Origin of the sequence: Gluconobacter sp. P1C6_b, from assembly GCF_018811945.1 — a bacterium.
Taxonomy (GTDB): domain Bacteria; phylum Pseudomonadota; class Alphaproteobacteria; order Acetobacterales; family Acetobacteraceae; genus Gluconobacter.
The window spans coordinates 56,045-163,863 of sequence record NZ_JACRVU010000006.1 but is presented as its reverse complement, the minus strand read 5'-3'; the positions used below and the strand labels follow the sequence as shown (position 1 = coordinate 163,863).

The following is a 107,819-nucleotide window of genomic DNA, read 5'->3' as shown; positions in this document are numbered from 1 at the left end:
CCGCCGCTCTGCCTGTCCCCGCAACACCTGCTCCCCTGCCGTCCATTCCGGTTCAGCCCCCCACCACAGGAACGGAAGCGGCCCCAACCCTCCCGGCACCGGTCGTTCCGGCACCTGCACCGGTTCCCGCACCGACGGCGCCGTCCATACCTGAAAGCCCTGCCGTCCCGCAGGCCCCCAGTGTCACGGCCCGCACGAAAGCCGCGCAGCCGGAGGATGCACCGGCCGCAACGCCGCCTGCCGCGAACACGCCAGCGGCGGCAACTCCCGCAATGCCTTCGACATCCGCCAGTGCGTCCACACCGGTCACAACACCACAGACGGCACCGCAGACCGCATCGCCGACCACGCCTCAGACGTCGCCTGCCGCCTCTGCACCGCCGGACAGCACGGTGCCCGCAAAGCCGTCGGTCACGCCTGCACCGGAAAGCACACCGGCCCCCACCACCCCGGCGCCGACAAACCCGACACCAGCTGATCCGACGCTGGCAAACCCGACCCCGGTCACTCCAGCACCGGCAAACCCGGCAACGGTCACGCCACCGGCTGCCGGAAACGGCTCACAGGGAGAATAAGACATGCGCCAGCCTCTGCCTGCGCGTCTTGCCCTGATCGCGCTTCTGGGATGCAGCCTCGCGGCCCTTCCGGGTTCAGCCAGCGCAGAGCCGGCGGTCATGCCACCGCCGCCCCCTGCTCCTCCCGCGCCGCCTTCACTGCAAGCTCCGCTGACGGCTTCCGGGACGCTCGTGATCCCCGCAACATGCCTGGACCGCCTGTCCATCGTGGGTGGAGAAAACGCCCATATCGTTTCGGGCAGCGGCAGTCTGGAGAAACACGGGGACCGCCTGACCTTCACGACGTCCCCGCAGGACTGTGCAACGCAGGACAGCGCCGTCGTCATGGTCCCGGCCCTGACCAGCATCGACATCCAGCTCCCCCATAGCCGCCTGACGACGTATCGCATCACCGGCGTCAACGGCGACGTGACGGCCATCAGCGGCCGCGGCAATATCGATATCGATCAGGCAAGCGGTCTGACGCTGACGATGCAGAGCACCGGAAATGTCTCGGTCGGGCACGTCACGGGTCGGCTGAGCGTACAGAACCTGTCCAGCGGCGACCTGCATATTGGTGATCTCGCGGCTTCAAGCGCCAGCATCACGGCGATGTCTTCGGGCGATATCCGCGTTGAGCAGGGCACTGTAGATGTGCTGACGGTCCGGGATTACGGTTCTTCCACCATTACCCTGAACGCAGAGGCGCGGGATGCGGATATCACGCTTCTCGGCAGTGGGGACATCACACTCCGGAAGGTCAGTGAGGCGCTGAAAAAGCGGCCGATCGGATCAGGTACCCTCTCCATCGGCGATGCCACCAGTTCGCGGATCACGAGCGTGAACACGCCTGACGGGGCTGCCATCCTGTCGGATGCGACCCGCAAGATTCTTGACCGTCTCGATATCCAGCTGGACAGTCCTGATCACGTTTCCCGTACGACCGACCATAACCGGCACCATTCCGGCGGCTATGGCGTGATCGGGGTGTTGCTGAAAATTGCCCTGATCGTCTGGGCCGTGCGCCTCTTCCGGCGCTATCGCCGGACAGGCGTCCTGCCATTCAGGAAGACGCTGGACAAAGCTGCCGCCGGATATGCCGAAGGTGTGCAAAGCTGGTCCCGGCACCGTGCCGCCTGGCGGGACACTCCGGGCGCCAGCGCAACAGCCGTGGTCCGGGATACCATGGCGGGCTTCCGGCGCCAGCAGCCGGACCCGGCCGAGGATTTCTCCCGCTCCGTTGCGCCGGGCCACCCACTGGCACGGTTACAGGACCGTCTGGTCCGGATGGAACGCCGGCTCGGCCTGATGGAGCAGTTCGTCACATCGCCCGATTTCAGTCTGGAGCGGCAGTTCCGGGACCTTGAACGGGCGGACGGACGCCGCGCCTGAATCCTCTGGGCAGAAGATGCGGGCGACGGAAACTTTGACGTCCGGATGCTGGCAGGGTAGGGGCTGAAGGGTGAATGCCGTTCTTGACCCCATAGCGGCCCTTGGCCGTGCCGCTCTCGGCCTTATCAAGCAGGCAGGTGCTCTCGCCCTGTTCGCGCTGGAGGCTCTGTCGCATCTGGTGCGACCGCCCTTCTACTGGCGCATCTTCTTTTCCAGCCTGATCGAGACGGGGTTTTTCTCTCTGCCCGTCGTGGCGCTGACTGCCCTGTTCTCCGGTGCCGTCATCGCGCTTCAGTCCTATGTTGGCTTCGGGCAGTATCACGTTCAGAGCGCGATTGCCGGGATCGTCGTCCTCGCCGTCACCCGCGAGCTTGGGCCGGTTCTGGCGGGCCTGATGGTCGCTGGCCGTGTGGGTGCAGCCATGTCGGCACAGATCGGCACCATGCGCGTCACCGACCAGATCGACGCACTCACCACGCTTTCCACCGATCCGATGAAATATCTCGTGACGCCGCGCCTTCTGGCCGGGACGCTCGCGCTGCCCTGCCTCGTGCTGGTGGCGGACATTCTGGGCGTAATGGGCGGTTTCACGGTTTCGGTCGCCAAGCTCGGCTTCTCACCCTCGACCTACATCACGGCCACGCTGGACTCGCTCAAGACGATGGATGTCGTCGTCGGCCTCGTGAAAGCGGCTGTGTTCGGATTTTTGATCGCGCTGCTGGGTTGTTACAACGGCTATAACAGCCGGGGCGGCGCGGAAGGCGTGGGTTCTGCCACGACAGCCGCCGTTGTGGGCGCGTCCATCCTGCTGCTGCTGTTCGATTACCTCCTGACGGACCTGTTCTTCTCACAATGAGTACTCCCCAAAGCACTCCGAAGATCCGCATCCGCGGCCTGCACAAGGCTTTCGGCTCCAAGATCGTGCTCGATGGCGTGGACCTCGATGTCGAGACCGGCACGTCGATGGTCATTATCGGCGGCTCCGGCTCCGGCAAATCCGTCCTGCTGCGCTGCATCCTCGGCCTGATCGAACCCGACGCCGGGACGATCGAAATCGACGGGGAGAATGTGTTGACGGCCTCGCGCTCCCGGCAGGATGCCCTGCGCCGGCAGATCGGCATGCTGTTCCAGAACGCCGCGCTGTTCGACAGCATGAGCGTCGGCGAGAACGTCGCTTTCGGAATCCGCGCCAAACATTCCGACCGTAACGGCGCCACTCCGTCCCGCGCCCAGGCGCTGCAAATGGCCGGAGACCTGCTCAAACAGGTCGGACTGGACCCGTCCGTCGGCGATCTCAGCCCGTCCGAACTCTCGGGTGGCATGCAGAAACGCGTTGGTCTGGCGCGAGCGATTGCGGGCAGTCCCAACATCATGTTCTTCGACGAGCCCACGACCGGGCTGGACCCGATCATGGGTGCCGTTATTGACGGACTGATCGTGGACTGCGTGCAGAAGCTCGGTTCCACCGCCATCGCGATCACCCATGATATGGCCTCGGCCCAGCGGATCGGAAACCGTGCCGCAATGCTCTACCATGGAAAGCTGATCTGGCAGGGCGAGGCGTCCGAACTCATGCATTCCGGCAATGCCATGGTCGATCAGTTCACCCATGGCCGGCGCGAAGGCCCCATCACCATGGAACTGCGCAAATGAGCCTTCTGCCCCGTTTCCCGAAAACCGATCCCATCGTCTGGAAGCGCATCGGGTTGAGCTATCTGATTGCCCTGCCGCTGCTATTCATCATGTTCCGCCATCAGCCCGCCCATCCGAACATGGTGCTTCAACTTCTCGGATTTCTGCTGATCATCGTAGTGTCCCGGCTTCTGGCGCGTCTGATTTTGCGGACGCGGGAATAAGGAATCCGGGCTCTGCCCGGACCCGGCAGGGATCTCGATCCCTGCATCCTGATGTGGTTTCCAAAGGTCGCGACCTTTGGTGGGGTCCAGGGCAAAGCCCCGGCTGGATCAGCAAAAGAACGCTCCCTATATAAACAGGCGCAACGTATCCCCGAACCTGAGAGACTTTGTCTTGGCCAAAAAGCCGACTACCCGTTACGTCTGCCAGAACTGTGGCGCCACCTATCCGAAATGGAACGGCCGATGCGAAGCCTGCGACGAGTGGAACACACTGGCCGAGGAAACGGTTGAGCCCACGGCCCGCAAGACCGGAAAACTGAGCGCGGGGCGTCTCCAGACGGTTCGGCTGGATGGCGAAACCCGCCCACCTCCGCGCATCACGACCAGCATTGCCGAACTGGACCGCGTTCTGGGTGGTGGGCTCGTCCCGGCTTCCGTCGTTCTGGTCGGCGGTGATCCGGGCATCGGCAAGTCCACGCTGATGCTTCAGACCACCTGCGCGCTGGCGCGGTCCGGGCATCGCGTCCTGTATGTGTCGGGCGAAGAATCGGTGGACCAGATCCGCATTCGCGCCCAGAGGCTGGGGCTGGACCGCGACAGCAAGATGCTGGACTCGCTGGACCTCGCATCCTCCATCAATGTCGGCGAGATCGTGGGCTCACTGGAGCAGGACCGGGCGCACACGGTGGTGGTGATCGACTCCATCCAGACGATGTGGCTGGAAAGCGTGGAAAGCTCGCCGGGTTCGGTCTCGCAGGTGCGGGCAAGTGCGTTCGAGCTGATCCGTCTGGCCAAAACGCTCGGCTTCGCGCTGATCCTGATCGGACATGTCACGAAGGAAGGCGCCCTCGCCGGGCCACGCGTGCTGGAACACATGGTCGATGCGGTCATGTATTTCGAAGGCGACCGCGGGCACCAGTTCCGCATCCTGCGGGCGGCCAAGAACCGCTTTGGCGCGACGGACGAGATCGGCGTCTTCGCCATGACCGATATCGGCCTGACCGAAGTCCCCAACCCCTCTGCGCTGTTCCTTGCGGAGCGACGCGGCAATATCGCGGGATCAGCCGTGTTTGCCGGGCTGGAGGGCACACGCCCCGTCCTGCTGGAAATCCAGGCCTTGCTGTCACCCAAGGCAGGCGATGGCGCACCGCGCCGCGCTGTCGTGGGCTGGGACACGTCGCGGCTGAACATGCTTCTAGCCGTTCTGGATTCCCGCTGCGGACTCAAGCTCGCCAATATGGACGTCTATCTGAACATCGCCGGGGGTCTGCGAGTAAACGAGCCCGCGGCTGACATGGCTGTGGCGGCAGCGCTTGTCTCCGCAGCGACGGGCACCCCCACATCTCCCAATGCCGCCTATTTTGGCGAGGTAGGTCTTTCGGGCGAGATCCGGCAGGTCAGTCAGGCTGATCTGCGCCTGAAGGAAGTGGCCAAGCTGGGCTTTGGGGAAGCCATCCTGCCCCGGCGCGTTTCGGCAGCGTCTGCGCGGGTCAAACCGCCCGCCGGACTGAAATTGCGTGAGATCGGACATCTGACGGATCTGGTCGGACTGTTTGCCGACAAGGACACATAACGCACAAATTTTTGCTTTTCCTGTGCTTAAAGGCGAGTTTTTAACGTTTTATTTTCGACACCCACAAAGTCTCGCAGGATATATTTGCCTATATTCTGCGTCTCTTGGGTAAAATCCCGTATCCTCTTTCATGGGAATACTTCCGGAGACCCCCCCTGAAACTCTGGCGGGATCCTCATGATGGCGTCCAATGATTATTCAGCAAGCAGCAGTACCCAGCAGACCATCAGCAGTGGGCAGTCCGCCAGCTTTCCCGCCGACACCCAGATAACATCCATCCTTGTTCAGGAGGGCGGGACAGCGACCATTGAAGGGTCCGTCAGCAGTGTCAGCCTGACAGACGGCCGTGAAGTCACAACGTCCTCCCTCCCCGTCACGGGAGCAGACATTACCAGCGGTGGAACCATCCAGAGCCTGTCGGTTGGCAACAACCGGATTGCCGTTATCGAGAACGGTGCAACCGTGTCTTCCGCGACGGTTGTGGGCGGAACAGAACTCGTCTCCCTCTCCGGTTCCGCCCTGCATACCCTGGTCGAAGGCGCTGCGGACCAGATCTCGCAGATCGCCCATCAGGGCACCCAGATCGTCCAGTCGGGTGGTGTGGCGATCGATACAACGGTTTCGGCAGGCTACGATTACTTCACACAGTATCCGGTCATGTCCGGGCCACGTCAGGCGGAACAGATCGTTGAGGCTGGAGGCTCCGCACAGGGGACGATCCTGACGGGAACTCCTTTCGTCACCGGCGGCGACCCTCTCTTCCCGCTCGATACAGTAAACTCAAGAAGCTATGCGTCAGCCATCCAGACGGTGGAAAGCGGCGGCTCTGTCAGCGGCACGATAGTCAATGGCGGCGGTTTTTCCACCATTCAAAGCGGCGCCACAGCCATCGATACAAACCTGGGGGGAACTTCCATCCAGGTCGTCCAGCAAAACTGGCCTTTTACGACGGCAACCGTTCCCTGCTTCGGCGAACAGATCGTCAATGGTGCAACCTACAACGTTACAGTCGAAAATAACGGCATCCTGATTGTCGGCGGCTCCGCCAGTGCAGTGTCCGTTTCAAGCGGCGGCGAAGTTTCGGCTCTCAGCGGAAGCACCCTTTCCGACATCTCGGTCAACAACGGTGGCACGATTTCCGTTGAGAGCGGAATCATTTTTCAGAACCCGGTACAGGTCGAAACCGGAGCAGCCTTTGTTTTCGCTGGAGTGGACAACTCGCACTCCAACGTCTCCGGCACAGTTGTACCCGAAACCGTGCAGTCGGGGGACACGCCCCGGGCCATGCTGGAAGTATTGTCTGCCGGGACGGTCGTCGAAGAGGTGGAAATCTCAGGGGATTTCACATCCCCGCTCTACTTCACGCGTGCAGCATCCGGAAATTACCTCGAAATGGGGTTCGGCACGCCGTGCTACTGCCCCGGCACCCTGATCGCGACCCCCCAGGGGGAACGACCGGTCGAGGAACTGGAAATCGGCGATCCCGTCCTGACCGCGGGTGGTCAGGTCCGTCCGGTGCACTGGATCGGGCGCCGCGCCTATGATCCCCTCTTCGCCTATGGCAACCGGGACATCCTACCGATCCTGATCCGGGCCGAGGCCCTGGCGGAAGGACGGCCCCGGCGGGACCTGATGATCTCCCCCCTGCATGCCATGTTCATCGACGGGTTCCTGATCCCCGCTCTTCATCTCGTGAACGGCACATCGATTATCCAGATCGAACGGCCGGAGACGATCCGCTACATTCACGTCGAACTTGAAAGCCATGATCTTCTGCTGGCAGAAGGCGCGCCATCCGAAAGTTTTCTCGACGATGGATCGCGTGGCATGTTTCACAATGCCGAAGAGTACAGGACCCTTTACCCTCACGCGTCAGACCGGGCGCCCCGCTACTGTGCCCCCCGCCTCGAAGGAGGCGCTGAACTGGAAGCCATCCACCGTCGTCTCCGTTCTTCTGCACCGGCCCATGACGACAGGGCCCCGACCGGCGCAGCAGCCTGAACTTTAGGAAACCCTGCGTCTTGACCGTCTCCCTTGTCGGCTATGTCGATGTCTGTGACCGCGAGCAGTTTGCCGGATGGGCCCTCGAACCGGCGTGGCCGGACATGCCGGTCCGTATTCAGGTCCATGTTGACGGCGAACTGGTGGACGAAGTCGATGCTGACCGGTTCCGGGCCGATCTGCGCGGCGGGGAATGGCACGGAAGCTACGCCTTTCAGAAAGCCTGGCCCGTTCCGCTGCCGCATGAAGGCGCGCTGGTCGAATTCACCGATGCGCGAGAAGGCCACCCGCTGACCGGTTCGCCGGTCCGCATCCCGCCCCTGCCCTCATCGCTGGTGGGCGCGTTCGACGTGGCTGACCGGTATCACGTTGCAGGATGGGTCCGCGATGAGGCCTGCCCGGACCGCACTGTCTGGCTGACGGTCTGGGTGGACGGGCAACCCGCTGGACGCATCGCCGCCAACCGTTTCCGCGCGGACCTGCGGGATGCGGGTTTCGGGACGGGGCGGCATGGCTTCCATCATGCGTTTTCGTCCCCGATTGATCCGCTGACGGATCACGTGATCGAACTCCGGCATGGCGAGGAGCGTTTCGGCACGCCTTTCACGATCCCGGGCACAGCCAGCCTGTCTGCGGATCTGAAGACTCATTTTTCTGCTATTCTGCGCGGACTGGATGCGGCGTCCGAACGGGCGGAAGCCCTGGCATTCCTGGTAAGCGAAGCCGAGCGCCTCAGGACGCGGGACGCCGCAGAGCTGACGGCAATACGCGAGCAGGAACAGGCCCGGCAGGCACAGCGGCTCCATCCCACGGAACCAGACGGCACCGATCCGGCGCAGACGACGGTCCCACGTCCCGTCGCCCTCTTCATTGACGATCGCGCTCCCGATCCCGAGCGGGATGCCGGTTCGGCCGCGATCCTGTCCCATATCCACACCATCCGGAATCTCGGTTACCGGTGCTGCTTCATGGCGTCCCGTCTCTCTCCGGACGAAGGGGACCGCATGCGGCTGGAGCAGCAGGGCATCGAATGTCTGATGCCGCCCGTCTTCCCGTGTCCGGAAGAAGCGCTCCGGCAACTCGGAAGCGGGCTTGAGGTGGTCTATCTGCACCGCCTCAACAATGCGGAAAGCTATTCCGCCCTGACCCGCGCCTTCGCCCCCACCGCCACGCTGATCTGGAGCGTGGCCGATCTGGCCTCTTTGCGTCTGCACCGTCAGGCCGCTGTCGAATCCCGGCCCGAACTCGAACGGTTCGCCAGCCGTCTGGAAGTCCGGGAGAACATGTGCGCCTGGCTGGCGGATTTTGTTCTGACACATTCTGCCATCGAGGCGCAGCGTCTCTCACGGACCGTTCCCACGGCGAATGTACACGTCGTACCCTGGGCCGTGCCGGTCTCTTCCCGCCGGCGTCGGCCGCCAGAGGCTCCCGTCATCGCCTTCGTGGGGCATTTCGCTCATGATCCCAATCTGGACGCAGCGAAATGGCTCGTCCTGACGATCATGCCGCGTCTGCGTCAGGTCATTCCGGGCCTGCGCTGCCGCCTGATCGGAAGTGCCATGCCCCATGCCGTCCATACCCTGGCATCGGAGGACGTGGAGATCGTGGGCGCCATGCCGGATCTTCAGGACGCTTTGGCCGACGTATCCGTCTGTGTGGCGCCGCTCCGTTTCGGTGCGGGGATCAAGGGCAAGGTGCTTGAATCCTGGTCCGCCGGGCTGCCCGCCGTCATGACCCCGATTGCTGCCGAAGGGCTGGTGGACCCGGCCGACCCGACGTGGCGCACTTCCATCGCAGACACGCCCTCCGACTTCGCGGAACGGATTGCCGCTTTTCTGGACCCCGCGACAGGCCGAAAACAGGTCCGGGCCGGACGGCGGCTTCTGAAAAGCCGTTTTTCGGAACAGGCCGTTATCGCCGCCCTCTCCCCTGTCCTGCCAGAGGTCTTTCCGGCTGCCGAATCCGATCCGCCCATCCTGAACTGAAACGTCTCAGAAGCGAAACACGACATTGGACTGGGCATAGCTTCCGCTTTTGCCGCCCGCCGCGTGCAGCCCGTTTGAAGCCATGAACCGCGCGCCGTAGATCTGCCAGGTCAGGTGCCGGTTCAGCTGGAGCTTGAGCGACGCCTGTGGCACCACGCCGATATAGCCACCGTGATAGGTTTTCGAGAATGTGTACGGCCCGGACGAGTTCCAGATCGCACCATCCGCATTTTCCCGCCACATGAACGGCACCTTGAACTGGATGCTCGCAAAACCTTTCCAGGGCGTGACGCTGAAAACCGGTGAAACACTGACGAGGTTCGACGGCTGGATATAGGTCGTGGTGTCCAGATAGTTCGTCTGCGGATTGAAGGGCGCCATATAGGTCCGGACCGGCCCGTTCGTTCCATTGGCTCCACCGGAATACAGGTCGGCCTGCACGCCAATGAACGGATGGAGCGGCGAGGGCGTATGGCGGTATCCCACGATCGTGTTGATCGAATAGGCCTGCACGCCGCTTTTGTGTTCGCTGCCGGACTTCTGGAACGTCCCGTCCTGATAGAGCCCCCCGAAGGAATATTCGAAGGACGCAGCGGTGCCGTACCAGCGGAAACCCACATTCCCGCGTGAGGACGTGCCTTTCAGGGAGCCGGACGCGAGCGGCACGACCGACAGGCTGCCGCCATAGCGGTAACCGTAATAGAAGATGTCCAGAAACGAGTGGACCGTCTCACCACCGATCGAGAACTGCGGCACGAGAGCAGTAATGTCCCCGCCATACAGGCGCGTGCCGTAATCTTCCGTGTCATGGAACATCAGGGTCGCGTCCGTCTTGGTCTGGACGAAATCGAACGCATCAACCCGGATATTGGGCCAGATCGCATAGATACGGCCACCGTTCCACGACAGCGGCACGTTGGGCGTTTCGCGGTTGTACAGAACGTAGGACGGCGCATCGAGGAACTGCTGACGGCCGAACATGAAGCCGGTCTGCGCGCCCGCCAGCTTGCCCTTGAACTCGATGAAAGCCTGTTGGAGATCCAGCCGCTTGCGATACGTCGTGTTGTAGCCAAAACCCTTCCAGCCTGCCGCATCAGCATTGATGAGCTGCCCGAACAGCCGGACATGCTCGCCTAAATGCAGGTCCGCGCCATACAGGTTCCGTACGCCAAAACGGCCGGAATTGCTGCCGCCCTTCTTCCCCAGAAAAGGCGTCTCCTCGTACCAGTTGCGCAGACGCGTCTCACCGGAAAAGGACAGCCAGATTGTTTTCGCGTCGTTCAGGGCGATGAACTTGAGCGGATCGAACGGATCATCGCGCCGGCTTTTGTCCCGCAGGAAGCTCCAGTCCTCCGCCCAGGGCGCCACACCATAACGACCAACCGGCCCGAAGCCCGCTGATTCGCCGTTGCCGTAACTGAACGCGCCCCATGGTCCCTGACGTCCCTGAGGCGCATGGTTCTGACTCGCCACGACACGCCGCGGCTGTGCCACAACGCCCGCATGGGGATAGTTCTGAATGGGCGGGCGTTCCGTGGAGGGAACATGGATCCATTCCTCCGTCTGTGTGACGGGCGCCTGTGTGACGGGCGCCTGAATGAGTGGCGCCTGCGTCACCGGGGTTGCGGCTGACGCGGGGCTGGCCGCCACAACCATACGCGGTACGCAGATTTCCAGCACCATCAGCGCAAGAAGGGACCGGTTCCGGTATGAATGATGACGTGGCATGCCCTGAAAACTCCTGACGGCGTTCGCAGAACATTAGGCAGAGCCAGGAAAACATCAATCGTCATAGTTTTAAATAATTTATACGATTTGTTTTGGTTTTTAATCAGGCCGCGTGATGTCCATCTGTCCCCGTGTCAGATCCCGCAGCCAGTCCGTGATGGCGTCCGCTTCTTCGACAGGCACGGCCAGCGTCATCCAGGCGCCTTCTCCATCAAAATCACATTCCAGCCGGGTCGCACGCCAGCCATCGATTTTCGATTCCACCATTGCAAAGCTGGAAAACGGACAGTGAAACCGCAGCTTCACCGTCTCGATCCGCTCGATCCGGTCCGCTTCGCGCAGGCAGGCCGACGCCGCGCCGCCATAGGCCCGGACAAGCCCCCCGGCCCCGAGCTGCACCCCGCCATACCAGCGCGTAACAACGATCATGACATTGTCGAAATCCTGCCCTTCGATGGCAGACAGAATCGGCCGCCCCGCCGTGCCCCCAGGCTCTCCGTCATCGCTGCACCGGAAGCGCTGACCCGTTTTGAAAGCCCAGCAGTTATGGGTTGCATCCAGGACCGCCACCTCGCGAAAGAAGGCCATGGCGGCAGCTTCATCTTCCACCGGGGCGGCAGAAGCACGAAAAACACTGTTCCGAATCACACTTTCGTAAGTCGCGGGGCCGGGAAGAGTCCATGTCATGGCTTTCCTTCTGCCTCAGGATCGCTGAAATGTCAGGATGGGGTAGGGAAACGCTGCCCGTTCTGTTAAGGGTAGGCCCCATGTTTTCGGATCTGACCGGTCGGCTGAATGCCGTCTGCGCGCGTCGTGCGCCCCTTGTTCTGGCGCTGTTCGCACTGCTCTGTGCTGGCTGCGTTGCCCTGAGTGTCACACGCATCAGTGTGACGACTGACACGAGCAAGATGTTTGCCAACACTCTGCCGTGGAAAAAGCGGAGCATGGAGCTGACGCGCCTGTTCCCGCAGGACAGCAACCAGCTTGTCGCCATCATCGACAGCCGCATCCCCGAACAGGGACGCATGGCCGCACGACAGCTCGCCGCAACGCTCTCGCAGGATCATACCCACTTCAAGACGGTCAGCCTGCCCGGCGACAACGCCTTCTATAACAGTCACGGCTTCCTGTTCCTCGACACGAAGGACCTGGAGCCCCTGCTGGATTCGATCGTCTCCGCACAGCCCTTCCTCGGCACGCTGGCGGCTGATCCGTCCGCCCGCGGCCTGTTCGGCGCGCTGGGCCTGATCGGCGAGGGCATCAAGGCCGGACAGGGTATTCCGAGCGGCTTCAACGGCGCGCTGGACGGCTTCGCCAACGCCCTGACAGCGGCGGCAAACAGCCATCCGCAGGACATGTCGTGGCAGAACCTGCTGATCGGCAAGCTGGCGGAGCTGGGCTCGCAGTACGAATTCGTCGTCACGCAGCCAAAGCTTGACTACAGCTCCTTCCAGCCGGGCGAAGGCGCCACGACCGCCATGCGTCAGGCGATCAACAATCTCGAATTTGTGAAGACGAAGCAGGCTTCGGGCATCATCACCGGTGAAGTGAAGCTGTCGGACGAAGAATTCTCCACCGTTGCCCACGGCATGGTGCTGGGTCTCGTCATCTCGCTCGTGCTCGTCGCAGTCTGGCTGATCCTTGCGGTCCATTCCCCGCGCGTCATCATTCCCATCCTGCTGACCCTGATCAGCGGTCTGCTGCTGACGACGGGGTTTGCGGCTCTGGCGGTCGGTGAGCTGAACCTGATCTCGGTGGCCTTCGCGATCCTGTTCGTGGGCATCGCCGTCGATTTCGCGATCCAGTACAGTGTGCGCCTGCGCGGACAACGCAACCCGGACGGCTCACACCCGTCCCTGCATGACGCCATCATCCTGACGGGTCAGGAAAGCGGCGCACAGATTCTTGTCGCAGCCCTCGCGACAGCTGCGGGTTTCCTGGCGTTCTATCCCACCAGCTTCATTGGCGTGGCACAGCTCGGCCTGATCGCAGGCTTCGGTATGCTGATCGCCTTCTTCTGCACCATGACGCTGCTGCCGGCCCTGCTGTCCATTTTCCATGCCAAACTGGGCAATGGTACCCCGGGCTTTGCCTTCATGGCCCCCGCCGACGCATTCCTGCGCCACAAGCGGCACAAGGTTGTCGGCGTCTTCGCGCTTCTGGGCATCGTGGGGCTGGCCCTGATGCCGCTCCTGAAATTCGATGCCGATCCGCTTCACACGAAAGACCCGAACACCGAGGGCATGCGCGCCCTGCATCTGCTGGAAGCGAACCCGCTCACCACGCCTTACAGCGCACAGGTCCTGACCCCCAACCTGACTGAAGCCGCCCGGCAGGCCGCAGCGTTCTCGAAGCTGCCGAGCGTGCATGACGTGCTCTGGCTCGGCGCTCTAGTCCCCGATGACCAGAAGACCAAGCTGGCCATGATCGAGGACACGGCGTCCATTCTGCTGCCAACCATCACGATCGCAAATCCAGCGCCGGCACCGGATGCCGCGGCCATCCGCGCCGCCGCCGTTACGGCCGCGCAGAAGCTGGATGCCGTAAAGGATCAGCTTCCCGCACCGTTGGAAAAGATCCGTCAGGCCCTGCACACGCTCTCGACGGCCCAGGACAGCACGCTGCTTCAGGCCAGCACATCCCTGACGCGCTTCCTGCCGGACGAACTGTCGATGCTGCGTACGGCACTCCAGCCCACCCCGGTCACGATGGAGAGCATCCCGCAGGATGTGCGTCAGGACTATGTTCTGCCGGACGGTCGCGCCCGTCTGACCATCCATCCCAAAGGCCAGATGTCCGAAACGCCGGTGCTGCACCGCTTCGTCAGGGAACTGCGCTCGGTCAATCCGGACGTCGCCGGCCCTGCGATGGAAATCACGGAAAGCGCCAACACGATCGTCCATGCCTTCACGGTCGCGGCGATCTGCGCGCTCATCATGATCGCCATCATCCTGCTGGTCGTCCTGCGCCGTCTGCTGGACGCGGCCCTCGTCATGGCGCCGCTGCTGATGTCCGCGCTGCTGACGGTCATTCTGGTCGTCACAGTGCCGGAGACGCTGAACTACGCCAACATCATCGCCCTGCCGCTGCTGCTGGGCGTGGGCGTGTCGTTCAACATCTATTTCGTCATGAACTGGCGCGAGGGCGTGAAGGGTCCGCTGACTTCTCCCACGGCGCGGGCGGTGCTGTTCTCGGCCCTGACGACCGCCACGGCTTTCGGCTCGCTGGCACGCTCCGGCCATCCGGGTACGGCCAGCATGGGGCGGCTGCTGCTGATGTCGCTTGGCTGCACACTGCTGTGCACGATGGTCTTCGTCCCGGCCCTGCTGCCCAAGCGTCCGATCGACGAGGCCTGACGCAGGCCCCCTCTGCCGGCCGATGACATGGTTTGCAGCAATGTGACACACATTCTGGCAACCGTGCGTTTCCTCAGGGGTTGAGATCTTCCAGAACGGAGGATCTCCCCTTGAGCACAGAGCATTCAGGCCTGCCGCGTGGCATCGACCATGTCGGCGTCACCGTCCCGGATATCAACGCCGCCATCCGCTTTCTTGAAGAAGCCTTTGGCGCCGTCGCCCTCTACCGCAATGTCACCCGCACCAAGCCCCAGAAAGGCCCCGAGACGGAAAAAATCCTCGGCCTGCCACAGGGTACCGTCGTCATCGAGATGTGCATGATGGCACTGGGGCATGGGCCGGGAATCGAACTGTTCGAAATGAAAGGCCCAGACCAGCGCGAGGCCGCCCGCCCCTGTGACTGGGGCCTTCAGCATTTCGCAGTCTATGTCGATGACATCCACGCTGCCTGCCACCGTTTCCGGGAAGCGGGCGGCACGCTCCTGACCGAGCCGCAGGGTCAGCCCTCGCTCGAAGCCGCGCCGGGCAACATGTTCTGCTACGGGCGCACGCCCTGGGGCATGATCGTGGAACTGGTCTGTACTCCCCACCAGGAACGCTTCAACGACATCGCCCCCATGGACCGCTACCAGCCACCCCCACGTGCCACCCCGAATAAAGGATCAGACGCATGACCCGTTTTCTTCCTCTGGCCGCGGCCCTGCTGGCCGCTTCCGTTTTCGGGAGCGCCTATGCTGCCGATCCTGCTCCGCCAACAGCCTGGTACTGGCACAACTGGACCGATCATGACGGCGTCAGCCACATGACCCGCTGTCCGTTCCATGATTACGATCTGAAAACCATGTCCAAACCTGCCGGCCCGCAATGGCAGGATCATGTGCATGAAGGCAACGCGCACATCATTTCCACCGTACAACCTGCCCATTGGGATGGAAGCTGGCACCCGGACCCGAAAGTCCAGTGGATCATCCCGCTGCAGGGATCCTGGTACGTTACGGCCATGGACGGAAAAAAAGTCGTCATGGGACCAGGTGACGTCTCTGTTGGGGAGGACCAGATGAGCCGCAAGGATGCGAAGGGACATATCGGTCATTTCGCAGGGAATATCGGGGACGGCCCCGTCACACTGATGGTCATCCAGACCGACGAACAGCCCACCGTGGATAAGCCCTGCCGTTTTCATTAAGGCTTCAGGACAAATCGTCGTTCAGTTCAGGCGCGAAGCGGCTCCCCCCTCGCGCCTGAACTGTTATCGGAACCGCAACATACTGTACATCCACGTAACAACACTCGGTTTTCGTCAATAGTTCGCGAAAAACCTGCCTGAACCGATTTTCTCCCGGTTTTCAGACAATCAGCCCTGAAGCACCCGGCAAAAAGTCACTACGACAAACCGTGACTCAATGACATTTTTTGGATTTATAGATGACAATTCGATAATTTCGCGAAAGATTGAATTAAAATAAAAAGAACGACAAAAAGGCTTAAAATAGATATATAAATAAACAATACGAAACTATCTGAATGCACAAAAATACCCATAACTAACTATAGTTATGCAAATTTTTTTGGATTTATTATTTGCACAATGACAACACAATAAATCTATTCCGTATTTTTTTATTCAGATATTCTTCTGGAATTCTTTTGACACATACACCCCAAAAGCCAGAATGTGACATAAGCGCAACGCCTTTCATGACATGTGACATGCATATTGCATTCTCGTAGCAAAAGGATTGCACACCGTTTCGATTTCCGATGAAAATGCTGCCAGAGATACAAAACTTTCTTGCGACCTTATTCGAGAAGGGACCACGGCCGCGATGACCACCTCTGTGCAACATTCACTGAAAAGACGCACACCTGCGCCCCGGACGGTTATCCGGATGTTCCTGATGGCTGGTATTTCCTACAGCGTGCTGCCAAGTTTTGGTGCCCACGCCCAGACCACTGATGCCACCAAGCACGCAGCCGTCCACAAGACTGCCGCCAAGAAGAAAACAGCCGCCAAGCAGCAGGTTATGCCTGCCGCAAAGAACACACCGGCAACGACTCCGGTTGCTGCAGCGGCTCCAGCAGCCAAACCTGCGACCACAACTTCCGTGCAGACAAGCAATCGCACAACCCTGACCACGGATCCGACTCCCGTAGCCGAAACAGTGACTGTTACGGGAACGCGTCTTTCTCAGACACGTCTGACAAATGTCATGGCAGGGACAACAGTTGACGCCGAGCAGCTACGCGCCCGTGGCTATACGGATCTTGGCCTCGCCCTGCTGCGCGAAAACACCGCATTCACTGTCGGTGACAATTCTCCGATCGGTTCACAAGGCTCCTTTGGTGCCGGTCAGTCCTTCATCGCGCTACTCGGCCTCGGTTCACAGCGGACACTGACCCTTATTGACGGTATGCGCATGGTCGGCGGGTCAACTGCCTCGAATTATGGTGCAGGCTCCGGTTCACAGGTCGATGTCAGTACAATCCCGACCTCGCTCATCAAGAAAATTGATACCAAACTGGGTGGTGCAGGCGCCGCCTACGGCGCAGACGCTGTTGCAGGTGTCGTCAACTATCAGCTTGACGATCATTTCAAAGGTGTCGACTTCAATGCCCAGGGGAACTGGACCCAGAAGCTCGATGCACCGCAGGAAAAGATCACATTCAAGGCTGGCACCAGCTTCGATCATGACAAAGGTGGCGTCGTATTCGACGTTGAATACCGTAATTCCGGCGGAATGGTCGCTAATGATCGCCGGTATTTGACGGGTGATCAGGCTACAACTTATGCTCGTGCGCCTGTGGGCTCCACGTCACCTTATTCTTACGTCCTGACCCCTGCTGTACGCTTCCTGCAGAACTCCGTCACTGGCGTTCCAATGACATCTGCAGCTTACGGATCCCTACCTCTCACTTATGGTCAGGCCTCCCAGTACGGTATCGCGAATGCAAGTGGCGCCGGTCTGATGTTCAGTCAGGATGGCAAGTCTCTTGTTCCCATCACCACCAATGCCGCCCTGAAGGATGGCTTGCGCGGAAGTGGCGGCAACGGTCTGGCCCTTACGGATTACAACCAGCTTTATGCTCCGAGCAGCAAGCTGAACCTGACGACCCTTGGTCACTATGATTTCACCGATCACCTGCATGCAACGTGGCAGGGCTGGTACGCACGTGGAACGGCATCCAGCCTCACGGCGCAGGGAACATGGAACACGCCACAGTTCGATGACCCACTGAGCGCGGAGAGCTATCAGCAGGATACGGTCGTCAACGGCGCTTATACACTGAGCACCAGCAATCCCTACCTGACGTCTGCTGAACGCACTGCAATCAAGAGCGCACTGGCCGCTGCCGGACAGTCCACGGACACGTTTTATCTGTCGCGCCTCAATCAGGATCTGGATGCCGGAAACTACACCACGACCGTTCAGATGTTCCGTTTCCAGGGCGGTCTGAATGGCGATTTTGATGCGGTTGGCCGTCACTTCGACTGGTCCGTCAAAGGTGAATACAGCAAATACATGAGCGATACCTGGGAGCCGATGATCGACACCCAGAATCTCGTCAACGCACTGAATGCCACCACGGACGCCAGCGGCAACATCATCTGCACGCCCGGCTACACGAATTCGACGGCCAAGACCCGCAGTTCCACCTGCTCGCCTCTGGATCCGTTCGGCTATGACCAGATGACGCTGGGTGCCAAGAACTACATCACGGCTGACGCCCACTCCAAGGAGAGCAACGTCCAGCGCGACATCCAGGCGGAAATCCACAGCACCGTGTTTCGTCTGCCCGCAGGCGACATCCGCTGGGATCTTGGATATGAGCATCGTCGTGAAGGATATGATTTCAATCCGGGCTCCTTCATGGAAGGTGAAGAACAGGCTGACGGCACGTACAAGCAGTACGGCAACTTCACCTCGATCCCTTACACCGGTGGTGCTTACCACACTCACGAAGTCTTCGGAGAACTGGACGTTCCTTTCGTCTCCCCGAGCATGCACATTCCGGGTATCTATAACCTGTCCGCTACAGCGAACGGTCGTTACATCAACAACAGCGTAACCGGCAGTTACTGGACTTATATGTTCGGCGGCGCATGGTGGCCGACGCAGGATTTCGGCCTGTCAGGCAACTACGCCCAGTCCGTGCGTAATCCGTCCGTAACCGAGCTGTACTCCCCAACGAGCACATCCTACGAAACAGCAAATGATCCATGCTCGGTGGAATACATTTCTTCGGGTCCCAACCCTGCAACCCGCGCTGCAAACTGCGCCAAGGGCGGCATGGCTGGCGGCTTTGAGTCCAACATCAACTACTACACCCTTCCGGGCACGACGGGTGGCAACAGGAACCTGAAGAACGAAGTCTCCAAGAGCTTCACGGGTAATCTCGAAATCCGCCCACGTTTCATGAAGGGTTTCGACTTCACGGGCTCCTTTGTTGACGTAAAGGTCAATAACGAGATCACGTCCCTTGACGCCAGCGATCTGATGGCCGCCTGCTATGATTCCACGTCGTACCCCAGCAATGCGTACTGCAATGCTTTCACCCGCGACCCGAGCACGCATCAGGTGACATCCTTCACGGACGGGTACTTCAATATCGCCAACCAGCACATGCAGGTCCTGCAGGCAAAGCTGGACTACTACATCCCGCTGCGTCGCTTCGGGCTGCCGTCAAGCGCAGGAAACCTCGAACTGCAGGGCAACTATACCCATTATGTAAAGAACCAGCAGACCTATCTGGGTAGCACCTATCTTCTTACCGGAAGCACAACATCCCCGAACAATCTGTTCACACTCGATCTGAACTACACGCGCGGTCCGCTGTTCGTGCAGTGGCAGACCGTCTACTATGGCAAAAGCAAGTATGCGCTGCAGGTATCCGATTACACCTACCAGCACAACAACCGCCCCGACTTTGCATATTTCAACACAACGATCGGTTATAAGATTACGAAGAATTTCGACGTCAACTTCATGATGAACAACATTACGAACGCTCTGCCGAAATATCCCGGCACGGTCAGCCTGACGCGTTACTATGAAGCCATCATGGGACGTTCGTTCCAGATGAACCTGGGTGCCCATTTCTGATCTCCAAGTCAGAATCCGGTGGCAGAAGAGAGGGGCTTCGGCCCCTCTTTTTTTGTCTGTCGCCCCCCGCACAGACAAAAAAACGGGACGGATTTTCATCCGCCCCGTCTCCGGTTTCAGCTCCCGATAAGGAAAAGGTCAGCCCGTCTCTTTGGGCGTGTGCTTGACCTTGATGTTGTAGCCTTTGAGCATTCCGTACCAGTACAGACGGGGGAAGACTTCCGTCTTGAGGAACCAAGCGAAGCGACTGGGCTTGCGCTGGTCATACGGGAAACTCGGCGCAACCTTGCCGCCATACAGGAACTCGGCCAGCACGACCTTGCCATAGGACACCGTCAGCGGGCAGGCGCCATAGCCGTCATAGCTGCCCATCTGCGGGCGGCCATCAAGCGAGGCCAGCAGGTTTTCCACGACGACCGGGGCCTGTTCGCGGGCTGCAGCGGCGGTCTTGGCGTTGCCAGTGCCCAGAACGTCACCGGCGCCGAAGATGTTGTCATAGGTCTTGTGACGCAGGACGGTCGGATCGACGTCCAGCCAGCCCGCTTCATTGGCGAGCGGGCTTTTCTTGACGAAATCCGGAGCGCTCTGGGGCGGCACGACATGCAGCATGTCGAACTGGCGCACGACGGTCTGATCCGTTCCGACGATCTGGAACGTGGCCTCGCGCTTTTCGCCGTCCACCTTGATCAGGTTTTCCTTCATGTGAAGGTTCACGCCGTAATAGTCGATCTCGCGCTGAAGCGAGGGAACGAAATATGGCACACCAAACAGGGCGTTTCCGGCGAGCGAGAAATCGACTTCCGTGCGGTGCAGTGAGCCTTCACGGCGCCAGTGATCGCACGCCAGATAGACGATCTTCTGCGGCGCGCCAGCGCATTTGATGGGCATGGGCGGCTGAGTGAACAGGGCCTTGCCGCCATCGAGATGCCGGATGCATTCCCACGTATAGGCGGCCGTCTCACGCGAATAGTTGGACGTCACACCATTACGGCCGAGCGTTTCGGGCAGGCCTTCGATCTTGTCCCAGTCCAACTGAAGGCCGGGGCAGACGACCAGTCGACGATACTCGACAACGCGGCCACTTTTCAGGGTCACGGTATTGGCTTCAGGCTGAAAGCTCTCAACGCTGTCGCGCAGCCAGGTGACATTGCGCGGGATCAGTCCGCCTTCCTGTCGCAGCGTTTCGGGCAGTGTCATCACGCCAGCCCCAACGAGGGTCCAGCCGGGCTGGTAAGCGTGCGTCGTAGACGGCTCAATGATGGCAATCGACAGATTGGCACGTTCGCGCCTGAGCTGGGCTGCGATGGTAATGCCGGCGGCACCGCCACCAACGATGACGACTGAGAAGCGATCCTGCTGGGTCGGGTCTGCCATGTTCGGTTACTCCAACGTCATTGTGACGGAAAGAGTCTAGTCCAGAAGGGCAAGTCTTTCCGTCAGAAGCGAATAGAAGGCGTCTGAATCAACGTCATTGACCCATAACGCGTTCGGAACGCGATCGGTTACGTTCCACAGGTCAACAACACTCTGACCCATGCACAGGGGGGCGTCGACCTCAATTTCCACATTGCAGTCGCGCCCCGAAAACAGTTCGGGCCTCAGAAGCCAGCCAATGGTGAGCGGATCGTGCAGCGCACCGCCTTCCCAGCCGTATTTGAGCTTCTCGAAGCGGTCTTCCGCGCCCAGCATCCGCACCACCATGTCCGTCACCGGCGAGCCGACCGCGGCGATCGGCGCCAGACGGGCCGGTGTGGCAATGGCGCGATGCGTCACGTCCAGCGGCAGGAGCGTGATGGGAATGCCGGAATGCATGACGATCCGGGCAGCATGGGGGTCCACGAAAAAATTGAATTCTGCGGTGGGTGTGATGTTGCCACCTTCGCGCTGGGCACCGCCCATGGCCACGACTCCCGCGATCCGGGACGCGATGTCCGGCGCATGCGTCAGCGCCAGAGCCAGATTCGTCATCGGACCGAGGCAGACGAGCGTGATCGCGCCTTCCGGCTCACGGCGCAGCAGGTCCACAAGATGGGTTGCGGCATCGATTGCCTGCGGCCGCAGGGTCGGCTCGGGCAGATTGGCGCCTGCCATGCCCGTTTCGCCGTGGACGTGCTCGGCGCTGATGGGCGCGCGATGCAGGGGACGGGCTGCGCCTGCAAAAACGGGAATATCGGTGCGGCCTGCCAGTTCGAGCAGGGCGCAGGCATTCCGCGTCGTCAGGGCCACAGGCACATTGCCGGCGACGGTCGTGATGGCCTCGACCGTCAGTTCCGGCGAGGCCAGCGCCAGCAGGATGGCAACCGCATCGTCCTGACCCGGATCGGTGTCAATGACGATGCGGCGGGGTGCGATCGGTGCGGAACTGGCCTGCGTCATCATGCTTCTTCTTCGGAGTCCTTGATCCAGACCTCGACCGGTCCCGTAACCTTGATCGTCATCGGACGGCCACGACGATCCAGCGTCTTGCCGACTGCCAGACGGACCCAGCCTTCGCTGATGCAGTATTCCTCGACGGTGGTGCGCTCTTCACCCTTGAAACGGACACCAATGCCGCGCGAAAGCAGCTCTTCGTTGTAATACGGGCTGTCCGGGCTGGCGGAGAGGCGATCGGGAATGGTGTCGGTCATGGCAGGACTATCCTCGTTTGTATCAGATCCGATCATGTCGGACCGGCGCGTCAGAGGTCTTCTCTGTAGCGCCGGATGGACGGCTCTCCAAGTCCACCCGGGTTCCGGAACGGGACATGGCCGCTCCCCTAGGACGCAGAGCACTGCTATGAGAGACGCTCCCCGTCGGAGACAGACCTCTCATGCCGTACTGCTCTTTTCGCCGCAAACCGGAGCGCCGCCTTCCCGGACTGACTGCCCTCGCATCGCTTCTGATGCTTCTGACAGCGGGAACCGTCCTGTCCGGATGCGCCTCGGATGACGATGGCGACAACTGGTCCGTCAGCGCGCCGGTCTCGGCCGGGCAGGCCATCCGGCTGGATTCCGTGCCATCCCACGAACCGGCCTCGGTCTATCGTCTGACCTATCGCAGTACGGATGCGCGCAATCCGCAACAGCTCGTCCGCGTTTCGGCGCAGGTTCTGGTTCCGCGCGGTCGTGCCCCGGCAGGCGGCTGGCCTGTTCTGGCCTGGGCGCATGGAGAAAGCGGCCTGCACCTGACCTGCGCACCGTCCGTCATGGGGATCGGCACCGTACAGGCGCATTTCTATGACGGCTGGCTGCGTCAGGGCTTTGCGATTGTCGCGACCGACTATCCGGGCATGGGCGAGCCCGGCGCCCCGCTCCTGCTGAATGCACGATCGGAAGGCATGAGCGTACTTGATGCCGTCCGTGCGGCCCGCGAGCGCCTGCCGGACCTGTCCGAAAGCGTGGTGCTGAATGGCCATGCACAGGGGGGGCAGGCCGTTCTGGCGGCGGCCGCCATGGCCTCAACCTATGCGCCGCATCTGCGAATTCTGGGCACGATTGCCGCTGCCCCACCTTATCTCGACGAACAGACTGCGCAGGAGCTTCTGCACCCCGCCAACCCGCGCAGCTTCTCACCAGCCGTGCCGGAACTGCTGACACTCGGACAGTCGCTGGCCGAAGCCGATCCCTCCACGGACATCAACGAGGCCTTCACGCCGCGGGGACAGCGCCTTCTGCACGATGCCGGGTCCATGTGCGCCTCGGACTTCTTACCGATCGCCAAACGCTCCGGTCTGACGCCCGCAACATTGCTCGAACCCGAAGCCAGCCGTGTGCTGGCGCCGGTTTTCGACTGGGCGAAATATCCCGGCTTCTCCCTGCCCTCGCCCGTGCTCATCGAGTCCGGCGCGCAGGATCTGCACACCTCCCCCAGCCAGCAGAAACGCCTCGTCACCCGGCTCTGCGCTGCCGGAACCGCTGTGACGCACCGGATTCATGACGCCAGCCATAACGGCACCCTCGCCGCCATGATTACAGAGGCCCACAGCTTTGCCGGGCAGCTTCTGCAAGGCACAAAACCCCGTTCGGATTGCAATTAGCCGGCCTGCGCCCTTCTGGTGCTCAGGAGGCAGAAATGTTTTCCCCCCGGCGGGGGTCGCATCCCGGAAACACTCTGTTAGACTCCGCCGGATGAATATCCTGATTACAGGGGCCGCATCCGGCATCGGACGCAGTCTTGCCCTGAAGCTGGCCCGCCCCGGCGTTTCCCTGCAACTCTGCGATCATGCTGAAGACGGTGTGATGGACACCGCCCGGCAATGCGATCAACAGGGCGCCAGAGCAGTTCCGGTCGTACTGGATACGCGAAACCGTCAGGGCATGGCGGACTGGATCGCTACGGCCTCAGGAGAACATCTGGATATGGCGTTCCTCTGCGCAGGCATCACGGGCGGCCTGCCTCCCGAAGCCGATGACGGTCTGGTGCTGGAGCGCGAAGAGCGCGTGTGGGAGATGCTCGACACCAACCTGACTGGAACGCTCAACACGTTCTTTCCGGTCGTGACGGCCATGCGCAGGCAGCAGCGAAATGGTGAAAATCTTCGGGGGCGGATCTGCGTGATGGCATCCGTCGCGGGATTCGTCTGCTATCCCGGAACACCGTCCTATTCCGCGTCCAAGGCCGCGCTGGACCGTTTCATCGTGGCCAATGCGGCCCATCTGCAGCGTTTGGGCATCAGCCTGACCAGCGTGTGCTGCGGATTTGTCGATACGGCCATGGTGAAGCAGAACCGTTTTCCGATGCCGGGTCTGGTATCCACGGAAGAGGCCGTCCGCCTGATCCTGCGCGGCACACTGCGGCAGACGCGACGGGTGATCTTTCCGTCCTGGCTGGTCATGGGCTCCCGACTGATGGACCTGCTGCCGCCTCGGCTGGCCGAGCGGTATTATATGACCCAGCCCTCCGCCCAGCCGGCGGGAATGCCCGATTTCTGACTCCCTGCACGGCGGATAACTGACATTTTGTGTCCTATCAGTAATGACCCCCGGCGCGGTTTTGTGGATAAACTGGCCGCATGAATTTCTGCCGCCTGTTCATAGACCGTCCGGTCGCGACGACACTGATGTCCATCGCCATCTTCATGGCGGGGTTCATCTGCTACCCCCTCCTGCCCGTCGCCACGATGCCGGACATGACCACAACCTCCATCATGGTCGTGGCCACCCAGCCGGGTGCGGATCCGCAGCAGATGGCGACCTCCGTGACGACGCCTCTGGAACGCAGGCTCGGATCGATTGCGGATCTGGAGAGCATCGAATCCGACACCAATGCCGGACAGGCCCAGATTTTCCTTGAATTCTCGTCGTCACGGAATATCGACGGCGCCCTGCGGGACACACAGGCCGCCCTGCGCGCAGCGAGAGCCGATCTGCCGACCGGCACGATGGACGCCGACCCGCAGGCGTTCAAAATGGATGGCGGTGGCTTTCCGGTCTATCTGATGAGCCTGACCGGCGACCAGAAAACCCAGGCCGAACTCTACGACATCGCCAATATCCGCATCAAACCGCTCCTGGCCGAGGTCAAGGGTGTGGGCCGTGTGGAAGTCGTGGGGTCAACGAATCCTGCCGTGCGCGTCGAGCTTAATCCCGGTCCGCTTTACAAATGGGGCATCGGTTTCGAGGACGTGCGCACCGCCCTCGCCTCGGCCAATGCCTTCACGCCCAAAGGCTTCATCGACAGCAACGGCCAGCGGATGATGCTGTCCACCAATGATCAGGCCATCAACGCAGCCCAGTACCGGGACCTGATCGTCGGATATCGCAACAATTTCTACCCCGTCCGGCTGAGCGACATCTCCACGATCACCGACAGCGTGCAGGACGTCTACCAGACCAGCTATATCAACGGCCATCGCGCCGTCACCCTGGTCGTGACCGCCCAGCCACACGCCAACACCGTGGCCATCGTGGATGGCATCAACGCCAATCTGACGCATCTGCGCGACGCGCTGCCGGCGGACGTCAATCTGGTTGTCGGCCTCGATACGTCCCGATCCATCCGTGCCTCTCTCGCGGATGCGCGGCTGACGCTGATCCTGTCCGTCGTGCTGGTCGTGCTCGTCATCCTGCTGTTCTTCCGGAAGATGATCACGACGCTCATCCCGGCCGTAACGGTCCCCATCGCGCTGTCCGGCACGCTGGCCGCCATGGCCGCGTTCAACTTCACGCTCGACGTCCTGTCGCTCATGTCCCTGACCATCGCGGTGGGTTTCGTGGTCGATGACGCCATCGTCGTGCTGGAAAACATCGCCCGCCACATGGAAGAGGGGAAAGACCGCTACGAGGCCAGCCTGATCGGCGCTTCGGAAATCGGTTTCACGGTCCTGTCCATCAGCGCCTCGCTGGTCGCGGTGTTCATCCCGCTGCTGTTCCTGCCCGGCGGCGCTGGCTCGATCATGTTCGAGTTCTGCATGACAATGATTTCCGCCATCGTGATCTCGATGTGGCTGTCCCTGACGCTGACGCCGATGATGTGCGCGCATCTGCTGGAAATTGACCACGGCGAAGAATCCCGGAAAGGCATCCTCGGCCACATCGCCTTCATCACGGAAACTTCGCTGAACTGGACGCTGAAACAGTATGGCCGCTCCATGCACTGGTGCCTGCGCCATCCGGTTCTGATGGGTCTGACCCTGCCGCTCAGCTTCGTGGTATTGGTGGGCTCGGTCGTGCTGATGCCCAAGGAATTCATTCCCTCGCAGGACATGTCGCTGCTGGCAGGACGCATCAAGGGCGACGCCACCATGTCGTTCCAGGAAATCGACCGGCGCCTGCGGGAAGTCGGGGCCATTGCCCAGACGGATCCGGATGTCACCTCGACAACCATCTTCAGCGACGACAAGAACAGCGGCGAACTCTACCTCCATCTGAAGGAAAAGGAGGAACGCCCCTCCGCCGAGGTCATTCTGGACCGCATCCGCAAGCGCCTGCCCGATGAACCAGGGGCCGATATCTCGTTCTGGAGTGTTGGCGGCAGTAGCCAGGGCGGCAGCAGTTCCAAGAATACCGGCAGCTATCGCTACGTTCTGCGTGGAGACAACGTCGCCGACCTGTTCGGATATCTTCCGACCCTGCTGAGCGCCCTGCGCGCCTCGGGCAAGCTGGTCAATGTGTCTTCCACGACCGAGGGACAGTCGGTTGCGGCCTACATCACCGTCCACCGCGACACCGAAGCACGCTATGGCATCACGCCGCAGCTGATCCAGAACGTGCTGTATGATTCCTACGGTCAGGCCATCGTTTCCACGATCCACCTGCCCACGACCGAACACCGCGTCGTCATGGTGCTAGCGCCGCAATACCGCATGGATCCTGAAATGCTCCGGCAGGTCTGGATTTCAACAGCCGCAGGCACAGCGGCCGGCGGCGTGGCTTCCAACCTGATCCGGGTCCGCAGTGATGCGAGCACGTCCGCGAACAGCTTCACCTCCCTGGCCACGGCCTCCATCCAGAACTCGCTGGCCAACCAGATTTCGGGCAACTCATCCAACGGTTCCGCAGTTTCGTCCTCGACCGAGACCATGATCCCGCTGACCAATGTGGCTTCCGTCCTGTGGAAGCCGCAGCCCCTCGATATCACCCACCGTGGCAGCTATTATTCCGCCAATATCTCCTTCGATCTGGCGACCGGCGTGAGCTACAACGACGCGGTCGACCTGATCAAACAGACCATGCAGACTACCCATGCCCCTGATGGTGTTCTGGGCGACTTCACCGGGACGGCCGGCGATACCCGCAAGCTCATGATCAACGGCGGCCTGGCGTTCCTCGCCGCGATTGCCGTGATGTATATCGTGCTGGGTATTCTCTATGAGAGCCTGATCCATCCCATCACGATCCTCTCCACCCTGCCGTCCGCCGGTATCGGCGCGGTTCTGGGGCTGTGGATCGCGGGAGAGTCCTTCAGCATCATCGCCATGATCGGCATTATCCTGTTGACGGGTATCGTCAAGAAGAACGCCATTCTCGTCATCGATTTTGCAATCCACGCTGAACGGATCGAAAAACTGTCCCCGAAAGAGGCCATCTTCAAGGCATCGATTACGCGCTTCCGCCCTATCCTGATGACGTCCCTCGCCGCTGCTCTGGGCGCGGTTCCGCTCATCATCAGCAACGGATATGGCGCGGAAATGCGCCGACCGCTGGGCGTTTCGATCCTGGGCGGCATGGTCGTCAGCCAGCTTCTCACGCTGTACACCACGCCGATCGTCTATCTGTGGATGGATGCCATCGGCATGAGAGGCAAACGTCTCTGCCACTGGCTGCTCGGCCTTGTGCGTCGGCACAACGGCACCGAGCCCTCCGCCAGACAGATCTGACCCCAGGGACCGGCAATTCACGCGGTGGACAGATTCAGAGGGATGGAAGGGACGTTGTCTGCTGATGCGTCCGGTTGTCGGCGGAAAGCGGCATGATGCCGGGGATGACTTCCACTTCCGTCCGGTCCACGACACGCCCCGTCAGAACCATGCGGCTGCTGGCATTGTAGACATGCACGGTGTCACCTTTGCCGCCTGCTTCGAGAACCGTTCCTGAAACGGTCAGATGCAGGCTCGGGCCGGAAAATGTCGCGACAACCGGCGACCCGCGATGCACGAGTTGCGGATGCGCGAGTTCGGACACGCTAAGGACCTGACCGGCGGCAAGCACACCCCGCGCCTCGAGACCGACAGCATCTTCGGGAGACTGAAGGGCATCGTCTGGAATCAGACCGATGCGAACAAAGGTCATGGTGACATCTTCAGGCAGGATGGGTTGTCCCAAGTGCATGGCGTGACGCAGAGTCACGGCCCGGACTTCCATGGTCGCCGTTCCGCTCACGGTGAAAGCCGTCCCCTGTCCGCCACTTGCAGACGCGACTTCAAGGCGCGCGGTGAAATGCTCGCTACCATGAGGGGGACGATCGATATGCAGGATCGTCGGTGCGGCCTGATCCGCCACGGGAACCGCAACAGGCTTGAACCCGGTCAGCGCCACCTCAACCCGGGCCTCGGACGGAAGTTCCAGACCTTGCCGGATAACGGGAAGCACGTCATCAACCGTGATCATTCGGGCCGCATGCGTCACGGTGGTGGACACCAGCGGAGAAGCATCGGGCCAGTCCACGCCGAACTGCGCGGCGATGGCTGTCAGCTGCGGACCACCGACCACATAGCTTGCTCCCAGAGCCGGGGCATCGCCAATCTCGGTATCCTGTCCTTTGCCCAGATCGGCGAACAGGTCGGACAGGCGCACGCGCGGATGATCGACATTGACGTTTGTCCGCAGGGTTGCGGCAGAAGCGGACGACAGTGCTGTGCATCCTGCCAGCAGCAGGATGCCACCTTTCAGCAGGATACGGCTCATGCTTAGCCACCACCCAGATTGGTCACGGTCTTCATCATGTCGTCAGACGCGGTGATAACCTTGCTGTTCATCTCATAGGCGCGCTGGGCCGTGATGAGATCGGTGATTTCCGTCACGACATTGACGTTCGAGTTTTCAACGTAACCCTGCATGATGCTGCCGTAGCCAACGGCTTCAGGGTTACCCATCATGGCGTCGCCCGACGCCGTCGTCTGGGTAAACAGGTTCTGTCCCATCGCGGCCAGACCGTTCTCATTGGTGAAAATACCAAGCTGAAGCTGCCCGACGAGCGTCGTGTTGTTCTGCCCGGCGATCTGCACGCTGACCTGTCCCGACTGATCGACGGAGATGCTCTGGGCATTGTTGGGGATCGTGATCGTCGGGCTGATGAGATACCCATCCGCCGTCACGAGAGAGCCGTTATTGTCCATCGAGAACGTGCCGTCCCGGGTATAGGCGAGCTGCCCGGACGGAAGCTGGACCTGGAAATAGCCCCGTCCCTGCACGGCCAGATCCAGAGAATTGCTGGTCTGTTCGAGACTGCCCTGATCGTTGATGCGGTAAATGGCGGCCGTTTTCACGCCAAGACCGACCTGTGCACCAGCCGGAATGGTCGTGCCCGTATCAGAAGAGCTTGCGCCTACGCGGCGGATATTCTGGTAAATCAGATCCTGGAACTCGGCACGGGAACGCTTGTAGCCCGTGGTGCTCATGTTCGCGATATTGTTGGAAATGGTTTCGACGTTGGTCTGCTGGGCCTGCATGCCCGTTCCGGCGATGTCGAGTGCGCGCATGGAGAGTTATCCTTGTCCCGTAAGGGTCGGTAAATCAGGCCGAGACCTGAACGATCTTGTCGATGGCGTTTTTCTGGCGCGTTGCTTCGGCGTCCACGAACTGCGCCATGAAATCGAAGTTCCGCTGGATTTCCATCATCTGCGTGACTTCGGTCATCATCTGGACGTTGCTGCCTTCCACCATGCCCTGCACGATGTTGGGCCGCTCGACAGCGGTGGTCGGCTGGTCGGAACGCAGCAGCCTGCTGCCTTCGGCCTGGAGCCGGTTATTATCCTGCGCCGTCACGATCCCGATCTGGCCCTGCTCGCCGGTTTCGGTCGAAATCACGCCATCGGCGGAAATGGTGATGCGATGGTCGGTCTGGGGCAGTTCGATCGGCTGCCCGTCACGGTCCAGCAGTGCATTGCCGTTTTCATCGACAATGGCGCCATCCTGCTGTTCCTCGAAGCGGCCGGCCCGCGTCAGGCGGACACCATTGGCGGTGCGAACCTGAAAATAGCCCTCGCCACCCAGTGCGAGATCAAGGGGATTGCCGGTGGACTGCATGTCGCCCTGCTGGAAGTCCCGATACGTCGCGCGGTCCTGCGTATAGGATTCCGTATCCGCACCTTCAGGCTGCTTTGAGCCGTGCTGGTGGGACAGGAAGTCGCTGAAAAGGACATTTTCGCGTTTGTAGCCCACGGTCGAGGCGTTCGACATGTTGGCCGCGACCACGGACATGGCGCGCTGCTGGGCATCCATGCGCGAAAGCGCAATATAGGTACTGTTCTCCATGGGCTTTACAGGCTCCGGTCAATCCCGATTTCGGAGCACAGCCTAGCCGCAGAAAGCTTTCCCAATCGTTAAACGAACAGGGTTATCCCGACTCGCCGTGACGATATGGTGAAAGAGTTTCCAGTTCCGCCGCCTCTGCCTGCATGGCGGTCCGTTCCTCTTCTACAAAGGCCGCCACGGCTTGTCGCAGCCCGGGATCGAGGATGGCGTGCGCGGAATGGGTGAAGGTCGGGAGGTAGCCGCGCTGGATCTTGTGCTCGCCCTGCGCACCGGCTTCGACACGGGACAGACCGTGCTCAATGGCGAAGTCGATCGCACGGTAATAACACAGCTCGAAATGCAGGAAGGGCCAGTCCCCCTCGCAACCCCAGTTCCGGCCATACAGCGCGTCCGTTCCCATGAGGTTCAGCGCGCCAGCAACCGCTTTTCCGTCATGATGGGCCATCATGAGCACCACACGGTCTCCGAGGCGTTCGGACAGCATGGGAAAGAAGCGCTCCGTCAGATAGGCGCTGCCCCATTTCCGGTCGATCGTGGACTGATAGAACCGGTAGAACGCCTTCCAGTGTTCCGGGGTGATCTGGTCTCCGCGCAACGCGCTGAAGGCCAGGCCGCAGGACTGCGCGGCACTGCGTTCCTTACGGATGGATTTGCGCTTGCGGGAGGCTAAAGCGCCCAGAAAATCATCGAACGTGGCATAACCGTTGTTCTGCCAGTGATACTGGATGCCCGTGCGCGGCAGATAACCCGCCTCGGTAAAGGCTTCCATCGAAGCCGTATCGCAGAAATTGGCGTGCAGGGAGGACAGGCCGAGCTGCGCCGTGGCCTGAATGAGCGCTGAGGCCAGTGCCTGTGCCACACCTTTCGGATCGGGCAGATCGGGACGCAGCAGCAGCCTGGGCCCGGGAACCGGCGAGAACGGGACGGCACAGACGAACTTCGGATAATAGCGACCGCCCGCGGCTTCATACGCGCGGGCCCAGCTCTGGTCGAAGACATACTCACCCCAGGAATGGGATTTTCCATAAAGGGGAGCGAGGGCCGCGATCATCCCGTCAGGCGCGCGCAGCACGGCATGCCGTACGAGCCAGCCGGAGCGGTCCGCGACGGAACCGCTGTCTTCAAGAGCGGACAGGAAACCGAAAGAGACGAACGGATTGTCCGCTCCCGCGCAGATGTCCCATGCCTTGCCCCCGATCTCGTGGATCGAGGCATGGAGGCTCAGGCTCCAGTCAGGCGAAGAGACGTTTTCCGTTTCTCCCATTCGGTCCTCCCATCCGGGGTAATCAGGCGATTTCGAACAGGGCCTCGACCTCGACCGGGGCATTCACGGGCAGACTCGGCACACCGATGGTGGAGCGGGCGTGACGGCCGGCGTCCCCGAAAACCTCAACCGCCAGATCGGACGCGCCGTTCATGACAGTGGCCTGATCGGTGAACTCGGGCGTGCAGGCGATGAACCCGCCCAGACGGACAACGCGCGTGATGCGGGAAAGATCACCGTCCAGTGCCGCCTTGGCCTGGGCCAGAACATTGATAAGGCAGGCGCGGGCACAGGCCACACCGGCATGGACCGAAACCTCGTCGCCGAGCTTGCCGGTGATGAGCAGCTTGCCGTCCACCAGCGGAAGCTGGCCGGAGACGATAAGCTGGTTTCCGGTGCGGACGGTCGTGACGTAATTCGCAACCGGAGCGGCTGCGACCGGCAGCGTGATCTCAAGGTCGGCGAGGCGGGAGTCGGGGGTCGCGGTCATGGCAGGTCTCCGGTTGGGGCGCCCGAGGCGGGCATCTGATGGGGTCGCATGTTGAAACGGGAATGCCGTGATGCCAAGGGGCAAGACCGCATCGGCGGATCAGGTCGGCAGGCTTTCGTCCCCCGCCAGACTCCGGCGGCTGCGTTCGAGTTCCTCGGCATAGCGGCGCAGGGCGTGCTGTTCGGTCAGGGTTCCGATCACCTGCCGGGACTGCCGGTCCTCGACAACTACCAGGGCGTCGGCCTCGGCCTTTTCGAACAGTTCGATCGCCTCGCGGATGTTCATGTGCGGGGTGAGCATGGCGTTGCGGAACAAGGCCAGCGTTCCGATTGGCGTCTGCGACGCCGGGACGGCGTGCAGATCCGCCAGGTGGACGATGCCGTCATAATGTCCGTCCCCATCAAGCAGGACGATCCGCTGGGCCGAGCCGAGCGGGAACAGGGCCTGCGCGCGGTTTACAGGTGTGTCCGCCGGGAGGGTACGGACCTGTCCGCGCATCATCCGGCGGACATTGAGCGAGCGCATCCAGCCGATATCGACGGCGGATCGGATCGACTCACCGCGCAGATGGAAGCGCCAGGTCGCGAAGCTGTAGCCGAACAGCCGCCGCACGGTCAGGAGCGACAGAACCGCGGCCACCAGTGTGGCCCCGCTCATGGAGACGCTGCCGGTCAGTTCCAGCATCAGGCAGATCATGGTCATGGGGCTGCCGATGACGGCCACGGCCATGGCGCTCATGCCAACCAGTGCGCAGGCCGTGACGGAATCCGGGGCAACGCCCAGCGGTTCCAGAAGCGTGCCATAGATCGTGCCCGCCAGAGATCCAAGATAGAGCGATGCGAAAAACAGCCCCCCGCGAAACCCGGACCCGATACACAGGCAGGATGCCAGAGCCTTCAGAAGCAGCAGGACAACAGCCATCTGCGCAGTGACGTTTCCTGCGAAGACAGCGCGCATGGCATCATGCCCGGCGGACAGGACGGACGGATACAGCGTCGCCAGCCCACCCACAATCAGCCCGCCAACCGCAGGCCGTAGCCAGACCGGACCGGGCATCCGGCGGAACAGCGCCTCGGTCTGGGTGACGCAGAACATCAGGCCGATTGCCGTCAGGGCTGTCAGCACGCTGATGATGACCGCCCCGGCCGTTCCTTCCCAGGACAGGGTGCCCGGCGATGGAATAACGATGGCCGGCGGGACACTCCCAAGCGAGCGCGTCACGCCTACGCCAGCCAGTGCGGCGACCGCCACAGGAGACAGGCTCCCCAGAGAATAGGAGCCGATCACCAGTTCGAACGCATAGAAAGCCCCGGCCACCGGCGCATCAAACGCCGCCCCGATCGCAGCCCCGGCACCGGCTCCCACCAGCACGCGCAGATCTTCGCGCCGCACCCGGAAGGAGCGTCCGATCCGGGAACCGAAAGCCGCGGCAATCTGGGTGAAGCCGGCTTCAAGCCCGATGGAACCGCCCACCCCGTTGGACAGGACCGTCTGGCAGACGATAACCAAACTGTCCCGCACGGACATGCGGCCGCCATGCAGCGCGTTGGCCTCGATGGGGTCCACGGGACTGCGGGGCATGATTTTCGCGACCATGACGCCGAACAGCCCGATCGCCAGCCCGCCGCCGGTCAGCACGGTCACTGTTCGAAGCGGTGGCAGGGCGGTCAGGCCGGAGAGATGGCCGCCGGAAACGCCCGAGACCCCGAACAGAAGCCTGTGCATGAAGAAGGTCAGATGGGTGACCACAAAAACGCACAGACCCGAAAGAATCCCGACAAATCCCGCCAGAACGCTCAGCCAGACCTCGTTTCCACGGACCAGGGTTCGCAGATTCAGCGGCGCATGGGGAAACAGACGCGCCTGAAAGCGGTTCATCCGCTGGCGCAGGCCTCGGGACCTGTCCTGAAAACGGCCGGAAGAGCCGTCAGGAGATGCGGGTGAAGGGGCGGGACTGGTGGACAAGCGGGCTCCCGGGCGGCAGGTGTGATCCTGTTTGACGGCAAGCGCGTCGCCGATCAACAGCTGTCATGGAAGGATCATTGATGAAACTGCATGTCATCGAACGCGGCGAAGGCCCGGAAACCGTCGTCTTCCTGCACGGACTTTTCGGGCGGGGCCGGAACCTCGGCTTCCTCCAGCGCGGCGCGGCTGCCGATTTCCGGACCCTTGCGCTGGATCTGCGCAACCATGGCAACAGTCCGCATGGCCCGGTCAGCTATGCGCTCATGGCGCAGGACGTGCTGGAAACGCTGGATGATCTGGGAGTCGAGCATTTTGCCGTCGTCGGCCATTCCATGGGCGGGAAGGTCGGGATGATGCTGGCCCTTGCCGCTCCCGAGCGCGTCACGAAGCTGCTTGTTGCAGATATCGCACCGGCCCAGACGGGGCATGGACATGGCGAGATGATCGCCCGGCTGGCCGCCATCACATTTCCCGCATCGCTCGAACGGCGGGAAGGACTGGATCTTCTGGAGCCGGTAGCAGGCAGCAGGCCCGTGGCCGAACTCCTTCTGCAGAACGTCCGGCTCGGCGATTCGCCGGGGTGGAGCATTGGTTTTGACGATCTCGCCCGTGACATTCACGAAATCGAAAACTGGCCCGATCTGCAGATTGCGCCCTACGAAGGGCCTGTTCTTTTCCTGCGGGGCGGGGCGTCCCCCTATGTCCGCCCCGAGCATCACGATCAGATCCGGACTCTTTTCCCCCACGCGCTGATCCGCTCCCTGCCCGACGCCGGACACTGGCTGCATGCCGAACAGCCGCGCGCGTTCCTCAGCGAAATGATGGAATTCCTGCTCAAACCGACCTGAAACAGAACGTTACGACACCAAACCGGATCAGCGGATGGCGGTTTGGTGCGAATCATTTTATTTCGATAAAGCAACATAAATAAAATCTAATATATTAATTTTTTGCTTTTTTAATAAAACTCAATTATAATTAAAGTAAAAAACTTACTTTTTCGAAAATTTAACGACTACAACATCAATGCCGGAACGGCGCATGCAATAACTTCATCAGGATTACGCGGATGTACGCTCTACTGTTCTCCGAGCCTTTGGTAAATCGTGCCGAAATGCGTGTCTTTACACGAGAGAAAATCTATTCTTCCGCACTGGCCCGGGGCGCAGCCCATGGCGATAAAGACACTATTCGGGCCATGATGATCGGATGGTGGCCTTTTATTCAGGCTTTTGAGCGCGCTATTGACGTGCGCGTCGGTCATCTCCCCATCAAGCCGCTCGTCCAGCGTTTTGGCCAGAGCCGAATCAAGACTTTCTTTTCGGAAGCCCGTGAAGCCGTCCGCGAAATGAAGGAAGAGGAAGGTTCGCACGCCATCCTGTGGGCCGATGGCGCGAAGGAATTCGGCCTCAACCTGTTCGGGACCCACTATGACACGCTGCCGAGCGTCCAGAAGCTGATTGCCAATGCCGACAGCGAAGATCCCGTGATCTTCTTCTCCTGGCTGGCCGCCGTGGAATACATCGCCGAAGAACTGGCCGCCTATCTCTGCCACGCACCGAAGTTCACCAGCCTGTTCGCCAAGAAGCACTGGACCTGGGGTCTGGCCCATGACGAGCATGAGCATGACGGGCCGTCCCATCTGGAAATCGACGAGGATCTGGCCCGCGCCTACTATCCGTCCAACGATCCGGACATCACACGCGCGGCCCTGACCGCCAACATGCGCGAATGCATTGAAATGTTTGAAAAAGCGAGCTTCGAGATTTACGCCACAACGCCTGAAATGGCGCATTAACGAAATCTTAAGCCCTTATCGGCTATCTCCGTGCCCGGTGTGCCATAACCGACGTGCGGAGATGTTGCCATCGACAGATTCGTCCGCCGCAAAGAAAAACTTCATAAATCCCTGTCATCGTGGCACCCTCCTCCTCTATTGGGAAGGTTCATGATGCTTCTGCCTGTCTCATCGGATCTTGCTGTCTCGTCCCAGTCAGGCGCAGCACAATGACCGCCCTGCTGACCCTGATGAAACAGGTGCGGCTTGCCCGGCTTTTCTCTTTCCGGACGGCAATCCCGGATGGAGCGGAAGAAGACATCCGGCTGTCACGCTGCCGGGTCCTGCGAGGGCTGAACTTCTTTCATTTCGTTCCCCAGATCAGCTGCGCCCCGATCACCGGGCTCTGCCTGATGCGGAACTACCCGACCTACGGCATGATCCTCTGCGGGTCCGTCCTGTTCCTGCTGCTGATCTACAATATCTGCTTCTATGCGATCCCGACCGAGAAGCTGGTCGACACCAGACAGTCGTGGATCCTCAAGGGGCTCAATTTCGCATTCGCGCTCTGCTGGATTACGCTTCCGGTCGTGGTGTTTCCCTATGGCGACGCCAATGACAGGGTTCTGGTCGCCGGCATCATGGTGGGCCTGACGGCGACAACCATCACGCTGATGCCCCTGACCGGCATGGGGGAAATAATTGCGCTCATGCTGATCCTGTCGTGCTGCATCGCCCTTTTCCAGTCATGGGAAATCGATCACGGCGCGTTCTATTTCTATATCGCCATCGAACTGGGAATTTACCTGTTCTTTGTCCTGTCCCTGACCATGGCGGTCAGGACCCTGTTCACGGCGTTTCTGGTCAGCCGGTATTCGCTGGAGCAGCGGAACAGCATCGTCCAGCTCCTACTGCGGAATGCGGACGATGATACCGGCGACTGGCTGTGGGAGACCTCCACATCCGGAACGTTGCAGAATGTCTCGGCCAGCCTGGCCTCCGCGTTCGGCAACAGCCGGGAATGGCTGGAAAACCGGAACTTCTTTGACACCCTGTCCGATCTGGCAGGCTCCGCGGCTTTCAACAGAGACGAACGGACAGGCCTTGGCCGCCTGCGACAGTGCCTCGACAACCGGATCTTCTTCCGGGACATCGTGGTGTCGGGAGCCCTCCATGGCCAGCAGCGCTTCTGGTCGCTGAGTGGCCGCCCCATTTTTCAGGACCGGAATTTCATCGGGTATCGCGGCGTCGGAACGGACGTGACCCAGACGCACTGGGCCCAGGAAAGCGCCTCTTTCAGGGCAAGGCATGATCTGCTGACCGGTCTGCCCAACCGCGGCGCCTTCCTTGATGACATGGAAACCTATCTCATCGAGGCCGAGCGCACGGGGGAAGCCTTCGCGCTGCTCAATCTCGATCTGGACGGCTTCAAGCAGATCAACGACCGGTACGGCCACTCCGCCGGCGACGAAATGCTCCGGAAAGTCACGGTCGTGCTGAGCCGGACCCTCAGCGAGCGCCACAGACTCTACCGGTTTGGCGGCGATGAGTTCATGCTGCTGGAACGTCAGACAACACCTGCCCAGGCGGCCAGCACTGCCGCAGGACTGATCAACGCTCTGACGAATGTCCCCATCCGCATCGGGGAAGGCGTGCGCTGTGCGGTCGGCCTCAGCGTGGGAATCGTTCTGTCCATCGGTGGGTCGGAACGGGTGGGAAGCCTGCTGGAGGCCAGCGACCTTGCGCTTTACGAAGCCAAGAGCCTGGGCGGCCACACGCACCGTTTCTACAATCCCGAACTGCGCACCGTGGCCAAGCGCAACCGCGACCTGATCCGTGCGCTTCCCGAGGCACTGGAAGAGGGGACACTGGGCATTGTCTACCAGCCCTTTTTCAACACGCAGAGCCAGAAACTCTGTGGATTCGAGGCGCTGATCCGCTGGTCCCATCCCGAATATGGCCGTGTCCCGCCCGAACGAATCATCCAGCTTGCGGAAGAAGCCGGGCTGATCCATCGCCTCGGCGTCTATGTCATGGAGAAAGCCTGCGTTTTCGCCCGCGAATGGGAGGAAGGACTGGTGTTGTCGATCAATGTTTCGGTCGGCCAGCTCGAGGCCCCCGCTTTTCTGAAGGACACGTTCCGGATCCTCGAAAAGACCGGGTTCCCGGCCCGCTGCCTTCAGATCGAGATGACCGAAAACATCTTCATGGAGCCGGATGCCGCGACCTTCACCCTGCTGAGCCGTCTTCAGAACGCCGGGATTTCCATCGCGCTCGATGATTTCGGCAAGGGGTTCTCATCGCTCGGATATCTGCGGTTCTTCCCGTTCTCGAAAATCAAGCTGGACGGTCTTTTCGTAAGGGACATGCTGCGCGAATCCCGTGCGGCCTCCATCGTGCGCGCCGTGGTCGATCTGTCCATCGATCTGGGCGTGGCGGTCACGGCAGAAGGTGTGGAAAGCCAGGAACAGCTGTCCTATCTCAGGCGTCTCGGCTGCACGGAAGTCCAGGGATATCTGCTGTCACGCCCACTCTCCCCGGAAGATACCAGGCAGTTCATGGCCACGACCCCGGCCATGATGGAAGCCTCGTAACCCCGAAGGCAGGACTCACGAGGTTAGCGGATTAGGCGCCGTTTTCTTCCCTTCCTCGGCCACACGCCAGCAATACCAGGCCAGCGTCGAGCGATGGGGGGCGAAACGTTCCGTCTCCTCTTTCAGCGCTTTCGGTTTGGGAGGCAGGTCCATTTTCCGGATCCGTCTCCATCCCTCCCGCACACCAAAATCATCGACCGGCATCACATCGGGCCGGTTGAGCGTGAACATCAGGAGCATCTCGACCGTCCATCGCCCGATGCCCCGCAGGGTGACGAGACGCGCGATCAGCTCTTCATCCGTCATGTCGGAGGCCTCGGCGCGACTGGGGACGAGACCATCCAGGCGGCCCTGCGCGAGGCCTTTCATGGCCAAAAGCTTGTTTCCGGAAAGACCGCAGGCCCGCAGGCTTTCTTCGGAGAGGGACAGAATCCGTTCTGGCGACGGGGGCGGTCCGTCAACGCTCTCCTGCGCGCCAAGAAGACACAGGCGACCGAATATTTTCCGCGCCGCCGCGCCATGCAGCTGCTGGCCGGCAATGGCCCGCAGAAGGGCATCATAGGGTTCCTGCCCGTTATCACCACGCAGCGTGCATGGCCCGATACGGGCGATAACGGCTGCAAGATCGGGATCCGCACCCAGAAACAGCGTGGTAGAATCAGCCATCAGGAGCATGCCTTTCCGGAAGTTAAGGTTCGCGTGACTCTTTGTGTCTTTCTTGGGTCTCGCATTACTGCCATGATACGCCAATACAGACGCCCACCCCCAGCCCCGGATAACCAGCCTGCCGGATGACAACCCCGACCGCCCTGGTGCAAAAGGTCTGGCGATGATGCGACGCCACCTTCTCTTCGCCGACCGGCTGTTTTCTGCCAGGTCATTTCCAGACGGGCTGTGCCGCGTATGAGCGGAACGGTTACCGTCACGTCTGGAAAGCCGCAGAAGCGCGAACCCCAGCTCTTCGCCCCCTCGGCGCGGACCGCATCCGCACGCCCGCAGCACGCCCCCGCCGGAACCCGGGAGCGACTGAGGGATTACGTTCCGCCATCGGTTCCGGTGCGGCCGGTCCTGACGCCGATGATGCGGCCACAGACCATCGTCGAAAATGGGCCGACGGTTCCGTTCATTTTCTCGGCGGGGCTGCACGCGGCCGTTCTGGCGCTCCTTCTGATGCAGCATCACGGCATGCATGGCTCGCCTGCCGGGCAGGAACAGCCGCAGGTCGAAATGGTCTTCGATACGCCGCCATCGAAAAGCAGCATGCGCGGTCCCCGGGCGCGGGACGAGGGCGGCGCTCCGCCTCCCCCTTCCGCCCAGAGCCCGGAAGAAACACAGGAAAACCAGCAGCAGCCCCAGAAGGAACAGTCCACTCCCACACCGGCCGTCCCGACCCCCGAGACGCCCTCCGCACCTGACGTCCCACAGGAACCCTCGGCCGAACTGCCCAAGACAGCGCCGACCCCGGCCCCCGTCACCCCGGGTACGGCCCCGAGCCAGCGCAGCCAGCAGACATCCCCACATGCCCATCGCTCGCAGCGTTCCGTCCGCTCCGACCGGAACAACCCCTTCGCGCATCCAATGGATCTGTCGTTCGGCGAGCAGCCCTCGCCCTATCGCCGCCGTCGTGGGCGTGCGTCCGGTTCCGGCGGCCCGATCGACATGTCCTTGGGACCGCTCAGCATGAACGGCGCCATCAACGCGCCGTATCAGACCCGCACGAGCGTCAAGGGCGTCAGCGAGGATTACGGCGGGGAAATCGACCGCTGGATCCGGGCTCACATGTACTATCCGGAAGAGGCTGCCCGCGCTGGCGAGGATGGTCCGTCCTCGGTGCATGTGGTTCTGGACCGTTCGGGCCATGTGAAGTCCGTCCGGCTGATGAGCCAGTCCGGCTCGTACTCGCTGGATGCCGCGACGACCGGCATGTTCCAGGGCGCGCATCTGCCGCCAGTGCCGCCGGACATGAAGGGCGACCATTTCGACATCGACGTGACGATCAACTACATCCTGATCCGCCGGTAAGGAGGGCGCACGGCTTCGACAACGGAGCCGCAATCCCATACAGTCCACCGGGTCACTGTCCTGTTACCGGAGCCCCGATGCGTCGCCTCTGTCCTGTCCTGCTCCCTCTCTGCTTTCCCCTTGTTCTGGGGGGATGCTTCAGCCTTTCGCGGCCGTTCGCCGATCCGGGGCAGCAGGCCAGATATCTGACGGCGGCCAATCTGCCTCCGGCCCGGCTGGCCGTTCCAACGCCCACGGATTCCCTGCTGTCTGACGATGCCGCCGCCCTCTGGGCCCATGACATGGCGCAGGCGATGGTCGGCCAGTCCGTCCCGGCCATCGCCCAGCCTCGCAAGAAGGGGGACTGGTGGCTGAAAATGAGCGCGGCCACACGGAGCGGCGCCGTCGTGCCCCATTACGTCATCATGACACCGGAAGGAAAAATCCGGGCGGAAACGGATGGTCCTGCCGTGGATATGGCGGGATGGAGCGCTGGCGACAGGCTGGCACTTCAGGGCGCCGCCGTTCAGGAGGCCCCCCAGCTGGCGAACCTGCTGACGGGCATTCAGGCCAACATGATGCAGCAGGACCCGCACAGTCTCATGAACCGGCCGGCAAAGATCTGCTTCAAAGGTGTCACCGGCGCCCCCGGAGACGGAAACATCGCCCTGGCCCGCGCCTTCTATGCGGCGCTGCCGGACAAGACCAACACGGTGACAACGGCCGAAAAGGGCGCGGATTTCATCGTCCGCGGCACGGTCGATCTCAAAACGGGCGCGCCAGGCAGTACCGGACATGCCGTCGATCATATCGAGATCGTCTGGCATGTCCTGACACCGGATGGAAAGGAAGCCGGCGCCGCGACCCAGCTTCACGACATCGCACCCCATTCGCTGGACGGAGCCTGGGGCGATACCGCCGACATGGCCGCCGACGAAGCCGCACAGGGCGTACGCACCATCGTCACCAACTATTCAGGCCGTAACCACGCCCCCCTCCCGGAGACAAAGCCCGCACCGAAAAAAGCGGCCTGAGACTGGCAGAAACAGATTTCTGTCCGCAAAATGTAACTCTTGGTATCGTTAAGTAATATTTCTTGTTATGGGACTCCGACCTTTTACCGGAGTTCCTGATGCGTCCCTCATGCCATCTACTGCTGTCCAGTCTAGCCCTTTGCGCCGCCTGTGTACCTGTCATGTCCGCCTTTGCGGACCCGGCACCGGTCATCGCCGTAAACCGTGAGATCGGCCTTTCGATGACAGGCACGTTCCGTAACAGCGTCAGCGGTTACAATACCCGCATGACGGAGCAGGGCACATCCGGCCGTTCCGGCTTCACCGAGGAATCCGCAAGCTCTTCGCGGTACCGCACCATTGGCTGGACCCCAGGATTTCAGGTTGATGCATCGGTCATGTTCAATGCTTTCGGAATGGAGAACCTTTACGGTGCCCTGCATTTCTCACTTGAAGATGGCCAGAGAAACTACAAGTCACGCTATCGCGCTTATTCCAACCTTTCTGCTCCGTATGGATTCTCGGCCGGTGGAAACGACAGCTCCAACGGCACCGACAATCGTGGAGAAATCGGCAAAGGTTTCCTTCTGCTCTCCAACAGTTTTCTCCTGACGCCCTTCATCCAGGGCGGGTATACCACCAGTGGCAGTGACGGCGATTTCGGATATGGATACGGACTTTATTTTGCCGGCGCAGGGTTGAAGGCCGATTATGCTCTCACATCCCGCCTCGTCCTTCGTGGACGCTTCGGATGGGCTGAGGTCCTAAATTCCGGCATCTCGTATAACAAACAGCCCCGCCCCCTTTGGGAAGGTGGTCTTGGCGTGGATTACCGCATGACCCGACGGCTTCATCTGACGGCAGGTGGCGACTATTCGTATATTTCCTATGGCCGCAACCGGAATGCCGAAACCAGCATGGGATTAGAGCATTCCTATTCCTATTCAGACGTTTCCAGCGGCCTGACAAACGGTCTGAAGCTGCATGCCGGACTGGCTTGGCAGTTCTGAGACCATCAGAGGAAGTGTACCCGGTCGGCACGTCATGCAGACGCCGACCGACAGGTACGCATAAAGAATAAATCTGGATGGATGACAGGGCGGCCCTGCACTGTTAGAAGGCCAGCAACTTCCCTGTCGGACACCGGACGAGGCCGTTTTTTATGAAGATCGTAGCCTGCAACAGTAACCTGCCGCTGGCCCGTGCGGTCGCCCATGAACTGCGGATGCCGCTGTGCAAGACCGTGGTGAAACGCTTCGCCGATGGCGAGGTGTTCGTCGAGATTCAGGAAAACGTCCGCGGGGAGGATGTCTTCGTCGTGCAGAGCACCTGCATGCCGACGAACGACCATCTCATGGAACTGCTGGTCATGCTGGACGCGCTGCGCCGCGGGTCAGCCAGGCGTGTCACGGCTGTCATGCCATATTTCGGCTATGCCCGGCAGGATCGCAAATCCGGCCCCCGCACTCCGATCAGCGCCAAGCTGGTGGCGAACCTGCTGACCGAAGCTGGCGCAAACCGCATCCTGACGATGGATCTGCACGCCATGCAGATTCAGGGCTTTTTCGACATCCCGACCGACAATCTCTATGCCGCGCCGCTCTTCGTGCGTGACCTGAAGACCCGCCTTCCGGACCGCGAACTCATCATCGTTTCGCCAGACGTCGGCGGTGTGGTCCGTGCCCGTCAGCTCGCGCAGCGTCTGAACGTGGATCTCGCGATCATCGACAAACGTCGCGAACGCGCTGGTGTCTCGGAAGTCATGAACGTCATCGGTGATGTCGCCGGCCGCTACTGCGTGCTGGTGGACGACATCATCGACAGTGGCGGATCGCTGTGCAACGCCGCCAACGCCCTCATGAGCCGTGGCGCGGAAGGCGTTGAGGCCTATGTTACTCACGGCGTTCTGACTGGCAATGCTTGCCAGCGCGTGAAAGACAGTCCGCTGAACATGCTGACGCTGACTGACAGTATTCCGGCAACCGAGGCTCTTCTTGAAACCCCGAACATCCGTCAGATCACCACAGCCAACCTGCTGGCCCGGGCGATGAGCGCCGTTGCCGATGAAAGCTCGGTCTCTTCTCTCTTTGACTGATTTTTCATCGGCCCGCTTCACGGTCCAGCCTTCGTGAACGGACTTTCCCATGTCGCAGATTGCCCCCAAGCCCTACTGGTATCTTCGTCACGGTGAGACAGACTGGAACCGTCAGGGACTGGCACAGGGGCGGACCGATATTCCGCTCAATGAAACCGGCCGACAACAGGCCCTGCAGGCTGGGAGGGTTCTCGCCAGCCTTTTCGACAACGGGCAAAGACCTTTCGCCCGTATCGTGTCCTCTCCTCTGACACGCGCTTTCGTCACGGCAGAAACTGTTCAGAAAACAATTCAGGACTACACAGGTCTCACCCTCCCTCTGCATGTGGATGATAATTTACAGGAAGTCTGCTTCGGAATTCAGGAAGGCACCCCCATGGGGGACTGGTACAGACCATGGATTGAAGACGGGCTTACCCCCGAAGATGCCGAAAGCTTTGGAGCCTTGACGGACAGAGCCCGCCTGGCCGTGAATGCTGCACTGGCAAACTCCGATATTCCCCTGATTGTTGCGCATGGTGCCCTGTTCAGGGGGCTGCGACATGCGATGAACCTTCCGGTCGACATACGCCTTCCCAATGCCGTTCCAGTCGCGTTGAAATTCACGCAAACAGGTTGGCAGACCGAGATGCTGGATCCATCAGTCTCCGTGGCAAACTGCATGCCCTCACATTCCAAAGACCCTCTTGAATATAAAAGTAAACAATGATCTTATGTAGTCTATTCTAGAGGAGAATAATGGAATGGAATTCTTCCATTTAAAAACCTTTCATGGAACCACTCTATTTTTCTGCTCCGAAGAGCGTACCTTAAAACATTCAACCGAAAAGCAGGCGTCCTATATTGACGTCGTTATTGCCCAATCCGCCGAAAATCCAGCTTTCTTCATTATTGCACCCATCAATATCGGGGAGGACGTGGAAAGAATTCGTCCTGAAGAAAACGTCCTCTTCAAGGACAGGTTTTTCGTCTTTGAAACCGGATTCCAGAACAATAACCAGTTATCCCTTCTTTCTCTTGAAGAAAAAAAGTTTTTTTCAGCAGATCCTTTTGGAAATCTTGCCTTCAATCGAGACGAAAGCCGGGAGTGGGAAGTTTTTTCTCTATTCCCGTATCAGACTGCGTTAGAAGAAAAATCCGCAAAAATATTTGGCGATATAAATAATTTTATCTTAAATAAAAATAATATTGAAAAAACAATTCACGAAATAAGCCTATCGAATAAAAATATCCGGGTCGAACTTTTTAACCTGTTTGCCCGATCCCTGAACACAACACGCCGCAGAATTTTTTCCAAAATCCTCACAACTGCCTTCCTGAACCTCCCCGACGAGAATTATTTCAATATCCTTGAAATAATCAACCATATCCCTCACGCAGAATGGGTCCACAGGGCACTCCTGGAACTGGCACAATGGAATGTGCGTAGAAACAGTCGTTCCATCAGAAAAGCCGCAGGCGAATATGATTTCCTGGGATATGGACATATCAGGGATCGCGGAAACGGAATTTACTGGGGATCTGTAATCCTTGGCATCGCCCGGGAAGCCATTGAAAGCCGAAAGGACATTGCTCTACTGGCAACAGCCCGGGATGAAGGGATTTACTTTCTGGAATGGATAGCACACCACCGCGTCATCGGAATAAAAGATTTCTTTATTTATACCAATGACAATACGGATGGTTCTGATGCCCTCCTGAAAGTTCTTGCGGAAAATGGGGAAATTACCTGGATCAACAATACCGGGAATCATATTCCTGGCATCAATATGCAGTACAAAGCCTATAATCATGCTTTGACAACGCTTCCTGAAATTCTTGATTTCCGCTGGTGCGCGGTTGTCGATATCGACGAAGCCATTCTTCCATCACAAGGAAGTAAAAATAGCATAATTCCTATTATTTCTGCCCGAGACGAGCAGGGCGTAGACTGCTTTTCTCTGAACTGGAGAGTGTATTATCCCAACAACCATTTGACATGGTCAAACGGGTTGTCTGCAGAACGCTTCATAGAAGGCGACAAACATCCTCTTGTTAAGTCCATTTTTAAAACGAATCTGTTCAACTATTCCTACGCACACCACCCGGAATGCTCATACACTGGAAGAATATATGCGACCGTAGATGGAAATATTTATTCCCAGAATCAGACGACAAATGAAGATTTGAATTTTACGCAAACCCCGACGGAATGGGCTCATGTCTGTCACTACCACCTGCGCTCCTTCGAAGAATATATCTGGAAATTTTCTCGTGGAGAGAATGACGGCAAAGGGGTCATTAAAAATAAACATTTCAGATACAATAACCCTGCCATTTTCGATCTATTCGCGCAGACTTTTAAAGTGGAAGGAAAATCCACTGTTTCCCGACTATCTGAAGACATACATACCGAAATGCGTCGTCTTATAGAAATTCCTGGCGTCTCAGAAGCGATGCAGGACATTATTTCAAAATATCACACAGCATCTGCAGTTTTTGTTGAAGAAAGTCTTCAGAGCATGTCGGTTGATGACCGAATTGACTCGAACACCAAGCAGACATGGGAAAATTTATGTTCGTCATGGAGACAGGAAAGACTGCAAAAGGGAACTACTACTTAAAAACATTACACCCTACGTCTTATTCGAAACCGTGCTGCACTGATATTGACTCCATACTCCCTCATCCTTCCCGTAGATTTTCAGATGGGGGTTATACGGTCGAACCTTAGAAATTTGGACCATTAAGAACATCCAGTTTTCCTGGTTTCGATCAGCCCCAGTTCTTTGGAGAAAAGCCTCCATAGGGAACCAGGGATCCGGCCCTGCAAATAAGAGCAGTCTTTCAGGCTTCCCTCTTGTGAAGGTTTGCATGGCCGGTTAGGGCTTGAAGTAATTTGATTTACAAGCGGAATATCCTCATGTCCTCTCTGCGTCTTCTGGCCGCCCTGACGGCTTTCAGCGGTCTGGTCTCTCCCGCGCTTGCCCAGACCCAGCCTATGCCGCTGCCCATGCCGGCCCCCGTTCCCGAACCGCAGGACCGTCCCTTCCCGGGCAGCCTGACGGTTTCGGTCGATGCGACGGATACGGTCCATCATGTCATGTCCATCCATGAGACGGTTCCGGTGCCAAAAGAGGCGCAGCAGAAGGGTGAGATGGTCCTTCTGTATCCGATGTGGATCCCCGGAGACCATTCCCCGACGGGCGTCATCGAACAGTTCGCCAGCCTCCGTGTGCAGAGCGGTGGCCGCACACTGAACTGGAAGCGCGATACAGTTAACGTCGCCGCCTTCCACATCCCGGTCTCCAGCAGCACGCCGAGCCTGGATCTGCATTTCCAGCTTATGACGCCAATCGCACCGGGTATGGGCCGGATCGTCATGACCCCGTCCATCGTCAACGTGCAGTGGGATCAGGTCTCGCTCTACCCGGCAGGGTATTTCACCCGCGACATTACGGTGCAGCCCTCCGTGCGCGTGCCGCATGGCTGGCAGATCGGCTCGGCTCTCCGTGCCGGTACCTATGGTGACGAGACGCATTTCAGCGCCACGACCTTCAATACGCTCGTGGACTCTCCGATCTATGCCGGGCGTTATTTCCGCAAGTTCGACCTGACCGGACCAGACCATGTTCCGGTCTCGCTGGATGTCGTGGCGGATGATCCGGACTCACTGGACGCCACGCCGCAGCAGGTTGCCGCGCATCAGAACCTCGTGCGTCAGGCAACGTCGCTGTTTGGCTCGCACCACTACGACCATTACGACTTCCTGCTGGCCCTGACGGAAGAGCTTGGCGGCATCGGCCTTGAGCATCACCAGTCCAGCGAGAACAGCGCGGCCCCGGGCTATTTCACGGAATGGGACAAAACGTTCCCCACACGTGATCTGCTGGCCCATGAATATACCCATTCCTGGAACGGCAAATATCGCCGTCCGGCCGATATGTGGGCGCCGAATTTCAACACGCCGCAGCGTGGCTCGCTGCTCTGGGTGTATGAAGGACAGACGCAGTACTGGGGCAATGTCCTCGCTGCACGTTCGGGCCTCGTGACGAAGGATCAGGGTTTCGAAGCCCTGGCCTATATGGCAGCCTCCTATGACAACCAGACGGGCCGTCAGTGGCGTCCTCTGGAAGACACGACGAACGATCCGGTCATCGCCCAGCGCGCGCCGCTCTCATGGCGCGACTGGCAGCGTTCGGAAGACTATTACGTCGAAGGTCAGCTCGTCTGGCTGGATGCCGATGCGCTGATCCGCAAGCTGTCGGACGGTCACAAGTCGCTGGACGATTTTGCCAGAGCGTTCTTCGGCACAAACAACGGCAGCTTCGTCGTCAGCCCCTATCAGTTCGACGATGTGGTCGCGACGCTCAACAGCGTGCAGCCGTATGACTGGGCCAGGTTCCTGCATGACCGTCTGGACACGATCCAGCCCCATGCGCCGCTCAACGGCCTGACCAATGGCGGGTACAAGCTGGTCTATACGTCCAAGCCGACCTCCTTCATCAAGGCCAGTGAAGCCGCGCGCCACACCACGGACCTGTCGTTCTCTCTCGGCCTGAGCGTGAACGGCGCCGGACATGTGGGACGTGAGCACTGGATGAGCCCAGCCTTCAAGGCGGGCGTGGTTCCGGGCATGACGATCCTGGCCGTCAACGACATGAGCTTCACGCCGCAGCGTCTGCTTCATGCCGTCACGGATGCCCAGAAGGACCCGAAGCAGGACATCCGCCTGATCGTGAAGTCCGGCGACCATGTCAGCACGGTCTCCATCCCCTATCACGATGGCCTGCGTTACCCGCATCTGGAGCGCATCGAAGGCACGCCGGATCGCCTGAGCGCGATTTACGCACCGCGTCCGTAAAGGCGTATCGGGCTGATCTGATCCGGTGGAAGGTCAGGTCAGCCTGTCAGGGGCTCTGCCCCAGACCCCGCAAAGGAACTCAGTCCCTTTGATCCCGATTCCTAACAAGCAGGTTTCCAAAGGCCCCCGGCCTTTGGCGGGTTTCAGGGCAGAGCCCTGAGCCTCACCAAGGCAGCAGCGACTTCCCGAGAGCCTTCTGTGCCGCCGGTGTCATGCCCATATCATTGCGGTTCCACCAGCCACCACCCAGAGCCTGAAACAGCCCCACGCTGTCGGAGAAACGTGCGCCCTCGGCCTGCACATAGGCCAGACGGGCCTGCGCATTGGTCTGCTGGGCCTGAAGCATGGCCAGTTCGCTGACATCACCAAGCCGAAGCTGACCCTGAGCGATTTTCAGGCTCTGCGACGTGGCCTTCAGCGTATTCTCATTGGCCGTCAGGGCATCGGCGTCAAAGGTCACGGCATGCAGACTGTCCGCCACGTCCTGAATCGCAGACAGAACCGTGGCCTTGTAGGTCTCGTTGGCCTGAAGCAGGTTATCGCGTGCCTGACGCTCGGCATGCAGGAGCGAACCACCCTGGAAGATCGGCTGCATGACGGTCGCGGCGATCGTCCAGTTGCCATAGCCGGGCTTGAAGAAGTCACTCATCACCCCGACCGCCTGCGCAGGCGTGGCGCTGAGCTGGACGTTCGGCAGACGGTTGGCGATGGCCACGCCAATCTGCGCGCTGGCAGACTGGATCTGCGCCTGCGCGGCGCGGATATCGGGTCTCTGGTTCAGCAGGTCGGAAGGCAGCGAGACCGGAAGTGTCTTTGGCAGAGTGAACTGCTCAAGCCGGAACTCAGGCAGCGGCGAATTGGGCGTCACGCCAACCAGAACAGCCATCTGGTCCCGCGTCTGGGCCAGTTGCAGCTCAAGGCCCGGCAGCGTCGCCTCAAGCTGGGCCACGGATGCCAGCTGCTGGGCCATGTCCTGCCGCGACGCATTGCCGAGGCTCTGCTCGGCCGTCACGGTCTTCAGCACGGCGCGCTGGCTGCGGATGAGCTCGTTCGTGGCATCGATCTCGGCGCGGATCGTAGCTTCCTCGATCGTCGCGTTCACGAGATCGGAAATCATGGTCAGCGCGGTGGCTTCAAGCTGGAATTTCTGCAGATCCGCCTGTGCACCCGCCGCCTCGATCGCCCTGCGCGTGCCCCCCCACAGATCCGGCACATAGCCGATGTTCAGCTGCGCGGTATGAACGTTGTACAGCCAGACATTGGCATTCGGGATCGGCGAGTAGACGCGCGATGTCTTGTTGCGTGTCGGATTGAAGGAGCCGGAGAGCGTCGGATACAGCCCCGCACCTTCGATCCGGCGCTGCTCCCAGGCTGATTTCAGCCCCTGCTGCATGGCGCGCAGGGACTGATTGTTTGCCAGCGCCTGATCGACGAGCGCATTCAGGGACGGATTGCCGAACACCGTCCACCACTGGCCCGGAATATCCAGCCCCGCCCGGAACTGCTGCTGCACGGTCGCACCAACCACACCATGCCCGGCCGTGGCTGTCAGGGGCGCACCCTGATAGGCCATGTTCTTCGGCAGGTCCGGGCGATGGAAATCCGGACCGACCGCACAGGCGGAAAGTGCGGTCAGGGCCAGCAGGACCGCAGCCCGGCGGAAAGAAACAGAGCGCAGCATCATGATCCGGCTCCCTCTGCGGCAGGTTTCGGACGCTTCTTCGCATCGCGGCGTTCAACCCACATTTCAAGCTCGCTGAAATAGACCGGCAGGGCGAACAGCGTCAGCAGCGTGGCAATGCCCAGACCGCCCACCACGACCGTCGCCAGACCGCGCTGCACATCCGTGCCCACGCCCGTGGCAAGGGCTGCGGGGAACATACCCGCCGTCGCGACCGTGGCGGTCATGAGGACCGGGCGAAAGCGCTCGGCCGCACCGGTGATGGTCGCATCGCGCACGCCCAGACCTTCCACCCGGTGGCGGTTGATGCTGGCGATCATGATGATGCCGTTCTGCACCGCCACACCGAACAGCGCGATGAAGCCGACAGCGGTCGCGATATTCAGCGTCTCACCGCGAACATGCAGCGCGATCAGGCCACCCAGTGTTGCCAGCGGCACGACACTGAGGATCAGCAGAGCCTGACGGATCTTGCGGAACTCCGCGAACAGCAGCACCAGCATGACGGCGAACATCACCCCCAGCGCAATCATCAGGCGTTTCTGGGCCCGTTCTTCCTGCTGAAAGGAGCCGGCCCATTCGAGCGTGTACTTTTCCTTGTCGTAATGCAGCTGCTGGTCGATGCGGCCCTGCGCGTCCGCCAGATACTGCGAGAGCGGCCGTTTGCCGTTGTCCACGCGAATGGTGATCTGGCGATGGCTCATCTCATGGGCGATGTTGCTCTCGCCCATGTGCAGCCCGACATGCGCCACCTGGGACAGCGGGATATAGGCCCCTTCGGCATCCAGAAGCGGAATCTGAGACAGGGCCTGCATGTCCTGCAGATCCTTGCGACGGATATGCAGCGTCGCATTGTAGAAGCGGTCATCCACATAGACGGTCGTGATGGGCGCATCACCGATGGCATTCGACACGACGTCGGAGATATCCGAAATGTTGATGCCGTAACGGGCCGCGGCCAGACGGTCGGCCACCACGTCGATCTGCGGGATGCGCGGCTCCTGGAAGATCGACGCTTCGGCCGTTCCGGGAACCTGGTGGAGAATGTCCACGATCTGCTGGCCGATGCGGCGCAGTTCCTGAAAATCATTGCCATAGACGCGCAGAACGAGCGGGCTGTGCGCACCGCCGACCAGATCACTCATATTGTCCTGGATCGGCTGGCTGATGCCGAAATCGATCCCCGGGATCCTGGACAGGCGGGCGCGCAGACGCTCGACGAACTGCGACTTCGTCTCGCCGGACGGCCACTGGTCATACGGCTTGAGCCCGACTGGCATCTCGATATGCGAAGGGGTCCACGGATCGGTGCCGTCATCCGAACGGCCAAGCTGCGTGATGGCGTAGGACGTCTCGGGGAACTCGCGGATCGCATGCCGCAGTTCGTTGGCGATGGACTCGCCCTTTTCCAGCGAAATCCCCGTCGGCATCTGGACCTGAAGCCAGAGCGATCCCTCATCCAGATCCGGCAGGAACTCACGTCCGATCGTCGCACCCAGAATCACGACCGCCACCATGGCCGCAATACCGGCGCCATAGGCGATCAGCGGACGGTCAATGAAATGGCCGAGCCAGTGCGTGTAACGCGCATGCAGCCATTCCAGCGGACGGTTGTGCCAGATGTGTCTGGGCTTGTGCAGGGCCAGATAGGTCAGGGACGGAATGAGCGTCAGGGCGCAGAGCAGCGCACCGAGCAGCGCGAAGCTGACGGTATAGGCCATCGGGCGGAAAAGCTTGCCCTCGCTGCCCTCGAAGGCGAAGAGCGGGCTGTAGGCCACGATGATGACGAGCGTGGACGAGAAGATCGCCCGCCCCGCGCGCTGGGCGACAGGCAGGACTTCGGACGGAACGAGCGCCTCGGTTGGGCGCTCCTCGCGGATGCGGAGGATCGTCTCGGTGATGACAATCGCGCCATCCACGATCACGCCAAAATCGATGGCCCCGAGCGAAAACAGGTTCGCCGACATCCCGAAGCTGTGCATCAGCACGAACACGACCGACAGCGCGAGCGGGATCGTCACGGCGGTGACAATGGCACTGCGGGGGCTGCCGAGGAACAGGGTCAGGATCACGCCGACGAGGAGAATGCCCTCGATCATCGTTTCCGTGACCTTGTGGGTCGTGGACAGGACGAGATGGTCACGGTCCATATACGGCACGATGCGGACATGGCTCGGGGCGAGCTGCTGCTGGAGCTTGGCCACCGTGCTGTGAAGGCCATCGAGCACGAGCGAGGGGTTTTCCCCGCTCAGCATCGTCACCACGCCTTCGATGGTGTCCGGATTCTTGTCCTTGCCCAGAATGCCCTGACGGACCTGATGGCCGAACTGGACCTGTCCCAGATCCTTGACGAAGACCGGCACGCCGCCATGGCTGGCGACGACGATATTGCCCATGTCGTCCAGCGTATGGATCATGCCGATCCCGCGGACGATGTAGGACTGCTCACCCCGGCTGACGCGGCCGCCACCGGCGTTGACGTTGCTGTTGCGAATGGCGGTCAGCACGTCCTCAAGGCCAACGTGGTAACGGATCAGGGAGGCCGGATCGAGAACGAGCTGGTACTCGCGCGTCAGGCCGCCGAAATTGTCCACACTGACGACGCCGGGCACATGCTGGATCGCCGGGATGATGGTCCAGCGCTGGAGGTCGGACAGCTCCAGCAGGTTCTTGTCGTCGGATTCCAGCGTGTAGCGATAGATCTCGCCGCTCGGGCCCGAGATCGGGCCGAGCGACGGCATGGCGCCATTGCTCAGCGGATTATTGGCAAGCTGCGTCTCGACGAGCTGACGGGCCGCGTAAACATTCGTGCCTTCACGGAAGATCAGCGTGATCAGCGACAGGCCGAACGTGCTGGTGGAGCGGCTGTCCGTCACGCCCGGAACGCTGGCCAGCGTCCGCTCGAGCGGGATTGTGACCTGCTGCTCCATTTCCTCGGCAGCCAGACCTTCCTGCTGCGTCGTGATCGAGACACTGACCGCACCCAGATCCGGATAGGCTTCGACCGGCAGGATCTTCCAGGAAAGACCGCCGAGAAGCGCCAGGATCAGGGCGGAAAAGAAAACGATGTTCCGGTGGTTGAAGCACCAGGAGATGAAACGTTCGATCATCAGCTCAGGGCCACCGGATCAGTCATCATTCAGAAGAATGGCACCGCTCGTCACGACGCGTTCACCGGCGGAAAGCCCCTTGAGCACACGGACGCTATCGCCCTCGTCATAGCTGATGACGATGTCGCGCCGCTGGAATGTCCGCGGTGCGACTTCGACGAAAACGGACACCTGATCGTTGTTCATCAGGAGTGCTGTCTTGGGGATGATGACGTCACTGCCCTGAGGGACATTCAGCGTCGCATCCACGAACATGCCCGGGCGCAGGGCGCCATCGGTGTTCGGGCAGGCGATATAGGCGTTGACCCGGCGCGTATCGGGATGAAGCGCAGGATCGAAGCTGACGACACGGCCAGAGCAGGTCCGCCCCGGGAATTCATCGAAGCTGACCGAGAGCACATTGCCGTCGCTGATCTGCGCCAGACTGTCCTGCGGGATGGCGGCGGCAATCCAGACTTCCGACAGGTCCAGAACCGTCATCTGAATTGCGGTCGGGTCGGTGATGTTCTCGCCCGGCGCCATGGTCGTCATGGACACGACGCCGTCCACCGGAGAGACGAGCGGGGCCTGTCCCTGGGACGAATAGCCCGGACGTGCGCCCAGAACCTGAAGCCTGCGCTGTGTCCGCTCGGCTTCCGCCTGCGCCTGAGCCAGATCGTTGCGCGCGGATTCCAGATCCTTGACGGCATTGCCGCCGATCGCCTGAACGCCCTGGGTGCGGGCATAGGCCCGGCGGGCGAAATCGAGGGCCGCGCGGGCCCGGGTATCGTCAGCCCAGGCCTGATCCAGATCGCCGGCGGCAATCGTGGCAAGAACCTGTCCGCGATGGACCTTCTGGCCCAGTTGGACCGAGACACCCGTGATCCGCCCGGTGACGGGCGCGTAGACATTCACCTGCCGGTCGGGTTCCGTCATGACCTGTGCGGGAAGCGCGAGACCATGACCGCGAGAAACGCTGGCAACCTCCTGGATAATCAGGCGTTTTTCAAGCGGGCTGCCCTCGCGCACGACCAGATGCCCCTGCGACTGCGTCACCATGGGGGACTCGACCGCTGCAACGGGTGAATGCGGGGTTCGGAACCGCAGGACGACGACGAGAAGAATGGCCAGGCATAGCAGGCCTATGGCCAGCGCGCCGACGCGTGAAACGCGCATGCTGATAGAAAACCCCGTAACTCTGTCAGGACAGACGTCCCGTTTCGTCCGAAACGTCTGGAAAATGCTATATCTGCCATCAGTCGGACGTTTTCATGGCAGACGGTCTTACCATGCCCATGGCAGGACGCCAGATGTCCCATAAGGAAACGAAGGGACTTTTGCACTTCCCGAATGATCGCATTGCAAAAGTTTTATGAGATTGCCACAAAAATGAAAAAAAGCGGCCCTTCCGGGGAAGGGCCGCTTTTCTCAAGATCCGGATCCTGATCGAAAAATCAGAAGCGGTATTCGATACCGGCGCCGACGACGGTCGGGTCAAGGGAATCATGCGCCGTGATCTTCGTCGTCTCGGCACTGTCCTGGGCCCAGGCGTGGACACGCATGAACATCTGCTTCACATCGAAGTTGAAGAACCAGTTGCCGACGACCTGATAGTCGAAGCCGACATTGACGGACGGGCCACCGGTCACACCGATGTTCACCTTCTGCGTCAGGCCGTTATTGGCCGGAGAGATGTTGTGGAACCATGCCAGCGTTGCGCCAACACCCACATACGGGTTGAAGCGCTTGTGCGGGCGGAAGTGCCAGGCGAACGTGACCGTCGGCGGCAGGACCCAGGCGCTGCCGACATCGACCTTGCCCAGACCCGGAACGCCTTCAGCGGCAATTTCGTGACGGGTGCTGGCGGCGATCAGATCAACCGACAGGTTGTCCGTGAAGAAGTATTCGAACGTCAGTTCCGGCATGACCTGACGCGTCGTCTTCACGCGGCCACCAAGGTGGGCGCCGTTCAGGGACAGGCTGCTGTCACGATCTTCCGGCAGGACGCCGAGAGCAGACAGACGGACGATGAAGTCGCCCTTGCCGAGTCCGATGCGCGTGTTGGCGCAGGTCTGGAACAGGCCGCAGCGACCCGAAGCCGGAGCATGGATGTTCACGGAAGGCACCGGAGCTGCCGTCATGGGCGCGCTGACCATGACCTGAGGCGCGGCAGCGGGGGCCGTCTGGGCAAACGCCGGAGTGGCAACGGCACCGACTGCGGCAGCCAGCGCGAAAGCGTTAAATTTCATCTGGATGTTCCATCAACATTTGTTGAGCCTCACAAAGCACTCCTCCCCACCCATCACCTTGACCTGAATCAAGTCTGGTAAATTATGTGGTAGTGTGGCTGAAAGTCTTCAGGCTGAGGTCAGCACAACGCAAACGGGGTTCATCATGTCAGCGTCACATAGTCCAGAGGATGTCCATGATCGATGCGCCCATTGCGTGGGGCGGCGTCTGAGTATCTGCAACAGCATTGACGACTGTGACCTGGCCATTCTTGCCAATGAATCTTCCCGCATGACAGTCGCGGACGGCCGTTCCTTTATCGAGGAAGGTGCACCGGCCAATGATTTCTTTGTCGTGACCGGCGGGCGGGTCAAACTCTTCACCCTTCTTCCGGATGGCCGGCGTCAAATCACCGGCTTTGCGGAAGGCGGGGACTTCCTGGGACTTGCCGCCTCCACCAGCTATGCCTTCGGGGCCGAGGCTCTCGGCGGCGCCACGCTCTGCCGCTTCCCCCATGCCGGCATGCAGCGCCTGACCGAACGGTTCCCCAGCCTCGAACACCGCCTGCGCGAGGAAGCCTCCCGCGAGCTGGCCCTGATGCAGGCCCGCATGACTCTTCTGGGACGCAAGACGGCCCGTGAGCGCGTAGCCACCTTCCTGATCGAACGCTGCTCCCATCTGGACAGGCCGGACCCGTCCCACCCGATCGAACTCGATCTACCGATGCCCCGCACTGATATTGCGGATTATCTCGGACTCACTATTGAGACAGTCAGCCGGATCCTCAGCGCATTCAAAAAAGAGAAACTTATCAATATCCGAAGCATTACCCATATCACGTTACTGGCCCCCGAACGGATATCGATGATCGCCGAGGGCATGGAATAGGCCTTTTCGGAAGAGGCCACATTCCCGCCATCAGGGCGTGCTCTGTTTTAGTGATCCGTTTACAGGAGATTTTATGAACTTCACCCCCTTTTCCCGCTCGATGCTTGCCGCAGGACTGATTGCCGGCGCGGTTTCCCTCGCGCCGCAGGCCCATGCAGCGGACAGCACGACTTCGAGCACCTGCCAGCAGAATGGTCAGACCGGCGTCCTCGGTCGTCTGGCACAGCGGGAAGACTGCCTGAACAGCAGGGTCCAGAACTACCAGAAGCAGTCCCAGGACGCGCAGGCCGCCCGTGAAAAGCGGATCCAGGACCTGAAGGACAAATATACAAACGCCCCCGCCAACCAGCAGGCACGCCTGCAGAAGCAAATCACCAGCGAGCAGTCCAGACTGACGAGCATGCGCGACCAGCAGACCCAGCGCCTGCAGCAGCTCAAGAACGCGCCGCAGGAACAGCGCGACCGCGTCAACGCTCTGGGCACCAAGACGCGCGGCGACGTGAACAACTTCCTCAACGGTGGTCTCTGATCCGCTCGCTCCGGCCCCTCTGACGGGGCCGGATTTTCAGGGTTTCAAAGGGCCCTGAACGCCTGAAGGGCGCGATCCCGCCCGTCCTTCAGATCGACGATGGGGTGGGGATAGGTCCTGCCCAGCACGACGCCCCCTCTTCGCAGATCCCCGTCTCCCGCGCCCCAGGGTTCGAACAGTGCCCGGCCGGAAAGGCGACGCAATTCGGGAACCCACTGGCGGATATAGTCGCCATCCGGATCGAACTTCTCCGCCTGCCGCGTGGGATTGAAAATCCGGAAGAACGGCGTGGCCTCAATGCCCGTACCGGCCACCCACTGCCAGTTCATGGCATTGTTGGCGAAATCCGCATCCACCAGCGTATCGCGGAACCAGGCTTCTCCCTCCTTCCAGTCGATCAGAAGGTGCTTCGTCAGGAAAGACCCGACGATCATACGCGCTCTGTTGTGCATCCAGCCGGTCTGCCAGAGCTGACGCATCCCGGCATCCACGATCGGCACCCCTGTCTGCCCGCGCTGCCAGGCTCTCAGATCGGCCGCACTCTTCCGCCAGCGCATTCCGGAAAATCTGGGGCTGAGATTTTCAAACGGCAGTTTCGGCAGATGATACAGCGTGTAGCGGGCAAACTCCCGCCAGCCGAGTTCCGACAGGAAGATCCGCGGTCCTTCCGTATGCGCGCCGTGCTTCTGAAGCGCGGCCCAGACCTGCCGGGGCGATACCGCACCGGAGGCGAGATAGGGCGACAGGCGGGACGTTCCTTCCTCCGCCACCCGGTCCCGGCCTCTGGGATAGTCTGCGACGAAATCCTTTAGAAAATCTTCAAGATGCTCCTGCCCTTCGGCCTCGCCCGGCTCCCAGGTTTTGCGAAAACCCGCCGCCCAGTCCGGCCCCTGCGGATAGAGGCTGTCCTCGTTCAGCCGGGCATCGGACTGGATGGTGTCCGGCACGGCGTGGAACGACAGGCGGGACGGTGCTTCGAGCGGTTCGGGAACGGCATGGGTCTGAAGCGCTTTCCAGAACGACCCGCAGACCTTGTAGAATCCGCCCTGCTTCGTCTGCACGGTGTCCGGATCGACCAGAACCGTGCCCCACTGCGCATGGACCTCACATCCCTGGTCTTCCAGCGTCCTCCGGATGCGGTCATCCTGTGCCCTCTCCCGTTCATGCAGACGATGATGCCAGTGGACAAAGACCGCATCCGTCTGTTTCGCGAGCTGCGGAAGCAGTTTTTCAGCCGAGCCGGAAAGCGTCAGCAGCGTCCCACCCTGCTTTTCCAGGTTCCGTCGCAGATCAGCCAGCGCCCCATGAAGCCACCAGCGTGCAGCCGCTCCGAGAGGGTGGAGTGCCGGCGTGACATCATCAAGAATGTAGAGACAGATCAGCGGTCGGCCGGAAGCAGCGGCTTCATGCAGGGCAGGATGGTCTGCCATGCGCAGATCGTCTCGAAACCAGACGATGGCAGGGCGGTTCTGGGAACTGGACATGGATCCTCACAGCAGGGGAAAACATTTCATAAAGCGCGTGACGGCACAGGTCGTTCAGAATGAGCCGCGTCAGAACGGCATCAAGTCATTTTCCCGGTCCAAGAGGCTCATTACCTGAGAAAAAATTTCTCTTCCTGCTGTGAACCATTGTCATCGGATGTCGTTTACAAGGCAAAACGCTCTCTAGAGGATTTTTACCTATGTCCACCAAATCCATCGCACGCCTTGCCCTGTCTCTGGCGCTCCTGTCCGGTGCAGGTGTTTCACTCTCGGCCTGCAATACCGTTCACGGTGCCGGTCAGGATGTGAGTTCCATCGGCCACAACGTCTCCCGTGGGGCGGGTGCGACACAGGACGCAATCCAGCGCAACACGAACGCTTCCACGCACTGAGCATCCTGAACCCTTTTCGGGGTTTCAAAGCCGCCGGTCTCCAACCGGCGGCTTTTTTTGTGCTTCCTTCCACCCTGATTCTGGCATCCCTCCCGATAGCCTCTCCTTCAGGTGAAAGGCGGCGTATGGATTTTTACTTGTCATTCACCGCAGGACAGTCCCATAGTTTCCATTGAACAAAGACGTTCTCAGGGCGGGGTGAAATTCCCCACCGGCGGTATTGGCGGATTTCTCCGCCTCAGCCCGCGAGCGCCTTCCGGATTTCGGTCCGGAAGGGACAAGCAGATCCGGTGAGACTCCGGGGCCGACGGTTAGAGTCCGGATGGAAGAGAACGCAGCACTTGTCCGGTGACGGACAGGTTCGGGTGCCCTTTGCCCGGCCTGTGGTCCGTATCGGCTGAGGGCGGCGTGCGCCTTGCGGGCGTCCCGACTGTAACGGGACCAGAAGACGCAACTTGGCTGACCAGACTACCCTTTCCGACACAGTTTCGCTGACCGCGATCCGCCATGGCTTTCATGCGGCCATCGCGCAGGCTGTCGACACTTTCGGCGCCACGGCCCCCAATCCGTCTGTCGGCTGTGCGCTTCTGGATGCGGACGGTCGTATCCTTACGGTCGGCGTCCATCCGCGCGTTGGACAGCCTCATGCCGAAGCCATGGCTCTGGCGCAGGCCCGGACGGCAGGTGTGCTGGATCAGGCATGCGTGGCCCTCGTGACGCTGGAGCCCTGCAACCACACCGGGCGCACCCCGCCATGCAGCGAGGCCCTGCGCAACAGCCCTGTCCGCGAGGTCTGGATCGGTGCGGCCGATCCAAACCCGCAGGCTGCCGGTGGGGCGTCGCGACTGCGCGAAATGCCCGGTGGAAAGCGTGTGGTCATGCTGGCCCACCGGCCGGACATGGCTGATCTGGCCCGGGACTGCCGGGCCCTTCTGGCGCCTTTCGCAAGCCGTGTCGTCCGGCGCCGCCCCTGGATCAGCGTCAAACAGGCGCTGGACGAACACGGTTCCATGGTGCCGCCGCCGGGACAGAAAACCTTCACATCCCCGGACTCGCTCACCCTCGCACACCGCCTGCGCCGGGCGACGGATGCGATCATCACGGGTGTCGGCACCGTTCTGGCGGACCGTCCGCGCTTCACGGTCCGGCATGTTCCTGACCATGATGGTCGCACGCCACGCCTGCTCGTCGTCTGCGACCGCCACGCCCGCCTTCCGGCAGACTGGGTTGCCGAGATGACGGAGGCCGGGTTCGATGTCATTTCCAGCTCCGATCTGCTCTCCATCCCCGCCATGCTGGCGGAGCGGGGTGTGAACTGGGCGATGATCGAGGCCGGTCCTGCTCTGCTGGCAGCCGTGACCGAAGCCGGGCTGTGGGACGACTGGCTCACCATTCACAAAACTGCGGGCGCTGACCGCATCGACCTGAAATCGCGGGACGAGAGCCCGCTGCGACTGCTGAGGGAAAACGTATGTTCTCTGGAATCATAGAGCGTCTGGGAACCGTCCGCTCCGCTTGCGTCCGTGACAGGGCAATGGACCTGACCGTGGAGACAGGCTTCCCCGATCTGGAACTCGGCGAGAGCGTGGCCGTGAACGGCGTATGTCTGACAGTCGAGACCTTCGATGCGGCAGGCGTGGCAACGTTTCATCTCAGCGGCGAGACCCTGTCCCGGACCCCGCTGGATCAGCTAAAGACCGGATCACGCGTCAATCTGGAACGTGCCGTTGCCGCCAGCACGCGCCTTTCAGGCCATATCGTACAGGGCCATGTGGATGGCGTGGCGACCCTCGCGAGCGTCGAAAAAGCCGGCGATTCCTATGCCCTGCGCGTATTCGTCCCGCAGGCCCTACGTCAGTATGTCGTGGAAAAAGGATCCATCACCTTCGACGGCATCAGCCTGACGGTGAACGAGCTGCATGACGACATCACACGCGGCAATCAGGCCGGATTCGAAGTCGGCCTGACGATCATCCCGCACACCTGGGAACATACCAACCTGTCCACCCTGTCGGTCGGGGACCGGATGGATGTGGAAGTCGATGTGCTCTCCAAATATGTCGAGAACCTGCTGCGGTTCTCCCCCAGCCTTGGAAAGGTGGCCTCATGAAGCCGTCCCTGAAAGCCGCCATCGAGGCCATCCGCGCTGGCGGCATGGTCGTCATGGTCGATGACGAGAACCGTGAGAACGAAGGCGATCTGGTCATGGCGGCACAGTTCGCCACGCCGGAAGCCATCAACTTCATGGTCCGTGAGGCGCGCGGACTGGTCTGCCTGCCGCTGGAAGCCGAACAGGTGGACCGTCTTGGCCTGCCCCCCATGGTCACGCGCAACCGCGACCCACGCGGCACGGCCTTCACAGTTTCGATTGAAGCGGCAACGGGCGTGACAACCGGCATTTCCGCCGCCGACCGCGCCCGTACGATCGTCGTCGCAGCCAATCCAGCCGCAACACCAGACGACGTCGTCTCGCCCGGCCATATCTTCCCGCTCCGCGCCCATCCGGAAGGCGTTCTGGGCCGCAACGGGCATACTGAAGGCTCCATCGACATTGCGCGTCTGGCCGGGCTGGAACCGGCTGGCGTGATCTGCGAGATCATGGCCGATGACGGCAGCATGATGCGCCTTCCGGAACTGCGAAAATATGCGGCAAGGCACAACATGCCCGTGGTCAGCATCGCAGACCTTCAGGACTGGTGCCGCGAGCATGGCCGTGGGCCCGTCGCGGGCCATGACCTGATCTGCACGCCCGTCCCGCCCGCAGGCGAGATGGTGGCGAACTCCGCCCTGCCGAGCATTTTCGGCGGTCATGATCTGCGCATCCATGCCTTCCGTGCCGTTGATGGTGTGGAGCATGTCGCGCTGGTGAAGGGCGATCCGTCCAAGGGCGTGCCGTTGATCCGACTGCACTCCGAATGTGTGACGGGCGATGCGCTCGGCTCCCTGCGCTGCGACTGCGGCGCGCAGCTCCGCGAGGCTCTGGAGCGGATTTCGGCGTCGGAGTCCGGCGTGCTGGTCTATCTGCGGGGCCATGAAGGACGCGGGATCGGGTTGGCCAACAAAATCCGCGCCTACGAGCTTCAGGACCACGGTATGGACACGGTGGAGGCCAATGAGGCCCTCGGCCTGCCTGCCGATGCCCGCGAATGGGATGCAGCGGCTGATCTTCTGCGCCATCTTGGCGTAAGTGCGCTCCGCCTTCTGACGAACAATCCGGACAAGGAATCCAACCTGGTCCGCTTCGGCTTTGACGTGAAATCCAGCGAGCGGCTGGAAATCGAGGCCAATCCTTTCAATCGCGCCTATCTTGCGACCAAACGCACGCGGATGGGCCATTTCCTTCAGGAACAGCCGGCATGAGCAAGCACATCCCCGTAGCCCCCGACCTGCGTCTCTCGCCCGCGCCGAAAATGGCCATCGTGGTCAGCCGCTTCAATACGAACATCACGGGCGGCCTGAAAAACGGTTCGCTCGAATGGCTGGAAGAGCGCGGCATCACGGATGTGGATGTCTATGACGCGCCCGGCGCTTTCGAACTGCCACTTCTGGCCCAGCGTCTGGCGAAGTCGGGCCAGTATGAAGGCGTGATCTGCCTCGGCTGCGTTATCAAGGGCGACACTGCGCATTTCGAGTTCATCTCACTGGGCGCGACCATCGGCATCATGCAGGCCCAGCTTGCGACCGAAGTGCCGATCGCCTTCGGAATCCTCACGACCTATACCGAACAGCAGGCCGTGGACCGTTCCCGCAAGGATGCCGAAAACAAGGGCCGCGAAGCCGCCGCCGCCTGCGTCGAAAGCGTGGCCTTCCTGCGCAACGTTCCCGGCCAGCCCTGATCATGTCCCGATCCCTGATGGTTTGCGGACTATCTTCCGTTACCATCAGGGATGATCCTCATCGGCAGTCGAGACGCTCCCGGACGCTGATGGAATACTCGAAAAACACAACAAAATTGCAATTGAACGCAGTTTTTGCTATATTTCCCTAATGTAGAAGGGATATTTTCCCCTTCACAAAACAATCATGAAATACACCATATATCCCTTCCCGATGCTTGCGGGCCAAGGTCGATACATTGCCCTCCTGAAAATTGAGGAATTTAATTTTGAAGAAAATTATTTTCTTTTGTGTGCTGCTGTCCAGCCCGGCTCTGGCTTCGGATATAATTCCACAGACTTATCGCGCTACCGACAATCACTACCATACCGTCAATATTACTTCGAATCTGGATGCGACAGGCAAACCCACCGTAGGAGCCTATCAGGATCTGAACGGGCAGTGGCATGCCACAACCGTTTCGGTGCAGGCCTGTGGACTGGACGCACACAACCATCCTGTCCCCTGCGCGGCGGCCGTAACCGACAGCACTCTTGAGAACTATCTCCAGAAATCGGCCGTCAGTGTGGCCAATGGCGTGGCCGCGCTCGACGCACTGGGAGATGTCACGAGCCCTCTTACCTCGGGAACCGACTGGCTGGGCACCTGGCAGAAAAATGCCCAGTCCGTTGATGTTTTTGCCCAAGGATACGAAAGCGCGCTTTTTGGCGGCCAGATGGCGACCGGGGAAAATAACGGCACCTATATGCCCCGTTCCCTTCTGGTCCAGACCGATCCTTACGGCCCGTATTCGACCGGATGTGGCATGGGCGTGGCCATGACCGGATCAGTCTATAATTCGCAGTATCCGATTTCCGAACAGGACCCCCGCAGGGGGGCAGGTGCCGTGGTTGGCGTTGGCGGCTATGACACTGTTGCGAACTGCATTCTCGTCAGCAACATGCCCGCACGCCTCATCCTCACGGCAACAGGCTATACGGCAACATCCGTGCAGCTCGCCACACCGCTGACAGCAGCGCAGGCCGCGCAGATCCACCCCAACATGTACATCACGACAAACAGTCCGAATCCCGCGCTAACGCCGACAGCCGTCACCGGGCAGCTTCCGCTCAAGAACCTTTTTGCGGGTTTCGTGAGCGCACAGCCGGCAGCAGGTGCCACGTCAATCAGCGTCTACGCCTGGGACGTTCCCGGGATCGGGACGGGTGCCGGTGGTCAGGTTCCCCAGACGGCCACGCTCGACACCGTATGGAGTGCGCGAAACGCCCCGACCGTTTTCCTTGGCGGCGGGGCAGCGGGGAGCGCGTTCAGCGAGAACTGGTTTTTCAATCTTGATGCGGGAGACCTGACGCCTTCCACCTCAAACCGTTCCCTGATCCATCAGATCACGCCACTTGAGGTTGATCTGAACATCGTCAATGGAACCGCCCCCGCCAATTCCATCGACTGGCAGGGCATCAGCATGAATGCGGGAAACCAGCCCGCTGCCCTGACAACCGACAGCCGTCAGATCCTGCTGGGCGGCAACATCAATCACCACCTTCAGTTCGATGGTGGCAGCGGAAACTGGCTGATTGATGGCGACAATGTCTCCATCCCGTCTACGAAAAACCAGTCTCTCTCTTCCACCATCACGGCCCAGATCTATCAGGAATGGGACCAGTGGGTCAGTTCGGCCAACAAGATGCGTTTTGTTCTGTGGAATGCTTTTGGCAATCCGTCAGCCCCGACCGGCTGGGAGCAGAGTGTCGTCCACATGGGGCCCACTGTGGATGGCGATCCCCAGGCCGTAGGCGATCCCGGCGGGTCCAAACAGGCTGATCTGGAATGGAATGTCGCAGGCAATTACGGCAGCCTGTCGATCTGCGGATATGCGTCGCATTGCGGTTTCCGCGTCAACGGCGACGGTCTGGCTGTGGCCTCCAATGGCCTTGATATCCTTGCCGACAGTTACGTCGAGGACGGGCACACCCTGTTCATCAAGCCCGCCACGGTTTCAAGCGGTCTATATGCAGGATGGTGTGCGCCGAACAGCTTTGTGCTGGGGACCTGCTCCACGATCGGCGCAACGGTGCATCTTCAGGCCTCGGGCGATTTCCGCAGCAGCGGCGGAACCTCCTCGACAGACATGCAGACGGGAAATTTCTCAGGGCTGCATGCGGACGGACATGGCAACTGGAGCACAACGACGGATACGGCGGATGGCGGCGCGATCCGTCAGGCATCCTACACGCTGGCGTCCCTGCCCACCGCCAATGAAACCGACGGCAATCACCTGTGGTGTTCGGACTGCAAGCTAAACAGCATCACGGGCGTTGAGGTCTACTGGCATGCGTCCGCCGCGAAATGGACCGACAGCCAGAACAACAGCCTCTCAAACTGACCCGCTCTGCAGATCAGAAGCGCCGGTACAGAAGTTCGGGCTTTTCCGGCACTCCGGTCGCGGCCTTTTCCACAAGATTGTGAAACGGCGACAGGCTGCAGACCGGATCGGTGTTTGCCGCATTTCCCGTCAGGGCCAGGGCCTGACAGCGGCATCCGCCCCAATCCCGTTCCTTGCGTTCGCAGGACCGGCAGGGCTCTGGCATCCAGTCCGTCCCGCGGAACATGTTGAACAGGGGCGAGAGGTTCCATATTTCGGACAGGGTCACGTCTTTTACATTCGGGAACGCGACATCCGGAATGATCTCGGCCGCATGGCAGGGCAGCACCCGCCCCGAGGGCGTCACATTCACGAAACGCTGCCCCCATCCCCCCATGCAGGGTTTGGGCCGGTCTGCATGATAGTCCGGCGTTACATAATCGATGGAAAGCCCACCCTTCGCGCGTTCAGCTTCCACGGCACGGGTGGATTCTTCCAACTGGTCCCTACTGGGGAGAAGCGCATCGCGGTTTTTCAGCCCCCAGCCATAGTACTGGGTATGCGCGATCTCGACCCGTCCCGCACCGAGTTCCCGCGCCAGCGCAAACATCTCTGGGATACGGGCGACATTTTCCCTGTGCACCACAAAATTGAGCGTCATCGGAATACCGGACGCGCGGATGAGCCGCGCCGCCGCAATCTTGCGGGCCTGCGCCCCCTTGAGGCCACCGATACGCTCGGCTCCCGCTTCCGTCACATCCTGGAAAGAGAGCTGGATGTGATCCAGCCCTGCCCTGTCGAGGGCTTCCAGTTTCGGTTCGTCCAGCAGCACGCCGGACGTGATCAGGTTGGAATACAGGTTAAGCTTCTGGGCCACGGAGACCAGTTCAACCAGATCAGGCCGCGCCATCGGCTCGCCGCCGGAGAAATGAACCTGAAGCACCCCAAGCTCGGCCGCCTGCTCCAGTACGGCAGTCCAGCTGGCCGTGTCGAGTTCTGCCGCCTTTCGCTCAAGCTCCAGCGGATTGGAGCAGTAGGGGCAGGAAAGCGGACATCGATGCGTCAGTTCAGCCAGAAGGCTCATCGGCGGCGAAGGGAGTGTCATGTGTGCAGGACGTTCTTTTCTGTCAGTTCAGAAAGAAGCGCGAGGACATCCTTCGCAATGACCTCACGCGGGGCGGAAAACTCGATTGCAAGCTGCTGAATGATGTCGCCGACGCTGCGTTTCCCATCCAGCAGCCGCAGAATATGCGGCGCGGCGCCCTCAATCACAAATGCTTTTTCAGGCGCCTGCACGATCCAGACGTCCCGCACGCGATCGTGCTGGAGCCGGTGGCCGCGGGCGAAGGAGAGAACCGTCTCCTCCGTCACGATATGAGGGGCTTCCGTCATGGAACGAAGGCGCCCGGCGGAATATGACCTTCCACATAGGCGTAGTCGAGAGCATCCAGCATCGTCCACAGGACGGAACACTTGAACTCGAGTGCCCCGAGGACTTCTTTCTGCTGCTCCGGCGTACGGGCGTTTTCGCGCACATAGGCCAGCGCGAAATCGGAATCCCGCGGGGCCTGTGTCAGACGGGGCGTGAAATAGGCCAGCGTCTTTTCCGACACGAAATCATAATGCCGCAGCATGCCCGAGACGCGTTCGCTGATGATCGTCGGCGAGAACAGTTCCGTGAGCGACGACGCAATGGCCGCCAGAATCGACTGGTCCCGCACGAAGTTCACATAGGCATCGACCGAGAAGCGCGTGGCCGGAAGCAGCCCCTCAAGGCTTTCCACATAGTCCCGATCCAGCCCCAGACCATCCGTCAGCATCAGCCAGCGCGCGACACCGCCCGTTCCGGGTTCCGTGCCATCATGATCCTCGATCCGGCGACGCCATTCGCGGCGAAGTTCTGCCGTCGGCAGGCGGGCGAGAAGCGTCGCGTCCTTGGCCGGGATACGGGCCTGATAATAATAGCGGTTCAGCGCCCAGGCCTGAACCTGAGCCTTGTCGAGCTTGCCGTCATGCAGCTTGCGATGGAACGGATGCCGGTTGTGGTACCGCTCGGCCCCGATCTGGCGAAGCTGTGCTTCAAGCTGGTCAGGTGTGAGGAGCGTCATGGTGTGTCCAGTCTGAAAGTCATGCCGTCTTCCGCAACCGTCCATCCGGCGCGTTCGACGTCTTTGCGTTCGGGGCTGTCTTCGAACAGAATTGGGTTGGAGTTGTTGATATGAATCAACACTTTACGGGGTTTTTCGCATGTCGTGAAACATTCGACCGGTCCCCCGGCATCATTCACGGACACATGCCCCATCCGCTGTCCGCTCTTCGGACTCAACCCGGCGCGGATCATTTCATCGTCCCGCCACAATGTCCCATCGAAGAACACGAGATCGGCTGCCGCCACCCGTTCCACGATTTCCGGTGTGATCTGCGCACAGCCGGGAATGAAGAGCACCGTCTTGCATCCATCCGTGATGGACAGGCCCAGCGTCTCGTCCGGGCGTGAGCCTGCGGCTTCTGCGTAAAGTGGCGCCTTGCCCGGAACGGCGAAGGCCGTGAGCAGAAGACCGGACGGAATCCCGTCCTTGTTCATCAGGGACGTGGCTTCGTCGAGAATGAGAGGAACGCGCGGGACGATTTCAGGATCAAGCGCGCCGAAAATCGGATTGTCCGCAAGCTGCTGAAGGGTCGAGTCGCTGCCCATCAGCGTGAAGGGTTCACGCTCACGCAGCGTCAGAAGCCCGGTTACAGCATCAATCTCGCCGCAGGTCAGCACAACGCCCTGAATGGGCGTGCCGCGAAGGCTACCCTGATGATGCAGGGCCGGCGTATCGATGATCTGCTGCCGCAGATCGGGCGAGGCATTGAGAATGAACCAGCGCTTTCCGTCGGCGCTGACGGCAATGGAGGCCTGGGTCCGGGCTTTCGCGCCCTGTCGCGTGCGGGCGGCCACACAGCCGGGTGCTGCGGAGTTCCACTGCGGAAAACCGCCCCCTGCCGCCGCGCCAAGCACGATGACATCAATCATTTTTTCACAAACCGTCTGACTGGGGCGTCTTACGACACCCATGAACGAAAACGGCCGCTCCATGGGGGAGCGGCCGTGCCATATTCCTCAAGGACTGTACCTCAGGGAAGAGGCTTATTTCTTCTCGCCGCAGACATACGAGTTGATTTCTGCGCCCAGCGGGATTTCGGTAACTTTCGGTGTGTTCCAGGCCATGATTTTTCTCCTTGGTCTCCGATAACCGGCAGATGCGGCAGAGGATTCATCCCTGCGCACCCACAGGCGCTCCTCATGATTTAGTGACCGGATGCCACTGGAGTTCAAGGGGGTTTTTGGGCAGAACACGCAACTGTGTCCTTTCACGGATCGTTTTGGTCCGTAAGCTCCGTCTCCGTTGCAGGCAAAGAAAACATGTCCGGCCGTCCCACTGCGTCTTCCGCCGACCCTGCCTGTAGCGACAGCCCCTCTTCCTCCGGGAAACCGGGCGAAAGACTGTTGCCCGACGGCGATTTTCCGGACCCGACCCTCGACCGGAATCTCCTGCGCGAACACCTGAACATCCGCGACATGTGCGTCCTGATCCTTACGATTCTGGCCGTTTTCTATTCGCTGTATTTCACCGCGCCCATCCTGCTCCCCTTCGTCTTCGCGCTCGTCCTGAACCTGCTGATGATTGCGCCGATGCGATTCCTGACGCAGCGCCTGCACCTGCCCCGGCATCTGGCAGGCCTCATGCTGATCGTCATGATGTTCGGAATCGTCGGCGGAATCGCCACGACCATTTCCGTCCCGGCTGCTGGCTGGATCACCCGCGCGCCGCAGACGCTCCCCGCCCTGCAAAGCAAGCTGGCCGTGCTCAGCGGCCCGATTGACGTGGTCCAGCGCGACTATATGCGCCTTTCCGCCATGTTCAGCGGCCATTCGGGCAGCACACACACCACGCATGGCGTGAGCGGGACGATCGGGGGAGAAACGGCGCTCTCGCGCCTCGGCTCCTCCGTCCTGGCCGGAACACGCGAACTGGCCGGCGGCTTCTTCTCGATGCTGCTGATGCTGTTCTTCCTCATGACGGAAGGCGACACGCTCCTGCGCCGCTGCGTCGAGATCATGCCGACCTACGCCAAGAAACGCCGCCTCGTGGAAATGGCGACCCAGATCGAGCAGAACGTCTCGCTCTATCTCGTGACGATCACGATGATGAATCTGGGTGTCGGGCTGGTGAACATGATCCAGTGCTGGGCCACCGGCATGCCCAACCCGCTTCTGTGGGGCGTTCTGGCCTTTCTGCTGAACTACATTCCCATTATCGGGCCGCTGACGGGTGTGGTGGTCTATTTCGTGGTCGGACTGTTCAGCTTCCCGTCCCTGCTCTATGCGCTCCTGCCGCCGTCGATCTATCTGCTGATCCATGTGCTGGAAGGCGAGACCATCACGCCCATGCTGCTGGCCCGGCGCTTCACCCTCAATCCCGTCTTCGTCATGGGATCGCTGCTGTTCTGGGACTGGATGTGGGGCATTTCGGGCGCGTTCCTGTCCGTCCCGATGCTCGCGGTCTTCAAGATCGTCTGTGACCATATCGAAGTGCTGGCGCCGCTCGGGCATGTTCTGGGTGGCCCGACGCGGCGGACGATCAGCAGTGCCATTGTTGCGCAGCTTCAGTCCGAGCCGTGAGGACCGGGGCTTTGCCCCGCGCCCCACAAAGGGGCTCGCCCCTTTGATCCCGATTCCAGATAAAGCGGTTTCCAAAGGCCTCCGGCCTTTGGCGGCTTTCAGGGGAGCGCCCTGAACAGGCTCCGAATATCTGGCCAAAACTGCCCTTTTCACGCTAGACGCTTCGGCAGAACCATTCCTGTCCGGCTCACAATGCAAGGAGACCCCATGACCCAACTGCCCCGCCGCGGCGTCTGTCTGGTGATCTCGGCCCCGTCTGGTGCGGGCAAGTCCACCATTGCCAACGCCCTGCGTGCTTCGGAGCCCACGCTGCGCCATTCCGTCTCGGTCACAACGCGTAGTCCGCGTCCGGGCGAAGTCGAGGGCGTGCATTACCATTTCCGGGATATTACGGAGTTCCGCCGCATGGCCGCGGATGGCGAGCTTCTGGAATGGGCGGAGGTCTTCGGGCGGGGTTATGGCACGCCACGCGCACCGGTCGAGGAGGCGCTGGATGCCGGACATGACATGGTGTTCGACATTGACTGGCAGGGGCATCGCCTGCTGCGCGCGGCCCTGCCCGACGATGTGGTGAGCCTGTTCGTCCTCCCCCCATCGCTGGAAGAGCTTGAACGCCGGCTGAACAAGCGGGCCTCGGACCATCCGGAAGAAATCGCCAAGCGCATGAAGGCCGCGCTGGACGAGATTTCCCACTGGTCCGAATTCGATCACACGATCATCAACTCGGACCTCGATACCGCCATTTCGCAGGCCCGCTCCGTGCTCACGGCCGCGCGGCTTTCCACACGGCGCCAGCGCAACCTGTTGGACATGGTGGCCAGCTTCAGCCGCTGATCTCGTCAGTCACGACATCCCGAGAGCCTGCTCCCCGGTTTTTACGAAACTGGAAATCTTTCTGCGGAACTTGGGAAGAGTCCGGCTTCGTGATATGGCCTGCCGTTCTCTCAGTGGCTGCGGACGGCAAGGGAAAGACACTTCATGACAGCGCCCCAGAACGGGACCGGAAACGGCCTCCAGACCGGAGCGGACCTCGCTGTCCGCAGTGACTCACCCCTGATCCTGGCGCTCCCGAAAGGGCGTATCCTCAAGGCGCTGGCCCCCGTCCTGACCCGCACCGGCATCGAGCCCGATCCGGACTGCCTGACGGAAAGCAGCCGCCGCCTGCGCTTTGGCACGTCCGATCCGAATCTGGATGTGGTCCGGGTCCGCTCTTTCGATGTCGCGACCTTCGTGGCCTATGGTGGCGCGGATATTGGCGTCTGCGGTGCGGATGTGCTGATGGAATTCGACTATCCGGACATCTATGCGCCGCTCGATCTGGGCATCGGTGGCTGCCGCATTTCCGTCGCACGCCCCAAGACCATGATCGAGGATCCTGCGACCGGTCAGTCCCGCCTGCGCGTCGCCACGAAATATCCGACCATCGCCCGCCGCCATTTCGCGTCCCGTGCCATCAACGCCGAGATCGTGCATCTGAATGGTGCCATGGAACTGGCGCCGACACTGGACCTGGCGAGCGTGATCGTCGATCTGGTCGATACCGGTTCCACGCTCCGCGCCAATGGCCTGATGGAAACCGAGACCATTGCCCATGTCACGAGCCGCCTGATCGTCAACCGCGTCGCGCTCAAGACCCGTCCCGAAGAAATCAGCGCTCTGATCGAACGCTTCCGCGCTGCCCTGAACACGGAGGACGCCGCCTGATGAAACGCCTCGATACATCCGCTGCCGGTTTCTCCGAAGAGTTCGCAACACTGCTTGCCGCGCGTGGAAGCGATGAGCGCAGCGTAGCCGAGCCGGTCCGCGCCATTCTCGCTGACGTCCGCAACCGGGGCGACGAAGCCCTCTGCGATTACACCGCCCGCTTCGATCGCCTGACGCTGCCTGCTGAAAAGCTGCGGATCAGCGCCGAAGAAATTGCATCCGAAGCCGCGCGCGTGCCCGCGGATCTGATGGACGCCCTGCGCACCGCTGCCCGCCGGATCGAGACGTTTCATGCCGCCCAGATGCCAAAGGATCTGGACTTCACGGACGAGGACGGAATCCGCCTCGGCATGCGCTGGACGCCGCTGGATGCGGTCGGGCTGTATGTTCCGGGTGGCAAGGCTGCCTATCCGTCTTCCGTCCTGATGAACGCCCTGCCCGCCCGCGTGGCTGGTGTGAAGCGGCTGGCCATGTGCGTCCCTTCTCCGGATGGCGTACTGAACCCGCTGGTTCTGGCGGCCGCCCAACTCTGCGGCGTCGAGGAAATCTATCGCATTGGCGGCGCGCAGGCTGTGGGCGCCATGGCGTTCGGCACGGATCTTATCGCGCCCGTGGACCGCATTGTTGGCCCCGGAAATGCGTATGTAGCCGAAGCCAAGCGGCAGGTTTTCGGCCATGTCGGCATCGACAGCATCGCCGGGCCGTCGGAAGTCGTGGTCGTCGCCGATGGCCAGAACGATCCGCGTCTTGTCGCGCTCGATCTGCTCGCACAGGCCGAGCATGACGAACAGGCCCAGGCCATCCTCATCACGACAGATGCTGGCTTTGCCGAGCGTGCTGCCGAAGCCGTCCGCAAAGAGCTTGAAACGCTGCCCCGCACGGCCATCGCTTCGAAAAGCTGGGACGATCATGGCGCGATCATCGTGGTGCGCTCACTTGAGGAAGCCGCCGAGATCGTCAACGCGCTGGCACCCGAGCATCTGGAAGTCATGCTCGACGCCCCGCGCGACTTCTCGGCTATGATCCGCCATGCAGGTGCGATCTTCATGGGCCGCTACTGCCCCGAAGCCGTGGGCGACTATGTCGGCGGTCCGAACCACGTCCTGCCGACCAGCCGCACGGCGCGTTTCGCCTCCGGCCTGTCGGTCTTCGACTTCATCAAGCGCACCACCACCATCGAAACCGACGAAGCCGGTCTGCGCCGGATCGGCCCGGCTGGCGTTGCACTGGCGACGGCCGAAGGGCTGGACGCCCATGCGCTCAGCCTGTCGGTGCGGCTGGAAAAGAACTGATCCAGCCTTTATCCGGGAGGCTCTGAGACCTCCCGGATCCTCCCATGTTACCGGAGCAAACCCGTATCCGGGTCCAGAACCAGAGGCGTGGTGTTCGGCGTCTGCGTGAAGTCGAACATTGGGTCTATCTGGCCCGCGGTCGCATCAAACGATCCACCCCCAAGGCGTTTTCCCTCCAGCCAGTTGTCTTCGATGAAGCGCACCACGGATGCCTGACTCGTCAGGTCATGACTGACAAAGTTCCGGCGGGCATACGGAGAGATCACGATAAGCGGGATGCGCGTCCCCGGTCCGCAACGGCCATTGACCAGCTTGCCTGCCACACCTTTCGGAGCCGACCCTGCGGTTCCGCAGATCCCGGCGCCGTTGAGTTGATCGGCAGTGCCGTCGAACGAACCCCAGAGCGGTTTGTGGAACGCGTGATCGTACCAGCCATCGGAGTCATCATAATCGATGATGATCGCCGTGCTGGCCCATTCCGGCTGGCTCTGGATGAAGTTCACAAGCATCACGATACCGTTCTGCTCATCCAGCGGGTCCGAATTGCCAGGATGACCGTCCTGATAGCCCGGCATCTTGATGTAGGAAACCGCGGGGAAATTTCCCGCCTTCAGGGCCGTATAGAAGTCTCTGATATCATACTGATGGTTTGCCGGCTCCCGCGTCGAGGTTCCAGGGATCGTGCTGAAACCGATCGAAGCCACGGAGTCCGGCCGGGCATGCGTCGGATTGGCCGTGCTCGCGAAATACTGGAACCAGGCATGATGCGGAACATAGTCCACGCGCGTTCCTACAATGTCGGAATAGGTACTGCGATTGCACCCCGTGGTGTTGTTCGCGTTCGTGAGCGTCAGGTCGAAGCCGCCCATGAAACCGCCCCAGGAAATACCCTTCGCGTTCAGCAGATCACCGATATTTTTGGCATTGATCAGCACCTGTGACGGGGTTGAGCAGCGATCGTAAGCCGGATCCTCATCGTTGATCAGGGTGTATCCGCCCTGCCCGTCATTGATGTAGGCACTCCCGAGCATATTGCCCGCAATGGGCTGAAGACCATTGGTCTGGCCAGCCACAACCTCAAGCGCACCCGGCGTGGATGGACCGTACGTATCGCTCCAGTTATTGTCGCTCATCGCGTAATGCTGGGCGTAATTCCAGAGCGCCGTAACCGTATTGCCGTCAAAATACCCCAGAACCTGCCCTTTCGTCCCGAAAGCACCTGCGCTTCCTGACGTTGCTGATCCGGTATATTTTGGAAACAGATCCATCTTCCCGGCGTCGTAAGCCTGCTGCTCCGGCGTATAGCTGTGGTTCTGGTCCGCTGTATTCGCCTGCGTCCGGTCGATGCGGAACGGAAGCGCTGCTCCCGACCCGTTTGCCGGGCTGGAATTCGGATTGTTCGTAAGAAGACTGGCGCTCGTGAGATTGTTGACAGCAGGCGTATCCACCAACGCCGTAAAAGCCGGTTCACCGCTCACATTCGCCGCCTTGGGATAGGTCGCGAAATAATGGTCGAAGGAACGGTTTTCCTGAAAAATCACCACGACATGCTTGATGGGCGTCGCAGTTGGATAGGACGCCGCCGCAGAGGAAGGCGCTGCCAGTCCCAGGGACGGAAAAAGAATGGAGCCGGACAGAAGGACTGCCAGGCCGGATTTTGCTCGTTGTACGCGCTTCATGAACACCTTGCGGAACCTTTCCTCACTACGGTCAACCGGTTTGACAAACACCCTGAGCCCCATGTTCGTCGTCCCTCCGGATGTTTCTGGTTTGTGAAGCATGTCACCCATCCTATCGTTGTCCTGCCTGTCCCGTGACAGGGTCCGCCACAGGAGCCACAGCCGGAGCATCCGTATCTGTCAGCGTGCCAAGAAATGCGATGATCGCCCGGCGCTCATTTTCGGTTAACGCCGGCGCCTCACCCGGCCTGCGGTCAAACGGCGCATCTATCGTGTCAATATTGGAACGGTACTTTTCCGGAATATCATCATAGACGTTGATTTTTTCATCCGGCCCGCTCGGATAGAATTTTTCAGGCTGGAGATCCCGGACAGCATAAAAATCCAGAACAGCTTCGAGCGTGTGAAAAACACCGTTATGGAAAAAGACATGACGTGTCGCGACATTGCGCAGGGTCGGCGTCACGAACATCCCGCAATAGGCCGCAAAGGCCTTCCGACCATCGGGCTGACTGTCGCATACGCCGAGATCATCATAGCTGGCGACGGCATTGCGGCTGATCGCCATGTTGCGCGGGGCACCGAGCGCTTCATACTGATGATCGGTAAAAAGCGGCGGCAGGCCGTCACGGGTGATGTGATCGAGATGGCAGGCCGCACAGTTGCCTTTCTGCGGATCGTTGAACAGGAGATATCCCTCGCGTTCGAGTGGCGTGAACCGCGCCTTTCCTTCCAGCCAGACATCAAACCTGCTGGAATATTCGTGGAAATGCCGGTCTTCCAGCTCATAGCGCCCAATCGCGAACAGCGCTTCTTCACGCAGGAAGGCAGGATCCTTCTCCCCGCGCGCTCCCGCCAGCGCAAGAAGAGCCGCACGGTAAGGTGCCGTGTTCAGCCGCGCAGTGACACGCTCCGGCGTGGAAGCCATCTCATCAGGATCAAAAAGCGGCCCACCAGCCTGTTGCTGAAACGTATCGACCCGACCATCCCAGAACAGTCCGCCCTGAGGAACGATATGTGCGGCAGATGACGCCGTATCCGCTGCACTTTTGCTGCCACGCTGGTTTCCCGTACTCGGCACACCGATGACGCGCGGTGCAACATCGTCATTTCCCAGATCCGGCCCGATACTGAACGGCGGCATACGTTCCAGATAGGTCAGTGAGGGAATTGCACGCCGCCCCTGCCGGTGCAGATCCGCCCCGCCTTCGAAAACGGACGCATTGCCCGTCGGCCCGTAATGATTCGCCGGATCATGACAGGAGGCGCAGGACAGTTTTCCCGAACCCGAAAGCGCCCTGTCGTAAAACAGCATGCGCCCAAGCTGCGCCATCTGCGACAGGGGAGCCTGTCTGGGCCGATAAAAATTCTGCGGACAGGGGTTCCGGCCATCCGGCGCGGGATCACAGACATCGTGAGACAGCGGCGGCGATACGGGCGAGGATTGCGCGTCACAACCTGAGCCAAGCACCGTCATCCCAAGGACTGCACTGACACACCGGATTGTCCGCATCCCGCTCCTCACAGGAGAGGCGTTCGCTCTCCATCCTGCACGGGCACCGTTTCCTGAACCCGTCATAATCAAAGGTCATACCATACTGAAATGCGGGGCTTCCCTGTTACCAGTCCTCACGATCATTTCCGGCAAAGAAGTAATCGCTGTGTCCGAGACTAAGGGCTGATAACGGATTCAGCAGGAAGGGGGATGTGACAGTTTTATGAACCTCAACCTGCGGTTTTTCGCTCCCTTCTGCCCTGAAGGCAGGATTGATTCATTCTGAACGACGCTCGCATACGCCTTTCGGATTTGAAATCGGGCAAGGGAAGCAGAAAGTTTTTACTCACGATCCGGAACTGCTTTAGGCTCCGTTCTGAGAAGGAGAAATCAGTCATGGCCCAGTTGTCGATCGGTGATCATGTTTCGGACCTGAAGGGAACGCATGACGGCAGGCTGGTCGATATTGACGGCTCCACCGGTTATGTGGAGCAGGCCAATGGCGTGGAGGTCGAATTCCCGCTGAGCCAGCTCAAGCCTTACGAGCCTCCGAAAATAGCAGAAGAGCGCACCCTCTCCGGCCCCCTGCGGGATCGGCTCCTGAACCCCGCGCAGAGAGCGCTTCTGGCCTCGGTCCCTGCCTCCCTCCTGGCTGCAATCGCCAAAAGCTACGATGCGGGCAGTGACGGGCCGGGATCGCGGCCACCCTTCGCGGCTCTTCCGGAATCCAAACGCCTTGAGGCCATCCGGATCTATCTGCCGACGCTGCCGCAGCGGCTTCTGGCGTCACACATGTCTCTGGTCGTAGCCATGCGCGACATTTCAAAACTGTCCTGACAGACGGGCTCGGCAAGCTCTTTCATTGCGTTGACGACGGCAGGCATCATTCGTACAAGCCCGTTTTCTGAATCCGCGAAGCCCCATCAGGCGCAGCTTACTCAGCGCCGGAGGCGCCGCTTTTAATGTCCACAACTTTTGCCGATCTCGCTCTGGCGCCCACGCTTCTTCGCGCTCTGGACGAAGCGGGTTACGTTAAACCCACGCCCATTCAGGCCCAGTCCATCCCGCTGCTGCTGGAAGGCCGCGATCTGCTCGGTCTGGCCCAGACCGGCACCGGCAAGACGGCCTCCTTCGCGCTCCCGCTGCTACACCGGCTCGCCGCAACGCCCCGTCCCGCCCCCAAGGGCGGCGCGCGCGTTCTGGTTCTCGCACCGACACGCGAACTGGTTTCCCAGATCGCGGACGGGTTCGAGAACTTCAGCCGTCACAAGCCGGTGCGCGTCACCACGATTTTCGGCGGCGTCAGTCAGGTTCATCAGGTCAAGGCGCTCGAAGAGGGCGTGGACATCATCGTCGCCGCACCGGGACGCCTGCTGGACCTGATCGAACAGGGCCTGTGCGACCTGTCGCAGCTTGAGGCGCTGGTGCTGGATGAAGCCGACCAGATGCTGGACATGGGCTTTGCCAAGCCGATCGAGCGCATTGTCGCAACGCTCCCCGAAGACCGGCACACGGTACTGTTTTCCGCAACGATGCCGAAATCCATCACAGCCCTCGTCGAGAGCCTCCTGCGCGACCCGGCCAAGGTCGAGATCGCACCACCATCGAGCACCGTGGACCGGATCGAACAGTCGGTCATGTTCCTCAATGCCTCCGACAAGAAAGCGGCCCTGCTGGCCCAGCTCCGGACGCCGGGCATCGGTCAGGCTGTCGTCTTCACGTTGCAGAAGAACATCGCCAACGACGTCTGCTCTTTCCTGACGGAGTCCGGCATCACGGCCGAGGCCCTGCACGGGAACCGCTCGCAGGGTCAGCGCGAGCGCGCCCTGAACGCCTTCCGCGAAGGCGACGTTCAGGTTCTGGTGGCAACCGATATCGCTGCCCGCGGCATCGACGTCGATACGGTCACGCATGTCATCAACCACGATCTGCCAAGCCTGCCGGAAAGCTATGTGCACCGGATCGGGCGCACGGGCCGTGCGGGCCGCAGCGGTTTCGCCATCACGCTGTGCGATGCAGAACAGCGTGCCTGGCTGCATGCCGTGGAGCGTGAGATCGGCCGGACGCTGGACGTTCATGACAGCCATGAATGGCACTCGGAAGAGGCGCGGAACTCCACCATGCGCCCGCCCGTGCTTGGCGGCGGTCCGGTCAAGCAGGTCAAGCCACAGAAGGTGCGCGAACGCCGCGTCTGGACCGAAGAGGAAAAGATGGCCGCCCGCGCCGCTGCCCAGGCCGCAGCCAAGGCGTCCTGAACAGCCTGCCTGTCATGCCGCCTGAGAAGGCGGTGCGACGTCAGAGCGCCAAAAAACCGCAAGAATCCCCGGACAGGGACCGGTCATGCTTGACCTTTGGGCTGACAGTCCGCACATAGCGGAACTGGATTTTCAGGCTCCGCACCGGAGCCGCTGCCGCGCGCAGATCATTACCCTGTCCCTGAAGCAAGGATTCACATGTCAAAAGAAGACCTGATCGAGTTTACCGGCACCGTCATGGAACTGCTCCCCAACGCCATGTTCCGCGTCACGCTCGACAACGAGCACACCATCCTGGCCCATACGAGCGGCAAGATGCGCAAGAACCGCATCCGCGTTCTGGCCGGTGACCGCGTGAACGTCGAAATGACGCCCTACGACCTGTCCAAGGGCCGGATCACGTTCCGCTTCAAGTAAGACAGTCCGCCGCATGACCTCCTCCCCGTCTTCCGCAGAAGGGTCATCCGGCCTTCCGGACCGTCCGAAGCTCGTTCTGGCCTCCGCCTCCCCGCGCCGCCTGAGCCTGCTGGAACAGATCGGCATCGTGCCCGACGCCGTCGTCAGCGCCGATATCGACGAAGAACCGCGTCCCGGCGAACTGCCGCGCCCGCTCGCGCAGCGCCTCGCCCGCCAGAAGGCGGAGCATGTGGCCGCGCAATACACGGATGCAGCCCTCGTCCTCGGCGCGGATACGGTGGTCTCTGTTGGCCGGCGCGTTCTGCCGAAAGCCGAAGACGAAAAGACGGCCCGCGCCTGCCTGAAGCTGCTCTCCGGCCGCCGCCACAAAGTCCTGACGGCCGTGGTCCTGCGCCCGAGCGCAGGCTGGCCACAAGGCACACCCTGTGAGCGGCTGGTGGAAACCTCCGTCATCTTCCATCGCCTGACGGATGCGCAGATCGACGCCCTGATCGCGCAGGGGGACTGGCAGGGCAAGGCGGGCGGCTATGCCATCCAGGGCGCCGCCGCCGCCCATATCCGCCAGATCGGCGGCAGCTATTCCGCTGTGGTGGGGCTGCCCCTGTTTGAAACGGCCCAGCTCCTGCGCGGGCAGCCGGTTGGCAAACCTTCAGGTGGCTGGATCGCATGACCGAAATCCGCGCAGCCTGTTCTCCAGGCGAAGTGCGGATTGCCGTTACGGACCATGACACGCTGCTGGACGCCGCCATCTGGCGTCCCGGCTGCCCGGATGGTCTGGAAGACTGGCACGTTGTCCGCGTCCAGAAAGCCGCTCCCGCTCTGGGGGGCGCTTTCGTCCTGCTCGAAGACGGCCAGAGCGGCTTCCTCTCCACCCGTGAAACCCTGATCGAAGGCGCCTTGACCGCAGCCCGCGTCAGCCGCGCCGCCCAGAACGGCAAGGGCCTGCGCCTGCGCCGGGCGGACATGCCCACCGAAGCACCATCCGCGCCAAAGCTGCTCGAACGCGGCCCCTCGCCCCTCGACGAACTGGCGGACCGGTATCCGGACGCTCCGATTTTCGTGGACGATCCGGGCATTGCGGCAAAGCTGCCCGTCCGGCTGCGCCCACGCCTTCAACGCTGCCAACAGGCGTTTGACGCTGCGCTGGAAGCGGATTTCGACAGTCTCGGCAGCCCCGAGGCCGATCTGGACCTCCTGACTGCCAGCATCTTTCCGACACCCGCTCTGATCGCCATCGATCTCGACAGCACTGGCTCGCCGGACTTCAAAGGCAATATCGCAGCCTTCCCTGAACTGGCACGCCAGATCCGGCTGCGGAATCTCTCGGGCACAATTCTGGTAGACCCGGCGGGTGTAAAGACGCGCAAACGCCCGGCTCTGGTCCCCTTCCTGCGTGAGGCTCTGGCTAACGATCCCCTGAAACCGGACGTCCTCGGCGCCACCCCGTCCGGCCTGCTGGAACTGACCCGCCCGCGCCGCCGTCCTCCCTTGCATGAACTCCTGTCCTCCCCACATGGACAGGCACTGTCCATCCTCAGGACGATCCTGCGCGAAAACCGCACCGGCCAGACGCTGACAGCCTCGATCAGCCTCGTCACGGCGCTGGAAAACGACCCCGAAGCCCTGGCGGATTTCATATCCCGCCGCGCCCAGCCGCTGGACCTTGTCCTTGATCCCAATGCCCCACCCGCAAGCTGGAGCCTGTCATGAGCAACGCCACCTGCCCGATCTGCCATCGTCCTACCGATCCGCAGTTCCGGCCCTTCTGCTCCCGTCACTGTGCGGATGTCGATCTGGGCCGCTGGTTCAGCGGGACCTACCGGGTTCCGTCTTTCCGTCAGGACAATGACGAAGAGCACGACGAATATCGCGACAGGGAGGGTTGATCCCGCCTCAATCATCAGCTAAACCCCATCTCCGCAACAGGGTGCGCCCTGAAGCTCGGTGCCCAAGTAGCTCAGTTGGTAGAGCATGCGACTGAAAATCGCAGTGTCGGTGGTTCGATTCCGCCCTTGGGCACCATTTTCCTCCTGAAAAAATTGTCGTCTGTTCCAGCTCTTCGCGCGAATGGCTGCCCTTGTGATGGCGCGATTCCCTCTGGCATTCTGACGGTCCGATATTCCATGATGACGCGGAACAGACCATTGCTGTCTAAAACAGGCCTCATCACCCGTGCCCGGAGATATCGGGAACCGAAAAATGGACGATCCCTCTCCCCAACATTACGAACCTGACGGTCCACCCCTGAGGCAACCTGAACAGGTTCCCCCTCCTGAACTTCAGCCCGGTCCCGAGCCTGATACCAACGGGCAGCGTCGCCAGCCGCCAGTCTGGTTTTTCCTGCCCGTGCTCTGCATCTGCCTGTTTCAGGTTGCTGTTCTGGTGCCACGGATCGCCCATCTGAACATCGGCCCAGGCAGGTTTTTCGGAATATCGGACCCTCAGGACAACACCCGTGCCGCCCGGCTCAACCGCGCCCTTTCCGGCAAGCCCCGTTATCCCCAGGACATGATCGCCCGACATATCGAAGATCACGTCACGGTTGCCTGTACGATCGATGCACAGGGGTGTGCCCATGACTGTATGGTCCGGGAAGGGCATTATGCGGAACTGAATCAGGCCGCACTCGCATATTTGGTTCAGGCGTCCTATTTCCCCGCGATGAGAAGCGGTCACCCCGTCAGTTCACACTACAGGATGCACTTCAACTTCCTCATCCCCCAGGCCGCTGACCGATAGCCGAAACATGAATTCTCCCTTCGCATGCATCCGAACCCGCGTCGGAGCGTTGTCTTCTCAAGTGTCAGTGCCACACGGGTTTCCGCCCGCAGGGACTGACTATGAAAACAGACAGAAGGTTTCATGATGTCTTTCAATATCAGCCGCCGTGGCGTCGCCCTTGCAGCCGTCCTTTTCGGTGCCGGTCTTGTCGCAGCTCCTGCCGTACGCGCTGAAGATACGCTCGGGGCCCCTGTCGGACATGTCACGCTCACCGCCCATTCAGCGGATGTCGGCGTGGGTTACACCTGGGGGGACGGCACCCTGACCTACGGCCATCATACCTATCACTTCAAGGTCAGCGGCGGGAACATCGCCGCCGTCGGCTTCTCCGCCCTGAAAGCCGAAGGCACCGTCTACAATCTGAAGCACCTGCATGATTTCGACGGCAGCTACGGCTCCCTCGCCGGGGAAGCGACGCTGGACAAGGGTCTGGGTGGCGCTATCCTGTCCAACAGCAACGGCGTGCGCATCAAGATCGAGACGGCCACACAGGGTGCGCGTCTGGCTGCGGGTGCACAGGGTCTGACCTTTACGCTGAGCCGGTAATCTGGTGTCCTCCTGCCGCAGCCTTCCGGAAGGGCTGCGGTGACAGGCCGGACACTTCCCCCGCGTGCCCGGCTCTTCCTGCATTTTTTCGCGGGGGAGCGGAGCGTGACAGATCATGGACACCAACATTCTTGTTCTCTCCTTCACCGAGCAGAGCAAAGCCTTCCAGGCGTTTTCCGAACTGCGGGAACGGGCTGCGGACCAGAAGCTGGTCATCATCAACGAGGCTGTCGTTGAGCGCACCACGGACGGCAACATCACCATTCATGACAACTGGGCCAATGGCGCTTCCGGCGAGCAGGTCCTGAACGGGACACTTCTCGGATCACTCGTCGGGCTTCTGCTCGGGCCGCTGGGCGTGCTTCTCGGGGCGTCCATGGGGGCGCTGGTGGGATCCAGCCTCTCGGTTGAGGATGCGGCCATCCGCAGCAGCCTTCTGGCGCAGATTGCATCTGTTATTCCCGTGAGGACGACGGCCGTGATTGCCACCGTTCAGGAATATGTGCCGCAGGTTGTTGACGAACTGGCGGCGTCGCTGGGCGCATCACTGGTTCTGCGTCGGCCGATCGAGGCTGTGGAGCGCGAGGTTCTGGCCCAGCAGAAGGCGCAGGCCGCGGCAGCAGCGGAAGCCGAGCGTGTTCTCGTGCAGCAGCATTCGACTGAATGGCACGAACGCATGGGCGAGTGGCAGAAACAGGTTTCCACCAGCCTGCATAATCTCAAGAACAAGATCACGGGGGGCTGAGACCGTTACGGTCTTGATCTGACCCTCTGATACGGGCCATCGTGACGCAACATTTCCTTACAGGATGTCGTCATGATGGCCCGTTTTCGTATGCTCTTCCTGCTGGCCGGTCTCGGCGCGTTTTCAGCAGCGTCCGCGGCTCCTGCGCCACCAGCCGTTCTGGCACCCTTTATTCATGACGGCAGTTTCAATCCCGGCGATTACGGGTTTGTCCGTGGCGCATTCCCGGGTGCGACTGAGCAGCAGGTGAGGGACTGGAAGGCCATTGAGGCGTATGGCGAGGCCTGCATGCATGATGCGGCGCTTGTGCAGGATGCAGCGCTGAAAAGGCTTGGCGTTGCAGCTTCTATTCCCGAAGAATCCGGCTATCAGGATCATGTGTGCATGCAGGTCAATATGGCAGACAGTGTGCCTGACGGAATGAAAAGCTGGGAAGATTTCCAGAGTGCCATCTCTCGCAGCCTGCCGTATTTTCAGACTTATGAAATGGCAGTCCATGATGCCATGCGGGCACTTGAGAGCGATCCGGCAAAAGACACGTTGGAAGAACAGATTACGGCACATGTCGTGCCGGACCAGATGTGGCGTTTTTCATCTGAATCCCGACAGAAAATCACAGGGCTCGATGCACCTGCACGAAACGCTCTGAACAGCCGTCTTATCTCCGCCGTTATCAACGTGGACTGGGACAACAGCCATTGGGCGCGACATGTTCTGGAAACGCAGGGATGGGCGAGCGTGCTGAAAGCGGGTGATAAACCTGCACAGATGATGTGGGTTCTGGTGCAGCATGCGGATATCGATCCGGTCTTTCAGGTCATGACGCTTCGTCAGCTTGAACCATTTGCGCGGTCGGGTCAGTTTCCGAAACCGGAATATGCACTGCTGACGGACCGGGTCATGCTGCCAACGACTGGAAAACAGCATTATGGCTCCCAGCTTTCGTGCCAGAACCACCATTATGCCCCTTTTTCGCTGGATGCGGGCGGAGACGATCCGAAGACGCTCGATGCAAGACGGGCAGAAATGAATCTCCCTCCCGAAGCCACCTATCTCAAGCGCTTCCCGCCCCATTGTTAATAGGCTGAAGAAGGCACGCCCCTTTAATTTGTGCAGTCGGGCGGATGAAGGGGAGCGCCCTGCCTCAGACCGCCGTCGGGCGGTCCATGGTCTTGCGCAGCGGATACAATGCCAGTTCTTCGATTGTCGCGCCGGTATTGGTCGCCTGAAGGCCCACCGTTGTCAGCGGATTGGCGGGGAAGACCAGCGCGGTGGCAACCGAGAGGCCGTCATTGGCGAAGAGTTCCAGCGCACAGGCATCAAGCACCAGACGTAAGGAAAAGCGGCGGCTGTTGGCGATCAGGGGCGTGGAGAAACGCTCCGTGAAGAACGGCTGGGAGAAGCCATGCAGGTCGCCGCGATCAAGCCAGAGCTGGCTTGAAAACGCGTCAAAGCCGATGGAGAGGGATTCTCCCTGTCCGTTCGAGAACACGATGACGAAGCGGCCTGCGCGTCCCTGTTCGCCGTCCGGCTGCGGGTTGCTGCGCTCATCGACGGTGACGGTCAGAAGCAGTTCGATGGCGGTGCCTGTGGGCAGGGCGACCTGCACGCCGCTCTGGGCGGGGATGCGGTCCACCCGGAACGGGATTTTTTCACCCCGGAAGGCTTCGAGCCCATAGGGGCGCTGGACCAGACGCAACCAGTTCATTTCATCCCGGCGCAGGGACATGCGACGCGGCAGCGTCATGAGGCCGCGCCAGCTCCGGTTGGGGACTTCCTCGCAATACTGCCAGTTGCCGAACCAGGCGAAATAGACCGCTCTGTTATCCGGCATGCTGTCATAGACCTGCATGGCGTAGCTGTCCTTGGCGAAGTCTGTCAGGCCGATCACGGTGTTGTCAGGCGTGAAGCGTTCGCCATCGAAATCGCCTACGAAATACTGCGTGACGCTGCCGCCCAGAGGGGCGCCCGGATTGACGGAGACGAACAGGACCCAGCGCCTGCCTTTTTCCTCGCCCTCAATGTCGAGTTCGATCAGGTTGGGACATTCGTAGTCCACACCGAACAGACCGGCGGGGCCGAAGCTGCTGAGATGCATCCAGTGCAGCAGGTCGATGGAGCCGTAGAACAGCACCTTGTGAGCGCGCGCGCTGACCACGACCATGATCCATTTGCCGCTTGCCTCGTGCCAGAAAACCTTGGGATCGCGGAAGGAATTGACGCCGATATTCAGGATCGGGTTGTGGTCATAATCGATGTAATGCTGGCCACCATCGGGGCTCCAGGCAATGTACTGCGTCTGGCTCTGCGGTGTGGCACGGGTATAGATCGCGACCAGTCCGCCGGGCATGGGCGGGAGCGCGGGCGGAGCGGCATGGGTTTCGGCACCGTTCGGAGGCGCATAGACCGAGCCGAACGGGGCGGACTCATTCGGACCGAGGGCGGACATCCTGTCGGGCGCGTAGGGCGTGTCGGATGTGGTTTTCCGCAGTTCCGGGGCGAGCGCCTGCACGGCAGCCTGCGTGGCCGTTGTGGTCGCCGGAGTAGCGGCGGCCTCCGATTTGCGAGGCGGAAAGAGACCAGAGACATTGTTGCGGTCCAGCACGACGCAGCCGGTATAGGCTTCGCCCGCCGCCGTCTGGTCGATGGCGATGGGCTGGTCCTGCCAGGTGTAGAGATCCGTGCTGGTAGCGTGGCCCCAGTGGACGCGACCGGCGTAGGGGGCGGTCGGGTCGTACTGGTAATAGAGATGATAGGTCTGACCATCGAAGATCAGGCCGTTGGGGTCATTCATGAAGCCGGTGGGCGGCGAGAAATGAATGGAGGGGCGATAGAAGTAGTCGCTCTGGGTGCGGATGACAGGCTTGTTATTTGCACCGGGCTGATCGGCGGGCTCGATATGCGCATTGCTCGGCTGGTGGCCGTGAGATGTGAGCGTGTCTTTCGGCGGGTCATCAGCGGCGCTGGCATTCCCCGTCAGACGCAGGCTGCTGCCAACGGTGCCGGCAACGGTTCCGGCGGCAAGAAGGGATGTCAGGGCGCGACGGCGGCCCGGGACTGGCAGGTCATTGTGGTCTGTCATGACGGACAGGATACATGAGACGCCCGTTTTCAAAAGAGCGGGCGTGAGCCCGGGGCAGGACGTTGCATGTCCGCCCCGGATACGGACATAGTGCGGCATGAAGCGTCTCGACCCCTTTCTCCTGTCCCTCATCGCCGCCATCGCGCTGGCCTCTTTCCTGCCCTGCCGGGGGCAGATGGAGCATATTCTCCAGCATGTCGTGACGATCCTCATCACGTTCATGTTCTTCTTCCAGGGCGCGAAGCTCGAACGTCACGCCATCGTGGACAGCGTGAAGGACTGGAAGCTTCAGGGGAGCGTTCTGCTCTGCACGTTCGCACTGTTTCCGCTGCTGGGGATCGGACTGCATCTGCTGTTCCGCAGCGTCTTTCCTGATGCGCTGTTCGGTGAGGAACTATGGTCGGGCATCCTGTTCCTGTGCTGCCTGCCGTCCACCGTGCAGTCTTCCATCGCGCTGACCTCCATCGCGAAAGGCAATGTTCCGGCGGCGATCTGTGCGGCGACGGTCTCCAACATCGCGGGCATTGCGCTCACGCCGTTACTGACGGGCGTGGTACTCGGGCATGTGGGCGCCGGACATTCGCCATTGGAATCCGTGCTGGATGTGGGCAAGGAGTTGCTGCTGCCATTTGCGCTGGGGCAGATCCTTCAGAAATGGGTCGGGCCGATCGTGCGCAGACACAAGATCCTGATCTCGTTTACCGATCGCGGGTCCATCATCGTGGTCGTCTATACGGCGTTCAGTTCGGCCGTTGTGGAAGGAATCTGGCACCGGGTTTCGGGCGCGCATCTGCTGGAAGTGGCGCTGCTCGACAGTTTTATGCTGGCGCTGGTTCTGGTGCTGTCGCATCTGATGGGCGACGGGCTGGGGCAGACGACGGAGAACAAGATCGCGCTCCAGTTCTGCGGCTCGAAGAAATCGCTGGCGTCAGGCGTGCCGATGGCGAGCGTCATTTTCCCGGCGGCGTCGGTCGGCATCATCGTGCTGCCGCTGATGATCTATCACCAGATTCAGCTCTTCACCTGCACATTGCTGGCGCGGCGTTATGGGCGTCGGGCGCTTGAAACCAGCGACCAGGGCACGGCGACCTCTCCGCAGCGCCGCACCGCCACACCGTAAACATCGGCGAACAGGGCGTCCGTCAGGACTTCGGCGGGCGTGCCGATATTGACGAGGCGGCCCTGTGACAGGACCGCAATCCGCGTGCAGAAACGGGCTGCGAGGGCAAGATCGTGCAGGACGACGGCGACGGCCTGACCCTGCGTGGCGCACTGGCCGAATAGCTCCATGACCGTCAGGGCCTGCGCGGGATCAAGGGCCGCGACGGGTTCGTCCGCCAGCAGGATCGGGGCCTGAACCGCGAGGGCACGGGCGAGCAGGACACGGGCGCGTTCGCCGCCTGAAAGACGGGCGGAAGAGCGGTCAGCGAACGCGCTCATCCCGACCGCATCGAGAGCCTGCTGCACCGCAGTGGCGTCCTGTTCCGCCGAGGCGGTGCGCCGATGAGGCAGACGCCCGAGCATTGCAACATCCCGTACGCTCATGCCGACGGCAGCGGGCGCTTCCTGCGGAAGATAGGCCAGATGGCGACCGCGCTCTTCGGGCGGCATGGTGAACAGGTCCTGCCCATCCAGAAGAACACGACCGGTGTCGGGACGGAGCAGGCCAGCCATAATGCGAAGCAGCGTGCTCTTGCCCGCACCGTTGGGTCCGATCAGGCCGAGGACTTCGCCGGGACGCACGTCGAGCGCGATATCGTTGAGAAGTCTGTTGCCCTGAAGGGTCAGGCTGATCGTGTCTGTCTGGAGGATCATGACGCGTTCCTCATACCGGCCGCCCGCGCAGGCGCCAGACCTGCCAGAAAAAGACCGGCGTTCCGATCAGGGACGTGACGACGCCAAGTTGAAGTTCGGCGCCACTGACGGGCAGGCGCACGAACAGGTCTGCCGCCAGCAGAAGCGCTGCTCCCCCCAGTGCGGACGGCAGCAGGAGGCGCGACGGGCGGCCTCCGGCGAGCGGGCGCAGCAGATGCGGCATGACGAGGCCAACGAACCCGATACCGCCTGCCACAGCAACACCGCTGCCGACCGCGAGCGCCGTTCCGATGACAACGCGCCACTGCACTGCGCGCAAAGGAAAGCCCATTGTCTGGGCGACGTCTTCGCCGAGGGTCAGGGCGTCGAGGGAGCGCCCAGTGCTGAACAGCAGGGCCGAGCCGATCAGAAGGCCGGGTGTGGCGATCAGCACGTCATGCAGGCTGGCGCGAGACAGGGAGCCCATGAGCCAGTGCATGATTTCGTAGGACGCATAGGGGCTTGGCACGAGGTTAAGCGTCAGGGCCAGCAGGGCGGCGCTCATGGAGCCCAGCGCCGCCCCGGCGAGTACCAGAACCAGCGTCCCGCCCCGGGTCAGGGCTAGAAGCAGCAGCGTCGCAAGCCCGGCACCGGACAGGGCGGCCAGCGGGAGCGCGGGCGCCCAGACTGCCGAGACGCCGGTATAGAAAACCAGAACGGCCCCAAGCGCGCCGCAGCCCGAAATACCGAGCACGCCCGGATCGGCCAGCGGGTTGCGGACCAGTCCCTGAAGTGCTGCGCCAGACAGGCCGAGCGTTCCGCCGATCAGCAGAGCCAGGATCATGCGCGGCAGGCGGATCTGGCCGATGACAGTCGCGGCGATCGTCTCGCGGCCATGCAGCATGTCGGACAGACCCTGAAGGACGCCAATACCCGCCGGCCCTGCGGCCAGTGACAGGATGGCGAGGGCCAGAACCAGTACACTCAGTACGGCTACGGTTAGCATGTAGCGGCTCATGGCGAAGGCTCCGTGCCGGTCAGACGATCGTGTGCGGAGATCAGGGCGGTCAGCGCATCAAGGGTGTCGGGCGTGCCGCACATGGTCAGGCGGCCAGGAAGCGCCAGAAGATGCGCGCCCGTGAAGCGGTCCCGCAGAGCGGGATGGTGCACGGCATCTTCCGCCAATGAAGCCCCTTCGGAAATCATGCCCGTCACCAGAAGGTCCGGCGGATGGGCGATCAGTGTTTCCAGCGCGATGGTGCCGTCGGGACGTTCGGAAGTCGACAGGCGGAAGCCGGCGCGCTTCAGCAGATCGGAAATCAGGCCGCCCTCTTCTCCCGCAAGGTTCGCGCCAATAACCGTGGCGGTCAGGATCCTGTCCGGATGGACGGGATGGAGACTTTCCAGACGGTCCGCGAACGCGCGGATCATGTCGTCGCCGCGCGTATCCTCGCCGATGGCATGGGCGACGGTGCGGATCTGGGTGGGAATATCCGCAAGGGACGCAATGGACGGAAGCTGGACGAACGGGACGTGCAGGGCATTCGTCACGAGCGGGACCGTCGGGCGGTGCCATGTTCCGTCCAGAACGACGTCGGGGTGGGTCGCGACAAGGTTTTCGCCGTCAGGGCGCTGGACGGGATAGTTCGCAGCGATCTCGCAGCGGACGGATTCCGCGCAGTCCGTGGCCAGCGGGCTGAGACCGAGGATATGGGACGGGTCTGCCAGTTCGAGCAGCAGTTCGTCCGTGCACAGATTCAGGGAAACGATACGGGTGCGCACCGGACCGGCAGTAGCCGATCCGATGAGCCAGCCCGACAGCAGCAGGGCTGCCATCGGGGCTGAAAGGACGTGAAGGAACGCCTTAAAGGCCAAACGTCACACCACCGTAAAAGGACCGGCCCGGCTGGAGATAGCCGACCGGGTTTTCATAATACCGGTTGCCCAGATTGTCGCCGCGCGCGAACAGGGTGACGAAGTCGGCCAGCTTGTATTCCGCGGCGATGTTTACCGTGACGTAGTCATGACCGATCGTGCTCATGGACGTATAGCGGTCGAGATCGTGCCAGCCGCTGACATAGAGCAGGCTCGGCGTGATGCTCAGGCGCTTGGTCGGCGTCCAGATGACGCTGGCCGTGGCCTTGTGGCGGGGACGGCGCACGAGGGCCGCGCCGGTACTGCGATCCGTGGCGTCCGTCCAGGTATAGGTGCCGCGCAGATCCACGCTCTTGATGATGCGGTAATCGACGAAGGCTTCCACACCGTGCGTCTGCGCACGGGCGACGTTTACATAGGTGTAGTTGTAGCCGGACAGCGCTGTATTGATGAGGTTACGGACATGGTTGCCGTAATAATCGGCGCCAAAGGTCAGCTTGCCGTCCAGAAGACGCTCTTCAAATCCGGCGTCAAAACCCAGAAGACGCTCGGCCCGCAGGTTCGGATTGGCCAGAAAGTAATAGGCCGGGTAGCTGACGAAGAGCTGGTTCAGGGACGGGCCATGGAAGCCCGAACCACCGCTGGCCTTCAGCGTCAGGCCGGTGCCGGGGATCTTCACCGCCGGGGCGACGCGCCAGGTGACGTAATTGCCGTAACGGGAATTGTTGTCGTACCGGATATTGGCCGAGCCGAAGAGAATGTCGTGCCAGTGGCCTTCGAGCTGTCCCCAGGCGGCGTTCGTCGTGGTCTGGGCAGAGACCGGGGTCATGATCCGCTCACGGATATAGTCATAGCCCACGAGGAAGGAGCCGTTATGGCCGAGATGGGTCAGGCCCTGCCAGTCCACCTTCAGACGATCGCCCCGGTTGGACGAAATTTCCGGATCGCCGGCGGTAATGTCATGGCGGCGATAGGTGATGTACCCAACGCCCAGCGTCTGCTCGAACACGCCTTTGAAGGATTTCAGATGCGCCGTGCCGCGCAGAATGGCCTGTTTGAGGTCGCTTTCGTTCTGCTGGGCTGACGGCAGCGCCGGGTAGGAGCTGTAATCATCGGCGACATATTCATAATCCGCCTGCGTCAGATGCGCCGTGAAGCCGAGATCGAAATTGTCTGTCACGTCATAACCTAGCCGCACATTGGCCGTGCGGTTGTCGTTGCGGTTGGACGCGACGTCATGGTCATGAACCTGTGCGCGGATGGCTTTCGGCACGGCCTGATAGTCGCCGACATGGTTATGCGAGACTTCAACCATGTAATGGAAACGATGGAGCGAGCCCGAGAAACCGGCCGTCTGGTTCTTGGTGGAATAGCTGCCGCCTTCAAGACGGACGAAGCCGTGCAGCGGTCCCTGCCCCTGTTTGGTCGTCATGTCGATGACGCCGCCCATCGCATCCGCACCATACAGGCCGCTCTGCGGGCCACGCAGGATTTCCACGCGGGCCAGACCGTCAGTGAGAAACTGTGCCGTATCGAATGCCCCGGCCGGCGTGGAGGGATCGTTGATATCCATCCCGTCCAGCCGCACCTTCACTTCGTTCGAGTTGACGCCGCGCATGAAGATCGAACCCGTGCCGCCGGGGCCGCCCGTACGCACCATGTTGAGGCCCGGTTCACGCGCCAGCAGGTCCGCAAGATCGCGCCGCTGCAGAAGTTCAATGTCACGCTGGGTCACAACCGTAACCTGCGAGCCGACCTTGCTGATGTCCTGCGGGATACGGTTTGCCGTTACGGTGACGGTCTCGGGGACCGTGGCGGTCACGGCGTCAGGAGTAGTCCGCGAGGCACTCGTGGCTGCCGTCCGGGGAGCGGCCGGGGGTGCCTTGGGCTTCTGCGGCGGTGCCGGTTCCTGGGCCGGGACGGACGCCAGCGCGGGAACGGCGACAAGCATGCTCGTCGCGAAAAGAAGGCAGGAAATACGGGGCATGGCGATAGTAATGTCTCGTCGTTCTGCGTCGCCCTCAAGAAGGAGGCAGACCCGCAGCAACAGGGCCTGACCCGGCGTTCCGATGCACCCCGCCCGGACCGTCCTTCGGACAACTCATGCTGACGGCAGGTCTCCTGGCTCGCGCTCCGGTCTCAGGCCCCTTCCCGGCACCGGGCCAGTGGGTTCTCTCCTGAAGCCGTACTGTCCACCCGTTACGGAGCGACAGTCAGCGCTTACAGTTGCGGGGGCAGCCGCAGTTTTGCACTGCGTTCCCTTTTCACCCGGCAGACCGGGCACCGTCAGGTGACATGAAGCGCCCCGGACGGCACAAGTCAAACACAAACGGCGGTTCGTGGCCGATTTGACACAGCACAACTCTGCAACACGGCTTTCATTCCGTTACAATCTGCCCTTTGCCTCGAATATCCCCGGACGTCAGTGTTCCTGCCATCGGATACAGGATCAGGACACGATCATGACGCCCCCTTCTGCTGCCCAGACGGTTCACCACGACCGCGACCTTCCGGCAGGACGCGATGGCATGAAAGCAGAGGGGCCCGGTCTTCCCCAGCGCCTGTTGTGCAGCACCTTCCGGGTCCGGCAGTATAACGACGTCCATGCCCGTGCTGCCGATCTGAGACTGCGACTGCCGCTGGGCCGCAAACGCCTTCAGCGGATCGAACGCATCCGCGAAGCCGGGGCGCTGTTCATCCATGTTCCCAAGAACGGCGGCACGTCGATCTGTGACCTGCTATATGGCGGGATCATGATGCATGAGACCTGGCGCTATTATCAGCATGTCGCGCCGGATCTGTGCCGGACCCTTCCCAGCTTCGCGATCTGGCGTGATCCCGTGAAGCGTTTCGTTTCCGCATGGGCCTTTGCCCGTCGTGGCGGCACCTCACGGGTAAAAATCCATCCTTCCGTCAACGCGCTCTACCGCTCGTTCCACACGCTGGACCATGCCATCGACCACGTGGAATCCTGTCCGTCCGTTTACGAGATGGATCATGTTTTCCGTCCGCAGACCCTGTATGTCTGCGACCGTAATGGCCGGCTTGCCGTCGATCAGCTGTTTTCGATGGACCGGATTTCGTCCCTGCCCGATCTGGTGCCTGTCCTGAAGGGCAAAACCATTCCCCATCTGAACGGCAACAGCCACGATATCGTCCCCACGGCCGCGCAGGCGAAAAGGATTCGACAGCTCTACAGCGCGGACGAAGCACTGCGTCCCGCAGAATGACTTTTTGAAACGATCGCCCTCAGAAAAACGGGCCATGTCTTCCAAATGTCACAATACGCGGGGAGTTTCCTGCCATTTCTGGCCGTTACATCAACGAAATGTGACTAAATTGCCATACCCCCTTCATGTCATACTGTATCACTCTACATCTGATTGAAATAGAGCCGGCACTCATGCTTTTTCTCGGTTGAAAGTTCACCTGACCGAGAAAGACCGAAAATACGATGCGCCTTGCTCGCCTGCTTTCGACTTCGGCCCTGTTTGCGTTCGGTACGGTGTCGGCATTTGCCGCACCCGCAGACAGCACGGCCTCTTCTGACAAGAAGAGCCCTACGAAAGTCGCTGCTGCCGCCCCGTCCATGATGGGCAATACAGCTCCAACAGACGAACATGAAGAACATGTCTCCGTCAGCGGACATCACACCTATTTCGATGGCGTAACGCGCCGCGATGTTGGTGGTGGTCTGATGCAGAAACAGGACTCTGCGAAGTCCGTTTCGGCCATCTCCCGTGACTACATCGAAAAGCAGGCACCGGGTCAGGACCCGATGCAGCTGATCGCACTGCTTCCGGGTGCGAACGTTACGTCTTCCGATCCGGCAGGACTGACGGGAAGCCACATGAGCGCCCGTGGTCTCGACCAGTCGCAGATGGGCTTCACGCTTGAAGGTTTTCCGATCAACGACATCGGTTCCTTCTCGGTCTACTCCCAGGAAATCGTGGACTCCGAGAACCTGCGCAAGGTCAGCCTCGCACAGGGTTCCGCCGACCTCGACAGCCCGCATCTGAGCGCCACCGGTGGCGTGGTCGACATGTACATGATCGACCCCAAGATGAAGAAGGGCGGTGCGTTCGACGTCTCTTACGGTTCATATGACTACACCCGCGGCTTCCTGCGTCTGGATACCGGCAAGATCGGACAGACCAACCTGCGTGCGTATTTCTCCGGTTCCTATGCGACCGAAGACGCCATCCATTCCATGGCGACGAACCGCAAGCTCCATGCCGAAGCAAAATTCGTAAATGACTGGGGCGATGGCAACCGCGTCTCGCTCGCGATCGTCGGCAACCGTCTTTACAACTACCTGACGCCGAGCGTGAACCAGGCATCCTGGGATACGTATGGTTTCGGTGTGAAGGACCAGTACGTCGCGTCCTGTTACTCGGGAAGCACCTGTACGCGTCCGAACGGCACGACGTTCAAGAACAACAGCGGCGCCACGATTTCCAATACGGTCTATAACGGTGCGTACAAGTCTGGTGACGCCAATTACTACAAGCTCCACCAGAACCCGTTCACCAACATCTATGCCAGTGCGCCGTCCACCTTCAAGCTGACAGACCACCTCGTCCTGACGGAAACACCGTATTTCTGGTATGGCGATGGCAGCGGCGGTGCCGCCTACAGCGTTCCGACAAGCTGGGGCGCAACGAGCATGTCCGGCACGCTGGACGGCAAGACGCCTGCGAAGGGTGCCCTGCTCTATGAACCGTCCATCACGACCACATATCGTCCGGGTGCCGTTACGAAGCTGACGCTCACCACCGGCGTCAACCGCCTGATGGTCGGTTACTGGTTCGAGTATGCCAAGCAGTCCCAGACGGCTCCTGCAACGGGTATTGGTGCTGATGGTACGCCATGGAATATCTGGGGCAGCGGACCGAACTACGTGTTCAATGACGGCACGACCTACCAGTACCGCGCGAGCCTGACGCAGACACGTACGCACACCATGTTCATCGGTGACAGCCTGTCTCTGCTGCATAACAAGCTGACGATCGACGCTGGCCTGAAATATGCGATCGTTACCCGTGACGGTCACAATATGCTGCCCGACACGTCGACCGGCCCGTATATCAACAAGTCCTATTACGAACCGCTGCCAACCGCCTCGATCCGTTATCAGATCAATCCGGAGATGCAGGTTTTCATCTCGGGCGCCACGAACTTCCGTATCCCGACGAATTATTCCCTGTATGACGCGGGAGCCTATTACAAGAACGGCGGCTACGGCACCCACGCCAACAGCGACCAGAAGCCTGAAATCTCGATTTCGGAAGAAGCCGGCTGGCGTTACACGGGTCCGACGGTCATGGCCTCGGTCACCTATTTCCACTACAACTTCACGAACCGCCTGATCTCGCAGACCGAATGTCTCGATAACGCGTGTCTCAATTACGCCACCACCAACATCAATGCCGGTGGCCAGAGCACGAACGGTGTGGATGCGGAAATCGGAACGCGCCCGATCTTCTATCACATCCGTCCCTATGCCTCGTTCGAATATGTCGATGCCCGCACGACCAGCAACCTGCTCTCCAGCTCGGGCAACAAGGTCGACTACATGCGGACAAGCGGCAAGTTTGCACCTGACACCCCCAAGTATCAGGTCGGCTTCAACCTCGATTACGATGACGGCAACATCTTCGGCGCCTACAAGCTGAAATATGTCGCCAAGCAGTACTCCACCTTCATGAACGACGAGCACATCCCGGGCTACGTCAAGATGGACATCACGGTTGGCTATCGCTTCAAGAACCTGGGCTTCCTCCAGGCTCCGAACGTCAAGCTGAACCTGACCAACATCACCAACAACCACTATCTGGGCTTCCCAACGGGCACCCGCGTCAACGCCCAGACGCAGACCGGTATTTTTGGCAATTCGATCAAGGGTACCGCCCCGACCTACATGATCGCAGCCCCGTTTGCTGCAACCGGTTCCATCAGCGCCGGCTTCTGATCCTTCAGACTGTGCTGAACCTGAAAACCCCATGCCGGTTTCCGGCATGGGGTTTTTTCATGACTGATACACCACTGTCCGGTGGGTGCTGCGCTCTTGCACTCCACCCGGCAATATGGCCATTTATGACTGCACCAAAGATAAAAAGGATCCACGGTGGGCAGAACGAAAACGACAGCCAGAGCAGCACTGGATATCTATCTGGACGCCCTGCGGGATCACCTGTCCATTGAATCCAAAGCCATCGAGACCGCGCTTTCGGAGCTTCCGGTCTGTGAGCAGTATCCGGGGCTGTGCCGGCGGATGGAGCAGGATCTGGCGATGGGCCGGAGCCATGCGCGGGAGATCACGATCCTTCTGTCCCGGCACGGACACCCTGCCCCGGTTCCCCATGAGACCGTCTCGTCCATTCTCAGCACCGTCTCGGGGCTGCTGCATGGGGGTGAGGAGCATGACGTTCTGAAAAACGTGCTGGCGGCGAGCGGGTATCGCGCGCATCAGATCGCCTCGCTTCAGGTTCTGATCGTACTGGCACGACAGCTTGGCTTTGCGCAGGATGCGGCCGCGCTGGACTGTCTGAAGGATGAGGAAATAGCGGCGGCCGGAGCGCTTGAGGGGCTGATGCCGGAAATCGTAGCCCAGTATCTGGCGGCGGCCTGAGACAGCTCAACGCGGCTTGCAAGACATCCGCGAGGGCGTAAACTTCGGGTATGTCCTCATTCCGCTTCCTTCATGCTGCTGACATTCACCTCGACAGCCCCCTGCGGGGGCTGAGCCGTTACGAAGGGCTTCCCGAAGCGGAAATCCGCGGGTCAACGCGGCGCGCACTGGACCGGCTGGTCGAGACGGCGCTGACGGAAAAGGTCGATTTCGTCGTTCTGGCCGGCGATCTGTATGACGGAACCTGGCAGGATGTGGGGACCGGGCTTTACATGGTCCGGGCACTGAGCCGGCTGGTTCAGGCAGGCATCCGGGTCGTAACGCTTTCGGGCAATCATGATGCCCAGTCGGTCATTGCGCGCGAACTGCCGCTGCCGGACGGGATCGACCATTTTTCCTATGATGCGCCGCAGACGCTACACTGGCCCGAACTGGGCGTGGCGCTGCATGGGCAAAGTTTCCGGGACCGGCATGTCACGCAGGACATGACGCGATCCTATCCCGCGCCGGTAGCGGGGTGTTTCAATATTGGTGTGCTTCATACGTCACTCTCGGGATACGGGGAGCACGAAACCTATGCGCCCTGTTCCGTCGAGACGCTCTCGGCCAAGGGGTATGATTACTGGGCGCTGGGGCATGTCCATGCGCGCGAAATCGTCTGCGAGCATCCCTGGATTGTATTTCCCGGCGTGCTTCAGGGACGTCATGCGCGGGAGACCGGGGCCTGTGGCTGTGAGCTGGTCACGGTTGAGGACGGGATCGTCCGGTCCGTTGATTTTGTGGAATGTGATGTGGTGCGCTGGTGCCGGTTGGAGCTGGATGTCAGCGACATGCAGACCATGGATGCGGTTCTGGGTGCCGCGCGTCAGGCGATGGAAGATGCGCTGTCCGAGGCCGGGGGACGGACAGTCATTGCGCGGATCGTGCTGACGGGGCGAAGCATCCTGCACGATCGGCTGTGCGCGTCGCAGGCTTGGAAAGAGGATCTTCGTGTCATCGCGGCGTCAATGACGCCGGGAGGAACACAGATCGGCCTGGAAAAAATCCGCAATGAGACGTCCGCGCCTGTGCATCGGGCCGGTGTGGCGGAGACGCGGGAGCTGGATCTGGCGCTTGAGGGACTGATGCAGGACAAGGATTTTCTGGCGTCCCTGCCCGAGGCGTTTGAAGGGTTTTTCTCTGCCCTGCCCTCCTGTGTCGAGCGGGATAGTCTGATGCCGGACGGGCAGTTTCCGCTTGAGGAGGCGCGGGCGGCCTTGCGGGCACGGCTGGTGGGAGAGACGGAATAATGCGTTTCGAACGTCTCGATCTTCTGCGCTATGGCGGATTTCAGGATGTCACGCTGAGCTTTCCGAAAGGGAAGCGGGACCTGCATGTCATTTATGGTCCGAACGAGGCCGGGAAATCGACCACGCTCTGTGCGATCCGGGATTTCCTGTTCGGGTTTCCGCACCATATTGCCGGGGACTGGATGACGGCGGCGCCGCTGCTACGGGTCGGGGCGTGTCTGGAGCAGGACGGGACGGTTTTTGAAGGTATCCGGCGGCGGGGACGGAACCAGACACTTTTTGCAGCCGATGACAAAACGCCTCTGGATGATCTGCCACTCCGGACCTGGCTGGGCGGACTGGATGCGAAGGGATTCGAAGCAGCCTGGGCGCTGGATCATGCGCGGTTGCGGGACGGCGGCGAGGAAATGCGCCGGCTGAAAGATGATGCGGGGCTTCAGATCCTGGCGGCTGGGCTGGGTCTTGAGGGCGTCGGGAAACTGGCTGCGACGCTTCAGGACGATGTGAATTCGGAATGGAAATCCGGACGGGCGCGCTCGGCGCTGCAGCAGGCAAAACTGAAACTGAAAGAATTGCAGCAGACACTGCGTCAGGACACGACGACGGCGCGGCAGCTTTCCACAGCAAACCGGGCGCTTTCTGTTTCTGAATCGGAACGGTTGGCTTGCGAGAAGGAAGCGCAGGCTCTTGGGGTACGTCGCCGGACCAACTCGCGCCTGAGAATGACATCCGTTCCGATTCAGAAACTGATGGAGACGGAAGCGGAGATCGCCGCATTTCCGCACTGGGATCTGACGGTTCAGGACTGCGCACGGATTGAAAAAATCCTGGAAAACCTGCACCGGGAAGAAGAGGCGCTTTCGGCTGCGCGCCAGAAACTTGAGACGGTGTCCGGGCAGGTCCGGGACTGTGGGGAACCGCATCCCGTTCTTACGGAACAGGATGCCATCCGGGCACTTCTGGGTCGGGGAGTTCTGGTTGAGCGTCTTGAGGCAGCGGCGGGGGACCGTCAGGCGCGGCTGACACGGGACGGGATCTGGCTTGAACAGTTCTGGGCGCGACATGGCTGTGAATCGGGCATGCTGCCAGACCTGTCGGAGCTGGATGATCTGGACCGGCGGCTTCAGGAACGCGCGCTGCTGCACACGCAGGAACAGGATCTGCGGGACAGGCTTCGGGAGACGGAGCAGGCGCTGAATGCGCTTCATCCGCAATCCGTTTCGGAATCGGATGGAAATACAGGCGGGGAGCGTCTGCGTCTGTTCCGGCTGGAGCTGGATGAGGCGCGGAGCCTTGGTCCGCTGGATGAGCGGATCAACAGTCTTTTGGAGGCGATTGCTCGGCAGGAAGAGGTCACGGCGGCTGCTTATGGGGCGCTGTTGCCCTGGCGTGCGACAGGCGCGGACCGGAAGGCCGAACTGACGGCGCTTGCATTGCCGGACATGGTGGCTCTCGAAGAGGAAGCGCGGCTCCGGGCGGGGCTGGAAGAGCAGCGCCGGGCGGCGCGCGATGACGAGCAGGCGGCGGAGACAGAACGCGCGCATTTGGAACAGCAGCTTCGGCGGCTTGAGGAAGGTGGACAGGCCGTTTCACGGGAGCAGCTTTCGGCGGCTCGGCAGGAACGTGACCGGCTGTTGCAGGAGATGGAGCGTCTTTTCGAGTCCGGAACCTGTCCGCCTCCGGCGATGCGGGAGGCGTTTGGCGTTCTGCTCCAGAATGCGGATGGTCTGGCGGACCGACGCCATGATCATGCCGAGCAGTCGGCGCAGCTTGCGGCGCTGTCCCGTCAGGTTGAGGATCTGGCGCTGAAAGCGGGAGATGCCCGGCGCAGGGCAGCATACGCGGAAGTGGAACTGAATCGGCGCGATGCTGCATGGGCGGCTCTTCTGAAAACATTGGGCGCGCCGGTCCTGCCCCCCGCTCCGCTTCAGGTCTGGATTGCACGGCGTCAGGCGGCGCTCGCGGCCGAGGAACAATTGCAGGGCTCGCGCGCGCAGTTACAGGCCGCCATGCAGACCCGGGCGGATATGAGCCGGCGGTTGCAGGCTTTCGTGCCAGCCTGTCCGTCCGACCGGCTGGCGGTTCAGATCCGGCAGGCCGCGTCGGTTCTGGAACGCGACGAGGCCGTGGCAAAGCAGACTGAGGCCCGGAATGCGGATCAGCGCCGGCTGCAGGAGGTGGTGGCAAAAGGCAAGGCGGCACTGGCCGGACTGAAAGGCAAACTGGCGCAGTGGGACGAAGACTGGGCGCTGGCCTGTCAGGCCTGTCGTTATCCGGGGCGGCCGGACCGGGCGGATCTGCGGGATGTGCATGATGCGCGGGTGATCCAGACGCGGATGGAAAGCGAGCAGACAGAGCAGGCCACCGAGATACGCGATATTGCGGCTTTCCGCACGGAACTGGGAACGTTCCTTCAGCGCCACGGGCAGGGATCGGCAGCCGAACTGGACGCTTTCCTGACGCAGGCGCTGGCCCGCGAGCAGAAGCGGCAGACTGTGGTTCAGGCTCATGCGGCGCTTGAGGCCGAGGTTGCGCAGAAGGATCTGAAGATTGCGACGCTGGTGGCGGAGCTGGCGCCTGTGCGGTCAACGCTGGGTCTGGGGCCGGACGATGATCTGCGTCATGCGCTGTCGCGGGCATGCGAGCGGGCTGCATTGTGCGACAGGCGCGACGAGTTGCGCGATCAGATCCTGCAGGCGGGAAATGGCCGGCCGATCGATGTTCTTCTGGAAGAGGCCCGCGAGACGGATCCGGCACAGCTTGAAGAGGAATTCGAGGCCATCGAGGCGGAAACAGTGGCGCTGAACGCCCGCAGGTCGGAAGTGGACGAGCGTCTGTTTACCGCGCGCAAGGTGCTGGACGAGCTGGAAAATGCCCGGGGCGTTCATGAGACAGCCGAGGAAATCCAGGAGACGGAAGCGGATATTGCCGAGCGGGCCAGCCGCTATGTCTCGCTCAGGCTTCAGCAGCTGATGCTGTCACGGCTGGTGGAGCAGGGGCGGCAGCAGGCCCACGGACCGCTGCTGTCCCGCGCCGGGGCGCTGTTTTCACGGCTCACGCTTGGACGTTATGTGGGGCTTGCGACGGAAGAGGACGGGTCGGACGGGCTGGTTCTGGCGGGATGCCGGCCCGGAAACACGGCGCTTGTTCCGGTTTATGCCATGAGCGAGGGCACGCGCGACCAGCTTTATCTGGCGTTGCGTCTGGCGTCGGTCGAGCAGGCGCTGGAGCGCGGAATCCGTCTGCCTTTCCTTGCGGATGATCTGTTCGTGACATTTGATGAAGAGCGGACGGAGGCGGGTCTGAAGATTCTGGCGGAGATTTCGGAAAAAACACAGGTTCTGTTCTTTACCCACCACGGGTATATATTAAATCAATCGAAAGAAATTAGCTGTCTGACGAAGCTATAATTCCGTTTCTAAAAAAATGTTTACTTTATAACATTCCAATGCTTCGCAGTTTCGTGAATGACACCGGGTGACGAAATAGTATGAAATACAGTCAGGCTATTTTCCTTTGAGCTGATTTTCCATATAGCCATCCTGACACGGGTGTTTTGACTGGTTTTACTATTAAAAATGGTGTTTAACGGCATTCCCACTTTCCTTCACGGAGCACAATCGTGACTGAAAGCCCCCGCGGTAGCCTGAATGCACAGCGCATCATCCCGCTCGCGACCCTTGCGGCACCTCCCCGTGGAATGGACCCGATCGTCGTTCGTCTCAGCACGGCCCTGTCAGCGGGTGTCGCGGAGATTCTGGAGCAGGAGCGGGCGGTTCTGGTGCTGTCACGGCAGTCCACGGGCAGGCTTTATCTGGATCAGTACCAGTTCTCGACGCTGGCTACGCCGCCGCGGGTCGAGCCTACGGCGGATGTCTTTCTGCTGAGCGTCCAACGAAGCGCGCTGCTTCGGTATCTTCCAATGCTTGCAGGGCTGCCACCCCTGTCTTTCAATATGGAGAAGGGACCGGGGGCGTTCCTGCTTTCCGCAGGGTCCATGCTCGAGGCCGGTGTGCTGGAAGGTACGATTCCGCAGACACGTCAGCGCCTCATGCAGCATGTCACGGATCTGCTGATCACGACGATCCTGGACTGTCTGGAACTGGAAGTCAGTGTCGCAGGGCGGCGGCGGCATCGGCAGAAGCATATCCGCCACTATATTGAGACACGCCTGCACGAGCATGATCTGACGCCGCAGAGCATTGCGGAAGCGTCCGGGATTTCGACCCGGGCGCTCTACCAGCTTTTCGATGGCGAGGACGGGGCGGTCGCGGGGTGGATCCTCAACCGGCGGCTTGAGCGGATCCATGCGGATCTGACGAACCCGGCCCATGATGCGCTGCCGATCGCTCAGATCGCGCTGAACCATGGCTTCCGCAATGCCGCGCATTTCTCCCGGCGTTTCCGGCAGAAATTCGGGGCATCCCCTCGGGAAATCCGGCAGCGTTCCGCCTTACGGCTGGGGCGGCTGGAACAGACGGGATCGTCAGGCTGACGCTGACCGGAACGGCGCCGATCAGGACGGAGCTGACTGCATGCCCCGGACGAGGCGGGTGGTGGACTGGCCTTCGACAAGGTCCACCAGCACGACCTTGCCCCCATAGCTTTTAACCACATCGGCACCGACTACCTGGTCTTCGGTGTAATCCGCGCCCTTGACGAGAATATCCGGCTTCAGGGTGCGGATGACTTCCAGGGGGGTGTCTTCGTCGAACAGCACCACGAGATCGACCGAGCGTAGGGCGCCAATGACCCGGGCGCGGGCCTCTTCCTTCTGGACCGGGCGGGTCGGTCCCTTAAGGCGACTGACGGAGCGGTCCGTGTTGAGAGCCACGACCAGCCGGTCTCCTTCACGGGCCGCCGCCTGAAGCAGACTGACATGGCCGGGATGGACCAGATCGAAACACCCGTTGGTGAACACGACCTTCGCGCCGTGCCTGTGCCAGCTTTCCACGATGCGGGCCGCCTGTTCGACCGGCACGAGAGCGCCTGTTTCGGGCATTTCCTGCAGCAGTTCGCGGGACAGTTCCTCGCGCGAGACCGTGGCGGTTCCGAACTTGCTGACGGACAGGGCCGCGGCGGCGGTTGCGATGACGACGGCTGTTTCCAGCGTCTGACCGGCGGAAAGCACGGCGGCGACCGTGGCGACGACCGTGTCTCCGGCGCCCGAGACGTCAAAGACTTCGGATTTGCGGCTGGCAACATGCAGCGGTTTGGCGTCACGCTGCCAGAGCGTCATGCCGTCTTCCGAACGCGTGACGAGGACGTTGCCGCCGAACTGGCTGGACAGGGTTTCCGCGACTTTCAGGACCTCGCCATCCGTGCGTGCCGGCAGTCCGCTGGCCTGTTGCGCCTCGATGCGGTTGGGTGTGACGAGCGTGGCGCCGGCATAGGCTTCGAATGTGTGGCGCTTGGGATCAACGATGACAGGGATGCCCTTTTCGCGACCGGCGGCGATGATGGCGCGCAGGACCTCATCCGTCAGGACACCCTTGGCGTAATCCGAGCAGACGAGCACGTCCGAGACAGCGATCGCACGGCAGGCTTCTTCCACGAGGCGCTGCTGGACCGTTTCGGAAAGAGGGGTGAGCTTTTCGACGTCGATGCGCACGATCTGCTGGCGGCCGCTGACGACGCGGGTCTTGGTGATGGTGGTCCAGTCAGGGGCCGAGACGATGCCGTCCGTCTCGATAGTGGGCCAGAGTTTCAGGGTTTCCTTCAGCCGTGCGGCCGAATCATCCTCGCCTACGAGACCGACAAGATGGACCTGGGCCCCCAGGGCAGCGGCGTTGACCGCCACATTGGCCGCACCGCCGGGCACGCACCGCAGACCGTCATGCAGAACGACGGGAACGGGGGCTTCAGGGGAAATCCGGCTGACGCCGCCTGAAATATACTGATCCAGCAGCAGGTCGCCGATTACCGTAATGCGGCCAAAGCGGAAATCGTCGATCACAGGCCTGCTTCTCCCTCAGTCATGTCTGGCATTCCATATCTCACAGGAGCGCATGAAAAAGAAAAGGCGAGGGACAACTCCCTCGCCTTTTCCGAACAGAACCGGAGATGTGGAACGCTCCGGGTCTTTGCTCACTCTGCGGCAGGACCGGCCAGCAGCGTGGCGAGCGAACGGCCGAAACCGGTCGGGTCGGGAAGGGGCTCGCCTTCCTGCACGCGGGCCAGATCCAGCAGGACGGTCGCATAGTCCTTGACGCTCTCGCCCTTTGCGACACGCTCGGCCAGGGCCTTGATAAGCGGGTGCTTCGGGTTGATCTCGAGGATCGGCGGCATGGCGGGCATGGCCTGACCCGAACGGCGCATCAGGCGCTGCATCGTCAGGTCCGGGCCACCATCGGACGTGATGACGACGGCACTGCCCGTCAGGCGCACGGTGCTGCGGACGTCCTTGACCTGATCGCCCAGAGCGTCCTTGAGGGCGGGGACCAGCTTTTCGACATCCGCGGCTTCGGCCGTGTCTGCTTCCACAGACTCGAACTTCTCCAGATCGCCATGGGAGTGGGTGACGGAGCGCAGGGGCTTTTCCTGATAGGAAGACAAACGCTCCGGCCAGAAGCCATCCACCGGATCGGAGAGCAGCAGGACTTCGAGGCCCCGGGCGCGGAAGCCTTCAAGCTGGGCGGACGACTTGAGCGCATCGAGACTGTCGCCGGTCAGGTAATAAATTGCGTCCTGACCATCCTTCATGCGGGAGATGTAATCGTCCAGCGTGATCAGATCGTCACTATAGGTCGAGTGGAAGCGGGCGAAACCGGCGATTTCCGTACGGTATTCGGCGTCTTCCCACAGGCCTTCCTTGATAACGGCGCCAAAGTTCTCCCAGAACGTGTTGAAACCGCTATCGGTTTCCTTCGCACGCTTGCTGATCTCGCTCAGGACGCGTTTGGTCACGGCCTTGCGGATGCGGGCCAGGACGGGGGTGGCCTGAAGCATTTCACGCGATACATTGAGCGGCAGGTCTTCGGTGTCGACCACGCCCTGCACAAAGCGCATCCAGTTCGGGACCAGTTCGGCTTCGTCGGTGATGAACATCCGGCGGACATGCAGATGGATCCGGCTTTCGCGGGACTGCTCCATAAAGTCGAACGGACGGGCGCTGGGCAGGAACAGCAGAGCTGTGAACTCGGTCACACCTTCCGCGCGCCAGTGCAGCGTCGCATAAGGCTCATCGAAAGCATGCGAGATATGCCGGTAGAACTCGGCATACTGTTCCGGCGTGATCTCGGATTTCGGCTTGCTCCACAGGGCCGTGCCTTCGTTGGCGGCCTGGTCTTCGGTGGTGCCGTCTTCCTTGGTTTCACGCAGGGTGATGGGCCAGGAGATGTGGTCTGCCCATTTGCGGATGATTGAGCGCAGACGCCAGCTGTCGAGGAACTCGTCGGCATCGTCCTTCATGTGCAGGACGATGTCGGTGCCCGGCGTGGAGCGGGAGGCCGGGGTGAGCGTGAAAGCGCCCTTGCCGTCGGACGACCAGGTCCAGGCTTCATCGGAGCCGGCCTTGCGGGACGTGACATCCACACGGTCCGCCACCATGAATGCCGCATAAAAGCCCACACCGAACTGACCGATCAGGCTCGGACGGTCTTCCGGCTTGGCAGCATTCAGCTTCTCGCCGAAGGCACGGGTGCCGGAACGGGCAATCGTGCCGAGGTTCTGGGCCAGTTCGTCATGGGTCATGCCCACGCCGTCATCGGAAATGGTCAGCTCTTTCTGACTCTTGTCCGGATTGATGCGGATGGACGCATTTTCCGGAAGAGCCAGCGCGCTGTCCGTCAGGGCCTCGAAACGGCGCTTGTCCGTGGCATCAGCCGCGTTGGCGACGAGCTCACGCAGAAAGATCTCACGATCCGAGTAAAGGGCATGGACCACCAGATCCAGAAGACGCCCGACTTCGGCACTGAACTCGTGCTTTTCGGCTGCCTTCTGGGTGTTCGTTTCACTCATCTCATCAGTCTCCGTACAGGAAAGTGACTTCGATATGCGATGTCACAAACGGATTTTCAACCACGATCAGAGGTAAGATGCGAGCGTCATGCCCTTCATGTCGGCGATGAGGGAATAGGACGCCTGAAGCTGGTTGTTGGTGTCCGTCACCTGCGTGGAAACCTGCGCCAGATCGGCATCCTTGACCTGCCCGAGCTGGGTGGTCAGGGCGGAAGACATCTGGCTCAGCATGGAGGCCTGTGTTGTCAGGCTGTTCTGCTGGACGCCGAGAAGGCCACTCATGTCTCCCAGGCTGCTCGTTACGGTTTCCATGGAGCTCTGGAGCCCTGCAATCAGGCTGGAATAGTCACTTGTGCTGCTGGAAGACGAGCCAAGAGAGGCGACTACCATGAGGTTGCGCATCAGATCGCGGATGGGCGATGTGGTTGAGGTCGAGGTTGCGCTCTGGGTGGCGACCATACCCACGGACACTGTTTCGGACTGACCGACGACGACCTGCATCTTCTGCTGGTAGGCCTGATCGGGGGACGTGGACACCGCAGCAGAGAAGGGCTGGCCGACGGCGGTATTGCTGGCCAGATCCTCGGTCGTGCTGAGCACGTCGTCCGCACTGGTGGAGCCAAGCTGGCTGACGGCCTGTTCGATCCGGGTGGCGAGCTCCGATGTGCCCAGATCGGTGCTCACGGGGGCGGTCGTGTTCTGCTGACCCGCGAAAACATAGCTGTCGCCCTGTTTCGTATTCAGCAGGTTCCCAAGCGACGTCAGGGCCGACTGGGCGGCGGTTGCGGCCGTCGTAACGGTTGAATAGGTCAGTGTGCTGCCGAGCGTGGAGAGCGAACTCGTCAGATCCTGGGCAATGGTGGAGATCTGCGACAGGGCGGTCTGTGTCGTAGTCAGAGTATTCTGGGCGTTCGTGACGTTGCCCGTCCAGGCGGACACCTGCGTAATGGCCGGCTGAAGGGCGAGGGCCTGTGTCCGGGATGCGCCGAGACCGGCATAGCTGCTGGAGAGCACGCCGGTCGAGGCTTCGAGCTGGAGCGAACTCTGGCTTTGCGAAAGGTTCTGGACACCCAGAAGAAGCTGGCTGGAGATTCCTCCAAAGCCGAAACTGGAGATGGTTCCGGTCATGATCAGGTTCCGATTGCGCTCAGCAAGGCGCTGAACATTGTCTGGACGGTTGATACGACTTTGGCATTGGCCGCATAGGCGTTCTGCAGGGTGACGATATTGGCCATTTCCGTGTCCACGGAGACCGTGGATGTTCCTGAAAGGTTGGACGTCAGGCTCGTCTGTGTTGTCTGGGAGAGAGTGAGGCCGCTACTGGCATCGCTGGCAGTTGCGGCCTGTTTGGCCGTCAGGGATGTCGCAAGGGAGATGATCCCCTGATTTCCCGTATAGCCCGTGGACAGGTTTCCAGTCATTCCGAGGTTCGTGCTCGGCGCTGGTGTCTGGGAGGTGCCGGAGGAATCAGATGTGGTTCCGAAGCCGTAGCTCAGGACGTTCTGGATGGTCTGTGTTCCGGATGTGCTGCTGTCGAGCAGTTTGGACGGATCATCGGAATAGGCGCTGGAAACGCTCATGACCTGCGAGAAGCCGACGCTTCCGGTCGGCGTGAGGTCCGTCTGCGATGCGCCCGGAACGTCGCCATCTGCGCCGGATGTGAAAAGGGGCATGCCCTGATCGCTCAGACGGGTGGCAACGGTTGATGTCAGGGAGTCCAGCTGGGCCTGCATGGTCGGGAGCGTTGTATCGCGCAGGGTGATGTTCGCGCCCAGCGTTCCACCGGTCAGATCCGCAGTGACGTCCCGGCCGTTCAGGGTGATGGCAGGAATGCTGCTGTCGGTAGACGTGGCGGGATAGGTCGAGCTGACCGAAATCTGGGCTGATGACGTGCTGAGGGGCCAGGTGGAGGAGACGGTTGCGCCCTGGGTGCTGCTGGTATCGCGCGTCGGCAGGGTCATGCCATTTGCGGTGGAGATGGTCATGTCGCCATTTGCGGACTCGGACCAGGAAACGGAAAGTTCCGAGGAAAGCGACGACAGGGCGGTGTAACGCTGGTTTTCCAGCGCGGCCGTATCCTGACCGGTGCTTTTGAGATTCATGATCTTGGTGGACAGGGCACCGATCGTGGTGAGATCGGTGTTGATGTCTGAAACCGAGGACACGACAGTATCCTGAGCCGTCTGGCGCTGGGTCTGATAGGCCGAGGCGAGGGTGTTGACGGACTGCGCAAAGGTGGAGGCGGCGGAAATGACCGTGCTCTGGGCCGACGCGCTGTCGGGCGTGGATGTCAGGGACGTCAGGGCGGACTGAAGATTGCCCAGTTCGTCAGAGAGGGTTCCGCTGCTGCCGGATGTGGCGGAGGTAGAGCCTTGGAGTGCGGTGATGTTGGACAGGGAATTGCTCGTGGCCGTGTAGGCCGCGACGTCCGCGTTCTGGGCGTAGAGGGCCTTCTGGACCTGCTCGTTCGTGGCCAGGGTTGTGGCGGCAGTGCGGACACCGGTGCCCATGTTGCCAGCCACGGTGGACTGAACGTTGGCGTTTTCCTTGATATAGCCGCTTGTCCCGGCGTTGGAGACGTTGTTGGACGCAACGGCCATGGCGTTCTGGACGGCATTCAGGCCGGACGTTGCA

General features: G+C 61.0%; 88 protein-coding genes, 1 tRNA gene and 2 riboswitches (1 of these 91 cut by a window edge). Of the genes, 54 read left to right on the top strand and 35 right to left on the bottom strand.

Translation table 11 applies throughout. The annotated features are described in order from the left end of the window. Nucleotides 1-52 precede the first annotated feature (52 nt). Entirely contained in the window at nucleotides 53-349 is a 297-nt protein-coding gene (locus KP701_RS06765; protein ID WP_215746444.1) for a hypothetical protein, read from the bottom strand. 3 nt (nucleotides 350-352) lie between these two features. Continuing rightward, nucleotides 353-580: a hypothetical protein gene (locus KP701_RS06760; RefSeq protein ID WP_215746443.1), complete on the bottom strand. Its 228-nt coding sequence runs from the start codon at nucleotides 578-580 to the stop codon at nucleotides 353-355. Between KP701_RS06760 and KP701_RS06755 the strand changes: the two genes are divergently transcribed. The 7 genes from KP701_RS06755 to KP701_RS06725 all read left to right on the top strand — a co-directional run bounded on the left by KP701_RS06755 (nucleotide 579) and on the right by KP701_RS06725 (nucleotide 9,361). Next, nucleotides 579-1,946, top strand: a complete 1,368-nt coding sequence (locus tag KP701_RS06755; RefSeq protein WP_215746442.1) for a DUF4097 family beta strand repeat-containing protein — start codon at nucleotides 579-581, stop codon at nucleotides 1,944-1,946. The two genes, KP701_RS06760 and KP701_RS06755, sit on opposite strands and share 2 nt — an antisense overlap. A gap of 70 nt (nucleotides 1,947-2,016) precedes the next feature. Then, nucleotides 2,017-2,802 (top strand): ABC transporter permease, encoded by a 786-nt coding sequence (locus KP701_RS06750; protein ID WP_062029251.1) that lies wholly within the window; start codon nucleotides 2,017-2,019, stop codon nucleotides 2,800-2,802. After that, a complete protein-coding gene (locus KP701_RS06745) occupies nucleotides 2,799-3,599 on the top strand; it encodes an ABC transporter ATP-binding protein (RefSeq protein WP_215746441.1) in 801 nt (266 codons plus the stop codon). Before KP701_RS06750 ends, KP701_RS06745 begins: the two co-directional genes overlap by 4 nt. Next, nucleotides 3,596-3,802: a hypothetical protein gene (locus tag KP701_RS06740; protein ID WP_062029257.1), complete on the top strand. Its 207-nt coding sequence runs from the start codon at nucleotides 3,596-3,598 to the stop codon at nucleotides 3,800-3,802. The genes KP701_RS06745 and KP701_RS06740 overlap by 4 nt, the downstream gene beginning before the upstream one ends. A gap of 172 nt (nucleotides 3,803-3,974) precedes the next feature. After that, the gene (gene radA, locus KP701_RS06735) at nucleotides 3,975-5,375 is read left to right on the top strand and encodes a DNA repair protein RadA (RefSeq protein WP_215746440.1); all 1,401 of its coding nucleotides are present in this window, start codon (nucleotides 3,975-3,977) and stop codon (nucleotides 5,373-5,375) included. Nucleotides 5,376-5,552: 177 nt separating this feature from the next. Next, a complete protein-coding gene (locus KP701_RS06730; protein ID WP_252345454.1) occupies nucleotides 5,553-7,376 on the top strand; it encodes a Hint domain-containing protein in 1,824 nt (607 codons plus the stop codon). Between the two features lie 20 nt (nucleotides 7,377-7,396). Then, entirely contained in the window at nucleotides 7,397-9,361 is a 1,965-nt protein-coding gene (locus KP701_RS06725) for a glycosyltransferase family 4 protein (protein ID WP_215746439.1), read from the top strand. Between the two features lie 6 nt (nucleotides 9,362-9,367). On the opposite strand, the gene KP701_RS06720 is transcribed toward KP701_RS06725, so the two are convergent. Both KP701_RS06720 and KP701_RS06715 read right to left on the bottom strand, forming a co-directional pair. After that, nucleotides 9,368-11,089: an alginate export family protein gene (locus KP701_RS06720; protein ID WP_215746438.1), complete on the bottom strand. Its 1,722-nt coding sequence runs from the start codon at nucleotides 11,087-11,089 to the stop codon at nucleotides 9,368-9,370. Nucleotides 11,090-11,188: 99 nt separating this feature from the next. Beyond that, nucleotides 11,189-11,776: a YigZ family protein gene (locus KP701_RS06715; RefSeq protein ID WP_062500850.1), complete on the bottom strand. Its 588-nt coding sequence runs from the start codon at nucleotides 11,774-11,776 to the stop codon at nucleotides 11,189-11,191. An 80-nt stretch (nucleotides 11,777-11,856) separates the two neighbouring features. Between KP701_RS06715 and KP701_RS06710 the strand changes: the two genes are divergently transcribed. From KP701_RS06710 to KP701_RS06695, 4 genes are all read left to right on the top strand, one after another. After that, nucleotides 11,857-14,445, top strand: coding sequence for an MMPL family transporter (locus KP701_RS06710; protein ID WP_215746437.1), 2,589 nt, complete (start codon nucleotides 11,857-11,859; stop codon nucleotides 14,443-14,445). Between the two features lie 110 nt (nucleotides 14,446-14,555). Beyond that, the gene (locus KP701_RS06705; protein ID WP_215746436.1) at nucleotides 14,556-15,119 is read left to right on the top strand and encodes a VOC family protein; all 564 of its coding nucleotides are present in this window, start codon (nucleotides 14,556-14,558) and stop codon (nucleotides 15,117-15,119) included. Then, nucleotides 15,116-15,631: a cupin domain-containing protein gene (locus tag KP701_RS06700; protein WP_215746435.1), complete on the top strand. Its 516-nt coding sequence runs from the start codon at nucleotides 15,116-15,118 to the stop codon at nucleotides 15,629-15,631. Before KP701_RS06705 ends, KP701_RS06700 begins: the two co-directional genes overlap by 4 nt. Before the next feature lie 712 nt (nucleotides 15,632-16,343). Beyond that, nucleotides 16,344-19,547: a TonB-dependent receptor gene (locus KP701_RS06695; RefSeq protein ID WP_225198219.1), complete on the top strand. Its 3,204-nt coding sequence runs from the start codon at nucleotides 16,344-16,346 to the stop codon at nucleotides 19,545-19,547. 138 nt (nucleotides 19,548-19,685) lie between these two features. Here KP701_RS06695 and KP701_RS06690 read toward each other — a convergent pair whose 3' ends face one another. Genes KP701_RS06690 through KP701_RS06680 form a run of 3 tightly spaced genes read right to left on the bottom strand, consistent with a single transcriptional unit; the run spans nucleotide 19,686 to nucleotide 22,174 of the window. After that, nucleotides 19,686-20,921 carry an FAD/NAD(P)-binding oxidoreductase gene (locus KP701_RS06690; protein WP_215746433.1) on the bottom strand — a complete coding sequence of 412 codons (1,236 nt, stop codon included), beginning with the start codon at nucleotides 20,919-20,921 and terminating at the stop codon, nucleotides 19,686-19,688. A 36-nt stretch (nucleotides 20,922-20,957) separates the two neighbouring features. Then, the gene (locus KP701_RS06685) at nucleotides 20,958-21,926 is read right to left on the bottom strand and encodes a nucleoside hydrolase (RefSeq protein WP_215746432.1); all 969 of its coding nucleotides are present in this window, start codon (nucleotides 21,924-21,926) and stop codon (nucleotides 20,958-20,960) included. Continuing rightward, a complete protein-coding gene (locus KP701_RS06680) occupies nucleotides 21,923-22,174 on the bottom strand; it encodes a DUF3297 family protein (protein WP_041112680.1) in 252 nt (83 codons plus the stop codon). Before KP701_RS06680 ends, KP701_RS06685 begins: the two co-directional genes overlap by 4 nt. A 182-nt stretch (nucleotides 22,175-22,356) precedes the next feature. Between KP701_RS06680 and KP701_RS06675 the strand changes: the two genes are divergently transcribed. From KP701_RS06675 to KP701_RS06665, 3 genes are all read left to right on the top strand, one after another. After that, nucleotides 22,357-23,562 carry a lipase family protein gene (locus KP701_RS06675; protein WP_215746431.1) on the top strand — a complete coding sequence of 402 codons (1,206 nt, stop codon included), beginning with the start codon at nucleotides 22,357-22,359 and terminating at the stop codon, nucleotides 23,560-23,562. Between the two features lie 91 nt (nucleotides 23,563-23,653). Beyond that, nucleotides 23,654-24,457 carry an SDR family oxidoreductase gene (locus KP701_RS06670; RefSeq protein WP_215746430.1) on the top strand — a complete coding sequence of 268 codons (804 nt, stop codon included), beginning with the start codon at nucleotides 23,654-23,656 and terminating at the stop codon, nucleotides 24,455-24,457. An 80-nt stretch (nucleotides 24,458-24,537) separates the two neighbouring features. Then, the gene (locus KP701_RS06665) at nucleotides 24,538-27,843 is read left to right on the top strand and encodes an efflux RND transporter permease subunit (RefSeq protein ID WP_215746429.1); all 3,306 of its coding nucleotides are present in this window, start codon (nucleotides 24,538-24,540) and stop codon (nucleotides 27,841-27,843) included. A 34-nt stretch (nucleotides 27,844-27,877) separates the two neighbouring features. Here KP701_RS06665 and flgA read toward each other — a convergent pair whose 3' ends face one another. The 6 genes from flgA to KP701_RS06635 form a co-directional block, all read right to left on the bottom strand. Next, nucleotides 27,878-28,870 carry a flagellar basal body P-ring formation chaperone FlgA gene (gene flgA, locus KP701_RS06660; RefSeq protein WP_215746428.1) on the bottom strand — a complete coding sequence of 331 codons (993 nt, stop codon included), beginning with the start codon at nucleotides 28,868-28,870 and terminating at the stop codon, nucleotides 27,878-27,880. Nucleotides 28,871-28,872: 2 nt separating this feature from the next. Beyond that, nucleotides 28,873-29,664 (bottom strand): flagellar basal-body rod protein FlgG, encoded by a 792-nt coding sequence (gene flgG / locus KP701_RS06655; protein WP_011252520.1) that lies wholly within the window; start codon nucleotides 29,662-29,664, stop codon nucleotides 28,873-28,875. Between the two features lie 34 nt (nucleotides 29,665-29,698). Continuing rightward, a complete protein-coding gene (flgF, locus tag KP701_RS06650; RefSeq protein WP_011252521.1) occupies nucleotides 29,699-30,439 on the bottom strand; it encodes a flagellar basal-body rod protein FlgF in 741 nt (246 codons plus the stop codon). Nucleotides 30,440-30,521: 82 nt separating this feature from the next. After that, nucleotides 30,522-31,703 (bottom strand): GNAT family N-acetyltransferase, encoded by a 1,182-nt coding sequence (locus tag KP701_RS06645; RefSeq protein ID WP_215746427.1) that lies wholly within the window; start codon nucleotides 31,701-31,703, stop codon nucleotides 30,522-30,524. Nucleotides 31,704-31,725: 22 nt separating this feature from the next. Continuing rightward, complete coding sequence (locus KP701_RS06640; RefSeq protein WP_011252523.1) at nucleotides 31,726-32,193, bottom strand: RidA family protein; 468 nt, start codon at nucleotides 32,191-32,193, stop codon at nucleotides 31,726-31,728. A gap of 99 nt (nucleotides 32,194-32,292) precedes the next feature. Beyond that, nucleotides 32,293-34,071: a chloride channel protein gene (locus tag KP701_RS06635; protein ID WP_215746457.1), complete on the bottom strand. Its 1,779-nt coding sequence runs from the start codon at nucleotides 34,069-34,071 to the stop codon at nucleotides 32,293-32,295. A 167-nt stretch (nucleotides 34,072-34,238) separates the two neighbouring features. On the opposite strand from KP701_RS06635, the gene KP701_RS06630 reads away from it, so the two are divergent. The 3 genes from KP701_RS06630 (at nucleotide 34,239) to KP701_RS06620 (ending at nucleotide 38,529) form a co-directional block, all read left to right on the top strand. Next, nucleotides 34,239-35,006: an alpha/beta fold hydrolase gene (locus tag KP701_RS06630; RefSeq protein ID WP_215746426.1), complete on the top strand. Its 768-nt coding sequence runs from the start codon at nucleotides 34,239-34,241 to the stop codon at nucleotides 35,004-35,006. Between the two features lie 221 nt (nucleotides 35,007-35,227). Beyond that, nucleotides 35,228-35,956, top strand: a complete 729-nt coding sequence (locus tag KP701_RS06625) for a hypothetical protein (protein ID WP_215746425.1) — start codon at nucleotides 35,228-35,230, stop codon at nucleotides 35,954-35,956. 209 nt (nucleotides 35,957-36,165) lie between these two features. Beyond that, a complete protein-coding gene (locus KP701_RS06620; RefSeq protein ID WP_215746424.1) occupies nucleotides 36,166-38,529 on the top strand; it encodes a bifunctional diguanylate cyclase/phosphodiesterase in 2,364 nt (787 codons plus the stop codon). Between the two features lie 15 nt (nucleotides 38,530-38,544). Here KP701_RS06620 and KP701_RS06615 read toward each other — a convergent pair whose 3' ends face one another. Next, nucleotides 38,545-39,195 carry a DNA-3-methyladenine glycosylase gene (locus KP701_RS06615; protein WP_371818905.1) on the bottom strand — a complete coding sequence of 217 codons (651 nt, stop codon included), beginning with the start codon at nucleotides 39,193-39,195 and terminating at the stop codon, nucleotides 38,545-38,547. Between the two features lie 237 nt (nucleotides 39,196-39,432). On the opposite strand from KP701_RS06615, the gene KP701_RS06610 reads away from it, so the two are divergent. The 7 genes from KP701_RS06610 to KP701_RS06580 all read left to right on the top strand — a co-directional run bounded on the left by KP701_RS06610 (nucleotide 39,433) and on the right by KP701_RS06580 (nucleotide 48,481). Beyond that, entirely contained in the window at nucleotides 39,433-40,551 is a 1,119-nt protein-coding gene (locus KP701_RS06610) for an energy transducer TonB (protein ID WP_215746422.1), read from the top strand. Between the two features lie 77 nt (nucleotides 40,552-40,628). Then, nucleotides 40,629-41,564 (top strand): hypothetical protein, encoded by a 936-nt coding sequence (locus KP701_RS06605; protein WP_215746421.1) that lies wholly within the window; start codon nucleotides 40,629-40,631, stop codon nucleotides 41,562-41,564. A gap of 98 nt (nucleotides 41,565-41,662) precedes the next feature. Beyond that, nucleotides 41,663-42,553 carry a hypothetical protein gene (locus KP701_RS06600; protein ID WP_215746420.1) on the top strand — a complete coding sequence of 297 codons (891 nt, stop codon included), beginning with the start codon at nucleotides 41,663-41,665 and terminating at the stop codon, nucleotides 42,551-42,553. 152 nt (nucleotides 42,554-42,705) lie between these two features. After that, nucleotides 42,706-43,638, top strand: a complete 933-nt coding sequence (locus KP701_RS06595) for a ribose-phosphate pyrophosphokinase (protein WP_194259827.1) — start codon at nucleotides 42,706-42,708, stop codon at nucleotides 43,636-43,638. A gap of 49 nt (nucleotides 43,639-43,687) precedes the next feature. Then, on the top strand, nucleotides 43,688-44,347 hold the full coding sequence (locus tag KP701_RS06590; protein ID WP_215746419.1) for a histidine phosphatase family protein: 660 nt from the start codon (nucleotides 43,688-43,690) through the stop codon (nucleotides 44,345-44,347). A gap of 34 nt (nucleotides 44,348-44,381) precedes the next feature. Further along, nucleotides 44,382-46,241: a glycosyltransferase family 2 protein gene (locus tag KP701_RS06585; RefSeq protein WP_215746418.1), complete on the top strand. Its 1,860-nt coding sequence runs from the start codon at nucleotides 44,382-44,384 to the stop codon at nucleotides 46,239-46,241. A 299-nt stretch (nucleotides 46,242-46,540) separates the two neighbouring features. Continuing rightward, on the top strand, nucleotides 46,541-48,481 hold the full coding sequence (locus tag KP701_RS06580; protein WP_215746417.1) for a M61 family metallopeptidase: 1,941 nt from the start codon (nucleotides 46,541-46,543) through the stop codon (nucleotides 48,479-48,481). A 163-nt stretch (nucleotides 48,482-48,644) separates the two neighbouring features. Here KP701_RS06580 and KP701_RS06575 read toward each other — a convergent pair whose 3' ends face one another. The 4 genes from KP701_RS06575 to KP701_RS06560 form a co-directional block, all read right to left on the bottom strand. Then, entirely contained in the window at nucleotides 48,645-50,165 is a 1,521-nt protein-coding gene (locus tag KP701_RS06575; RefSeq protein WP_252345453.1) for an efflux transporter outer membrane subunit, read from the bottom strand. After that, on the bottom strand, nucleotides 50,162-53,272 hold the full coding sequence (locus KP701_RS06570; protein WP_215746416.1) for an efflux RND transporter permease subunit: 3,111 nt from the start codon (nucleotides 53,270-53,272) through the stop codon (nucleotides 50,162-50,164). Before KP701_RS06570 ends, KP701_RS06575 begins: the two co-directional genes overlap by 4 nt. An 18-nt stretch (nucleotides 53,273-53,290) precedes the next feature. Continuing rightward, nucleotides 53,291-54,427 (bottom strand): efflux RND transporter periplasmic adaptor subunit, encoded by a 1,137-nt coding sequence (locus KP701_RS06565; protein ID WP_215746415.1) that lies wholly within the window; start codon nucleotides 54,425-54,427, stop codon nucleotides 53,291-53,293. A 278-nt stretch (nucleotides 54,428-54,705) separates the two neighbouring features. Beyond that, a complete protein-coding gene (locus tag KP701_RS06560; RefSeq protein WP_215746414.1) occupies nucleotides 54,706-55,500 on the bottom strand; it encodes an OmpW family protein in 795 nt (264 codons plus the stop codon). Nucleotides 55,501-55,771: 271 nt separating this feature from the next. Between KP701_RS06560 and KP701_RS06555 the strand changes: the two genes are divergently transcribed. Together KP701_RS06555 and KP701_RS06550 are read left to right on the top strand one after the other, a co-directional pair. Continuing rightward, on the top strand, nucleotides 55,772-56,368 hold the full coding sequence (locus KP701_RS06555) for a Crp/Fnr family transcriptional regulator (protein ID WP_041112685.1): 597 nt from the start codon (nucleotides 55,772-55,774) through the stop codon (nucleotides 56,366-56,368). Nucleotides 56,369-56,441: 73 nt separating this feature from the next. Next, nucleotides 56,442-56,897, top strand: coding sequence for a hypothetical protein (locus tag KP701_RS06550; protein WP_215746413.1), 456 nt, complete (start codon nucleotides 56,442-56,444; stop codon nucleotides 56,895-56,897). Nucleotides 56,898-56,941: 44 nt separating this feature from the next. On the opposite strand, the gene KP701_RS06545 is transcribed toward KP701_RS06550, so the two are convergent. After that, nucleotides 56,942-58,381, bottom strand: coding sequence for a deoxyribodipyrimidine photo-lyase (locus KP701_RS06545; RefSeq protein WP_215746412.1), 1,440 nt, complete (start codon nucleotides 58,379-58,381; stop codon nucleotides 56,942-56,944). 200 nt (nucleotides 58,382-58,581) lie between these two features. On the opposite strand from KP701_RS06545, the gene KP701_RS06540 reads away from it, so the two are divergent. The 6 genes from KP701_RS06540 (at nucleotide 58,582) to KP701_RS06515 (ending at nucleotide 64,993) form a co-directional block, all read left to right on the top strand. After that, on the top strand, nucleotides 58,582-58,773 hold the full coding sequence (locus KP701_RS06540) for an entericidin A/B family lipoprotein (RefSeq protein ID WP_215746411.1): 192 nt from the start codon (nucleotides 58,582-58,584) through the stop codon (nucleotides 58,771-58,773). Nucleotides 58,774-58,953: 180 nt separating this feature from the next. Continuing rightward, a riboswitch (FMN riboswitch) is annotated at nucleotides 58,954-59,111 on the top strand. Nucleotides 59,112-59,228: 117 nt separating this feature from the next. Continuing rightward, nucleotides 59,229-60,263 (top strand): bifunctional diaminohydroxyphosphoribosylaminopyrimidine deaminase/5-amino-6-(5-phosphoribosylamino)uracil reductase RibD, encoded by a 1,035-nt coding sequence (gene ribD / locus KP701_RS06535; RefSeq protein ID WP_252345452.1) that lies wholly within the window; start codon nucleotides 59,229-59,231, stop codon nucleotides 60,261-60,263. Further along, nucleotides 60,245-60,883 carry a riboflavin synthase gene (locus KP701_RS06530; RefSeq protein WP_215746410.1) on the top strand — a complete coding sequence of 213 codons (639 nt, stop codon included), beginning with the start codon at nucleotides 60,245-60,247 and terminating at the stop codon, nucleotides 60,881-60,883. Before ribD ends, KP701_RS06530 begins: the two co-directional genes overlap by 19 nt. Continuing rightward, complete coding sequence (ribB, locus tag KP701_RS06525; protein WP_215746409.1) at nucleotides 60,880-62,133, top strand: 3,4-dihydroxy-2-butanone-4-phosphate synthase; 1,254 nt, start codon at nucleotides 60,880-60,882, stop codon at nucleotides 62,131-62,133. Before KP701_RS06530 ends, ribB begins: the two co-directional genes overlap by 4 nt. Beyond that, the gene (ribH, locus tag KP701_RS06520) at nucleotides 62,130-62,609 is read left to right on the top strand and encodes a 6,7-dimethyl-8-ribityllumazine synthase (protein WP_062459559.1); all 480 of its coding nucleotides are present in this window, start codon (nucleotides 62,130-62,132) and stop codon (nucleotides 62,607-62,609) included. The genes ribB and ribH overlap by 4 nt, the downstream gene beginning before the upstream one ends. Nucleotides 62,610-62,878: 269 nt before the next feature. Further along, entirely contained in the window at nucleotides 62,879-64,993 is a 2,115-nt protein-coding gene (locus KP701_RS06515; RefSeq protein WP_215746408.1) for a hypothetical protein, read from the top strand. Between the two features lie 13 nt (nucleotides 64,994-65,006). On the opposite strand, the gene pqqE is transcribed toward KP701_RS06515, so the two are convergent. The 5 genes from pqqE to pqqA all read right to left on the bottom strand — a co-directional run bounded on the left by pqqE (nucleotide 65,007) and on the right by pqqA (nucleotide 68,186). After that, the gene (gene pqqE / locus KP701_RS06510; RefSeq protein WP_215746407.1) at nucleotides 65,007-66,077 is read right to left on the bottom strand and encodes a pyrroloquinoline quinone biosynthesis protein PqqE; all 1,071 of its coding nucleotides are present in this window, start codon (nucleotides 66,075-66,077) and stop codon (nucleotides 65,007-65,009) included. Continuing rightward, nucleotides 66,074-66,364, bottom strand: a complete 291-nt coding sequence (gene pqqD / locus KP701_RS06505; RefSeq protein WP_215746406.1) for a pyrroloquinoline quinone biosynthesis peptide chaperone PqqD — start codon at nucleotides 66,362-66,364, stop codon at nucleotides 66,074-66,076. Before pqqD ends, pqqE begins: the two co-directional genes overlap by 4 nt. Beyond that, a complete protein-coding gene (pqqC, locus tag KP701_RS06500) occupies nucleotides 66,361-67,080 on the bottom strand; it encodes a pyrroloquinoline-quinone synthase PqqC (protein ID WP_215746405.1) in 720 nt (239 codons plus the stop codon). Before pqqC ends, pqqD begins: the two co-directional genes overlap by 4 nt. Then, nucleotides 67,077-67,991: a pyrroloquinoline quinone biosynthesis protein PqqB gene (gene pqqB, locus KP701_RS06495; RefSeq protein WP_215746404.1), complete on the bottom strand. Its 915-nt coding sequence runs from the start codon at nucleotides 67,989-67,991 to the stop codon at nucleotides 67,077-67,079. The genes pqqC and pqqB overlap by 4 nt, the downstream gene beginning before the upstream one ends. 114 nt (nucleotides 67,992-68,105) lie before the next feature. Then, nucleotides 68,106-68,186, bottom strand: coding sequence for a pyrroloquinoline quinone precursor peptide PqqA (gene pqqA / locus KP701_RS06490; RefSeq protein WP_010502998.1), 81 nt, complete (start codon nucleotides 68,184-68,186; stop codon nucleotides 68,106-68,108). A 195-nt stretch (nucleotides 68,187-68,381) separates the two neighbouring features. On the opposite strand from pqqA, the gene KP701_RS06485 reads away from it, so the two are divergent. The 4 genes from KP701_RS06485 (at nucleotide 68,382) to hisD (ending at nucleotide 72,637) form a co-directional block, all read left to right on the top strand. Next, the gene (locus KP701_RS06485) at nucleotides 68,382-69,641 is read left to right on the top strand and encodes an AI-2E family transporter (protein ID WP_215746403.1); all 1,260 of its coding nucleotides are present in this window, start codon (nucleotides 68,382-68,384) and stop codon (nucleotides 69,639-69,641) included. A gap of 207 nt (nucleotides 69,642-69,848) precedes the next feature. Next, nucleotides 69,849-70,475 (top strand): guanylate kinase, encoded by a 627-nt coding sequence (gmk, locus tag KP701_RS06480; protein WP_215746402.1) that lies wholly within the window; start codon nucleotides 69,849-69,851, stop codon nucleotides 70,473-70,475. A 144-nt stretch (nucleotides 70,476-70,619) separates the two neighbouring features. Next, nucleotides 70,620-71,345 carry an ATP phosphoribosyltransferase gene (gene hisG, locus KP701_RS06475; protein ID WP_215746401.1) on the top strand — a complete coding sequence of 242 codons (726 nt, stop codon included), beginning with the start codon at nucleotides 70,620-70,622 and terminating at the stop codon, nucleotides 71,343-71,345. Beyond that, on the top strand, nucleotides 71,345-72,637 hold the full coding sequence (gene hisD / locus KP701_RS06470) for a histidinol dehydrogenase (protein ID WP_215746400.1): 1,293 nt from the start codon (nucleotides 71,345-71,347) through the stop codon (nucleotides 72,635-72,637). The genes hisG and hisD overlap by 1 nt, the downstream gene beginning before the upstream one ends. Before the next feature lie 47 nt (nucleotides 72,638-72,684). Here the strand turns inward: hisD and KP701_RS06465 are convergent, their stop codons facing one another. Both KP701_RS06465 and KP701_RS06460 read right to left on the bottom strand, forming a co-directional pair. Next, the gene (locus tag KP701_RS06465) at nucleotides 72,685-74,316 is read right to left on the bottom strand and encodes a phospholipase C (RefSeq protein WP_371818907.1); all 1,632 of its coding nucleotides are present in this window, start codon (nucleotides 74,314-74,316) and stop codon (nucleotides 72,685-72,687) included. A 112-nt stretch (nucleotides 74,317-74,428) separates the two neighbouring features. Continuing rightward, nucleotides 74,429-75,829, bottom strand: coding sequence for a cytochrome-c peroxidase (locus KP701_RS06460; protein WP_252345450.1), 1,401 nt, complete (start codon nucleotides 75,827-75,829; stop codon nucleotides 74,429-74,431). A 378-nt stretch (nucleotides 75,830-76,207) separates the two neighbouring features. Between KP701_RS06460 and KP701_RS06455 the strand changes: the two genes are divergently transcribed. From KP701_RS06455 to KP701_RS06405, 11 genes are all read left to right on the top strand, one after another. Continuing rightward, on the top strand, nucleotides 76,208-76,648 hold the full coding sequence (locus KP701_RS06455; protein WP_062495098.1) for a hypothetical protein: 441 nt from the start codon (nucleotides 76,208-76,210) through the stop codon (nucleotides 76,646-76,648). A gap of 125 nt (nucleotides 76,649-76,773) precedes the next feature. Then, nucleotides 76,774-78,066 carry a DEAD/DEAH box helicase gene (locus KP701_RS06450; RefSeq protein WP_215746399.1) on the top strand — a complete coding sequence of 431 codons (1,293 nt, stop codon included), beginning with the start codon at nucleotides 76,774-76,776 and terminating at the stop codon, nucleotides 78,064-78,066. Between the two features lie 198 nt (nucleotides 78,067-78,264). Continuing rightward, complete coding sequence (gene infA / locus KP701_RS06445; RefSeq protein WP_007282896.1) at nucleotides 78,265-78,483, top strand: translation initiation factor IF-1; 219 nt, start codon at nucleotides 78,265-78,267, stop codon at nucleotides 78,481-78,483. Nucleotides 78,484-78,496: 13 nt separating this feature from the next. Further along, nucleotides 78,497-79,153: a nucleoside triphosphate pyrophosphatase gene (locus tag KP701_RS06440; RefSeq protein WP_215746398.1), complete on the top strand. Its 657-nt coding sequence runs from the start codon at nucleotides 78,497-78,499 to the stop codon at nucleotides 79,151-79,153. After that, nucleotides 79,150-80,193, top strand: a complete 1,044-nt coding sequence (locus KP701_RS06435; RefSeq protein ID WP_215746397.1) for a ribonuclease E/G — start codon at nucleotides 79,150-79,152, stop codon at nucleotides 80,191-80,193. The genes KP701_RS06440 and KP701_RS06435 overlap by 4 nt, the downstream gene beginning before the upstream one ends. Further along, nucleotides 80,190-80,369, top strand: coding sequence for a DNA gyrase inhibitor YacG (locus tag KP701_RS06430; RefSeq protein WP_024716732.1), 180 nt, complete (start codon nucleotides 80,190-80,192; stop codon nucleotides 80,367-80,369). Before KP701_RS06435 ends, KP701_RS06430 begins: the two co-directional genes overlap by 4 nt. 60 nt (nucleotides 80,370-80,429) lie before the next feature. Then, nucleotides 80,430-80,505: transfer RNA gene (locus KP701_RS06425), tRNA-Phe, on the top strand. Nucleotides 80,506-80,682: 177 nt separating this feature from the next. Beyond that, nucleotides 80,683-81,222 carry an energy transducer TonB gene (locus tag KP701_RS06420; RefSeq protein ID WP_215746396.1) on the top strand — a complete coding sequence of 180 codons (540 nt, stop codon included), beginning with the start codon at nucleotides 80,683-80,685 and terminating at the stop codon, nucleotides 81,220-81,222. 126 nt (nucleotides 81,223-81,348) lie between these two features. Then, entirely contained in the window at nucleotides 81,349-81,810 is a 462-nt protein-coding gene (locus tag KP701_RS06415; protein WP_215746452.1) for a hypothetical protein, read from the top strand. 115 nt (nucleotides 81,811-81,925) lie between these two features. Further along, on the top strand, nucleotides 81,926-82,555 hold the full coding sequence (locus KP701_RS06410; RefSeq protein WP_215746395.1) for a DUF1269 domain-containing protein: 630 nt from the start codon (nucleotides 81,926-81,928) through the stop codon (nucleotides 82,553-82,555). A gap of 72 nt (nucleotides 82,556-82,627) precedes the next feature. Then, nucleotides 82,628-83,635, top strand: coding sequence for a DUF6624 domain-containing protein (locus tag KP701_RS06405; protein WP_215746394.1), 1,008 nt, complete (start codon nucleotides 82,628-82,630; stop codon nucleotides 83,633-83,635). A gap of 64 nt (nucleotides 83,636-83,699) precedes the next feature. Here the strand turns inward: KP701_RS06405 and KP701_RS06400 are convergent, their stop codons facing one another. Beyond that, nucleotides 83,700-85,637, bottom strand: coding sequence for a glycoside hydrolase family 32 protein (locus tag KP701_RS06400; RefSeq protein ID WP_215746451.1), 1,938 nt, complete (start codon nucleotides 85,635-85,637; stop codon nucleotides 83,700-83,702). A 97-nt stretch (nucleotides 85,638-85,734) separates the two neighbouring features. Here KP701_RS06400 and KP701_RS06395 point away from each other — a divergent pair, with 97 nt between their 5' ends. After that, nucleotides 85,735-86,757 carry a bile acid:sodium symporter family protein gene (locus tag KP701_RS06395; RefSeq protein WP_215746393.1) on the top strand — a complete coding sequence of 341 codons (1,023 nt, stop codon included), beginning with the start codon at nucleotides 85,735-85,737 and terminating at the stop codon, nucleotides 86,755-86,757. Here the strand turns inward: KP701_RS06395 and KP701_RS06390 are convergent. The 4 genes from KP701_RS06390 to KP701_RS06375 are packed head-to-tail and all read right to left on the bottom strand — an operon-like array spanning nucleotide 86,682 to nucleotide 91,293. Continuing rightward, the gene (locus KP701_RS06390; protein WP_215746392.1) at nucleotides 86,682-87,452 is read right to left on the bottom strand and encodes an ABC transporter ATP-binding protein; all 771 of its coding nucleotides are present in this window, start codon (nucleotides 87,450-87,452) and stop codon (nucleotides 86,682-86,684) included. The genes KP701_RS06395 and KP701_RS06390 overlap by 76 nt on opposite strands. A gap of 10 nt (nucleotides 87,453-87,462) precedes the next feature. Further along, a complete protein-coding gene (locus tag KP701_RS06385; RefSeq protein WP_215746391.1) occupies nucleotides 87,463-88,449 on the bottom strand; it encodes an iron ABC transporter permease in 987 nt (328 codons plus the stop codon). Next, nucleotides 88,446-89,267 carry an ABC transporter substrate-binding protein gene (locus tag KP701_RS06380; protein WP_215746390.1) on the bottom strand — a complete coding sequence of 274 codons (822 nt, stop codon included), beginning with the start codon at nucleotides 89,265-89,267 and terminating at the stop codon, nucleotides 88,446-88,448. The genes KP701_RS06385 and KP701_RS06380 overlap by 4 nt, the downstream gene beginning before the upstream one ends. Nucleotides 89,268-89,295: 28 nt before the next feature. Then, a complete protein-coding gene (locus tag KP701_RS06375; RefSeq protein WP_252345449.1) occupies nucleotides 89,296-91,293 on the bottom strand; it encodes a TonB-dependent siderophore receptor in 1,998 nt (665 codons plus the stop codon). Between the two features lie 106 nt (nucleotides 91,294-91,399). After that, nucleotides 91,400-91,609, bottom strand: a riboswitch (cobalamin riboswitch). 159 nt (nucleotides 91,610-91,768) lie between these two features. On the opposite strand from KP701_RS06375, the gene KP701_RS06370 reads away from it, so the two are divergent. The 6 genes from KP701_RS06370 (at nucleotide 91,769) to KP701_RS06345 (ending at nucleotide 101,721) form a co-directional block, all read left to right on the top strand. Further along, complete coding sequence (locus KP701_RS06370) at nucleotides 91,769-92,536, top strand: sulfotransferase family 2 domain-containing protein (protein WP_215746389.1); 768 nt, start codon at nucleotides 91,769-91,771, stop codon at nucleotides 92,534-92,536. Nucleotides 92,537-92,760: 224 nt separating this feature from the next. Further along, on the top strand, nucleotides 92,761-95,277 hold the full coding sequence (locus KP701_RS06365) for a TonB-dependent receptor (RefSeq protein WP_215746388.1): 2,517 nt from the start codon (nucleotides 92,761-92,763) through the stop codon (nucleotides 95,275-95,277). A 156-nt stretch (nucleotides 95,278-95,433) separates the two neighbouring features. After that, nucleotides 95,434-95,937 carry a DUF892 family protein gene (locus tag KP701_RS06360; protein ID WP_215746387.1) on the top strand — a complete coding sequence of 168 codons (504 nt, stop codon included), beginning with the start codon at nucleotides 95,434-95,436 and terminating at the stop codon, nucleotides 95,935-95,937. Nucleotides 95,938-95,987: 50 nt separating this feature from the next. Next, on the top strand, nucleotides 95,988-97,226 hold the full coding sequence (locus KP701_RS06355; protein WP_215746386.1) for a DNA repair exonuclease: 1,239 nt from the start codon (nucleotides 95,988-95,990) through the stop codon (nucleotides 97,224-97,226). Continuing rightward, a complete protein-coding gene (locus KP701_RS06350) occupies nucleotides 97,226-100,636 on the top strand; it encodes a YhaN family protein (RefSeq protein WP_215746385.1) in 3,411 nt (1,136 codons plus the stop codon). Before KP701_RS06355 ends, KP701_RS06350 begins: the two co-directional genes overlap by 1 nt. Before the next feature lie 212 nt (nucleotides 100,637-100,848). Next, complete coding sequence (locus KP701_RS06345) at nucleotides 100,849-101,721, top strand: helix-turn-helix domain-containing protein (RefSeq protein ID WP_215746384.1); 873 nt, start codon at nucleotides 100,849-100,851, stop codon at nucleotides 101,719-101,721. 21 nt (nucleotides 101,722-101,742) lie between these two features. Here KP701_RS06345 and rfaE1 read toward each other — a convergent pair whose 3' ends face one another. The 4 genes from rfaE1 to flgK form a co-directional block, all read right to left on the bottom strand. Next, entirely contained in the window at nucleotides 101,743-103,182 is a 1,440-nt protein-coding gene (gene rfaE1, locus KP701_RS06340) for a D-glycero-beta-D-manno-heptose-7-phosphate kinase (protein WP_215746383.1), read from the bottom strand. Between the two features lie 131 nt (nucleotides 103,183-103,313). Further along, complete coding sequence (gene htpG, locus KP701_RS06335) at nucleotides 103,314-105,185, bottom strand: molecular chaperone HtpG (RefSeq protein ID WP_215746382.1); 1,872 nt, start codon at nucleotides 105,183-105,185, stop codon at nucleotides 103,314-103,316. Nucleotides 105,186-105,251: 66 nt separating this feature from the next. Then, nucleotides 105,252-106,313, bottom strand: a complete 1,062-nt coding sequence (locus tag KP701_RS06330; RefSeq protein WP_215746381.1) for a flagellin — start codon at nucleotides 106,311-106,313, stop codon at nucleotides 105,252-105,254. A 2-nt stretch (nucleotides 106,314-106,315) separates the two neighbouring features. Then, on the bottom strand, nucleotides 106,316-107,819 hold the 3' portion of the coding sequence (gene flgK, locus KP701_RS06325; RefSeq protein WP_215746380.1) for a flagellar hook-associated protein FlgK. 26 nt of this gene lie beyond the right edge of the window; 1,504 of the gene's 1,530 nt are visible here — the last part of the coding sequence; the start codon falls outside the window, past its right edge — the gene reads right to left on this strand; its stop codon occupies nucleotides 106,316-106,318.

Coding starts and splice junctions, on each gene's coding strand:
- KP701_RS06755 (WP_215746442.1), top strand. CDS start 579: ATGCGCCAGCCTCTGCCTGCGCGTCTTGCCCTGATCGCGCTTCTGGGA.
- KP701_RS06760 (WP_215746443.1), bottom strand. CDS start 580: ATGTCTTATTCTCCCTGTGAGCCGTTTCCGGCAGCCGGTGGCGTGACC.
- KP701_RS06745 (WP_215746441.1), top strand. CDS start 2,799: ATGAGTACTCCCCAAAGCACTCCGAAGATCCGCATCCGCGGCCTGCAC.
- KP701_RS06740 (WP_062029257.1), top strand. CDS start 3,596: ATGAGCCTTCTGCCCCGTTTCCCGAAAACCGATCCCATCGTCTGGAAG.
- KP701_RS06730 (WP_252345454.1), top strand. CDS start 5,553: ATGATGGCGTCCAATGATTATTCAGCAAGCAGCAGTACCCAGCAGACC.
- KP701_RS06720 (WP_215746438.1), bottom strand. CDS start 11,089: ATGCCACGTCATCATTCATACCGGAACCGGTCCCTTCTTGCGCTGATG.
- KP701_RS06715 (WP_062500850.1), bottom strand. CDS start 11,776: ATGACATGGACTCTTCCCGGCCCCGCGACTTACGAAAGTGTGATTCGG.
- KP701_RS06710 (WP_215746437.1), top strand. CDS start 11,857: ATGTTTTCGGATCTGACCGGTCGGCTGAATGCCGTCTGCGCGCGTCGT.
- KP701_RS06700 (WP_215746435.1), top strand. CDS start 15,116: ATGACCCGTTTTCTTCCTCTGGCCGCGGCCCTGCTGGCCGCTTCCGTT.
- KP701_RS06695 (WP_225198219.1), top strand. CDS start 16,344: ATGGCTGGTATTTCCTACAGCGTGCTGCCAAGTTTTGGTGCCCACGCC.
- KP701_RS06690 (WP_215746433.1), bottom strand. CDS start 20,921: ATGGCAGACCCGACCCAGCAGGATCGCTTCTCAGTCGTCATCGTTGGT.
- KP701_RS06685 (WP_215746432.1), bottom strand. CDS start 21,926: ATGATGACGCAGGCCAGTTCCGCACCGATCGCACCCCGCCGCATCGTC.
- KP701_RS06680 (WP_041112680.1), bottom strand. CDS start 22,174: ATGACCGACACCATTCCCGATCGCCTCTCCGCCAGCCCGGACAGCCCG.
- KP701_RS06675 (WP_215746431.1), top strand. CDS start 22,357: ATGCCGTACTGCTCTTTTCGCCGCAAACCGGAGCGCCGCCTTCCCGGA.
- KP701_RS06670 (WP_215746430.1), top strand. CDS start 23,654: ATGAATATCCTGATTACAGGGGCCGCATCCGGCATCGGACGCAGTCTT.
- KP701_RS06665 (WP_215746429.1), top strand. CDS start 24,538: ATGAATTTCTGCCGCCTGTTCATAGACCGTCCGGTCGCGACGACACTG.
- flgA (WP_215746428.1), bottom strand. CDS start 28,870: ATGAGCCGTATCCTGCTGAAAGGTGGCATCCTGCTGCTGGCAGGATGC.
- flgG (WP_011252520.1), bottom strand. CDS start 29,664: ATGCGCGCACTCGACATCGCCGGAACGGGCATGCAGGCCCAGCAGACC.
- flgF (WP_011252521.1), bottom strand. CDS start 30,439: ATGGAGAACAGTACCTATATTGCGCTTTCGCGCATGGATGCCCAGCAG.
- KP701_RS06645 (WP_215746427.1), bottom strand. CDS start 31,703: ATGGGAGAAACGGAAAACGTCTCTTCGCCTGACTGGAGCCTGAGCCTC.
- KP701_RS06640 (WP_011252523.1), bottom strand. CDS start 32,193: ATGACCGCGACCCCCGACTCCCGCCTCGCCGACCTTGAGATCACGCTG.
- KP701_RS06635 (WP_215746457.1), bottom strand. CDS start 34,071: ATGAACCGCTTTCAGGCGCGTCTGTTTCCCCATGCGCCGCTGAATCTG.
- KP701_RS06630 (WP_215746426.1), top strand. CDS start 34,239: ATGAAACTGCATGTCATCGAACGCGGCGAAGGCCCGGAAACCGTCGTC.
- KP701_RS06625 (WP_215746425.1), top strand. CDS start 35,228: ATGTACGCTCTACTGTTCTCCGAGCCTTTGGTAAATCGTGCCGAAATG.
- KP701_RS06620 (WP_215746424.1), top strand. CDS start 36,166: ATGACCGCCCTGCTGACCCTGATGAAACAGGTGCGGCTTGCCCGGCTT.
- KP701_RS06615 (WP_371818905.1), bottom strand. CDS start 39,195: ATGGCTGATTCTACCACGCTGTTTCTGGGTGCGGATCCCGATCTTGCA.
- KP701_RS06610 (WP_215746422.1), top strand. CDS start 39,433: ATGAGCGGAACGGTTACCGTCACGTCTGGAAAGCCGCAGAAGCGCGAA.
- KP701_RS06605 (WP_215746421.1), top strand. CDS start 40,629: ATGCGTCGCCTCTGTCCTGTCCTGCTCCCTCTCTGCTTTCCCCTTGTT.
- KP701_RS06600 (WP_215746420.1), top strand. CDS start 41,663: ATGCGTCCCTCATGCCATCTACTGCTGTCCAGTCTAGCCCTTTGCGCC.
- KP701_RS06595 (WP_194259827.1), top strand. CDS start 42,706: ATGAAGATCGTAGCCTGCAACAGTAACCTGCCGCTGGCCCGTGCGGTC.
- KP701_RS06590 (WP_215746419.1), top strand. CDS start 43,688: ATGTCGCAGATTGCCCCCAAGCCCTACTGGTATCTTCGTCACGGTGAG.
- KP701_RS06585 (WP_215746418.1), top strand. CDS start 44,382: ATGGAATTCTTCCATTTAAAAACCTTTCATGGAACCACTCTATTTTTC.
- KP701_RS06580 (WP_215746417.1), top strand. CDS start 46,541: ATGTCCTCTCTGCGTCTTCTGGCCGCCCTGACGGCTTTCAGCGGTCTG.
- KP701_RS06575 (WP_252345453.1), bottom strand. CDS start 50,165: ATGATGCTGCGCTCTGTTTCTTTCCGCCGGGCTGCGGTCCTGCTGGCC.
- KP701_RS06570 (WP_215746416.1), bottom strand. CDS start 53,272: ATGATCGAACGTTTCATCTCCTGGTGCTTCAACCACCGGAACATCGTT.
- KP701_RS06565 (WP_215746415.1), bottom strand. CDS start 54,427: ATGCGCGTTTCACGCGTCGGCGCGCTGGCCATAGGCCTGCTATGCCTG.
- KP701_RS06560 (WP_215746414.1), bottom strand. CDS start 55,500: ATGAAATTTAACGCTTTCGCGCTGGCTGCCGCAGTCGGTGCCGTTGCC.
- KP701_RS06555 (WP_041112685.1), top strand. CDS start 55,772: ATGACAGTCGCGGACGGCCGTTCCTTTATCGAGGAAGGTGCACCGGCC.
- KP701_RS06550 (WP_215746413.1), top strand. CDS start 56,442: ATGAACTTCACCCCCTTTTCCCGCTCGATGCTTGCCGCAGGACTGATT.
- KP701_RS06545 (WP_215746412.1), bottom strand. CDS start 58,381: ATGTCCAGTTCCCAGAACCGCCCTGCCATCGTCTGGTTTCGAGACGAT.
- KP701_RS06540 (WP_215746411.1), top strand. CDS start 58,582: ATGTCCACCAAATCCATCGCACGCCTTGCCCTGTCTCTGGCGCTCCTG.
- KP701_RS06530 (WP_215746410.1), top strand. CDS start 60,245: ATGTTCTCTGGAATCATAGAGCGTCTGGGAACCGTCCGCTCCGCTTGC.
- ribB (WP_215746409.1), top strand. CDS start 60,880: ATGAAGCCGTCCCTGAAAGCCGCCATCGAGGCCATCCGCGCTGGCGGC.
- ribH (WP_062459559.1), top strand. CDS start 62,130: ATGAGCAAGCACATCCCCGTAGCCCCCGACCTGCGTCTCTCGCCCGCG.
- pqqE (WP_215746407.1), bottom strand. CDS start 66,077: ATGACACTCCCTTCGCCGCCGATGAGCCTTCTGGCTGAACTGACGCAT.
- pqqD (WP_215746406.1), bottom strand. CDS start 66,364: ATGACGGAAGCCCCTCATATCGTGACGGAGGAGACGGTTCTCTCCTTC.
- pqqC (WP_215746405.1), bottom strand. CDS start 67,080: ATGACGCTCCTCACACCTGACCAGCTTGAAGCACAGCTTCGCCAGATC.
- pqqB (WP_215746404.1), bottom strand. CDS start 67,991: ATGATTGATGTCATCGTGCTTGGCGCGGCGGCAGGGGGCGGTTTTCCG.
- pqqA (WP_010502998.1), bottom strand. CDS start 68,186: ATGGCCTGGAACACACCGAAAGTTACCGAAATCCCGCTGGGCGCAGAA.
- KP701_RS06485 (WP_215746403.1), top strand. CDS start 68,382: ATGTCCGGCCGTCCCACTGCGTCTTCCGCCGACCCTGCCTGTAGCGAC.
- gmk (WP_215746402.1), top strand. CDS start 69,849: ATGACCCAACTGCCCCGCCGCGGCGTCTGTCTGGTGATCTCGGCCCCG.
- hisG (WP_215746401.1), top strand. CDS start 70,620: ATGACAGCGCCCCAGAACGGGACCGGAAACGGCCTCCAGACCGGAGCG.
- hisD (WP_215746400.1), top strand. CDS start 71,345: ATGAAACGCCTCGATACATCCGCTGCCGGTTTCTCCGAAGAGTTCGCA.
- KP701_RS06465 (WP_371818907.1), bottom strand. CDS start 74,316: ATGAAGCGCGTACAACGAGCAAAATCCGGCCTGGCAGTCCTTCTGTCC.
- KP701_RS06460 (WP_252345450.1), bottom strand. CDS start 75,829: ATGCGGACAATCCGGTGTGTCAGTGCAGTCCTTGGGATGACGGTGCTT.
- KP701_RS06455 (WP_062495098.1), top strand. CDS start 76,208: ATGGCCCAGTTGTCGATCGGTGATCATGTTTCGGACCTGAAGGGAACG.
- KP701_RS06450 (WP_215746399.1), top strand. CDS start 76,774: ATGTCCACAACTTTTGCCGATCTCGCTCTGGCGCCCACGCTTCTTCGC.
- infA (WP_007282896.1), top strand. CDS start 78,265: ATGTCAAAAGAAGACCTGATCGAGTTTACCGGCACCGTCATGGAACTG.
- KP701_RS06440 (WP_215746398.1), top strand. CDS start 78,497: ATGACCTCCTCCCCGTCTTCCGCAGAAGGGTCATCCGGCCTTCCGGAC.
- KP701_RS06435 (WP_215746397.1), top strand. CDS start 79,150: ATGACCGAAATCCGCGCAGCCTGTTCTCCAGGCGAAGTGCGGATTGCC.
- KP701_RS06430 (WP_024716732.1), top strand. CDS start 80,190: ATGAGCAACGCCACCTGCCCGATCTGCCATCGTCCTACCGATCCGCAG.
- KP701_RS06420 (WP_215746396.1), top strand. CDS start 80,683: ATGGACGATCCCTCTCCCCAACATTACGAACCTGACGGTCCACCCCTG.
- KP701_RS06415 (WP_215746452.1), top strand. CDS start 81,349: ATGTCTTTCAATATCAGCCGCCGTGGCGTCGCCCTTGCAGCCGTCCTT.
- KP701_RS06410 (WP_215746395.1), top strand. CDS start 81,926: ATGGACACCAACATTCTTGTTCTCTCCTTCACCGAGCAGAGCAAAGCC.
- KP701_RS06405 (WP_215746394.1), top strand. CDS start 82,628: ATGATGGCCCGTTTTCGTATGCTCTTCCTGCTGGCCGGTCTCGGCGCG.
- KP701_RS06400 (WP_215746451.1), bottom strand. CDS start 85,637: ATGACAGACCACAATGACCTGCCAGTCCCGGGCCGCCGTCGCGCCCTG.
- KP701_RS06395 (WP_215746393.1), top strand. CDS start 85,735: ATGAAGCGTCTCGACCCCTTTCTCCTGTCCCTCATCGCCGCCATCGCG.
- KP701_RS06390 (WP_215746392.1), bottom strand. CDS start 87,452: ATGATCCTCCAGACAGACACGATCAGCCTGACCCTTCAGGGCAACAGA.
- KP701_RS06385 (WP_215746391.1), bottom strand. CDS start 88,449: ATGAGCCGCTACATGCTAACCGTAGCCGTACTGAGTGTACTGGTTCTG.
- KP701_RS06380 (WP_215746390.1), bottom strand. CDS start 89,267: ATGGCAGCCCTGCTGCTGTCGGGCTGGCTCATCGGATCGGCTACTGCC.
- KP701_RS06375 (WP_252345449.1), bottom strand. CDS start 91,293: ATGCCCCGTATTTCCTGCCTTCTTTTCGCGACGAGCATGCTTGTCGCC.
- KP701_RS06370 (WP_215746389.1), top strand. CDS start 91,769: ATGACGCCCCCTTCTGCTGCCCAGACGGTTCACCACGACCGCGACCTT.
- KP701_RS06365 (WP_215746388.1), top strand. CDS start 92,761: ATGCGCCTTGCTCGCCTGCTTTCGACTTCGGCCCTGTTTGCGTTCGGT.
- KP701_RS06355 (WP_215746386.1), top strand. CDS start 95,988: ATGTCCTCATTCCGCTTCCTTCATGCTGCTGACATTCACCTCGACAGC.
- KP701_RS06350 (WP_215746385.1), top strand. CDS start 97,226: ATGCGTTTCGAACGTCTCGATCTTCTGCGCTATGGCGGATTTCAGGAT.
- htpG (WP_215746382.1), bottom strand. CDS start 105,185: ATGAGTGAAACGAACACCCAGAAGGCAGCCGAAAAGCACGAGTTCAGT.
- KP701_RS06330 (WP_215746381.1), bottom strand. CDS start 106,313: ATGACCGGAACCATCTCCAGTTTCGGCTTTGGAGGAATCTCCAGCCAG.